The following is a 113483-nucleotide window of genomic DNA, read 5'->3' as shown; positions in this document are numbered from 1 at the left end:
GAAGTGGCCGAGTTGGGCTTCGGCATCCATGAGCGCGGTGCCGTGCGGCGCGTCCCTGACGACGGTGTCGAGGCGGGGCACCGCTCCGCCCAGGTACATCATGGTGCTGCCGCCTCCGGCGAAACAGTCCAGGTCGAAGGGGACGACCCGCACGGTGACGTGATCCGCTTCGGCGGCTTCGAGGATCCGGAGCAGTTGGGCGCGGGAATCCTCGCGGCTGCCGACCCGGATACGTAGCGCCGCCTCATGGATCACAGTCGTGTACGGAGCGGGGGAGGGGGCCTCGATGACGCTGCGGCGCCGCATCCTGTGCTCCACCCAGAGCTCCAGCTCGCTCTTGGGGAGCTCCGGCGACATATAGGCGAACAGTGCCCTCGCGTAGGCCTCGGTCTGGAGGAGTCCGGGGACGTGGATGACCGCGACCTCGTGGCGGAACGTGGCGTAGTGGTCCAGTTCGGAGAGGTCCAGGAACGGGACGGGGAGTACGCCCCGGTACTCCTCCCACCAGCCCCGGGTGCGGGAAGTCGCCATCGCCACCAGGGCTTCGATCAACTCGCCGTCGGAGCACGCGTAGTTCGCGGCGAGCCGCCGCAGGCGCTCCTCGCTGACACCCGCGACGCCGGACTCGATCTGGCTCATCTGCACCGAATCGGCTCCGAGCAGGGCCGCCGCCTCCCGGGCCGTGAGTCCCGCCGCCTCGCGCAGCCGGCGCAACTCCGTGCCGAGCCGGGCCCGCCGGGCGGTGACCTGCCTTCTCCGGGGCATGTGCCCTCCTTGCCTCAACATCCGTGGAACGGCGACCCGTTCGGGTGTCAGGTTAGGACAACAGCTTGCATGTTCCTAAAGTTAAGTCCTACCGTCGGTGACGCGTCGCACACGCAGCGAATCCGGGGCCACCGGAAGCGCACCGCCCCGCCATGCCATGGCGACGGCGGCATTGCCACCGCCCCCACACTCCCTTCGCCGCGCCGAACTCCCGCACTGACCAACGGAGTTACCGCATGCCGCACCCGCCACCCCGCTCACCCGAACCGTGGGAGTACACCCTGTACATCCCTCACGACCCCCGCGCCGTAACGGTCTCCCGCCACACCCTCCACCTGATCCTCACGCTCCACGGCCCACCCCAACTCGCGGACGTAGCCCAACTCTTGGCGACGGAACTGGTCTCCAACGCCATCCGCCACACCAAGGGCCCGGCCGCCCTCCGCCTCCGCTGGACCAACGGAGTGCTCCGTATCGGCGTCTGGGACGCGGACCCGAAACCACCCGCCCCGCCCCTCTTCACCCCACCCGACGCGGAGGCGGGCCGCGGCCTCGACCTCGTCCGGACCTGCGCCGACGGCTGGGGCTGGCACCCGCTGTCGGACAGCGGCGACCACGGCAAGCTCGTCTGGTGCGAACTGGGGGCGGCAGCCTGATCGACCGGGCCGACCGAACCCAAAGGGCCGGCCCCACCGCTCTCCCAAGCGGTGGGGCCGGACCTGGTTCGGGTGCCCGGGGTGGGGCGGAACTATTCGGTCGGCGTGGACGCCTCCGCCAGTTCCTCCGCCGTCGGCGGCACCGTCGGCCGCAGCTTCAGCCACACCAGGAAGAAGAGGCCGAGAACGAGCATCCCCAACCCCGTCCAGAGGTTGATGTTGATGTCCTGCGCCTTCTTCATGTCGGCGTCGGACGCCGTGAAGCCGGCGATCGTCACGATCACGCCGTACACCACGAAGAGGCCGCCGATGATGCGTCGTACGTCGAAGAGGCGGGCCGCCGTCGCCGACTTGGCCTCCAGTTCCTTCACTTCCTCGACGTGCTGGTTCATGTCGTCGCTCATGTCGGGTACCTCGGACCTCAGAAGGAGAACGGGATGTAGCAGATGACGGCGAGGGCGATCGCACCCCAGCCCAGCAGGGCCGGCTTGCGGTACCAGGCGTCGTCACCCTCGGCCGGCGGCTCCTCCATGCCCGGCGACTTCGTGCCGTAGACGAGACCGGCCAGCTCCTCGGCGGGCTTGGACTTGGTGACCATCGTGACCACGAGCATCACGACCGCGCCGACGACGAAGGCGACGATCGACGAGACGAAGTTGGCGCCCTGGTCGGAGGGGATCTCGATGACGCCCTGCTTGTAGAACCAGAAGTAGTTCACCATCGCGGCGACCGTGCCCGACAGAAGGCCCCAGAAACCGGCAGCCGGAGTCGTCCGCTTCCAGAACATGCCGATGATAAATACAACAAAAAGCGGCACATTGAAGAAGGAGAACAGCGTCTGCAGGTAGTTCATGATGTTGCTGAAGCTGCCCGCGATGAACGCCGTGCCCATGCCGATCAGCACACCCACGGCCGTGACCACGCGGCCGGTCTGGAGGTAGTGCTTGTCGCTCTGGCCCTTCTTGATGTACGCGGCCCAGATGTCGTTCGTGAACACCGTGTTGAAGGACGAGACGTTGGCCGCCATGCCCGCCATGAAGGCGGCGAGCAGGCCGGTCACCGCGATGCCGAGGACACCGTTCGGGAGCAGGTCGCGCATGAGGACCGGGATGGCGTCGTTGTACTGGAGGCCGTCCGCGGACTTGCCCAGCGAGGGCTCCATGACGAGGGCGATCAGGCCGGGGATCACGACGACCATCGGGATGAGGATCTTCGGGAACGCGGCGATCAGCGGCGTGCGCTTGGCGGCGGAGAGGTTCTTCGCGGACAGCGCGCGCTGCACCTCGGCGAAGTTCGTCGTCCAGTAGCCGAAGGACATCACGAAGCCGAGGCCGAGGACGATCGTCAGCCAGTTGGCGCCCAGCGGGTTGGACTCGCCGATGCCCGTGCCCTGCCAGGCCGTCATGAACGAGGACCCGTGCGAGCTGGAGAGGGAATCGGATATGCCGTCCCAGCCGCCGACCCGCTTGAGGCCGACGATCGTCAGCGGGATCAGCGCCGCGAGGATCACGAAGAACTGAAGCACCTCGTTGTAGATCGCCGAGGAGAGCCCGCCGATCGTGATGTACGCGAGGACGAAGAGGCCCGCGATCACGATCGCCACCCACTGCGGCCAGCCGAGCAGCGCCTGGAGCACCAGCGCCATCGCGTACAGGTTGACGCCCGCGATCAGCACCGAGGAGACGGCGAAGATGATCGACGAGAGGAGGTGGGAGGAGGGGCCGAAGCGGTGGAGGAGGAACTCGGGGACCGAGCGCACCTTCGACGAGTAGTAGAAGGGCATCATCACCAGGCCGAGGAAGACCATGGCCGGGATGGCGCCGATCCAGTACCAGTGCACCGTGTAGAGGCCGTACTGCGCGCCGTTGGCCGCCATGCCGAGGATCTCGGTGGCGCCCAGGTTCGCTGCGACGAACGCGAGACCGGTGACCCAGGCGGGCAGTGAACGCCCTGACAGGAAGAAGTCGAGGCTGGTCTTCACGGAGCGGCGAGCGGCGAAGCCGATGCCCAGGACCACGACGAAGTAGATCGCCATGATCGCGTAGTCGAGGCCGTTGGTGGGCAGCCGAAGCCCCTCGGCCAGGGTTGTTGTGGGGGACAGCATGGAGATCTCGCTTCGTTGCGCGAACTGAAACAGTCCGGAACCTACGCCTCCGGCTTCAATAAGTGAACAGTTTTCTTGACGTTCTTTGTTGGATTGTGATCGAGAGCTCGCGTCCTCTTGACGTAGCACGCTGTTGGCTTATGCTTTGTTGTGTTTGGTTCTGTTTAGTTGGTTGCGATGAGGAGCATCGGACGTGAAGAAGACGTCGACCCGGCTCGCCGACGGCCGTGAGCTGATCTACTACGACTCGCGCGACGACGTCGTCCGGGACGCGGTCGACCGCCGTCCGCTCGACCGCACCGTGACCACCTCCGAGGTGCGCCGCGACCCGCTGCTCGGCGACTGTGTCGCGATCGCCTCGCACCGCCAGGGGCGGACGTACCACCCGCCGGCCGACGAGTGCCCGCTGTGCCCGTCCGAGGGCGAGCGGCTGAGCGAGGTCCCCGACTCCTCGTACGACGTCGTGGTCTTCGAGAACCGCTTCCCCTCGCTCGCCGGGGACTCGGGGCGGTGCGAGGTCGTGTGCTTCACGTCCGACCACGACAAGTCCTTCGCGGACCTGACCGAGGAGCAGGCGCGGCTCGTCCTCGACGCGTGGACCGACCGCACCGCGGAGCTTTCCCACCTCGACTCCGTCGAGCAGGTCTTCTGCTTCGAGAACCGCGGCGCCGAGATCGGCGTCACCCTCGGCCACCCGCACGGCCAGATCTACGGCTACCCCTTCACCACCCCGCGTACGGCGCTGATGCTGCGCTCGGCGGCCCAGTACAAGGAGCAGACCGGCGGCGCCAACCTCTTCGCCGACACCGTCGCGAAGGAGCGGGAGGACGGCAGCCGCGTCGTCATCGACGGCGAGCACTGGGTGGCCTTCGTGCCCTACGCCGCGCACTGGCCGTACGAGGTGCACCTCTACCCCAAGCGTCAGGTCCCTGACCTGCTCGCGCTCGACGAGGACGCGCGCACAGAGTTCCCCAAGATTTATCTGGAACTCTTGAGGCGCTTCGACCGGATCTTCGGTGAGAACCAGCCGGTGACGCCGTACATCGCGGCCTGGCACCAGGCCCCGTTCGGCTCGCTGGACGAGTTCGAGGGTGTCAATCGGGACGACTTCGCGCTGCATCTGGAGCTTTTCACCGTCCGACGCACTTCCGGCAAGCTGAAGTTTCTCGCGGGTTCCGAGTCCGGCATGAACGTGTTCATCAACGACGTGCCGCCGGAGGCCGCGGCCGAGCGACTGCGAGAGGTAGCGAGCGAGTAATGGGTAACGCCGTTTCTAAGAAGTACCTGGTCACGGGTGGTGCGGGCTATGTCGGTTCGGTCGTCGCCCAGCATCTGATCGAGGCGGGCCACGAGGTCGTCGTCCTCGACAACCTCTCCACCGGCTTCCGCGAGGGCGTGCCCGCGGGCGCCACCTTCGTCGAGGGCGACATCCGCGACGCCGCCAAGTGGCTCGACTCCTCCTACGACGCCGTGCTGCACTTCGCCGCCTTCTCCCAGGTCGGCGAGTCGGTCGTGAAGCCCGAGAAGTACTGGGCGAACAACGTCGGCGGCACCATGGAGCTGCTCGCCGCGATGCGCGCCGCGGACGTCCGCAAGCTGGTCTTCTCGTCCACCGCCGCCACGTACGGCGAGCCGGTGAACACTCCGATCACCGAGTCCGACCCGACCGCGCCCACCTCCCCGTACGGCGCCTCGAAGCTCGCCGTCGACCACATGATCACGGGTGAGGCGAACGCGCACGGACTGGCTGCGGTATCCCTTCGGTACTTCAACGTGGCGGGCGCGTACGGCAGTTGCGGCGAGCGCCACGACCCCGAGTCGCACCTCATCCCGCTCGTCCTCCAGGTCGCCCAGGGCCGCCGCGAGGCCATCAACGTCTTCGGCGACGACTACCCGACGGCCGACGGCACCTGCATCCGCGACTACATCCACGTCGCGGACCTCGCCGAGGCGCACCTGCTCGCCGTCGACGCCGCCCGGCCCGGCGAGCACCTCATCTGCAACCTCGGCAACGGAAACGGCTTCTCGGTCCGCGAGGTCATCGAGACCGTCCGCCAGGTCACCGGGCACCCGATCCCCGAGGTCGTCGCCCCGCGCCGCGGCGGCGACCCGGCCGTCCTCGTCGCCTCCGCCGACACCGCGCGCGAGCGCCTCGGCTGGAACCCGTCCCGCGCGGACCTCGCGGGCATCGTCGCCGACGCCTGGGAGTTCACCCAGGCCCGTGAGCAGCAGTAAGCAGTAGGAGAGCATCTGATGTCCGTCGACGCGCAGTTCAAGGACCTGTACGGGTACGAGCCCGCCGGAGTCTGGGCGGCCCCCGGCCGCGTCAACCTCATCGGCGAGTACACCGACTTCAACGAGGGCTTCGTCATGCCGCTCGCGCTGCCGCACACCGCGGTCGCCGCGGTGGCCGCGCGCGAGGACGGCGTGCTGCGCCTGCACTCCGCCGACATCGACGCCCCGGTCGTGGAACTGCGCGTCGACGAACTCGCCCCGCTCAGCAAGTACGGCCAGGGCGGCTGGGCCGCCTACCCGGCGGGCGTCGTCTGGGCGCTGCGCGAGGCCGGCCACACGGCCGTCACCGGCGCCGACATCCACCTCGCCTCGACCGTACCGACCGGCGCGGGCCTGTCGTCCTCGGCGGCCCTGGAGGTCGTCACCGCGTACGCGATGAACGACCTGTACGAACTCGGCCTCACCGGCGCCGAGTTGGCCGTGCTGTCCCAGCGCGCGGAGAACGCCTTCGTCGGCGTGCCGTGCGGCGTCATGGACCAGATGGCCTCGTCCTGCGCCACCGAGGGCCACGCCCTGCACCTCGACTGCCGCGACCTGTCCATCCGCCAGGTCCCCTTCGACCTGGCGGCCCACGGCCTCCAGCTCCTCGTCGTCGACACCCGCGTCAAGCACGAGCTGGGCGACGGCGCGTACGCGGAGCGGCGCGCGGGCTGCGAGGAGGGCGCCCGCGTCCTCGGCGTCTCACACCTGCGCGACGTCTCGTACGCCGAACTCGGCACGTCCATCGCGGAGTTGGAGCTCGCCGGAGTCGACGAGAAGGTCGTCCGCTACGTCCGCCACATCGTCTCCGACGACCACCGCGTCGAGCGCGTCATCGAACTGCTCGACTCCGGCGACGTACGCGCCATCGGCCCCATCCTCGTCCAGGGGCACGTCTCGCTCCGCGACGATCTGCGCATCTCCTGCCCGGAGTTGGACCTCGTCGTCGGCACGGCGATGACCTCCGGCGCGATCGGCGCCCGGATGACGGGCGGCGGCTTCGGCGGCTCCGCGGTCGTCCTGGTGGAGTCGGGCGACGCCGACACGGTCACGAAGTCGATCACCGACGCCTTCGCGGAGGCCGGCCACACGACGCCGCGCGTCTTCCCGGCGGTGCCCGCCGCGGGCGCACGCCGCGTCAGCTGAACCGCTCGGTCAGCCGAGCCGCTTGGTGAGGGTGAACTCCTTGAGCCCGGGCGGATAGTCCGGGATCACGGACACCACGTCGTACCCCTGCAGCCGGTAGAAGCCCGGCGCCTGGAAGTCCCACGTCTCGACGCGCGAGCTGACGCACCCGCGCTCCTCGCGCGCGATGCGCTCCGCGTCCGCGAGCAGCCGCGCCCCGAGACCCGCGCCGCGATGTTCCTCGGCGACCCACAGCAGATCCACGTGCAGCCAGTACGCCCACGTGTACGCGTCGAGACCGGCCGCCAGCGAACCGTCCTCCTCCAACACCCAGACCTGGAGCGGGACATGCTGGTCGGCAGGGGTGCCGCGCAGCTCGCGCAGTTCCGGTGACGCCGCCCTGTTGTTCTCCCGCAGCAGCGACCGGAGCCGAAGGGCACGCTCCTTGTCGACTTCTGTCTCGATGCGAAACATGCGCATCACCATAAACGCGCAGGGCAGTCGCCGCTCCGCCAACCGACAACCAGTTCTGCGAATTGACTTCCCCTGTGGTCCTTCACCTCTACTCTGAGGGCTAGCACCGGTGGGGGCCGGTGCCGATCAGGGGGCGAGACAGCCGGGTACGACGCCCGGAGTGGGGGTAGCAGTTCCGCATCCGGCGGCGGCCGGGCGGCCGCGGCGATCCGTACTCCGGGCGCCGTACCTGCGTTGGTCCGTCCCCCGACAGTTGGGGTATCCCCTGCTCCGTACCGGAGCTCGGGGAAGGGGGTAATCACGTGGTTCGTATCCGGGTCCTCGTAGTCGACGACCATCGCATCTTCGCCGAGTCGCTCGCCGCGGCGCTCGCCGCCGAGCCCGACGTCGACGTGTCGGCCGCGGGAAGCGGCCCCGCCGCTCTGCGCTGCCTCGACCGGGCGGTCGCGGAGGGGCGCCGGTTCGATGTCCTTCTGATCGACGCGGACCTGGGCGCGGCATCGCTCCAGGGCATGCGCGCGCCGACGGCCGTACCCGACAGCGCCGCGCAGGACGGCCTCGTCGACGGCATCTCCCTTGTGGCGGGCGTGCGTTCGGCCCAGCCCGCCGTGCGCACGGTGGTGCTCGCCGAGCGGGACGATCCGCGCCGCGCGGCGCTCGCGCTGCAAGCGGGGGCGTCCGGCTGGGTCGCCAAGGACTGTTCCCTGTCGCGCCTGTTGACCGTCATACGGGGCGTGCTGCGCGAAGAGACGCACCTGCCGCCGGCGCTCCTCACGGGCGTCCTACGGGAGTTGACCGCGGCCCGCAAGCACCGCACCGAGTCCGAACGCCTCGTCGAGTCCCTCACGCCGCGCGAGCGCGAGGTGCTGCGCTGCATGGTGGCGGGCCTCGGCCGCAAGGCAGTAGCGGAACGCCTCTTCCTGTCCCCGCACACGGTCCGCACCCACATGCAGAACGTCCTGGGAAAGCTGGGCGTGCACTCGACCCTGGCGGCGGTGGCGCTCGCGCGCAGGGCGGGCGTGGGCCCGGTGGACCTGGAAGCGGCCAGCTGAGATCCCCGTCAACGCCTTGCGTCGCGCTGTGCGACATCAAGTTTTTGCGTCCTCTGCGGTGGGTCGAGCAAAATCAAGCCCCTGCGGCGATTGAGCAGGCGGCTCCGTGGCCGAGCTCGCGGGGCTCCGCCCCGGACCCCGCTGCTCAATCGCCGCAGGGGCTTGAGAGGGTCAACCGGGAATGTTGTCGAACGGCGCCGTCAACTGCCGCAACAACCCGGCCAGTTCACCCCTCTGCGCCCGCGAAAGCTCCGCCAGAATCGCCCGCTCCTGCTCCAGCAGCCCCGCCAGCGACCGGTCGGCCCGGTCCCGCCCCTCGTCCGTGAGCCGCACCAGCACACCCCGCCGGTCACTGGGATCGGGCAGCCGCTCGACGAGCCCCTTCTTGGCGAGCCGGTCGATACGATTCGTCATCGTGCCGGACGTCACCAACGTCTGCGTGAGCAGTTGCCCGGGCGAGAGCTGATACGGCGTACCCGCACGCCGCAGCGCCGTCAGGACGTCGAACTCCCACGGCTCCAGGTTGTGCTCGGAAAAGGCCAGGCGGCGGGCCCGGTCGAGATGGCGCGCGAGCCTGCTGACCCGACTGAGCACCTCAAGGGGCTCCACGTCGAGGTCGGGGCGCTCTCGGCGCCACGCTGAGACCAGACGGTCGACCTCGTCCTCCATGACGATCAGTGTAGGGGGTGTGTCGACATGAAGTCTCTTGAGGTCGACTATCTTGACATCAAGATAGGCTCGGCGGAGCCTTGAAACATGATGAAGCCCGCACCCACCGCACCCACCACCGCACCCACGTGGGACCCCCAGCAGTATCTCCGCCACGCCGACCACCGCGCCCGCCCCTTCGTCGACCTGCTCGCCCGCGTCCCCGCCCTCCCCGGCGACCCGCCCCGCATCGCCGACCTCGGCTGCGGCCCCGGCAACGTCACGACACTGCTCGCCGAACGCTGGCCCACCGCCCGCGTCACCGGCTACGACAACTCACGGGAAATGCTGGCCAAGGCGGCCGCCCACGCCACCGACCGCCTCGACTTCGCGTACGCCGACGCGGCCCACTGGGCGCCCACGGAAACGTATGACCTGCTCGTCTCGAACGCGACGCTGCAATGGGTCCCGGGCCACGCCGACGCCTTCCCGCGCTGGCTCGACGCGGTGGCCTCCGGCGGCACGTTCGCCTTCCAGGTGCCCGGCAACTTCGACGCCCCCAGCCACGTCCTGATGCGGGAGTTGGCGGAATCCGCCCGCTGGAAGGACCGCCTGTCCGGCGTCCTGCGCCACGGCGACGCGGTCCGCACACCCACGGCCTACCTGGAACGCCTCGCCGGCCTCGGCTGCGAGGTCGACGCCTGGGAGACGACCTACGCCCACCTCCTGACCGGCCCCGACCCGGTCCTCGACTGGGTCAAGGGCACCGGACTGCGCCCCGTCCTGACCGCCCTCGCGGACGACCCGGCGGCCCGCGACGCCTTCGTCACGGCCTACCGGGACCTGCTCCGCGAGGCCTACCCGGCGACGCCCCACGGCACGGTCCTCCCCTTCCGCCGCATCTTCGTGGTGGCGACCCGCCCATGACGCCGATCGCGGTCGACCACGTACAACTCACGGCGCCACCGGGCAGCGAGGCGATCCTGCGCTCCTTCTACGCCGACGACCTCGGCATGAGGTCGAGTGGGACGACCTCCTGCCGGGGCCCCTCAAGCCCCTGCGGCGATTGAGCAGGCGGCTCCGTGGCCGGGCTCTCGGGGCTCCGCCCCGGACCCCGCTGCTCAATCGCCGCAGGGGCTCAAAAAACGGACCCCGCTCCTCAAACGCCGGAGGGCTTGAGACGGCACGGGGAGGGGCTGAGCGCAGCTCAATTCTTCCGGTGCCCTATAAGGCGCGGCTTCGGCTCCAAGCCGTCCAACCCGTGCCACGCCAGATTCACCAGATGCGCCGCGACCTCCGCCTTCTTCGGCTTGCGCGCGTCCAGCCACCACTGGCCCGTCAGCGCGACCATCCCGACCAGCGCCTGCGCGTACAGCGGCGCCAGCTTCGGGTCGAAGCCGCGGCTCTTGAACTCGCGGCCGAGGATGTCCTCGACCTGCGTCGCGATGTCGGAGATGAGGGACGCGAACGAGCCCGTGGACTGCGGGATGGGGGAGTCGCGGACCAGGATGCGGAAGCCGTCCGTGTACTCCTCGATGTAGTCGAGGAGCGCGAACGCCGCCTGCTCCAGCAGCTCCCGCGGGTGACCGGCCGTCAGGGAACCGGTCACCATGTCGAGCAGCTGCCGCATCTCGCGGTCCACGACCACCGCGTACAGCCCCTCCTTGCCGCCGAAGTGCTCGTACACCACCGGCTTGGAGACCCCGGCCTTCGCCGCGATCTCCTCCACCGACGTGGCCTCGAAGCCCTTCGCGGCGAACACGACGCGACCGATCTCCAACAGCTGCTGACGCCGCTCCGCCCCCGTCATCCGCGTTCTGCGCGCGCGCCGGGGCTGCTTGTCGGGCCTGTCACTGCTCGGGGTATTTGAGTCGGTCGCCACGTCGTCCATCATGCCGTGTGGGCCTCAGGCCGCGTCGGCCACCTGCTCCTTGCGCCGCGAGGCGATGCGGTCCTTCGACGGCCAGCGCACATCGTGCGCCCAGCCCAACCGCTCGAACCAGCGGATCAGGCGGGCCGAGGAGTCGATCTGGCCGCGCTCCACACCGTGCCGCGCCGACGTCGGGTCCGCGTGGTGCAGGTTGTGCCAGGACTCGCCGCAGGACAGCACGGCCAGCCACCACACGTTGCCGGACTTGTCGCGGGACTTGAAGGGGCGCTTGCCGACGGCGTGACAGATCGAGTTGATCGACCACGTCACATGGTGCAGCAGCGCCACCCGCACGAGCGAGCCCCAGAAGAACGCCGTGAACGCGCCCCACCACGACATCGTCACCAGGCCGCCGATCAGCGCGGGCAGCAGCAGCGAGACCGTCGTCCACAGGACGAACTGGCGGGAGATCGCGCGGATCGCCGGGTCCTTGATCAGGTCGGGCGCGAACTTCTCCTGCGAGGTCTGCTCCTCGTCGAACATCCACGCCATGTGCGCCCACCACAGCCCCTTGAGCAGGGCCGGCACCGTCTCCCCGTACCGCCACGGAGAGTGCGGGTCGCCTTCGGCGTCGGAGAACTTGTGGTGCTTGCGGTGGTCGGCGACCCAGCGCACGAGCGGACCCTCGACCGCGAGCGAACCCATGATCGCCAGCGCGATCCGCAGCGGCCGCTTCGCCTTGAAGGAGCCGTGCGTGAAGTACCGGTGGAAGCCGATCGTGATGCCGTGGCAGCCGACGAAGTAGAAGACGACGAGGAGCGCGAGGTCGAGCCAGCTCACCCCCCAGCCCCAGGCCAGCGGCACCGCCGCGAGCACGGCGAGGAACGGGACGGTGATGAACAGGAGCAGTGTGATCTGCTCCACGGAGCGTTTCTGCTCCCCGCCGAGCGTCGCCGTGGGCGCCGCGGCGGGCGGTCCTGAGGCCGCACCGGGGGCTTCTTCGATCACATCGGTACTGGTTGCCATGGGAGTCCCCTGTAAGTCGAGGGTTGAGACGGGCTGAGACGGGTCAGGAGATCCACGGGGATCCGCGGACGGCTTGCCTACGGTTCCGTAACCTACGGCGTCGTAAGTATGTCAGCGTGCAGCCTGGCGGCAAGAGGCCCCGACCTCGCCGTCGGCGCGGGCACATATCCTTGGAATCGGTCGGACAGCGCGGTCCGTATCTGAATCTCCACCCCCGGGTGTCTACCCGGATCCGGGGATCCTTCCTCCCGACGTGCTTCACCACGTGCTTCACCATTGCAAGGAGCCGCACCTGTGAGCAGTGCCGACGAACAGACCGCTGCGACGAGCACCAGCGCCGAGCTGCGCGCCGACATCCGTCGGCTCGGTGACCTACTGGGCGAGACCCTGGTCCGCCAGGAGGGCCCGGAACTGCTCGAACTGGTCGAAAGGGTCCGCCGCCTGACCCGCGAGGACGGCGAGGCCGCCGCCGAGCTGCTCGGCGGGACCGAGCTGGAGACCGCGGCCAAGCTGGTCCGCGCCTTTTCCACCTACTTCCACCTGGCCAACGTCACCGAGCAGGTGCACCGCGGCCGCGAGCTGCGCGCCATGCGGGCCGCCGAGGGCGGACTCCTCGCCCGCACCGCGGACCGGCTCAAGGACGCCGACCCCGAGCACCTGCGCGACACGGTCAAGCACCTGAACGTACGACCCGTCTTCACGGCGCACCCGACGGAGGCCGCCCGCCGCAGCGTCCTGAACAAGCTGCGCCGCGTCGCCGAGCTCCTGGAGACCCCGGTCCTGGAGACCGACCGCCGCCGCTACGACACCCGCCTCGCCGAGAACATCGACCTGGTGTGGCAGACGGATGAGCTGCGCGTCGTACGCCCCGAGGTCACCGACGAGTCCCGCAACGCCATCTACTACCTCGACGAGCTGCACGCCGGCGCCGTCGGCGACGTACTCGAAGACCTCACCGCCGAGCTGGAGCGCGTCGGCTACACGCTGCCCGAGGACAGCCGCCCGCTCACCTTCGGCACCTGGATCGGCGGCGACCGCGACGGCAACCCGAACGTCACCCCCGCCGTGACCTGGGACGTCCTGATCCTCCAGCACGAGCACGGCATCAACGACGCGCTCGACATGATCGACGAGCTGCGCGGCTTCCTCTCCAACTCCATCCGCTACACGGGCGCCACCGAGGAGATGCTGACCTCCCTCCAGTGCGACCTGGAGCGCCTCCCGGAGATCAGCCCCCGCTACAAGCGGCTCAACGCGGAGGAGCCCTACCGGCTCAAGGCCACCGCGATCCGGCAGAAGCTGGAGAACACCAAGACGCGGCTCGCCAACAACACCCCGCACCAGGAAGGCCGCGACTACCTCGGCACCGCCGAGCTGCTGCACGACCTGACGCTCATCCAGACCTCGCTGCGCGAGCACCGCGGCGGACTGTTCGCCGAAGGCCGCATGAACCGTACGATCCGTACGCTCTCCGCCTTCGGCCTGCAGCTCGCCACGATGGACGTCCGCGAGCACGCCGACGCGCACCACCACACGCTCGGCCAGCTCTTCGACCGGCTCGGCGAGGAGTCCTGGCGGTACGCCGACATGCCGCGCGACTACCGCGGCAAGCTGCTCGCCAAGGAGCTGCGCTCGCGGCGCCCGCTGGCCCCGACCCCGGCGCCGCTCGACGCCGACGGCGAGAAGACGCTCGGCGTCTTCCACACCATCGCCAAGGCCCTCGACGTGTTCGGGCCCGAGGTCATCGAGTCGTACATCATCTCGATGTGCCAGGGCGCCGACGACGTGTTCGCGGCGACGGTCCTCGCGCGCGAGGCGGGCCTCATCGACCTGCACGCCGGCTGGGCGAAGATCGGCATCGTGCCGCTCCTGGAGACCACGGACGAGCTGAAGGCCGCCGACACGATCCTGGAGGACATGCTCTCCGACCCGTCGTACCGGCGCCTCGTCGCGCTCAACGGCGACGTCCAGGAGGTCATGCTCGGCTACTCGGACTCCTCCAAGTTCGGCGGCATCACCACCTCCCAGTGGGAGATCCACCGCGCCCAGCGGCGCCTGCGCGACGTCGCGCACCGCTACGGCGTGCGCCTGCGCCTCTTCCACGGCCGCGGCGGCACCGTCGGCCGCGGCGGCGGCCCCTCGCACGACGCGATCCTCGCCCAGCCCTGGGGAACCCTGGAGGGCGAGATCAAGGTGACCGAGCAGGGCGAGGTCATCTCCGACAAGTACCTGGTGCCGTCCCTGGCCCGCGAGAACCTGGAACTGACCGTCGCGGCCACGCTGCAGGCCTCCGCCCTGCACACGGCGCCGCGCCAGTCCGACGAGGCCCTCGCCCGCTGGGACGCCGCGATGGACGTCGTCTCCGACGCCGCCCACACCGCGTACCGGAAGCTCGTCGAGGACCCGGACCTGCCGAACTACTTCCTCGCCTCGACGCCCGTCGACCAGCTCGCCGACCTGCACCTCGGCTCCCGGCCCTCCCGCCGCCCCGGCTCGGGCGTCTCGCTCGACGGGCTGCGCGCCATCCCGTGGGTGTTCGGCTGGACGCAGTCACGGCAGATCGTGCCCGGCTGGTTCGGCGTCGGCTCCGGCCTCAAGGCGCTGCGCGAGGCCGGCCTCGACACCGTGCTCGACGAGATGTACGAGCGCTGGCACTTCTTCGGCAACTTCATCTCCAACGTCGAGATGACGCTCGCCAAGACCGACCTGCGGATCGCCAAGCACTACGTCGACACGCTCGTGCCGGAGAACCTCAAGCACGTCTTCGACGAGATCGTCGCCGAGCACGAGCTGACCGTCGCCGAGGTCCTCCGCATCACCGGCGGCAAGGAACTCCTCGACACGCAGCCCGTGTTGAAGCAGACGTTCGCGATCCGCGACGCCTACCTCGACCCGATCTCGTACCTCCAGGTCGCCCTGCTCAAGCGGCAGCGCGACGCGGCGGCCGCCGACGAGACCCCGGACCCGACGCTCGCCCGCGCCCTGCTGCTCACCGTGAACGGTGTGGCGGCGGGCCTGCGCAACACCGGCTGATCCGGCGACAGTTGACAGTTGCCGTACGTGACTGAGGGGCGCCTCCCCGCCGGGAGGCGCCCCTCAGTGCGTGTGTGGCCTACTTGCCCGCGATCCTGCGGCGCCACAGGACCAGCGCGCCACCGGCCGCGAGGAGCACCGCGGCGGCCGTGGACAGCAGCCCGACGGGGGCGCTGCTGCCGGTCTCGGCCAGGTCGCCCGCGGTCTGCGAGGACGGCTTGGCCGACGGGGACGAGGCCGGCGCGACGGCGGCCGGGGACGTGGCGGTGGCCGTCGGGGCGGGCGTCGTCGGCTTACCGGGCTGCTCCGGCTTACCGGGGTTCTCCGGCTTACCGGGCTGCTCGGGCTTACCGGGCTGCTCCGGCTTGCCCGGCTGATCCGGCTTACCGGGCGGCTGCTCGTCCGAGCCCGGCGCGCAGTCCGTCCAGAAGACCTTGTGCTTGGCCTTGCCCTTCTCGCCGTCGAAGTTCCAGAACAGCTTGTAGTGGCCGTCGGGCAGCGACAGGTCGTTGGTGCGGCCGTGACCGTCCGAACCGAGCGCGAGCGAACCGGACTTGACCGTCTCGCCCTTGACGTCGGCGGTCGGCGCCCAGGCCTCGATGTGCCAGTCGACCCGCTGGACGCTGTCGAAGCCGAACGCGTCGAGGTAGAAGGTGCAGACGTGGGGCTCGTTCTTGCGGAGCTCCTCGCCGGTCTTGGCGTCGTGGATCTTCACGGTGCCGTTGTCGCCGTGAGGAGAGCCGTGCGGGCCGCCGGTGGCGGACGCGGAAGGAGCGAGCAGCAGGGTCGCGGAGGCGGCCACGGCTATCGCGCTCGCGGGAATCAGGGTGCGCATGGGCAATCCGACTTCAATGAGTGGAATGTGACAGGAAAACCTGTGGGGGGCCTACGAGTTGAGGCGTTTCAGATTCCAGCGGGCATGAGCCCCTGTCAAGACACGACCGTCACTTCAGAACCCAACCGCAACAAACGCCGCCGTCAGCACGAGCCCGCCCGCACCCGCCGAGATCCACGCGAGCCGCCGGTGCCGCACACCCGCCGCGATCAACGGCGCCCCGAGCAACAACGCCCCGCCGAACGGGATCCACGCGTGGAAGAACCCGCCAGCCCCGGCCCGCACCGCCTCCCGCGTGCTGGGCCTGAGAACCACCGGGACCTCGGCGCCCTTCTTCACCCCGACGGACCGCTCGATCACAACGCGCGCGTGCCGCACGGCGGTTGGCGAAGCGGGCGCGAAGGGGCCCGCGCACACCGCGTCCGTGCACCCGGTCACCGTGAGCGTGCCGCGCTCCCGGCCGCGCGGGAACAGCACGTGCTGCGCCGAGTCCCAGGACGCCCAGAACCCGGCGACGAGCAGCAGCAGGACGACCGCGCCCGTCGCGATCCTCCGGGTGACCGAAACCATGGCCGGGATCTTTGGCCATGACCCTGCGTACGGTCAAGAGCCGCAGGTCGGGAACAGGGGTTGCTCAGGAGTTGTACGTCGACTGCGCCCGCTCAAGGCCCTCGATGACCAGCGCCTCCGTCGCGTCGGCCGCCCGGTCCACGAAGTAGTCGAGCTCCTTGCGCTCGCTCGACGAGAAGTCCTTCAGCACGAAGTCCGCGACCTGCATCCGGCCCGGCGGACGACCGATCCCGAACCGCACCCGGTGGTAGTCGCTGCCCTGCGCCTTCGTGATCGACTTCAGGCCGTTGTGCCCGTTGTCGCCGCCGCCCAGCTTCAGCCGCAGCACGCCGTAGTCGATGTCCAACTCGTCGTGGATCGCCACGACATGCTCCGTCGGCACCTTGTAGAAGTCGCACAGCGCCGTCACGGGACCACCCGAGACGTTCATGAACGACATCGGCTTCGCGAGGATCACCCGGCGGTTCAACGGCCCCGGCGGACCGATCCGCCCCTCGACGACCTGCGCCTTGCCCTTCGTCGCCCGCTTGAACTTGGCGCCCATCCGCTGGGCCAGCAGATCGGCCACCATGAAGCCGACGTTGTGCCGGTTCATCGCGTACTCGGGACCAGGGTTGCCGAGCCCGGCGATCAGCCAGGGAGCGTTCTCGTCGGACATGCGCATTCCTTCGGTGTACGTCGATATAGCCGTACGGGGTGGCGGGCCGCGCCCACCACCCCGTACACCAGGCAAGACCTGTCAGAGGGCCTCGAAGGCTCAGGCCTCCGCGGACTCCTCGGCGGCCTCGTCCTCGGCCGGGGCCTCCTCGGCCTGCGCGGCCAGGACCTGAAGGACGGTGGCGTCCTCGTCGACGGCGAGGGTGGAGCCCTCGGGCAGCTTGATGTCCTTGGCGTGGACCGAGTCGCCGGCGTCGAGGCCCTCGACGGAGACGGTGACCGACTCGGGGATGTGCGTGGCCTCGCACTCGACCGTGAGCGTGTTCAGCACGTGCTCGAGCAGGTTGCCGCCCGGGGCCAGCTCGCCCTCGGTGTGGATCGGGAGCTCGACGGTGACCTTCTCGCCGCGCTTGACCTGCAGGAAGTCGACGTGCTCCAGGAAGCCGAGCAGCGGGCCGCGCTGGACGGCCTTCGGGATGACCAGCTCGGAGGACTTGCCACCGTCGACGTCCAGACGGATCAGGGCGTTCGGCGTACGCAGCGCCAGCATCAGGGCGTGGGCCTGAAGCGTGATGTGCAGCGGGTCGTTGCCGTGGCCGTAGACGACACCGGGAACCTTCTCGACGCGACGCAGACGGCGGGCGGCACCCTTGCCGAACTCGGTGCGGGTCTCGGCGGCGAGCTTGATCTCTGCCATTGCTCTCAACTCCTCGTAGATCTCAGGGGGATGGGTCACCCGGCCACGAACGGCCTGCTACGAAGAGCGCGTCGATAACGGACAGCCACGACTTCCGAGAACAGAAGTGCGGCCTCCCTCGCCGAGCAACTTCAGCAGTTTACCCGGCGCGGGAGGCCGCACCCAAATGGATCTTTACGCTTCGCCCTCGAAGAGGCTGGTCACGGAGCCGTCCTCGAAGACCTCGCGCACCGCGGAGGCGATGGTCGGGGCGATCGACAGGACCGTGATCTTGTCGAGCTCCAGCTCGCCCGGCGTCGGCAGCGTGTCCGTGAACACGAACTCGCTCACCTTCGAGTTCTTCAGACGGTCCGCGGCCGGACCCGACAGCACACCGTGCGTCGCCGTCACGATGACGTCCTCCGCACCGTGCGCGAACAGGGCGTCGGCGGCGGCGCAGATCGTGCCACCCGTGTCGATCATGTCGTCGACGAGAACGCAGACGCGGCCCTTCACGTCACCGACGACCTCGTGCACGGTGACCTGGTTGGCGACGTCCTTGTCACGGCGCTTGTGCACGATCGCGAGAGGCGCGCCCAGCCGGTCGCACCAGCGGTCGGCGACCCGGACACGACCGGCGTCGGGGGAGACGACCGTCAGCTTGCTGCGGTCCACCTTCGCGCCCACGTAGTCCGCCAGGATCGGCAGCGCGAACAGGTGGTCCACCGGCCCGTCGAAGAAGCCCTGGATCTGGTCCGTGTGCAGATCGACGGTGAGGATGCGGTCCGCACCGGCGGTCTTCATCAGGTCGGCCACCAGGCGCGCCGAGATGGGTTCACGTCCGCGGTGCTTCTTGTCCTGCCGCGCGTAACCGTAGAAGGGCACGATGACGGTGATGGAACGGGCCGAGGCCCGCTTCAGCGCATCGATCATGATGAGCTGTTCCATGATCCACTTATTGATCGGAGCCGTGTGGCTCTGGATCAGGAAGCAGTCGGCGCCGCGAGCGGACTCCTGGTAGCGGACGTAGATCTCGCCGTTGGCGAAGTCGAAAGCCTTGGTCGGGACGATCCCGACACCGAGCTGGTGCGCGACCTCCTCGGCAAGCTCGGGGTGGGCGCGGCCGGAGAAGAGCATCAACTTCTTCTCGCCGGTCGTCTTGATCCCGGTCACAGCACTAGTCTCCTCAGACGAGTTCGTCCGCCGCAGCTGCCCGCGCGTCCCATTAGCAGCGAGCCAGGCGAATCGTGTGCACCTATCACGGTACGCCGTGTCGGACGCACCTGTTTCCGGTCAGCTGCCGCTTTCCGGATTCCGGGAAGCCGCCTCGGCCGCCTTCGCCGCCGCGCTCCCCGGACGCTTTCGAGCCACCCAACCCTCGATATTCCTTTGCTGGCCCCGCGCCACGGCCAGCGAACCCGCCGGCACATCCTTCGTGATCACGGACCCGGCAGCGGTGTACGCACCGTCCCCGACAGTGACAGGCGCCACAAACATGTTGTCCGAACCGGTCTTGCAGTGGGACCCGACGGTCGTGTGGTGCTTGCTCTCCCCGTCGTAGTTCACGAAGACGCTCGCCGCACCGATGTTGGTGTGGTCGCCGATCGTCGCGTCACCCACGTACGACAGGTGCGGCACCTTCGTGCCCTCACCGATCGACGAGTTCTTCGCCTCGACGAACGTCCCGATCTTCGACTTCACGCCGAGCCGGGTGCCGGGACGGAGGTAGGCGAAGGGCCCGACCGACGCCTCCGGACCGATCTCGGAGCTGTACGCCACCGTGTTGTCGACCTTGGCGCCGGAGCCCACGCGGGTGTCCGTGAGACGGGAGTTGGGGCCGACGACGGAGCCCTCGGCGAGATGCGTGCTGCCGTGCAACTGCGTGCCCGGCAGCACCGTGGCGTCACGCTCGAAGGTCACGGTGGCATCGACGAAGGTGCTCGCCGGATCGACGACAGTGACGCCGTCGAGCATCGCCCGCTCAAGCAACCGGTCGTTGAGCGTGCGCCGCGCCTCGGCCAGCTGCACACGGTTGTTGATGCCGGCGATCTCACGGTGGTCGGCGGCCACGGAGGCGCCGACGCGATGCCCGGCCTCACGCAGAATCCCGAGCACGTCGGTGAGGTACTCCTCGCCCTGGCTGTTGTCGGTCCGCACCTTCTTCAGCGCGTCCACGAGCAGCCGCCCGTCGAACGCGAAGACCCCCGAGTTGATCTCGTTGATCGCGCGCTGCGCCTCGGTGGCGTCCTTGTGCTCGACGATCGCGGTGACCGCGCCGGAGACGTTGTCACGGACGATGCGGCCGTAGCCGGTGGCGTCCGGGACCTCGGCCGTCAGCACGGTCACGGCGTTGCCGTCGGCACTGTGGGTGGCGGACAGCTCGCGCAGCGTCTCGCCGGTGAGCAGCGGGGTGTCGCCGCAGACCACGACGACGGTGCCGTCGACGGCCTCGTCCAGGCTTTCCAGACCCATCCGCACGGCGTGACCCGTGCCGTTCTGCTCGGCCTGCACGGCGGTGCTGGCCTCGGTGTCGACCGCGTTCACATGCGCGGCGACCTTCTCGCGCTCGTGGCCGACGACCACGACGAGCCGTTGCGGCTCCAACTCGCGGGAGGCCGCGAGTACATGGCCGACGAGCGAGCGGCCGCAGAGTTCGTGGAGGACTTTCGGCGTCGCCGACTTCATACGGGTGCCCTCACCCGCTGCGAGTACGACGACGGCGGCCGGGGTGTTGGCGCTGCTCACGGGGGGCCCTTCGGCTTCGGATGCGTATTGGGGTGGACATCCGCAGGATACCGGGGCGTATTGGGGCGGGCATGGGGGCGGGGCCTGACTGATGGGTCAGGCCCCGAACCGAGCAAGGCTCCCGGGAGAGGATTCGAACCCCTATAGGCGGCACCAAAAACCGCTGTCTTGCCCTTAGACGACCCGGGATTACCGCTATGTCCGGTTTCCCGGATCATTCGCGGATGCAGCCCCTACTATGCCGTACCAGGCGCCTTCCATGCGACGGTATAGGTCAGCGCTTTGCCGTACATAGATCATGAGGCAGCCCCGATAGTCGTTGCCGGTGTTCTTGCGGACGGTTCGCGGATTGTGCTTCTTGAGCGTCGCCTTACTGAAGGCGTCCACCTCAACGTCCACGATGTCGGCCCAGAAACTCTCGGCGGCCTTTACGTCGGCGCTCTTGTGGATGCTGACGCGGAGTGTCAGGCGGTCGCGCGTCACACCCATCAGCTCTAGCCAGCGCATGAAGAGCTTGATCACGTTGGGGTCGCTGTTGATGAACTGGATGACCTCGGTGCGTCGGTAGGGCTTGTCCTTGGAGCCCTCTGCCCAGTAGAGCGTCACGCCTGCGATCAGCAGTTCGCGTTCCGATAGATCGCCGATGTCTGCTGCGGCAGTGCGTTTGGTCGCTTGGCGTTCGCGATCCTGGTCTGCGCGTAGTTTGGCGAGACCCGCGTTCATGCGTGCCTGCTGCTCCTCTGGCGTGCACTTGGGTTCTGGCCGTGGGAGATCCCGGACCCACAGCGACACCGAGCTCTTGGAGCAGCCCAGCTCGGCCTGAATCTGGTTGTACGTCCAGCCCTGGCGGCGCAACTCTCGAGCGCGCTCCCGTAGCTCGTCCTTGGCGTTCGGGCGCTTCGTCCAATCCGGCGGGGGCTCTCCCTGGAGGAGTTGATTGAGGACGTCGTTGTTGCGGACTCCGGTTGCATTGCGGATTTGTCGGAGGCTGAGCCCTTGGCGCCGTAGCGCCACCACCTGCTCCCGCAAGGCCTCGAAGTCGGCGTACTTGCCTGTGGTGTGCGTCATACATGCAGGTTCCGGTGGGTCCGGGGTGGTGCGTGGGTGTTCGGGGATGGTTCGCCGGTATGTGTGGGCGAGTTGTCCACAACCCGGCGGTTGTCCACAGGTTGTCGGGCGTCGAAACTCACCGGAAAACGGGCACCCGGCGCCCGTAGGCTGGGGGCATGACCACAGCGGGGGAAGTTCACCGAGCCGCGGCCGGGGGGCCGTGGTGGTGGGCGCGGCGCAGGGCCGTCGCGCTGGATGTGGGGCTTGCGGCGGCGTCGGCCGTGGAGTGCGCGGTGGAGGGGGTTCCGTTCGCGCACAAGGCCGGGTTGCCGGTGTGGGTGGGGATCGCCTTCGGGGTGCTGACGGGCGCGACGCTCGTGCTGCGGCGGCGCTGGCCGATCGCGGTGGTGCTGGTCTCGGTGGCGGTGACGCCGGCGCAGATGGGCGTGCTCCTGACGGTCGTCGGGCTGTACTCGCTCGCGGCGTCCGAGATGCCGCGGCGGATCATCGGGGCGCTCGCCGGGATGTCCTTCGCGGGGACGCTGATCGTGTCCGTGGTGCGGGTGCAGCAGGACTCGGCGGCGCACGCGGAGACGTTCCAGGTGGCGAGCTGGGTGGTGCCGTTCCTGGCGATCACCACGGCGCTGGGCGTGACGGCTCCGCCGTTGCTGCTCGGCCTGTACGTGGGTGCGCGGCGCCGTCTGATGGACTCGCTCCAGGAGCGGAACGAGTCGCTGGAGCGGGAGTTGGGGCTGCTCGCCGAGCGGGCCGAGGAGCGGGCGGAGTGGGCGCGGGGTGAGGAGCGGACGCGGATCGCGCGCGAGATGCACGACGTGGTGGCGCACCGGGTGTCGTTGATGGTGGTGCACGCGGCGGCGTTGCAGGCGGTCGCGCGCAAGGACCCCGAGAAGGCGGTCAGGAACGCGGCGCTGGTCGGGGACATGGGCCGCCAGGCGCTTACGGAGCTGCGCGAGATGTTGGGGGTGCTGCGGGCCGGGGAGCCGGTGCCGAGCCGGGCGGTGGCGGCGGACCGGTTGCCGTTGGAGGCGGTGGGGGTGGCTGCCGCGGCGGCGGCCTCGCGGGCCGAGGCGGAGACGGACGGCGGGCCGCTGTTGTCCGAGGTGGAGGAGCTGGTGGAGCAGTCGCGGGCGGCCGGGATGGTGGTCCAGGTGTCCGTGGAGGGGGAGGTGCGGGCGTACGCGGCGGCGGTGGAGCAGACGGCGTACCGGGTCGTCCAGGAGGCGTTGACGAACGTGCACAAGCATGCGGCGGGCGCGAAGACGTACGTCCGGCTGGCGCACCGGGGCTCCGAGGTGGCGATGCAGGTGGAGAACGACCCGCCCCCGGTTCTCGCGGAGGCGTCGTCGGCGGGGTTGCCCTCCGGGGGGAACGGGTTGGTGGGCATGAAGGAGCGCGTGGCCGGGCTCGGCGGGGTGTTCGTGTCGGGGCCGACGGACGCGGGCGGTTTCCGGGTGTCGGCGGTGCTGCCTACGGCGGCGTAGGCCCTCCCACGGGTGGGCAATTCAAGCCCCTGCGGCGGGTGACCACATTCAAGCCCCGCCGGCGATTGAGGCGCGGGGTCCGGGGCGGAGCCCCGTGGCGTGGGAGGCGGCGCCGGTGAGCGGGCGGGCCCGGTCAAGCCGGAGGCGTAAGGCGTGGGGGTTGGCGGCCGGTGATCAGGGTGTCCAGGGCCTGGTCCATGTCGGGTCCGAGGTACCAGTCACCGCTGTGGTCGAGGGCGTAGACACGGCCCTCGGTGTCGATCGCCAGAAGCGCTTCCGTACCGGACTCCGCGCCCAGCGGAGCGAGTTCGGTGTCGAGGGCGCGCCCCAGGTCGCCGAGGGTGCGCGCGGCGTGCAGACCGTGGAGCGGGTCGAGGTGCGGCTGCGCGGGCGCGATGTGCCGCCCGGGCCCGGTCGGCGTGAGGTGCAGCCCGCCAAACTCGGCCCAGGCTTCGACGGCTGCCGGAAACACGGTGTGCCGGTGCCCGGCCGGCGAGACATGCGTACGCAACGCGTCGGCCCAGAACTCGGCCTGCTTGATGTCCCAGCGCCCCGGCTGCCAGCCGGCGACCCGCAACGTCGCGTCGACCAGGTCGGAGAATCGGGCGTCCTGAGAGGTGGCGTGGGCGTGCGGCATCAGTGGGCGGCCTCGTTGTCGTCGTGCGGGGTGGTGTCGGTTTCGGGAACCACGACGTGCACGCCGAAGTGGGCCGTCAGCGCGTCGCAGGCGCGGCAGGGCCGGGCGAAGCCGCCGTGCAGCGGGTCCCCGTCCTCGCGGATGCGCCGCGTGGTGAGCTTGGACTGCTTGAGGGCCTTGCGGGCCTCGCCGATCGTCATCGGCCTGCGCCGGGCCCGCTTGGACTTCTCCGTACGCTCGGTGTCACTCGCCGTCAGATGCCGCGACACGAGGATGACCTCGGCGCACCGCCCGGTGAACCGGTCGCGCTGCGCGCTGGTCAACGTATCCAGGAAGTCCTGGACCAACGGGTGCAGGACCGGGGCCTGTTCGCCGCGGGCCGCGGTCGCCGTGAGGGTGGTGCCACGGACGGAGAGCGCGGCGGCGACGGTGGGGAGTATGCCGTCGCGGCGTACGCGAAGGGTGGGCACGGCGCCGGCGTCGGTGGCGCTCCAGCCCACTCGCGGGTCGTCGCCCGCCCGCCCGCCGGTCCGTTCACCGGTCGGTTCGCCGGTCCGCTCGTCCGAGCGTTCGTCCGCGGGTGCCGTGTCCTCTGCGGTACCGCTGCGCATCTGTTGTTTCCCCTCCTGCAGTTCCCCACTGCAATCCCCCTGGTTGCCTGCACAGACTGCCAAACGGCATCGCGGGTGCGGAAGCCGGACCCCGCCGACACGCCCGATCGTCACGGGGTGGTGATGCTCGGGTGACTGCTGGTCATGGAACCGGAGGGCCGGTGACCGGTGTCGTACAACCGCATAGGCTGTCGTTTGATTCGTACGGATCGGGAGCAGATCCGAAAGCAGGCCCGGAAGCGGGTCCGGAACAGATCCGCAACCGTCAACAGCGCCGCAGGGGGCAACCGTCATGACGACAGGTCGGCTCGGGCAGCAGGCCGCGCCGCCGAACGCGGCCTATGCCGGGCAGGTCGTGCACTTCCCGGACCCGGTTCGTGCCGCCCGCCACCCGCGCGGAGTGCGCGTGGATGGTGAAGGTTTCCCGGACTTCTCGTCGTACGCCCGTGCGGCCGCGGAGATCGCGGAGCCGCCGCAGGGCTTCGGCGTCGACGAACTACGGCTGACGGACTACGTGTCGGCGAACGCGGCGCTGGCCGCGTCCGGGCACGAACTCTGGGACACGGTCCCGGCGGTGGCGACGCCGCACGGCTGGACGTGGCACCACGTGCGCGGTTCGCGGCGCCTGGAGTTGATCCCCGTGGAGGTGAAGGCGCTGCTGCGGCACCACGGCGGTCTGGCGACGGCGTCCGTCGACCAGAACAAGCGCGGCACGCGTTCCCTGCAGGACACCCGGCCCGTGCACTTCGGGCTTCCGAAGTCCGGGGTCGCGGTGTCGGAGAGCCAAGTGCAGGGCGTGGAAGAGGACTTGGGGTACCGGCTGCCGGGCGCGTACCGCTCGTTCCTGAAGGCGGGCGGCGGCTGCGCTCCCGTCGGGACGGGCCTGGACGCCGAGTTGGGGCTGTTGGTCGACCAGCCGTTCTTCACGGTGCGCGACGAGGCGGCGGTCAACGACCTCGTCTACGTCAACAAGTGTCTGCGCGACCACCTGACGAAGGACTACCTGGGGGTCGCGTTCGTGCAGGGCGGGTTGCTCGCGGTGAAGGTGCGGGGCGGCGGGGCCGGTTCGGTGTGGTTCTGCGCGTACGACGACGCGCGGGACAGCGGCGACACGGCGGATCTTCCGGTGGCCGAGCGGGTGGAGCGGCTGTTGCTGCCGTGCGGCGGGGACTTCGACGACTTTCTGTCCCGACTCGCCGGTAATCCGCCGGAGTTGGAGACGGTGGCGAATCTGATGGTGGACGGCGGCTTCGCGCAGGCCGTCCCGGTCGCCGGTGGGGAGTGAGCTTGCGATGGTGACGTTCGCGCAGGCGCAGGAGCGCGCCGAGGAATGGATCAACGGCGACGTGCCCGCGTCCTCGCACCGTGAGGTGCGGGTGCGGGAGTTCGAGCTGGGCTTCGTCGTGTGGGCGGAGGACCGGGAGGCCGGTCCGGTGTCCGAGGGCGGCCGCCAGCGGCTGGTGATCGCGCGGGACAGCGGGGACGCGTCGCTGTGGCCCGCGTTGCCGGTGGGCGAGGTGATTCGTCGTTACGAGGAGGAGTACGGCCTCCCGGACGTGGCCGCGGAGCCCACTGCTCCGCAGCCGCCGGAGCGGGTGGACCTGAACCAGACGTCGTTCCTGTTGACGCCGCCGGAGTGGTTGCAGGAGGCGGCGGACAGGAAGGGGGAGCGGGAGCGCGGTTCCGCGGGGGCGGCGGGTGCGGCGGCTCCGGTGGCCCCGGCGGGTGCGTCGGGTGCGGCGGAGCCGGCGGATGCGGTGCCGGACGTGGTTCCGGCTGCGGCCTCGGCCTCGGTTCCGGCTGAGGAGGTGCCGTCGGACGTGGTTCCGGCTCGGGCTTCGGTCGCCGATGAGCCGCAGGACGCCGTTCCGTCGCCGGTTCCGGACGGTGTCACGCCGTGGGCCGGTACGGACACGAACGGGATGGGGGACGAGGAGGACCGTTCGGTGCCGCTGCCCGACACGGTGTTCTCGCCGCCGCTCGCCGAGGACGCGCCGCCGCCCGGTGTCACACCGGACGCGAAGACGGCCCTGATCAAGGGGGGCAGCCAACTCCCGCCCACGGCGGTGTCCCAGGCCCTGGACCAGGACCCGGAAGCACGCTCGTACGGCTACCCGCCCGTGCCCCCGCCGCCACCTCCGTCGACACCCGCACCGAAGGCCCCGGCCTCGTACGGCTACCCGCAGGGTGCGGCCACGCCTCCGGCTTCTCCTCCGGCCACGCCTCCAGCACCGTCGACGCCCGCGTCGGACGCGTCTGTCTCGTACGGGTACCCGCAGGGTTCCGCCGACCCGGCCGCTCAGCCGCCGCCCCCTCCCGCCTCGTACGGCTACCCGCAGGGCTCGGCCTCCGGTGCCGCGGCGTTCCCGCCGCCCGTTCCGGGTACGGCGGTGCCCGGCCCACCGCCGCCGGGGGGTTCGTACGGTTACCCGCAGGGCGGCTCCGAGGCCCCGGCCCGCGATGCCTCCGGCCGTCCCCTCGCCCCGGACGCCGGTGACATCGCGAACGCCGCGACCAGCAAGGCGCAGCCCCCTCGGGGCGCCGATGCGCAGACTCCGCCACCACCGGGTCCGCCCGGTGCCCCGGCGGGCGGCTACGTCCCTACGCAGATGCTCCGGCCCCCCGGCCCGGCCGGCCACCAGGACGCCTCGGCGGGCGCTCCTGACGCCATCGGTGCGTCGGGTGCGTCGGGTGCGTCGGGTACATCGGGTACATCGGGTGCGCCCGGTTCTCCCGGGGCACCTGAGCCACTCGGCCCGCCCGCACCTCCCGGCACCCCGGGAGCCCCCGGTACCCCCGGCCACCCCGCGACACCCACCCCACCCGGTCCCCCCGCGCCGCCCCCGCCGCCCGGCGAGAACGTGCACCGGTCGGAGACGGTGCTGGCGGGCCCGCCCCCCGGTGGCTCCGCCGGAACCGGTGGTGGTCAGAGCGGTCAGGTTCCGCCGCCGCCCGCCCCGCCCGGCGCCCCGGGCACGCCTCCGCCGCCTCCCGGCGCCCCCGGTGGCCCCACCCCGCCGCCCGGCGACGGCCTGCACCACGCGGCCACGATGCTCTCGGGCCCCGGCCCACAAGGCCCCGGCCCGCAAGGGGCTGGCCCGCAAGGCCCCGGCCCGTCCGCACCACCCCCGCCTCCGGGCGCCCCCGGCAGCGGCCCCACTCCGCCTCCCGGCACGCCTGCTGGCAGCCCGCCCCCGCCTCCCGGCACGCCTGGCGGCAGCCCCACCCCGCCTCCCGGCACCCCCGGCGGCAGCCACACCCCACCCCCCGGCGCCCCCGGCGACGGCCCGCACCACGCCGCGACGATGCTCTCGGGCCCCGGCCCGCAAGGCACTGGCCCGCAAAGCCCCGGCCCGCAAGGCACTGGCCCGCAAGGCCCCGGCCCATCGGCACCGCCCAGTGCGACGCCCCCGCCCCCGGCGGCGTACGGATATCCGCAGCAGGTGGAGGTCCAGCAGCCGGTGGGGCCGCCGACCGTGGGGCCCGGGTATCAGGCCGTGTTGCGGTACCGCGCGCCCGACGGGTCCGAGCAGCAGCTCATCCGGCGGTCCGCGCCCGGCACCCCGCACCCGGAGTGGCAGATCTTCCACGAGCTGCGCGGCATGAACATCCCGCCGGACCAGGTGCTGGAGCTCCACACGGAGCTGGAGTCGTGTTCGCTGCCGGGCGCCTACTGCTCCCGCATGATCAAGGAGCAGTGGCCGCAGGCCCGGATCACGTCGATCGCGCCGTACGGGACGGATCACGCGAGCCGCCAGCAGGGCATGCAGCAACTCATCGCGCACCAGGGCGAGTTGCACCAGGTCGCCGACGGCCCGGCGCGCCCGGCCCCGGTGCGCGCCCCGCTACGACCGGGCAACCCCACCCCGCCGCTCCCCCCGGAGGGCATCGCCCAGGAGCTCGCGGCGGCCTTCGGCCCCGGCGTGTTCCGGTTCGACCAGCGGGCCGTGTCGCGGCAGGGCGTCCCGGACGTCGTGGCGCACACGCTCGTCGTCGCCGGGCTGCCCGCCGACTTCGGGCCGTTCTTCTGGGCCCAGGCCCAGCCGGGCCGCCCGGTGCCGACGCTCGCCGAACTGGCGCAGGAGCGTGGCGTACAGCCGGCCTCGGACGCGGGCTCGTACCTCGTGATGGGCAGCGACTTCGGCAAGGCGCTGTGCGTGCAGTACGGGACGGCGAACATCGTGGCCGTACCGGTGGAGGCGGGCCCCGAGGGCGCGGCAGCCGCCCCGCCCGCGCCGCAGTTCGTGAACACCGGGCTGCCCGAGTTCGCGCGCTCGCTCGCGCTGCTCGGCCGCATGTGGCGGCTGCGCTTCGGGCTCAACCAGGAGCAGGCGGGCCGCTGGACCGTCGACTTCCAGGCGGAGCTGAACGGCATCGACCCGGCGGCCCTCGGCTCGCCCGAGACGTGGTGGTCGGTGCTGCTGGAGCAGATGTGGGACGGCCTGCTGTAACGGCGTACGCCGATGTACATCGACGTACGCCGACGTACATCGGCGTACATCGGCGCAGAGAAGTCTGAGGCGGGGCGCTCGGCTCTCGACCTGCGGGATCGGTCGAGCGCCCCGATCATGCGCACATGGCAGGTGAGTGGAGTCAGCCGACGACCGTGAAGGCGACCCGACCCCGGCGGCGCTGGCCCCGGCGGGTCGCGCTGACCCTCCTGGTTGTCCTCATCGTGCTCGCCGCGTACATCACGGGCCTTTATTTCTGGGCGGGTTCGCGGCTGCAGACGACGGATGCGTTCAGCGACTACGACGGCCGCCCGGCGGCGGGCGCGGGCACGAACTGGCTGCTCGTCGGCTCGGACTCGCGGGAGAACCTGACCCCCGAACAGCGCAAGGAGCTGCACGTCGGCAACGACGAGGGCAATCGCACCGACACGATCATGGTCCTGCACTACGGGGAGAGCGGGCCGTATCTCGTCTCCATCCCGCGCGACTCGTACGTCTCGATCCCCGGCCACGGCAAGAACAAGGTCAATTACGCGTACTCGGTGGGCGGCGCGAAGCTGCTCACGCAGACCGTGGAGCAGGCCACGGGGCTGCGCCTCGACCACTACGCGGAGGTCAGCTTCCTGGGGCTCGTCGATGTCGTCGACTCGCTCGGCGGGGTCGAGATCTGTGTGGCCGACGGCGGGCTGCACGACGAGAAGTCCGGCGCCGACTTCGACGCGGGCTGCCAGACGATGAACGGCACCCAGGCCCTGCAGTACGCCCGCGCCCGCTACTCCGATCCCAACGGTGACCTGGGCCGGGTCAAACGGCAGCAGCAGCTGGTCGACGCGATCGCGCACAAGGCGCTCAGCCTGCGGGTGCTCGTCCCGCCGTGGAAGCTGGTCCCGTTCATGAGCGCCTCGCTCGACGCGCTCACCGTCGACCCGGACACCGGGGTCGCGGCGCTCGCGAACATGGGCGTGAAGATGTCGGACCCGGCCGGGACGACGACCGTTCCCGTGGGCAGCGAGCCCTATGTTTCGGGGGTCGGGGACGTGGTGATGTGGAACGAGAGCGAGGCCGAGCAGCTCTTCACCGCCCTGCGCGAGGACGACACGATTCCGACTTTCGACAGCAATTGACGCATCCTGGACCGAGTGGGTCGATCTGAGCGCCACGTGAGAGCGATGTGCGTGCCATGTAAGTGTCACGTGTGTCGGAATGTGGACGCTTCTGGTTGTTCCATCAAGATGTGCGCCAATCGCGCAAAATGTCGTAGATCGGGCTTGCCGGAGCCTTGCCGGGGCCCTGCCGGAGAGGGGAATCGAGATGAGCGCTGCGGGTGGAGCGGAGGCGTCGCAGTACGGCTTCGTCGTCGTACGAGGCCGGGGTTACCGTCCCGAGCAGGTGGAGGCCGCCGCCGCCTCGCTCTCGCAGGAGCGTGACGAGGCCTGGGAGCGGGCCGCGCGCCTCACCGTCCTCGCCAAGGAGATGGAGGAGGAGGCCGAGCGGCTGCGCGAGGCCGTCGCGAACCTCGCCCCGCAGACGTACGAATCGCTCGGCAAGCGCGCCCAGTACCTCCTGGAGCTGACCGAGGAGGAGGCCACCGCCGTGCGCGGCGCCGCCACGGCCGACGCGGAGGACGCGGCCGACGCCGCGCGGACCGCGGCCGACGAGGCGCGCGACGACGCGCAGGCCCACTCCGACGAGGTGCGCGGCAAGGCGGAGGAGTACGCGAAGCGGCGGATCGCCGCCGGGCAGTCCGAGGCCGACGACATCCGGGTGTCCGCCCGGCGCGATGTGAAGGAGACGCGGGGCGAGGCCCTCGCGGCGCTGCGCGAGATGCGTGAGCGCACCGACGCGAACCTCGCCGACCAGGCCAAGGAGCACGCCGAGCGGATCGAGGAGGGCGACCGGGAGGCGGCCGAGCAGGTGGCCGCTTCCGAGGCGTGGGAGTCCGGTGCCGTCGCCGAGGCAGAGGAACGCCTTTCGGAGGCGAAGCGGGCGCTCGCCGAGAGCGAGGAGGAGGCGCGGCACGGCCAGGAGGACGCGGAGGCGGCGGCCGCGGAGCTGGTCGCGCAGGCGCGGGCGCGGGCGGAGCGGATCGAGCGGGAGACGGAGGGGGTGTTGGGGGAGCACGATGAGCAGCGCGAGGAGCTCCGCGCGCACATGGAACACGTTCGTGCCTCCCTCGCGACCCTCACGGGCAAGGCCGCGGCCGAAACGGAGTGAGCCGTCACCCGTCCCCTCCGCGCCCCCGTCCTCCCACGCCGCGGGGCTCTGCCCCGGACCCCGCTCCTCAATCGCCGGAGGGGCTTGAATTACCGGCACCGGCCCTGCGCCTCAAACGCCGGCGGGGCTCAGTAGGCCGCGAGCTTTCGAGCGGTGGGTGAGCAAATCAAGCCCCGCCGGCGTTTGAGGCGCGGGGTCCGGGGCGGAGTTCCGGGGCGTAGGGGGGCGGTTAAGGTTGGGGGAGGGTAAGTGGTGTGCGGATGTGAGGGGTTGGGACGGCATGGGTGAGGGGCAACTGCTGCCCGAGGTGACGCGCGGCGCAGTCCGGCGCATCACCGTCGTGGGCGAGGACGTACTGCGCCGCCGCTGCGCCCCGGTCACCGACACCCTCTTCGGAACGCCCGACCTCGACCACCTCATCGACGACATGTTCGCGACGAACCACGTCGCCCACGGCGCGGCCATCGCCGCCAACCAGGTCGACGTGGACCTCCAGCTCTTCGTGTACGACATGGAGGACGACTGGGGCGTGCGCCACACCGGCCACATCTGCAACCCCGTGCTCGACGAGCAGCCGCCGGCCGACCGCAGGCTCGTCGACGAGATGGAGGGCTGCCTCTCCGTGCCGGGGCCGTACAAGTCGGTGCCGCGCGCCGACCACGCCGTCGTGCGCGGCCAGGACAAGGACGGCAGGCCGGTCGTCGTCGAGGGCCGCGGCTATTTCGCCCGCTGCCTCCAGCACGAGACCGACCACCTGTACGGCCGCCTCTACATCGACCGCCTCGCCAAGCGTGAACGCCGGGACGCGCTGCGGGAGATGGAGGAGCTCAAGGACTCCGTCCTCGCCCGCCGCACCGAACTCGCGGCACGCCTCGGCAAGTGACACCCGGCGCACCCCGGCTGCTCAGCCCCGCGCCCGCTCACCCGGCGCCGCCGGCACCCCCGCCAGGATCCACGCCTCCACGGCCTCGTACTGCTGTCGCTGCGCCGCCGCCCTGCGCCGGTCCGTGAGGACCGTGCCCAGCCAGCCGAACAGGAAGCCGAGCGGGATGGACACGACCCCCGTGGTCGTGAACGGGAACCAGTTGAAGTCCATGCCGGGGAACGCCGAGGTCGGCGAGCCCGACACCAGGTTCGTGCCGGTCATCAGCACCACACAGGCCGCCGTGCCGCCGAGCAGCGTCCACAGCAGCCCCGCGCGCGTGTAGCGGCGCCAGAAGAGGCTGTAGACGAGGGCCGGGGCGATGGCGGATGCGCCGAGGCAGAAGGAGAGCGTGACCAGCGGCTGCAGATTGCGGTGCTGGAACACGCAGGCCAGCGCGATCGCGAAGGCGCCGACCGCGAGGGCCGACATACGGGCGAGCGTCAGTTCTCTACGGTCCGTCAACTCCCGTTTCCCGTACGAGATCACGTCGTGCGCGAGGGAGTTCGCGCAGGCCAGGATCATGCCCGCCACCGAGGCGAGGAGCGTGAGGAAGAGTGCCGTGGTGACGGCGGTGAAGAGCAGGGACTCGGCCGTGGTCGTCGTCGTACCGAAGACGGCGCGCGCCCCGAGCAGATACGCCGTGTTGCCCTGCCGGTCGGCCCGCGTGATCGCCCGGCTGCCCAGCATCGCCGTCGCGCCGACGGCGACCACGGAGATGACCAGCACGAACAGGCCGACCGCGGACACCGCCCACGTCATGGAGCGCCGCACCTCGCGCGCGTGCCGGGCCGTGTACATGCGCATCGTGACGTGCGGCAGCGCGGCGCCCCCGATGACCAGCGTCAGCTCCGAAGTGATCATGTCGAGGCGGGGCGTGGGGCTGTGTGCGAACTGGAGGCCGGACGTCAGGTACGCGTTGCCCGCGCCGCTGCCGCGGGCGGCGGCCGTGAGGAGGGTGCCGGGGTCCCAGTCGAAGCGGCGCAGGACGAGCAGGGCGATGACCGCGCCCGAGCCGAGCAGCATCACGATCTTGAAGATCTGGATGACGGCCGTGCCCTTCATGCCGCCGATCGCCGCGTAGCTGATCATGAGCCCGCCCAGCGCGATCACGCAGGCCGTCTTGAACCCCTCGCTGGTGAAGCCGAGCAGGAACGCCAACAGGTCGCCCGCGCCGGCCAGTTGGACCAGCATCATGGGCAGCAGGGCCGCGATCGTCGCCGCGCACGCCGCCATCCGCGCGGAGCGCCCCGGCATCCGGCGCGCCAGCGTGTCGCCCATCGTGAACCGGCCCGCGTTGCGCAGTGGTTCGGCGAGCAGGAACATCAGCAGCATCAGGGACAGCGCCGTACTCAGGGCCAGCACCACACCGTCGTAGCCGACCAGCGCGATGACGCCGCCGGTGCCGAGGACGGTGGCCGCGGAGATGTAGTCGCCCGCGATGGCCAGTCCGTTGCGGACCGGGCCGAGGCGGCCGAAGCCCGTGTAGAACTCCTCCAGGCCGTCGCGGTCGGGTCCGGTCATGATGCACAGCAGGAGCGTGATCGTCGCCACCGCCGTGAACGCGACCAGGGACATGGCGTCGGTGGACGCGGCGGCGAGGACGCGGTCCGCGCTCACCGCGCGGCGCTCCCGCTCCGCCGGAACTGGTGGCACTGGCGCCGGATCCGGTGCACGAGCGGGTCCACGCGGCGTCGCGCCGTGTACTCGTACAGCAGTAACGCGACGCAGGCGACCGGGAGTTGGCACAGGCCGATGAGCAGCCCCGTGGACAGGCCGCCGGTGGCCGAGCGGTTCATCAGGCCCGGTGCGAACGCGGACAGCAGCAGGAAGAGCGTGAAGTAGCCGAGCGCGGTCAGGGTGGCGACGCGGCGCTGCCAGCGGTACGCGGTGCGCAGCAGGCGCAGTTCGTTGCTGGGGGCGTCGGGGTGACGGGGGAGACGGTGCGAGTGCGCGTTCAGGCGAGGGTACGGCTGCGACATCCCGGTTCTCCTTGCGTGGCTCGGGTCCGCCGGGCCCATCGAGGACGCGGTGGACCGCAGGGAGCGTGTGGGGAGCCGGAACGTTACTCGTAGGTAGACGAGTTGGGGAGCGTTTAGCTGAACGATCAGTCGGCGTGCGGCGACTTTTCTTGTACGGGGGGTGAGTGTTGCTGGTCGGGGAGTTGTACGGCGGATGACTTTTCCTGCCCGCCCTCGTCCGCTATGGGACCGGGAGGCTCCGATTCCAGGACGGGGAAGCGCCGCGGGGCCAGCGTCAGGAGCACGAGGAGCGCGACCCCCGCCGCGCAGGCCGCGCCCACGTACACCGAGTCGACCGCCGCGTCGATCGCCCGCCGCACCCCGTCGGCGCCGCTGTCACGGGCCACCGAGTCGAGGTCGGCGCCCGAGCCGAGGCGGGCCGAGATCACCCCGTTGGCGACCGCGCCGAAGAGGGCGGCGCCGACCGTCTGCCCGATCTGCCGGTAGAAGAGCACGGACGCGGTGGCGGTGCCGCGCTCCGCCCAGCCGACGGTGGACTGCACGCCGACGATGAGCGGGAGTTGGAAGAGGCCGAGGGCCGCGCCGAGCAGCAGGCTGAGCAGCGTCGGCTGCCACACCTCGCCCGGGAAGGGCAGCAGCAGCGGGAACGCCGCGAGCAGCACGAACGCGGCCGTCATGCCGAGCGCGGCCGTGTCGCGGAAGCCGATCCTGCGGTACACGTGCTGGCTCAGGGCCGCCGAGACCGGCCAGCTCAGCGTCATCACGGACAGCACGAATCCGGCGGCCGTGGGGGACAGGCCGAGGACGGACTGCGCGTACGTCGGCAGGAACGCCGTCGGCGCCACCATCAGCAGCCCCATCGCGCCGAGCGCCAGATTGACCGCCGCGATCGTCCGCCGCCGCCACACCCACCCCGGCAGGATCGGCTCGGCCGCCCGCCGTTCGATCACGAACACGGCGCCGATGAGCCCAACACCCGTACACAGCAGGGCGATCGACGGCGCCGATCCCCACGCCCACGCGACCCCGCCCTGCACCAGCCAGGTCAGCAGCGCCCCGCCGGCCGCGAACACCGCGAGCGCGCCCGCCCAGTCGATCTTCGGCCGGGCCGTCCGCTGGCGGCGCGGTTCGTGCAGATGCCGTACGAGGAGGTAGAGCGCGACGGCGCCGATCGGCAGGTTGATCAGGAAGATCCAGCGCCAGCCCGCGTACGAGGCGAGGACCCCGCCGAGCGCCGGGCCGAGGACCGAGGAAGTGGCCCACACGGTGGACAACTTGGCCTGGATCTTGGGGCGTTCCTCAAGCGGGTAGAGGTCGGCGGCGAGCGTCTGCACCGTGCCCTGGATCGCGCCGCCGCCCAGGCCCTGCACCACCCGGAAGGCGATCAGCGCCGCCATGTTCCACGCGGACGCGCACAGCAGCGAGCCGGCCAGGAACAGCACGCTGCCCGCGATCAGGACGGGCTTGCGGCCGAGGGTGTCCGACAGCTTCCCGTACACGGGGAGGGTGACGGTGACGGCGAGCAGATAGCCGGAGAACAGCCAGGAGAAGACGGAGAAGCCGCCGAGGTCGCCGACGATCTGCGGGACCGCCGTCGAGACGATGGTCGAGTCGAGCGCGGCGAGCGCCATGCTCAGCATCAGCGCGGCGACGACCGCGCCGCGCCGTCGGTCGGTGGTTCCCTGCATGTGTTCCCCCTGCACGTATCTACGTCAGGAGCTTATGCGGGTGGAGTCGTCCCTGAGTAGAGGTCCACCGAGGGGTGGACCTCCCCTAAGGGAGCCTCCGTAGATCGGGGCAGGGTCGGTTCGTCCCGCTGGAGGACGAGTGGGGCCGGGGGTTGTTCGTAGCGTTCGGGGGTGGGGTTTTCCCCCGGAAAAGACGGGGCCTTTCCGCAATCCGCGAAGGCACCCCGGTCCACCAGACTGAGCCGCACAGGGCGCTGATTCACGCATCCGACGCGTGACCGACTTAGGAGACTTACCGTGACTACGGCTGCAACCATTCCCGGGTACAGGGACACTGGACAGAGTTCGGCCGTCGCCGCACGGGCGCGGCAGCTGGTGAAGGCGTACGGGTCGGGGGAGACCCGCGTCGTCGCCCTCGATCACGTGGACGTGGACATCGCCCGCGGCCAATTCACCGCGATCATGGGCCCGTCGGGCTCCGGGAAGTCCACGCTGATGCACTGCCTCGCGGGCCTGGACACGGTCACGGCGGGGCGGATCTTCCTGGACGAAACCGAGATCACCGGCCTCAAGGACAAGAAACTGACTCGGCTGCGCCGGGACCGGATCGGCTTCATCTTCCAGGCGTTCAACCTGCTGCCGACGCTGAACGCGATCGAGAACATCACGCTCCCCATGGACATAGCGGGCCGCAAGCCGGACGCCGCGTGGCTGCGCCAGGTCGTCGAGACCGTGGGCCTCGCCGAGCGCCTGAAGCACCGGCCCACCCAGCTCTCCGGCGGCCAGCAGCAACGGGTCGCCGTGGCACGGGCGTTGGCGTCCCGGCCGTCGATCATCTTCGGCGACGAGCCGACCGGAAACCTGGACTCGCGCGCGGGCGCCGAGGTCCTCGGCTTCCTGCGCCGCTCCGTCGACGAGCTGGGCCAGACGATCGTGATGGTCACGCACGACCCGGTCGCCGCCTCGTACGCGGACCGCGTCCTGTACCTCGCCGACGGCCGCATCGTCGACGAGATGCGCCGCCCGACCGCCGAGGCCGTCCTCGACCGGATGAAGGACTTCGACGCACGCGGGCGCACATCATGAGCGCCGCCAATACGGTCATGAAGACCTCGCTGCGCAACTTCTTCGCGCACAAGGGCCGGATGGCCCTCTCGGCGATCGCCGTGCTGCTGTCGGTCGCCTTCGTCTCAGGGACCCTCGTGTTCACCGACACGATGGACAAGACCTTCGACAAGCTGTTCAGCGCCACCTCGCCCGACGTGTCCGTCAGCCCCAAGGGCGCCGACCAGACCGACGACGACGGCAGCGCCACCGGACGGCCCGAGGCGCTTCCGGCGTCCACGCTCGCCACGGTCCGCGAGGCCGAGGGCGTCAAGTCGGTGGAGGGCGCGGTCAGTTCGATGAACGTGACCGTGGTGAACTCCGACAACAAGAACATGGGCTCCACCACCGGCGCCCCGACCATCGCGGGCAACTGGACGCACAACGACCTGCGTTCCATGGAGATCACCTCCGGGCACGCACCGCGCGGCCCCACCGAGGTCATGGTCGACGCCGACACGGCGAAGAAGCACCACCTGAAGATGGGCGACGAGCTGCGCACCATCGCCGCCACCGGCGACTTCACGGCGAAGATCACCGGCATCGCCTCCTTCAAGATGACCAACCCCGGCGCGGCCGTCGTCTACTTCGACACCGCGACCGCCCAGCGCGAACTCCTCGGCGCCACCGGAAAGTTCACCCAGATCAACGTCGCCGCGGCCGAGGGCGTCAGCGACGCACGGCTGAAGGCGAACGTCGCCGCCGAGCTCACGGGCACGTACAAGATCCAGACCCAGAAGGAAGCGGCGGACGCCAACGCCTCGGACGTCGGCTCCTTCATGGACGTCATCAAGTACGCCCTGCTCGGCTTCGCCGGCATCGCCTTCCTCGTCGGCATCTTCCTGATCATCAACACGTTCTCGATGCTGGTCGCCCAGCGCACCCGCGAGATCGGCCTGATGCGCGCCATCGGCTCCTCCCGCAAGCAGGTCAACCGGTCGGTCCTCGTCGAGGCGCTGCTGCTCGGCGTCGTCGGCTCGGTCCTCGGCGTCGGCGCGGGCATGGGCCTCGCCATCGGCCTCATGAAGCTCATGTCGTCCATGGGCATGGAGCTGTCCACCGACGACCTGACCGTGAAGCGGACGACCCCGGCGATCGGCCTGCTGCTCGGCATCGTCGTCACCGTCCTCGCCGCGTATCTGCCGGCCCGCCGCGCGGGCAAGGTCTCCCCGATGGCCGCGCTGCGCGACGCGGGCACCCCGGCGGACGTCAAGGCGGGCGTCGTACGCGGAGTCATCGGCCTCGTCCTCACGGGCGGCGGCGGATTCGCCCTCTACCTCGCCGCGCAGGCCGACAAGGCGAGCCAGGGCGCGCTGTGGCTGGGCGTCGGCATCGTCGCCTCGCTCATCGGCTTCGTGGTCGTGGGCCCGCTGCTCGCGGGGATCGTGGTCCGCGTCATCAGCGCCGTGCTGCTGCGGATGTTCGGCCCGGTGGGCCGCATGGCCGAGCGCAACGCGCTGCGCAACCCGCGCCGCACCGGCGCAACCGGGGCGGCCCTGATGATCGGCCTCGCCCTCGTCGCCTGCCTCTCCGTCGTCGGCTCCTCGATGGTCGCCTCGGCGACGAGCGAGCTCGACAAGTCGGTCGGTGCGGACTTCATCGTCGAGGGCCAGGGCGGCATCAAGCCGCAAGCGGCGCGCGACCTGAAGCAGGTGCAGAAGGACGGGTACGTCAGCCACGTCACGGAGGTCAAATACGTCAAGGCCGACCTGACGACGCCGAACGGCGCGAAGAAGTCCGAGGAACTCGTCGCCGCCACCCCCACCTACGCCCAGGACCTGCGCCGCGAGACCACCTCCGGCGAGCTGTCGGCGGCGTACGGGAAGAACGCGATGTCGGTCGGCTCCGGCTTCGCCGAGAAGCACGGGGTGAAGGTCGGCGACACGATGACGGCCGCCTTCGACCACGGACGCACCGCGAAGCTGCGGGTCGCGGCCATCACGTCGGACGACACCACATTCGACAAGGGCGCGATGTACACGAACCTGTCGACGGCCGCCTCGTACCTCCCGGCGGACCGGATGCCGCTGAACGGCATGATGTTCGCGAAGGCGGCCGACGGAAAGGACGACGCCGCGTACAAGGCACTCAAGGCCTCGGTCGCCGCCGACCCGACGGTCCACGTCAAGGACCAGACCGACTACAAGCAGACGCTGAAGGACCAGATAGGCCAGCTCCTGAACATGATCTACGGCCTGCTCGCGCTAGCGATCATCGTGGCGGTACTGGGTGTGGTGAACACGCTGGCCCTGTCGGTCGTCGAGCGCACCCGCGAGATCGGCCTGATGCGCGCCATCGGCCTCTCCCGCCGCCAGCTGCGCCGCATGATCCGCCTGGAGTCGGTGGTCATCGCCGTCTTCGGCGCCCTCCTGGGCCTCGGCCTCGGTATGGGCTGGGGCGCGACGGCCCAGCAGCTCCTGGCCCTGGAGGGCCTCGGCGTCCTGGAGATCCCCTGGCCGACCATCCTGGCGGTCTTCATCGCCTCGGCCTTCGTGGGCCTCTTCGCAGCCCTGGTCCCGGCGTTCCGGGCGGGCCGGATGAACGTCCTGGGGGCGATCGCGACGGAGTAGCGCCCACCCCGCACAGCAAACAGGCCCCCGCGACACTTCACCCGCGGGGGCCTCTCGGCGGCCGGGCCCACCAAGCGCCCGCAACGCCGATTCGGCATCTCCAGCCCCGCCGGCGCTTGAGGCGCGGGGTCCGGGGCAGAGCCCCGCGTCCGTAACGCCGTTTCGGCATTCCCAGCCCCGCCGGCGCTTGAGGCGCGGGGCCCGGGGCAGAGCCCCGCGTCCGTAACGCCGTTTCGGCATTCCCAGCCTCGCCGGCGTTTGAGGCGCGGGGTCCGGGGCGGAGCCCCGCGTCCGTAACGCCGTTTCGGCATGATCAGCCCCGCCAGCGCTTGAGGCGCGGGGTCCGGGGCGGAGCCCCGCGACCGCACCCCCGGGTGGCCGAAACCGAGCAAACGGGTGCACCTCCGGAGGACGACGTACTCTGGAAACCCCCGGCCCGCCAGACGTGTCGGGCCCTTTGCGTTGCCCACTGACCCGGGACGGATCTTCTCCATGAGTCTGCACGGACTGCTCGACGCCGTCGTCAAGGACGCCGCACTCGCGGAGGCGGTGAAGGCCGCGGGTGACGGCAACCGGATGCACGTCGACCTGGTGGGGCCGCCCGCGTCCCGCCCCTTCGCGATCGCGGCGCTCGCCCGCGAGACGAAGCGCCCCGTGCTCGCGGTGACCGCGACCGGGCGTGAGGCCGAGGACCTGGCGGCGGCGCTGCGCTCTCTCCTGCCCGCCGACGGAGTCGCCGAGTACCCCTCGTGGGAAACGCTCCCGCACGAGCGGCTGAGCCCGCGCTCCGACACGGTCGGCCGCCGTCTCGCCGTGCTGCGCCGCCTCGCGCACCCGAGCACGGACGACCCGGAGACCGGACCGGTCTCCGTCGTCGTCGCCCCCATCCGCTCCGTACTCCAGCCCCAGGTCAAGGGCCTCGGCGACCTGGAACCGGTCGCCCTGCGCACCGGCCAGAGCGCCGACCTCGAAGAAACCGTCGAAGCGTTGGCCGCGGCGGCGTACGCGCGGGTCGAACTGGTCGAGAAGCGCGGCGAGTTCGCGGTGCGCGGCGGCATCCTCGATGTCTTCCCGCCCACCGAGGAGCACCCGCTGCGCGTCGAGTTCTGGGGCGACGACGTCGAGGAGATCCGTTACTTCAAGGTCGCCGACCAGCGCTCCCTCGAAATCGCCGAGCACGGCCTGTGGGCCCCGCCCTGCCGTGAACTGCTGCTCACGGCCCAGGTCCGCGCCCGCGCCGCCGAACTCGCCGAGGAGCACCCGGAGCTGGGCGAACTGCTCGGCAAGATCGCCGAGGGGATCGCCGTCGAGGGCATGGAGTCCCTCGCCCCCGTCCTCGTCGACGACATGGAGCTGCTGCTCGACGTGCTCCCGGCCGGATCGATGGCCATGGTCTGCGACCCGGAGCGCGTACGCACCCGGGCCGCCGACCTCGTCGCGACGAGCCAGGAGTTCCTCCAGGCGTCGTGGGCGGCATCGGCGACCGGCGGCAAGGCCCCCATCGACGTAGGGGCGGCGTCCCTGTGGTCGATCGCGGACGTCCGGGACCGGGCCCGTGAGCTGGGGATGATGTGGTGGTCGGTGTCCCCGTTCGCGGCGGACGAGGCGGGTGCGGACACGGAGGCCGACACCCTTCAGCTCGGCATGCACGCTCCGGAGACCTACCGCGGCGACACCGCCCGTGCCCTCGCCGACACCAAGGGCTGGCTCGCCGACGGCTGGCGCGCCGTCTACGTCACCGAGGGCCACGGCCCCGCGTCCCGCACCGTCGAGGTGCTCGGCGGCGAGGGCATCGCGGCCCGCCTCGACAAGGACCTCGCCGAGCTGACGCCCTCCGTCGTCCAGGTGTCCTGCGGCAGCCTCGAATTCGGTTTCGTGGACCCGCAGTTGAAGATCGCGGTCCTCACCGAGACCGACCTCACCGGGCAGAAGGCCGCCGGCAAGGACGGCGCCCGGATGCCGGCCCGCCGCCGCAAGACCATCGACCCGCTCACCCTCGAATCCGGCGACTTCATCGTGCACGAGCAGCACGGCGTCGGCCGCTACATCGAGATGGTGCAGCGCACGGTGCAGGGCGCGACCCGCGAGTACCTGGTGGTGGAGTACGCGCCCGCCAAGCGCGGCCAGCCCGGCGACCGCCTCTACATCCCGACCGACCAGCTGGAGCAGATCACCAAGTACGTCGGCGGCGAGGCCCCGACGCTCCACCGCCTCGGCGGCGCCGACTGGACCAAGACGAAGGCGCGCGCCAAGAAGGCCGTCAAGGAGATCGCCGCCGACCTGATCAAGCTGTACTCGGCCCGCATGGCGGCGCCAGGACACGCCTTCGGCGGCGACACCCCCTGGCAGCGCGAGCTGGAGGACGCGTTCCCGTACGCGGAGACGCCCGACCAGCTGACCACGATCGCCGAGGTCAAGGAGGACATGGAGAAGACGGTCCCGATGGACCGCCTGATCTGCGGCGACGTCGGCTACGGCAAGACGGAGATCGCGGTCCGCGCCGCGTTCAAGGCGGTCCAGGACGGCAAGCAGGTCGCCGTCCTGGTCCCCACCACCCTCCTCGTACAGCAGCACTTCGGTACGTTCACCGAGCGGTACGGCCAATTCCCGGTCAGCGTCAAGGCGTTGAGCCGCTTCCAGACGGAGACGGAGTCGAAGGCGACGCTCGAAGGGCTGCGGGACGGCTCGGTCGACATCGTCATCGGCACGCACCGCCTGTTCTCCTCCGAGACCAAGTTCAAGGACCTGGGCCTGGTCATCGTCGACGAGGAGCAGCGTTTCGGCGTCGAGCACAAGGAGCAGCTGAAGAAGCTGCGCGCCAACGTCGACGTCCTCACGATGTCCGCGACCCCCATCCCTCGTACGCTCGAAATGGCGGTCACGGGCATCCGCGAGATGTCGACGATCACCACGCCGCCCGAGGAGCGCCACCCGGTCCTCACCTTCGTCGGCCCGTACGAGGAGAAGCAGATCGGCGCGGCGATCCGCCGCGAACTGCTCCGCGAGGGCCAGGTCTTCTACATCCACAACCGCGTCGAGTCCATCGACAAGGCGGCGGCCCGGCTGCGCGCGATCGTGCCGGAGGCGCGGATCGCGACGGCGCACGGCCAGATGTCCGAACAGGCCCTGGAGCAGGTCGTGGTCGACTTCTGGGAGAAGCGGTACGACGTCCTGGTCTCGACGACGATCGTCGAGTCCGGCATCGACATCTCCAACGCCAACACCCTCATCGTCGAACGCGGCGACAACTTCGGCCTCTCCCAGCTCCACCAGCTGCGCGGCCGCGTGGGCCGAGGCCGCGAGCGCGGCTACGCCTACTTCCTCTACCCGCCGGAGAAGCCCCTCACGGAGACGGCGCACGAGCGCCTCGCCACCATCGCCCAGCACACGGAGATGGGCGCGGGCATGTACGTCGCGATGAAGGACCTGGAGATCCGCGGCGCGGGCAATCTCCTCGGCGGCGAACAGTCCGGCCACATCGCGGGCGTCGGCTTCGACCTGTACGTACGCATGGTGGGCGAGGCGGTCGCCGACTACCGCGCCTCGCTCGAAGGCGGCGTGGAGGAGGAGCCGCCGCTGGAGGTCAAGATCGAGCTCCCGGTCGACGCGCATGTCCCGCACGACTACGCGCCCGGCGAGCGGCTGCGCCTCCAGGCGTACCGCGCCATCGCCTCCGCGAACACGGAGGAGGACATCAAGCACGTCCGCGAGGAACTCGTCGACCGGTACGGCAAGTTGCCGGAGCCGGTGGAGAACCTGCTGCTCGTGGCGGGTCTGCGGATGCTGGCGCGGGCCTGCGGCGTCGGCGAGATCGTGCTCCAGGGCAACAACATCCGCTTCGCGCCGGTGGAGTTGAGGGAGTCCCAGGAACTCCGCCTCAAGCGCCTCTACCCCGGCACGGTCATCAAGTCGGCCACGAACCAACTCCTCGTCCCGCGCCCCAAGCCCCAGAAGATGGGCGGCAAGCCGGTGGTCGGGCGGGAACTGCTGGCGTGGGTGGGGGAGTTCCTGACGTCGATTCTGGGGGCGTAGACGCCGACCGCCTGCAAAAACACCGAACGGGCTCCCGTGTGAGGCCGTGTGAACTACTCTGCGCGACGACCGCAGTTGTTCACACTTTCATCACACGGGGGCCACATGTTCTCCAGGTCTGGTCAGTCGGCGATACGCAGACGCTCCGCGGGCTTCGCCGCGGCGTGGGCGCTCGCCCTGTCGCTCACCGTCGCCGCGTGCGGATCGGGCACGAGCTCGGACGATGCCGCCGATGCGCGGCCCACGAAGTCCGTTTCCGCTTCCGCGTCCGCGACTCCCAGCCCCACCCCCACTTCGGAGTCGCCCACGCCGACGCCGACGCCGAGCCCGACTCGCACCACGCACGCGCCCGCGCCGAAGAAGACACCCACACCGACCCGGGCGAAGACGCGGGCCCCCGCGCCCGCCCCGACGCGGACCAGGACCCAGGCCCCGGCGCCCACCCGTACGGCCACGGCGCCGCGGACGACCGCACCGGCCGCCCCCACCTGCGAGATCGTGTCGAACGCCGGCAACTGCTACAACGCGGGCCAGTTCTGCCGTAACGCCGACGCCGGACGCACCACGCATGCCGGCAACGGCCGGATCATCAAGTGCACGTACAGTTCCGGCGCCAACCGCTGGGTCTACGTCTGAGTGGAAAACCCGGTGCGACACCGCCCCCTCCGCCGCACCATGTCCGCATGGACCCCGCCCCCGGCACCGACCTGACGATCACGATCACCACCCTCGCCGAGCGTCCCGAACTCGCCGACGCGATGTGGACGATGGCCGACACCTGGCCTGCGTTCATCGGGCACGACATCGCGGCGGCCACGTTTCTGCGGCGCATCTGGGCGGAGCTGCCCGCGTACGCGTTCGTGGCGACCGACGCCGGAGGCGAGGTCGTCGCCAAGGCGTACAGCGTGCCGTTCGCGCTGTACGCCGAGGGGCGCGGGGAGTTGCCGGACGGCGGGTGGGACCAGGTGTTGCAGTGGGCGTTCGCCGACCGCGGCGCCGGGGTCGCGCCCGACATCGTGAGCGCCATCGAGATCGCCGTCACCCCGGGGCTCCAGGGCCGCGGCCTGTCCGGGCGGATGCTCGCGGCGATGCGTGAGAACGCGCGGGCCCGCGGATTCCGCGAGCTCGTCGCGCCGGTGCGACCGAGCGCCAAGCACCTCGAACCGCGGGCGCCGATGAGCGAGTACGCGCATCGGGTGCGGGAGCCGGACGGGCTGCCGCACGATCCGTGGCTGCGGGTGCACGTACGGGCGGGCGGCGTCATCGAGAAGGTCGCGCCCGCCTCGATGGTCGTCGCGGGATCGCTGGAGCAGTGGCGGGAGTGGACCGGGCTGCCCTTCGAGAAGGAGGGCCCCGTCGAGGTGCCCGCCGCGCTGGTGCCGGTGCGCTGCGAGCCGGAACACGGATACGCGGTGTACGTGGAGCCGAACGTGTGGGTGCGGCACGCGTGTTGAACGCGTGCCGCACCCTTCCCCCTGCTGCTGACTGCTACTGAAGCCGCCGCTTACAGCTTCAGGTCCCACTGCGAGCCGTCGTAGTCGAAGCTCGGCGTGACCTCGACGGTCAGGTTCTTCGCGGCCGCCGGGGCGTCGAAGCCGTAGACGACCGTGGCCTTCTTGCCCGGCAGGATCGTGCCGCTGAAGCCGTCCCCGAGGTTCTCGTCGAAGATCTGCTCCGCCGTGCTGCCCTCCTGGCCGGCGCGCGCGTCCGCGGTCAGCAGGCTCGCGTCGAACTTCTCCTTGGAGTCGTTGGTGACGGTGACCGTGACCTTGTAGGCGTGGTTGCCCTTCTTGTGGCCCGCAGCGAACTCGCCCGGGCTGAACGTGACCGCGTTGGAGACGGCGACGGTCAGGTCGTCGTCGTAGACCACGGAGTCGCCCGCGGCGAGCGTCTTGCCGGAAGCCGGCTTCTCACCGTCCTTGCCGCCCTTGCCGTCCTCGCCGCCCTTGTCGTCCTTGCCCTTGGCGTCTGAGCCGGCCGGCTTCGTGTCCTTGGTCTTCGTGTCGGAGACCGACTTGCTGAGCTCGTCGACCGCGTCGTCCACCGCCTTGAACGTCGTGTACGCACCGAAGACCGCGAGGCCCATGGCCGCGAGGCCGAGGATCGTGCCGGCCAGGGCGACGCCCTTGTTCGTGGCCTCGCCGCGCTTGGCCCGGCCGCGCCCCGTCAGGCCCAGGACCAGGGCGATCACACCGAGGATCCCGGCCAGCCAGAACAGCAGCGGGATCAGCCCCGAGACGGCGCCGATGACGCCGAGGATCAGGGCGGCCGTGCCCAGGCCGTTGCGCGCGACCTGCTGCGGCGGCTGCTGCTGGAACGGCGGGTACTGCGGGTACTGCTGCGGCGGCTGGGTCTGGGACATAGCTGTTCCTCCGTGATGAGAGACGCCAACCTCCCCCCGGCTTTCCGAATGTCCGGCGGTTGGCTGAGGCAATAACAGCACTGTCTGTGAACCGAGTCAACCTGGTTCACGGAACTTGTTTTGCTCACGGGTGTGAATGCGGTTCTTACGCGGGGGTCTGTATCGTCGATCGCACAGTGGGCGGGACAGACGTCCGGGGAGGAGTCGGAGCGGTGCAGGACAACGCGACAGAGGTGACGGCCGCGGGGATCGCCCGGCTCGCCGGGGTGGGGCGGGCCGCCGTCAGCAACTGGCGCCGCAGGCACGCCGACTTCCCCAAGCCCGTGGGCGGCACCGAGACCAGCCCCTCCTTCGCGCTCACCGAGGTCGAGGAGTGGCTGCGCGACCAGGGCAAGCTCGCCGAGGTCCCGCTGCGCGAGCGCGTGTGGCAGCAGCTAGCGGGGCACCCCGCGGGCCCGGTCACCGCGCTCCTGCACACGGGCTGCGCCCTGCTGCTCGTGCACGACCGGCCCACCGAATGGCTCGCGCTCGCCGCGACCGAGGACGGCCGGGATCTGACGGGGCGTCTGTCGGCCGCCCTCGAAGGCGTCCTCACGCCGCGCTTCGGCCATGCCACGCAGCGCGCAGTCGCCACACCGCGCCCCGCCGAGCTGCTGCCCTCGGTGCCGCTGCTGCGCGGCGCCGCCGAACTCGCGGCCGAACTGGGCGCCCGCGGCGCCTTCGCGTTCCTGCTCGGCCGGCACCTCGACGCCAACCCGCGCCAGTACACGCTCACCCCGCAGGGCCCCGCCGAGCTGATGGCCGTGCTCGCGGGCCCGGCCGCCACCGCCCTCGACCCGGCCTGCGGCACCGGCGCCCTCCTCGACGCCGTACGCGCGCACGCCCCGGGCCCCGGCCGCACCCTGTACGGCCAGGACGCCTCCGCCGAACTCGCCGCGCTCACCGCGCTCCGCCTCGCCCTCGACGGCAACGGCGGAGCGGACGCCCCGGCCGTGCGCACCGCCGCCGCCGACACATTGCGCTCCGACGCCCTGAGCGACGTACGGGCCGACGCGGTGGTCGCGCATCCGCCGTTCAACGAGCGCGGCTGGGGGCACGACGAGCTGGCCTACGACCCGCGCTGGGAGTACGGCCTCCCGGCCCGCACCGAGTCCGAACTGGCCTGGGTGCAGCACGCGTTGGCGCGCCTGAAGGACGGCGGCAGCGCCGTGCTCCTGATGCCGCCCACCGTCGCCTCGCGCCGCTCCGGGCGCCGCATCCGCGCCGACCTGCTGCGCCGCGGCGCGCTGCGCGCGGTGATCGCGCTGCCCGCCGGTGCCGTCCCGCCCAACAACATTCCGCTGCACCTGTGGGTGCTGCGCCGCCCGGGCGTGGGCGCACCCACCGCCCCCGAGCTGCTGCTCGTCGACACGACCGGGCTCGCCGAGACCGGCGACGTACGGGAGCAGCGCGTGTGGGGCGAGGTGCGCGACGCCGTCCTCGACGCCTGGCGCGCCTTCGACCGGGACGGGTCGCTGGCGGAGCAGCCGGGGCTCGCCCGCTCCGTGCCGGTCATCGACCTCCTCGACGACGAGGTCGACCTCGCGCCCGCGCGCAGGTTGCCGCCGCCGGCCGCAGGGGGCGGGGCCGCGGAACTGACCTCCGTACGGGAGGAGTTGGCCGACGTCCTGCGGCTGACCATGAAGCTCGCTCCGGGTCCTGTCCCCGACGCGGTGGTCTCGCCGCCGCGCTGGCCGCTGACGACGGTCGGCGAACTCGCGCGCGCGGGGGCGCTGTCGCTGCGTACGGCGGCGACCAACGGTGGTTCGGGGGCGGGTGGGCACGCGCGCGTACCCGTACTCACCGACCATGACGTGCTGGCGGGGACCGCGCCCTCAGGGGCCCACACCACGGACGACGAGCCCGTGATCCTCGACGTCGGGGACGTGGTGGTGCCGGTGGTGGGCGGAGCGGCCGCCGTCCGCGTCGTCGACGAGGTGGCAGCGGGCGCCGCGCTCGGCCGTGGCCTGGCCCTCCTGCGCCCCGAACCGGGGGCGCTCGACCCGTGGTTCCTCGCCGGTTTCCTGCGCTCCACCGCCAACAACCGGCAGGCGTCCAGCTACGCCTCCACGGCCACGCGTCTCGACGTCCGCCGCCTCCAGCTGCCCCGCCTCCCCTTGGCGGAACAGGCCGAGTACGGCGAGCGCTTCAAGTCCCTCGCCACCTTCGAGGACACCCTCCGCCACGCCGCCCGCCTCGGCGAACACCTGGTCCAGGCCCTCCACGACGGCCTCACCGCCGGCACCCTCCCTCCGGGCTGACCCGTACGGTGCCCCGGCCCCCGTGGCGCCGGGCCCTCACCCTGCACCGGGGCCGGCCCCCTCGCCGCCATTGCGCCCCACCGGGGCCCGCCTTGCCCACCCTGCCGCCCAAGGCGCGTGGCGTCGACCGCCAGGGGCGAGGAGTCGTGGTTGCCCCTCCGGGGGAGGGCGGTGGGCGACAGCCGAGGCGACACCCGGTCACCACAGGCGGGTGGGGCAATCGAGCCCCGGGGGCCGTAACGCCGGTCCGGCAAATCCAGCCCCGCCGGCGTTTGAGGCGCGGGGTCCGGCGCTTGAGTCCCGGGGGCCGTAACGCCGGTCCGGCAAATCCAGCCCCGCCGGCGCTTGAGGCGCGGGGTCCGGGGCGGAGCCCCGAGGCCGCAACGCCGGTTCGGTGGAACGGAACGGAACGGAACGGAACGGAGCGGCCGCGTCCGGTCGACCCGGTGTGAGCGGAGCGACATCGGTTACGTACAACCCCGACCCCGTTGTCCGAGTCCGCCTATACGCTCGAAGAAGCCGGCAACGAAACGAATTGCCGTGCCTCCCGTCCCGGACAAGTGACCAGGAGCTGCCATGTATGGGCCCGGCGCGGCGCCGCCCCGACGCGAGAGCGACGGCGCGGTCATCACCCTGCGGGTGCTGTTCCCTGCGCTGTCCGTGCTCACCTGCGGCCTGCTCTCGTGCGCCCCCCTGTTCCGCATCGCGTCACTGCGCCACAGGCCCCTCGACTGGGCCCTGGCCATCGCCTCGTTGCCGATCAGCGTCACCCTGCTCGGCATCGTCGGCTCACTGCCGGAAGAGGACACGCGCACGGACGTCGCCCTCGCCCTGCTGCTGCTCATCGCGCTCGGCAGCGCCGTCTACTTCCTCGTCTACGACATCCGTAGGACCAGCACCGCACCCCCACCGAACCCGTACGCGCCGACCACCCCGACCACCCCGACCACGGCATACGGACACCCGCAGCAGCACTGGCCCACGATGCCGACGCAGACCATGGCCACACCCCCACCCGCCCCACAGAACCAGGCACCGACCCCGACCCCGGCACCGACCCCGGCACCCGCACCCCCGCCCCCGCACCGCATCGACCAGGTCCGCGCCGAACTGGACGAGCTGAGCGACTACCTGCGCAAGCAGGACGGCGGCCGGTGACCGGCCGGCCTCAGCCCGGCGCCCGCGTCGTCGCCGGACGCTACGAACTGTCCACGCTCATCGGCCAGGGCGGCATGGGCCAGGTCTGGACGGCGTACGACCAGCGCCTGGACCGCCGCGTCGCGGTGAAACTGGTGCGCCCCGACCGCGTCGCGGGCGCCGAGGCCGACGAACTGCGCCACCGCTTCCTGCGCGAATGCCGGGTCACGGCCCAGGTCGACCACCCCGGCCTCGTCACCGTGCACGACGCGGGCGCGGAGGGCGACGAGCTCTACCTCGTCATGCAGTACATCGACGGCGCCGACCTCGCCGACCACCTCGCCGAGCACAGCCCCTTCCCCTGGCAGTGGGCCGTCGCGATCGCCGCGCAACTGTGCGCCGTGCTCTCCGCCGTGCACGCCGTGCCGATCGTGCACCGCGACCTCAAGCCACGGAACGTCATGGTGAAGAAGGACGGCACGCTCACCGTCCTCGACCTCGGCGTCGCCTCCGTCCTCGACACCGACACCACCCGCCTCACCCACACCGGCTCACCCATCGGCACCCCCGCCTACATGGCGCCCGAGCAGGCCATGGGCGGCGCCGTCGGCCCGTACACCGACCTGTACGCACTCGGCGTACTGCTGCACGAACTCCTCAGCGGAGACGTGCCGTTCGCCGGCACCACCGCCCTCGGCATCCTCCACCGCCACCTCTACGAAGCCCCCACCCCGGTCCGCCACCTGCGCCCCGAAGTGCCCCAGCCCCTGGAACACCTGGTCCTGCGCCTGCTCGCCAAGGACCCGCAGGACCGCCCGGCCTCCGCCCAGCAGACGTACGAGGAACTGCTCCCGCTGCTCCCCGCACGCGGCGCCCCGACGGGCCGCCCGCTCGACCCCACCCGCCCCTTCCTGCGCCCGCACGCCCCCTGGCCCGACCGCGCCGTCACCCCCGCCCCCCAGCCCGCCGGATCCGACGTCCAGGGCGACCGCCCCGACGTGGCACGGGCCGTCGACGAGGTGAAGGTGCTGCTCGGCGAGGGCCGCATCACGCAGGCCGTCGACATCCTCGGCGCGATCCTGCCCACGGCCGCCGCCCAGCACGGCGAGCACTCACCCGTCGTCCGCACCCTGCGCAAGCAGTACGCGGCCACACTCATGGACGACGGCCAGTACCGCCGCGCCCTGCCCGAACTGCGCCGCCTCGCCGACGAACGCGCCGCCGAGGCCGGCCACGCCGACCCGCAGTCCCTCCAGTTCCGCTACGAGGCCGCGCAGTGCCTGGAAGCCCTCGGCGAACCGGCCGCCGCGCTCGCCGAATACCGCTCCCTCCTCCCGTACTACGAGAACCAGTACGCGACCACGGACCAGCGCCTCGCCCTCGAAGTACGCCGCCGCATCGGCCAGTTGCTGCTCGCGGTGGGCGACAGGGGAGCGGCCCACGCCACGCTGAACCGCCTGCTGCACGACTCCGAGCGGCTGCACGGCCCCGGGCACCCGTTCCCGGCGGAGGTGCGACGCACGCTGCAATGGCTGGGCCAGGTCCGCGGCTGACGCCCCCCGTTCAAGTACCTCCGGTACCTGAACCACGGCGAATCGTTGTCGAATAGGTGGCCTAGCAAGCGGTCACTGCCTAACATCGATCAACGCCGGACTTTGTGCACCGACGCACAAACTCTTCGCAGGGAGGCCACCTTGCACCGCCGCGACAGCCGCCGTACCAGTAGCCGCCGCACCGCGCTCGTCCTGTCCGCCGCCGCCATCGCCGCGGTCCCCGTCCTGACCGCCTGCGGCAGCGAAGCGCACCCCGGTGCCGCGGCCGTCGTCGGCGGCCAGCGCATCACCGTCTCGCAGTTGGAGAGCCGGGTGAACGAGGTGCGGGACGCGCAGCAGACCGCCATCAAGGACTCCGCGCAGTACGAACAGGCCATCGCCAAGACCGGCGGCCTCACCCGCAACACGCTGCACACGATGGTGCTCGACCGCGTCCTGCACCGCGCCGCCACCGACGCCGGTGTCACCGTCACCCGCAAGGAGATGCAGAGCATGCGGGCCGGCCTGGAACAACAGGCGGGCGGCGCCCAGCAGTTGGAGGTCGCCTGGCTGCAGCAGTACAACATCCCGCCGAAGCGGCTCACCGAGAGCCTGCGCACCGAGATCGAGGCGCAGAAGCTGGCGACGGCGCTCGGCGCGAACATGCAGACCCCGCAGGGCAAGGCCGTCTTCTGGAAGGCGCTCTCCGGCGCCTCCAAGGAACTGAACGTCGACCTCAACCCCCGCTACGGCACCTGGGACGTCACGAAGAACAGCCGGGTCGACGGCAAGACCCCGTGGCTCAAGCAGATCACGAAGGAACCGGCCGCGGAGCAACAGACCGCGTAGCACCCGGCGGGCGGCGTGGTTGTCAGTGGCCTGGGTTACGTTCGAGGGGTGAACGAACCCGAGGCGCTCGACCCCCACGCCACCGCCGCCGCCACCGCCGGGACCGGCGCCGCCGCCGGCCGCGTCGTCCTGCTCACCACCAGCCACCGGGTCGCCCCCGGCCTGCTGTCCTGGCAGGCGTGGGAGACACTGCGCACCGCCGACGAGGTGCTGTGCGCCGACGCCGCGCACCCGCAACTGCCGTATCTGAAGGACGCGGGCGTCCGGGTCACGGTCGCCTCGCCCACCGCCCGTGAGCTCGTCGACCGCTGCGCCGACGGCGGCCGCACCCTCGTCGTGCTCGCCACGGCGGAGGGGGACCAGCGGCTCACGGACGGCCTGGCGCGGCTCGCCGGATCCGGCCGCGAGCAGATGCCGTCCCTCGAACTGCTCCCCGGCTCGTACGACCTCCCGGGCGCCCGCCTCCTCGACCTCGTCCAGGTCATGGACCGCATCCGCCACGCCTGCCCCTGGTCGAAGCTGCGCACCCACGAGGACCTCGCCAAGTACGCCATCGAGGAGGCGTACGAACTGGTGGAGGCCATCGAGACGGACGACAGGGACGAACTGCGCGAGGAACTCGGCGACGTACTGCTCCAGGTCGTCTTCCACGCGCGCATCGCGGAGGAGGCCACCGGCCAGGACGAGGACGACGAGGACGCCGAGCCCTTCTCCATCGACGACGTCGCGGGCGGCATCGTCGACAAGCTCATCCACCGCCACCCGCACGTCTTCGGGGACGAGAGCGCCGCCACCCCGGAGGAGGTCCGGGAGATCTGGCTGCGCAAGAAGGGCGAGGCCAAGCGCCGCGCCTCCGTCACCGACGGCGTTCCCCTCGGCCAGCCCGCCCTCGCCCTCACCGCCAAACTCGGCTCCCGCGTCCGCACGGCGGGCCTCGACGTGCCGGTGCCTGCGGGCGACGACAACATCGGCTACGAGCTGCTCGCGCTGGCGCTGCGGGCCGAAGCGGAGGGCGTCGACCCGGAGGCGGCGCTGCGGGCCGCCGCGCGGGCGTACCGGGACGCGGTTCGTGGCGCCGAGGGGCTGGGAGGTTAGTACCGTTGCCCCTAGTCGTTCGCGGGTCTGGGGGCTTGTGTGGAGCGGGAGTTGGCGGAGTTGGCCGCCGAGGGCGCGAGCAGGATCGTGGCCGCGATGCGGTCGGACCTGCCGGGTGTCTGGCCGCGGGTCCGTGGCGCGTTCACGGAGTTCTACCGGGAGGCGGGCGACGCGGACCGGGCCGAGCTGGCCTTCGACGCGGACGTGGACGGCATCCGCCGGGGAGAGCGACTCTGGTCCGCCGTCGAGGACGAGTGGCGGGCCAGCCTGTTGCGCACCGTGCTCAACGACATGCGCCTGGAGGGCTGGTTGCGCGCGGTACTGGCGGGACTCGCGGCCCCGGCCCCGGCCCCGGCCGTGTCCGCGCCGACGGACGTCGACGGTCCCGAGCCCACCGCCTCCGCCATCACCCCGACCACGCCCCCGACCCCGACCACCGACTCCGGCGCCCCGGCCCTGGTCACGATCAGAACCGCCGGGACTGCTGGGACCACCGGGACCACCGGACCCCCCGGAACTTCCGGACCCCCCGGAACTTCCGGAACTCCCGGTATCGCCGGAACCGCCAACACCGTCACCGGCGGCACCCACCACTCCGTGATCCAGTCCGACCGGATCGGCACGGTCCACCAGCACTTCGGGACCACCCCCGGCACCCCGGACTGGCGTCCCGTCCATGAGGTGCAGCCCGCCGAATTCGGAGTGCGCCCCACCCGCCGGGCCCCGGGCCTGCCCGACATCCCGCCGTACGTCGCGCGCGACTGCGACGCCGAACTCGCCGCGAAGCTCGCCGGGCACGGCCTTGTCCTGCTCCTCGGCAAGCCGGTCACCGGTGTCTCGCACACGGCCTGGCACGCGGCGCACCACATGGACGGGTACCAGTTCTACGCACCCGAGCGCGGCGCCGACCTCCGGGGGCTGCTCGCCGCCCTCAGGGGGAGGTCCGGCCGGTATCTGCTGTGGCTCGACGACATCGGGGAGCACCTCGGTGAACGCGGCCTGGAACCAAGCCTGTTGGGGCGGTTCGCGGGGCTCGGTGTGAGCGTTCTCGCCACGATGGACGTCGACGCGTACTACGAGCGCAGGGCCGGTTCGACACCGGGCGACCGGGTCATCGGCCACGCCCAGACGGTCGAACTCTCGTGGGAATGGAGCGAGTCGGAGTTCGCGCGCCTCGCCGCGCGGACTGAGGATCCGCGTGCATACGAGGCATATCTGTGGACCGACGGCGTCAACCCGGCCGCGTACCTGGCGCTCGGGCACCTGCTGTACGAGCAGTGGCAGCGGCTCAGTGCGCTCAAGGACGATCCGGACGGCGTCGCGGTCGTACGGGCCGCGCTCGACGTGGCGCGGAGCGGGTACGCGAAAGCGGTACCACTCGACCTGTTCGAGGGGATCGGGGCGCCGGAGACGACACAGTGGGCGGCCCGGGCGCGGATCGGAGAGTTCGGCTTTCTGGTGCCGGGGCATGAACCGGACACCTGGCGGGCGCACGGTGCGCTGGTCGCGGGGGAACTGCGGACGGCCCGGGAGCCGGTACCCCCGGACCGAATGCGGGAGGTGTACGAATGGACCCTCCGGGACTCACCCGAGGAGCGTGCGGTAGTCGACGCCCTCGGCGCGGTGCTGCGCCCGCGAGCCCAGGCCGGGGACATCGAGGCCGCCAGCGAGCTGGGCGAGATACTTCCCTTCGGCCCCGAGGCGGAGCGCCTGCTGCGGCAGGCCGCAGACGCGGGTGTGGCGGACGCCCAGTCCGCGCTCGGCCATGCGCTGTTCCGGAACGGCCGCAGGACCGAGGCTGCCCCCTACTTGGAGAAGGCTGCGGCCCAGGGCATGAACTGGGCCGCGATCCGACTCGGTCGGTACTACCGCGCTCGCGCCGAGGAACTTCTCACCGATGTGACTGGGAAGCTGCCTGTGCACGGCGCGGCCCTCGGCGACCTCATCGCCGGTGCCCCCGGCCGGGAGTCCGAGGCGATGCAGCTTTACCTCGCGGCCTGGCAGCACCGCAGATCCAACTCGACCGCCCTGCGCATCGGCGGCCTCCTCCAGGACTGGGGCAACGTCGACGAGGCCGAACCGTGGTATCGGTACGCGTCCGACAAGGGTAGTACCCAGGCGCAGTACTACCTCGGCGTTCTCCTCTGCGACAAGGGCGGCCACGACGAGGAGGCCGAGGAGTTCCTCACGCGGGCCGCCGACGCGGGGCACGCCCCGGCCGACACAGTCCTCGGCATCCTCAAGCACCGCCAGGGTGACGCCAAGGGCGCGTTCGCCGCGTACAAACGGGGCGACAAAGGGGGCGACCCCGAAGCCGCGTACCGGATGGGTCTGAGCATCAAGGACCCGGAGAAGCGGACGGCCTGGCTGCAGCGGGCCGCCGACCGGGGCAACTACGGTGCGCAGCTCGCCCTCGGACAGCTCACCCCGCCGCATGCGGATACCGTCGACGGGTGACCGAAAGCCCCGCCCCGACGCCCACCGCGCCCACCCCGCCCGAACTCTTCACCCACGAGTTCGCCACCAACCCCTACCCCTCCTACGCCTGGCTGCGCGAGCACGCCCCCGTGCACCGCACCACGCTGCCGAGCGGCGTCGAGGCCTGGCTGGTCACCCGTTACGCGGACGCCCGCCAGGCGCTCGCCGACCAACGGCTCAGCAAGAACGCGGACCACCACGACGGTCCGTCCCACGCCAAGGGCAAGACGGGCATCCCCGGCGAACGCAAGGCCGAGCTGATGACCCACCTCCTCAACATCGACCCGCCGGACCACACCCGCCTGCGCCGCCTCGTCTCAAAGGCCTTCACCCCGCGCCGCGTCGCCGAATTCGCCCCCCGCGTCCAGCAGTTGACGGACGACCTCATCGACGCCTTCGCGACCAAGGGCGAAGCCGACCTCATCCACGACTTCGCCTTCCCCCTCCCCATCTACGCCATCTGCGACCTCCTCGGCGTCCCCCGCGAGGACCAGGACGACTTCCGCGACTGGGCGGGCATGATGATCCGGCACGGCGGGGGGCCGCGGGGCGGGGTCGGGCGGGCGGTGAAGCGGATCCGGAACTACCTGGCCGACCTGATCCACCGCAAGCGTGCGGCGCTCGACGGGAACGAGGGTGCCGACGACCTCATCTCCGGCCTGATCCGAGCCTCCGACCACGGCGAGCACCTCACCGAGAACGAGGCCGCCGCCATGTGCTTCGTACTGCTGCTGGCTGGGTTCGAGACGACGGTCAACTTGATCGGCAACGGTACGTATGCCCTGCTGAGAGACCAGGAACAGATGCGGCACTTCCGGACGGCAGCCGCACGCGGAGACGCTTCGGTCCTGGACGCGGCGGTCGAGGAACTGCTGCGCTACGACGGCCCGGTGGAGTTCGCCACGTGGCGCTTCGCGACCCAGCCCATGGAAATCGGCGGGCAGCACATCGCGACCGGGGAGCCCGTGCTCGTGGTGCTGGCGGCGGCCAACCGGGACCCGGCCCGCTTCGAGCACCCCGACGTACTGGACCTGGACCGTCGCACCAATCCTCACCTCGGCTACGGCCACGGCATCCACTACTGCCTCGGCGCCCCGCTCGCCCGCCTCGAGGCCCGTACCGCCCTGGCGACCCTCTTGGAGCGCTTCCCCGACCTGGAACTCGCGGCGGACCCAGCAGAGCTGCGCTGGCGCGGAGGCCTGATCATGCGCGGACTCAGAAGCCTGCCGGTGTCCTTCGCTCCGCAGGGGGACCGACGGGATCCGTAGGCGAGCGGCTGATGCTCGGTCCGGCTGTACGCGAGGTGAATTCGCCGGATCGGACAGGAAGTCGGGGATGATTCCCGAATGCGCCATGCGTGTGTGCGTGGTCACGTAGCGTGAGCGATGTGAACCGGCCCCGGAGCGAGCACTCCAGGGCCGGACAGCCTCGGCGGTGTCCTACCACCCCGAGGTCGGAACAGTCGCGAGAGGACTGCACATGGCCATTGTGGCATCCCCGTTTACGGCCGCTGAAGGACAACTGAGGGTGGTCACGTACCGCCGCGTGTCGACATCGGGCCAACTCGAAGGGTCCGGCCTGGAAGAACAGGGCGAACATTGCAAGGCCTGGCTCGCCGCCCGTCCGGATGTCGAATACGTCGGTGAGTACACGGACGAAGCCGTATCGGGGGTGGGGGAACTTCGGCCGGGCCTCGAGCGGTTGGTGCGTGCTGCCCGCTCCGGCAGCTTCGATCGGGTCCTCGTCTCGAGCGTGGACCGGTTGGGAAGGACGGCCCGAGCCGCGTACCAGTGGGCTTGGGACATGGCGGACCTGGGTGTCCACCTCGTCTCGGTTCTGGAAGGAATCGATACGAGTACCGAAGCGGGGTGGGCCGAGTTTCGTCGGCACGTCGCCTACTCGGACATGGAATGGCGCCGGATCCGGCAACGCACCGTCGCGGGCCGCGAATCGACGATCTCCTACGGAGGCTGGCCGGCTGGACCGGCGCCCTACGGGTACCGAATCGACTCCGACATGGTGGACACCAACGACGGACGCAGGGTTCTGTCCGTTCTCGTCACGGACGATCGGGAGTCGGCGGTGATCAGCGTCGCGGCCGCGCTGTTGATCGACCAGGACATGAACTGCGCCCAGGCGGCGGCCGAGCTCAACAAGAGGGGAATGCCGACGCGAAGTGGTCGGCCCTGGGAAGCGGCGAACCTTCGTGCCCGGCTGAGCGCCGAGACCATTCACCAGGGATACGTGGTGTACCGGAAGACGAGTCGCGGGGCCTCACGCAATACCACCCGCCGGACGGAGGGTGGCGATCCGCTTCACGGGGCTCCGGTGAGGATCGGCGTGCCCCCCATCCTGACGCGTGAGCGGGCCGGGCAACTGATGGCGGCGCTCCGGAGGACGGGTTTCCAGAACGGCCGCCGCGGCGACCGTGTCTACGCCCTCTCCGGTCGGCTGTACGGGGAGTGCGGTGAGACGTACGTCGGGGCGACCGAGGGTGAACGCCGGGTGTATCGGTGTCGAGGACGGCTGACGGGACTGTGTCACGAACTCAATCTGCGGGCCGACGAGATCGAAGCGGCTGTCCTGGACGAACTGTTCGTCCTGCTCTGTGACAACAAGGGTCTGGCCGAAGCCGCGGTTCGGGAGCGATATGCGGCTGTGTCCGGGGAGCGGGATCAATACGAGCGGCGAATGCGGGAGATCGACCGGGCCATCGAGGGGCACGAGGAACTGTTGCTGCGCAAGGTGCCGGAATACCTTGCGGCAGGAGTCGCTCCGGCCATGCTGCAGGCCGCTGCCGAGCGCTTGCAGGAGGAGCTTGACGACCTGCACCGCCAGCGGGCGGTGGCAGCAGAGTGGCTCGCCGGGCGGGAGGCGCACGACACGCGGCGTGACGACCTGCTCGACGCCATCGCGACCGGCGCCTCCCGAGCCGCGCCCCTGCGGCCCGACCAGGTGTGCGGGCTGTTGGAGGCGTTCGGCGTAGCAGTGCATTGCGCGACGCGTGAGGCCCTGTACAAGCAGGGGGTCAGGTGCCCAGTCGGTGAGTGGCACGAAAAAACGGGGACTCTGGTGCCACCCGCCCCCACGGGTGAGGAGTGGCAGACGGTTCTCGATGTGCTTCTCCCCTTCTTCACCAAGCGCCATTTCACGAGCAAGTACGACATCCGCGAGCAGTTCAACGGGATGTTGCACCGGCTGCGGCACGGGCTGAGTTGGAAGGACATGCCACCCACCTGGGGGCCGGTGAACGCGATTCGGGAGCGTCAGCTGTCCTGGTGGCAGAAGGGGGCCTGGCCCGCGGTCATGGCCGCGCTCCATGCGGAGACGCGGGGCGAGCCGGCGTACAGGCGCTCCGGCGTGCCTCCCTTCCGGATCACCTGTAATGAGCCTGGATTGCTGTGAACTATGCGCATTTGCCGCACAGTTCACAGTCGTGAGAGCAGCACATGGCTGACGGGCCGTCAAACCTGTGACTTTCACGTGATCTACGCTGCATCGACTTGTGACAGACGTTCGAGTGCAGCTACGTTCACGGATCATCGCGACACACGCACAACCGCATCACTCGTACCACGCACCACCCGTCGCGCGTAGCAGCATCAGTCTCGCGAAAGGCAATCGCATGCTCTCCGGGAACGGTCGTCACCGTCGCCCCCGCCAGGCCCCTGCTCTCGTCGTCGCCGCCGGAGTCACCGGCAGCGCCATCGCGATCCCGCTGTTCGCCGCGAGCGGCGCGAGTGCCGCGACCACGCAGGCGTGGGACAAGCTCGCCGAGTGCGAGAGCGGCGGGCAGTGGAGTCTGGACGCCGGCAACGGCTACTACGGCGGACTCCAGTTCACGCAGGAGAGATGGGAGCAGTACGGGGGGCTCGACTACGCCCCGCGTGCCGACCAGGCCAGCCGCTCGCAGCAGATAGCCGTCGCCGAGAAGGTTCTCGACGACAAGGGGACCAGCGCCTGGCCGATGTGCTCGCTCTCCGCCGACCTCACCAAGGACGACGACTCTGCGGACGTCGATCCGGGCGTGACCGCGTCACCGCAGCCCTCCGAGTCGACCGACCCGGGCGCCGATGCCGACGCGGATGCCGACAACAAGTCGGACAAGGGCACCGACGGCGACGACGACGCCGACAAGTCGAGCTCCCCCGAGGCGACGGACTCGGACTCGGGAGACAAGAGTCACGACGAGGCTGACGACCCGGCCGACGGTTCGGATGGCTCGGACGGGTCGGGCGGTTCGGACGGCTCGGGCGGTACCTCCGGTAACAAGGCGGAGGCGTCCCCGTCCCCCTCGACCCCCTCAAGTGACAAGTCCCACGCCCCCACTGACGACTCCACCACCGGGACCGCCGAGCCCACCGCACCCCCCTCGCCCTCGGACGAGCCCTCCTCCGGCCGCCACCGCGGCGACCGCGCCCCCGACGACGACCGCTCCGACTCCCGTACGGGAGACGGCCGTCACGCCTCGCGCGGCGACAAGCGCGACGGAGACACGTACGAGGTCCGCGCCGGCGACAACCTCTGGGACATCGCGAAGGCTCAGGACGTGCACGGCGGCTGGGACGCGCTCTACGAGCGGAACAAGGACACGGTAGGTACCGACCCAGACCTCATCCTTCCTGGTCAGAGCCTGGATCTTGGGGACGGATCGGACAAAAGGTAGCGGCAGTTCGGGGCGGTTGAAGGGGCTTTGTCCGATCTTGATCGAGTGAGACATGGGTCTCAAAGCCCCTGATCGACTTTGAAATCGGACGGATCGACTGCTTACGGTCGTGACCGCTCGCTTCAGCGGGCCCCGATGGACGTCACGCCGAATCCTGCCAACGTCCGTACGGGAACAGTCGACGCGTAAGCGCCGTAGGCAGGAGCGGGGGACCCAGGTAAGCCGCCCTTCCGGGAGACCGGAACGGGCTTGGGGTGAAGCGACGCACAAGGTGCGGAGCCGGACACTCACTGGTCCGAACCCGACAGCTCACCTCGCAGGCGTCGGTGAGGAGATTTCTCCATGCTGTTTTCCGCCAAGAACAAGCACCGTCGCCCGTCCAAGGCTGTCCGTGTCGCCACGCTCGGCGGTGTCGCCGCTGCCGCGGTCGCCGTGCCGCTGATGGGTGCGACGTCCGCCTCGGCCGCCACCACCTCCGAGTGGGACCAGGTCGCGCAGTGCGAGTCCGGTGGCAACTGGTCCACCAACACCGGCAACGGCTTCTACGGTGGCCTCCAGTTCTCGTCCTCCACGTGGTCCGCCTACGGCGGCACGCAGTACGCGTCCACCGCGGACCAGGCCTCCAAGGCCCAGCAGATAGCCGTCGGCGAGAAGGTCCTCGCCTCCCAGGGCTCCGGCGCCTGGCCGAACTGCGGCTCGGGCCTGTCCTCCACCCCGAACGACGGTGGCGCGACCGACACGTCCTCGCAGCAGCAGGACACCCAGAGCACCCAGCAGCAGGACACGCAGCAGCGTGCCGACCGCTCCGAGCAGCGCCAGCAGCCGCAGCAGCAGGAGGCCCCCAAGCAGGAGGCCCCGAAGCAGCAGGCCGCCCCGAAGCAGGACACCGTCACGACCCCGACCGGCAACCAGGTCGCCAAGGGTGACGGCGAGTACAAGGTCGAGTCCGGCGACACCCTGAGCAAGATCGCCCAGGCGCACGGCACCACCTGGCAGCAGCTGTTCGAGAAGAACAAGGACATCGTCAAGGACGCCAACCTGATCTACCCGGGTCAGCAGCTGCACCTCAGCTAATAAGCGTCAGGTCCCTCCCAGGACCACGGGTCCCTCCCAGGGCCATCAGGCACGGACTCGGCATCGGCGGACGCCGAGTCCCGCCGCACCCCGTCCCCACGGGCCGCTCACTTCCGCGACCTTCGCCCCGGCACAGCCGGGACGAAGGTCGCTGTTTTTGTTCCGTTAAGGAACATTTCGCTGTCGGCGTTGTCCACGAGACGGGCGTCCGGATGGCCGATGCGCGCGAGCCGGTTACGCTCAGGGGTGCGGGACCACGGATCCGCCATGGATCCCACGGATTCGACACGGATCCGAGCAGCCGCCCGCACCGCCCGCGTCACATCCCAGAAGGAGATGCTCGTGCCGTCCATCGACGTCGTCGTAGCCCGGGAAATCCTGGACTCCCGAGGCAACCCCACGGTCGAGGTCGAGGTCGGCCTCGACGACGGCAGCACCGGCCGTGCTGCCGTCCCGTCCGGCGCCTCCACCGGCGCCTTCGAGGCCATCGAACTCCGCGACGGTGACCCGAACCGTTACCAGGGCAAGGGCGTCGAGAAGGCCGTCCTCGCCGTCATCGAGCAGATCGGCCCGGAGCTCGTCGGCTACGACGCCACCGAGCAGCGCCTGATCGACCAGGCGATGTTCGACCTGGACGCCACCGACAACAAGGGCTCGCTCGGCGCCAACGCCATCCTCGGCGTCTCCCTCGCCGTCGCCCACGCCGCCTCCGAGGCGTCCGACCTGCCGCTGTTCCGCTACCTCGGTGGCCCGAACGCGCACCTGCTGCCCGTCCCGATGATGAACATCCTGAACGGCGGATCCCACGCGGACTCCAACGTCGACATCCAGGAGTTCATGATCGCCCCGATCGGCGCGGAGTCCTTCTCCGAGGCCCTGCGCTGGGGCGCCGAGGTCTACCACACGCTGAAGAAGGTCCTGAAGGCCAAGGGCCTGGCCACCGGCCTGGGCGACGAGGGCGGCTTCGCCCCGAACCTGGGCTCGAACCGCGAGGCCCTGGACCTGATCCTCGAGGCCATCACCGAGGCCGGTTACGTCCCCGGCCAGCAGATCGCCCTCGCGCTCGACGTCGCCGCCTCCGAGTTCTACAAGGACGGCAAGTACCAGTTCGAGGGCAAGGAGCGCTCCGCCGCCGAGATGACGGAGTACTACGAGGAGCTGGTGGCGGCCTACCCGCTGGTCTCCATCGAGGACCCGCTGTACGAGGACGACTGGGCCGGCTGGAACGTCATCACCCAGAAGATCGGTGACAAGGTCCAGCTCGTCGGCGACGACCTCTTCGTCACCAACCCGGAGCGCCTGGCCCGCGGCATCGAGGAGAACTCGGCGAACGCCCTCCTCGTCAAGGTCAACCAGATCGGTTCGCTGACCGAGACCCTGGACGCCGTCGAGCTGGCCCAGCGCAACGGCTTCAAGTGCATGATGTCGCACCGCTCCGGCGAGACCGAGGACGTGACGATCGCCGACCTGGCCGTCGCCACCAACTGCGGCCAGATCAAGACCGGCGCCCCGGCCCGCTCCGAGCGCGTCGCCAAGTACAACCAGCTGCTGCGCATCGAGGAGATCCTGGACGACGCGGCGGTCTACGCCGGCCGCTCGGCCTTCCCCCGCTTCAAGGGCTGATCCCTCGCGGCACTTCCGTACGTCCCCGCACCCGGTCCCGTACCGTGTGCGGGGACGTACGTACGTGAGCCGGGGAGGCGGGAGCAGGCGATGCCCGGAAAGGTCCGAAGCGGGGACTCCAAGGACCGCTTCTCGACGGCCACCCGCCTGCGCGTCCTCGGCGAGCAGACCGCCGAGCGCGTCTACCGCTCGCAGAACAAGCGCCAGGCCCGCCGCTCCCGCCTCACCGGCCGCGCGGCCCTGCTGGCCCTCGTCCTGTGCACCCTGGTCGTCGCCCTCGCGTACCCCATAAGGCAGTACGTCTCCCAGCGCGGCGAGATCGAGGATCTGCGGCGCCAGCAGCAGGAGGCCGAGGAGCGGGTCGACAGGCTGCGGGACGAGAAGGCCCGCTGGCAGGACGACGCGTACGCCGAGCAGCGCATCCGGGAGCGGCTGCACATGGTGATGCCGGGCGAGACCGGTTACGTGGTGCCGAACGAGCGCGGCACCGCCGCCGAGCGCGCCGAGCAGGGCGCGGAGGACCGCCCCTGGTACGCCAACCTCTGGGACGGCGTCGACAAGGCCGACCAGACGGACAACTAACGAACGCCGACATGGCGGACGACGACTGACGAACACTGAAGGAAACACCCGAGCGATGGAAACTCCCCCGCCGCAGACCGAGCCGACCGCGCCCACGGACGCCGACATCCACGCGTTCAAGGAGCAGCTGGGTCGCCCGCCGCGCGGCCTGCGCGCCATCGCGCACCGTTGCCCCTGCGGCAATCCGGACGTCGTCGAGACGGCGCCGCGCCTGGAGGACGGCACGCCGTTCCCGACGACGTACTACCTGACGTGCCCCCGCGCGGCCTCCGCCATCGGCACGCTGGAGGCCAACGGCGTCATGAAGGAAATGACGGAACGCCTCCAGACGGACCCCGAACTGGCCCGCCAGTACCGTGCCGCCCACGAGGACTACATCGCCCGCCGCGACGCCATCGAGGTCCTGGAGAACTTCCCCAGCGCCGGCGGCATGCCCGACCGCGTGAAGTGCCTCCACGTCCTCGTCGCCCACTCCCTGGCCGCGGGCCCCGGCGTCAACCCGCTCGGTGACGAGGCGATCGCGATGCTCCCGGAGTGGTGGCGCAAGGGCCCCTGCGTCACCCCGGAATCAAGCCCCGCCGGCGATTGAGGCGCGGGGGTCCGGGGGCAGCGCCCCCGGCGGCTTCCCGTAACCAGCACGACGACACCAGGAGCTCACCCGTCATGACCACGGTCGCCGCCATCGACTGCGGAACCAACAGCATCCGCCTCCTCGTCGCCGACGCGAACCCGGACACCGGCGAACTCGTCGACCTGGACCGCCGGATGACGATCGTCCGGCTCGGCCAGGGCGTGGACAAGACGGGCCGGCTTGCCCCGGAGGCCCTGGAGCGCACCTTCGCGGCCTGCCGCGAGTACGCCGAGGTCATCAAGGACCACGGCGCCGAAAAGCTCCGCTTCGTGGCGACCTCCGCCTCCCGCGACGCGGAGAACCGCGAGGACTTCGTCCGCGGCGTCCTCGACATCCTGGGCGTGGAACCGGAGGTCATCACGGGCGACCAGGAGGCGACGTTCTCCTTCACGGGCGCCACGAAGGAACTGACGGGCCGCGCCGACCTGGAGAAGCCCTACCTGGTCGTCGACATCGGCGGCGGCTCCACGGAGTTCGTCGTCGGCGACGACACGGTCCGAGCGGCCCGCTCCGTCGACATCGGCTGCGTACGCATGACAGAACGCCACCTCGTCGCCGCCGACGGCACCGTCACCGACACCCCGGCCCCCGCCCAGATCGAGGCGATCCGCGAGGACATCACCGCGGCCCTCGCCGACGTCTCGCGCACCGTCCCGATCCACGAGGCCCGCACCCTGGTCGGCCTCGCCGGTTCCGTCACGACGGTCTCCGCGCTCGCCCTCGGCCTCCCCGAGTACGACTCCACGGCGATCCACCACTCCCGGATCTCCTACGACAAGGTCGCCGAGCTCACGGACTGGCTGGTCACGTCCACGCACGACCAGCGCGCGTTGAAGCAGGTCATCCACCCCGGCCGGGTCGACGTCATCGCGTCGGGCGCGCTCGTACTGCGGCTGATCATGGAGGAGACCGGGGCCCGCGAGGTGGTCGTGAGCGAGCACGACATCCTCGACGGGATCGCCTGGTCCATCGCCTGAGTCAGGGGCCGCCACGACACCCTGTCGGGAAAGTTCGTGAACTTCTTCACAAGGAATTCGGCCCACTTGGTGGCTGTTACGCGTCCGCGAGCCCGTTCGAGGGCTCGCGGCGGTCCCGTCGGCGGTCTCGCGTGAGGTTGCCGCGGTGTTGCGTGCCGGTTGCGGACGGGAGTGGTCCAGTACCGCCAGATGCTCACCGTGGCTGCTCAAGAGGGGTGAGCAACGTCTGGGACGGTGCGGTGGTTCCCCCGGAGTGTCATGACATGGGTCACGTGGGCGGCGCAGTGTAGCAGAGGGTCCCTACATGCTTGTGAAGGGGCGCACGAGCGACCCCCGCCAGTCGGGTGGATACTCGATGGCATGAGCACCACGGAGCGTCCCAGGATCCTCATTGTCGGGGGTGGGTACGTAGGCCTGTACGCGGCGCGTCGCATCCTCAAGAAGATGCGTTACGGCGAGGCGACCGTCACGGTCGTCGACCCGCGCTCGTACATGACGTACCAGCCCTTCCTCCCCGAGACCGCCGCCGGCAGCATCTCGCCGCGCAACGTCGTCGTCCCCATGCGACGCGCTGTGCCGGGCGCCGAGATTCTCACCGGCCGCGTCACGACCATCGACCAGGACCGCAAGGTCGCCTCCGTCGCGCCGATCGTCGGCGAGGCGTACGAGGTTCCCTTCGACTACCTGGTGATCGCGCTCGGCGCGGTCTCCCGCACCTTCCCGACGCCGGGCCTCGCCGAGGCGGGTATCGGTATGAAGGGTGTCGAGGAGGCCGTCGGCCTGCGCAACCACGTGCTTGAGCAGCTCGACAAGGCCGAGTCGACCACGGACGAGGAGATCCGCCGCAAGGCGCTCACCTTCGTCTTCGTCGGCGGTGGCTTCGCGGGCGCCGAGACCATCGGCGAGGTCGAGGACCTGGCGCGCGACGCGGCGAAGTTCTACAAGAACGTGAAGCGCGAGGACATGCGCTTCGTGCTCGTCGACGCCGCCGACAAGGTGCTGCCCGAGGTCGGCCCGGAGCTCGGCCTGTACGGCAAGAAGCACCTGGAGTCCCGCGGTATCGAGGTCTACCTCGGTACGACGATGCCGTCCTGCGTCGACGGCCACGTCGTCCTCAGCAACGGCCTTGAGGTCGACTCCAACACCATCGTGTGGACCGCGGGCGTCAAGCCGAACCCGGCGCTGTCCCGCTTCGGTCTGCCGCTCGGCCCGCGTGGTCACGTCGACGTCGGCGCCGACCTCCAGGTCGCCGGAACGGACTACATCTGGGCCGCGGGCGACAACGCCCAGGTTCCGGACCTCGTGGGCCGCGCCAATGGCAACCCGAACGCCTGGTGCCCGCCGAACGCCCAGCACGCCATGCGCCAGGCCAAGGTCCTCGGCGACAACGTGGTGTCGGGCATGCGGGGCTTCCCGCAGGGCGACTACAAGCACGCCAACAAGGGTGCGGTGGCCGGTCTCGGCCTGCACAAGGGCGTCGCGATGATCGTCATGGGCAAGATGAAGATCAAGCTCAAGGGCCGTCTCGCCTGGTACATGCACCGCGGCTACCACGGTCTGGCCATGCCGACCTGGAACCGCAAGGTCCGGGTGATCGCCGAGTGGACGATCAACATGTTCCAGAAGCGCGACATCACCGCGCTCGGCGCCCTGGAGACTCCGCGCGAGGAGTTCTACGAGGCCGCCAAGCCGGCTCCGAAGCCCGCGGCCGCCGAGGCGCCGAAGGCCGACGAGAAGAAGGACGAGAAGGTCGAGGAGAAGGCCAAGGCCTCCTGATCCTCGCCGCATAGCTCCACCCCGAAGGGGCCGCCCGCCATCCGTGGTGCGGGCGGCCCCTTCGGCGTTCCCGCACGGATGTAGATGGCGTCTACAGGTATTTTGCCTATCCGTGACTCGGTAACGGGACTGCGCAGGCGCCCTGTCGGTGTTTACGTGGTGTTGAACCGTTCCGGGATTTCCCCTGTCACGGAGGTGTGGGCCATGCAAGACGCCGCACAGCGGCTGAAGAATCTCGCCGAGCAGTTGTTCGGCACCCGGCTCCCGGTGCGCCTGCGCGCCTGGGACGGCTCGGAGGCAGGCCCACCGGATGCCCCCGTACTCGTCGTCCGACACCGTCGCGCGCTGCGCCGACTGCTGTGGAAACCGGGCGAGTTGGGCCTCGCCAGGGCCTGGGTCGCCGGGGACCTGGACGTCGAGGGCGACCTGTACGCGGCCCTCGACGAGATGGCGGCCCTCATATGGGAGCGCCCCGATGACGAGGAGCCCAGGAGCCTGCGGCAGGCCCTCAAGGACCCCGAGGTGCGCTCCGCCGCCAAGGAGCTGGTGAAGCTCGCCGGGCCCGCTCTGCCGCCCGCCCCGCCCGCCGAGGAAATGCGCAGGGGTGGCCGTCTCCACCTGCACACCAAGGGCAGCGACAAGCAGGCCATCAGCCACCACTACGACGTCGGCAACGACTTCTACGAGCTGGTCCTCGGCCCCTCCATGGTCTACTCCTGCGCCTACTGGGAGTCGCCCGAGGCCGGCCTCGAATCCGCCCAGCACGACAAGCTGGACCTCATCTCCCGCAAGCTGGAGCTGAAGCCCGGCATGCGGCTGCTCGACGTCGGCTGCGGCTGGGGCTCCATGGCGATCCACGCCGCCCGCGAGTACGGCGTGAGCGTCGTCGGCGTCACGCTCTCCCAGGAGCAGGCCGCGTACGCCAGGAAGCGGGTCGCCGACGAGGGTCTGACCGACCGCGTCGAGATCCGCGTACAGGACTACCGCGACGTGCGCGACGGCCCGTACGACGCGATCTCGTCCATCGGTATGGCCGAGCACGTCGGCGCCGAGCGGTACCTGGAGTACGCATCCGACCTCTACGCCCTCCTCAAGCCGGGCGCACGTCTGCTCAACCACCAGATCGCCCGGCGGCCGCAGCGCGACGAATCGGCGTACGAGGTCGACGAGTTCATCGACGCGTACGTCTTCCCTGACGGCGAGCTCGCGCCCGTCGGCACCACGACCGGGCTCCTGGAGCGGGCCGGCTTCGAGGTGCGGGACGTCGAGGCGATCCGCGAGCACTACGCGCTCACGCTGCGCCAGTGGGTCAGGAACCTGGAGGCGCGCTGGCCGGAGGCCCTGAAGCTGGTCAGCCCCGGCCGGGCGCGCGTCTGGCGGCTGTACATGGCGGCGTCCGCGCTGAGCTTCGAGCGCAACCGCATCGGGGTGAACCAGATCCTCGCGGTGAAGACGCCGGAGAGCGGGGCGTCGGGGATGCCGCTGCGGGCCCGCACCTGGAACGACTAGCGACTCCCGTACGCACATGGGGGCGCCCCCACTGTCCATGAACAGTGGGGGCGCCCCCGCGTCACGCAACTCCCTTGCCGCTACTCGGACTTGATCGCCGCGAGCATGTTCAGGCGGGCCGCGCGGCGGGCCGGCCAGAGGGCCGCCAGGATGCCGACGACCGCGGCGAGCGCGAGGAAGACGCCCATCCGGCCCCAGGGCAGGATCAGTTCGTACGTCGACATGGAGTTGCCGATGAGCTGACCGGCCGCCCAGCCGAAGAACACGCCCAGCCCGATGCCGAGCACGCCGCCGAACAGGGAGATCACCAGGGACTCCAGGCGGACCATCCGCTTGATGCCCTTGCGGTCGATGCCGATCGCGCGGAGCATCCCGATCTCCTGCTGACGCTCGAAGACCGACATGGCGAGGGTGTTGATGACGCCGAGCACGGCGACGATCACCGCCATGGCGAGCAGGCCGTAGAGCATGTTCAGCATCAGCGTGAAGACCTGCGCGACCTGGTTGGTGATGTCCTGCTTGTCCTTGACCTGGATCGCCGGGTTCTCGCCGAGCGCCTTGGTGAGCTTGTCCTTCGTGGCGTCGGAGGCACCGCCGGACGTCTTCAGCATGACCTGCATGTCACCGGAGTCCGCGCTGAGGTGCGGGGCGAGGGTCGGGGTGTCGACCATGATGCCGCGCATCATCTCGTTGGCCTGGTAGACGCCCGCGACGGTCAGCTTCTGCCGCTTGCCGTCCTCGTAGTGCGTGGTGAAGGTCGAACCGGTGGTCCAGCCGTTCTCCTTCGCGGTCTTGTCGTCGACGACGACCTTGTCGCCGCCGATGGTGAACTTGCCGCTGTCCAGGGGGAGTTCGGCGAGCTGGTTGATCGTCCTGCCGTTGACGCCGGTCAGGTACTCGGTGCCGCCGTCGATGCGGGCGGGCGAGTTGGTCAGTCCGCTGACGGCGGTGACGCCGGGCGTCTTGTCGAGGGTCTGCACGACGTCGGGGGAGAGCTGGTTGCCGTTCGCCATCGCGACGACGTAGTCCGCCTTGATGGAGTCGGCCGCCATCTTGTTGATCGCCGACTGCACGCTGCCCGCGATCACCGTGAGGCCGGTGATCAGGGTCAGGCCGATCATCAGCGCCGATGCGGTGGCGGCGGTGCGGCGCGGGTTGCGCACCGAGTTGAGGCGGGCCAGCTTGCCGGAGACACCGAAGGCGCGAAGCACCGGCGCGGCGAGCGCGATCAGCGGGCGGGACAGCAGCGGCGTGAGGATGAAGACGCCGATGACGAGGAGCGCGGCGCCGAGGCCCATCGGGGCCTGACCGCTGTCACCGCTCATGGTCGTCGCGTAGAGCACGGCGGCGACACCGGCGGCGGAGACCAGGGCGCCGAGCGTGTTGCGCAGCACCAGGGACTTGGCGGTGGGGGCGGCGTGCACCGCGTTCATCGCGGCGACCGGCGGGATCTTCGCGGCGCGGCGGCCCGGCAGCCAGGCGGCCAGCATCGTGATCAGGATGCCGACGACGAGGGCGGCGACGACGGTGCCGGGGGAGACGACGAGCGGCCCGTCCGGGATGATCGCCCCGGTCGTGCCCATGAGCGCCCGCAGGCCCGCGCCGATCCCGATGCCGACGGCGAGCCCCGCCACGGCGGCGACGGCCCCGACCACGAACGCCTCAAGGAGTACGGAACGGGTGACCTGACGCCGCGAGGCGCCGACGGCCCGCATCAGGGCCAGCTCCTTGGTGCGCTGGGCGACCAGCATCGTGAAGGTGTTCGCGATGATGAAGATGCCGACGAACAGCGCGATGCCCGCGAAGACGAGCAGCATCGTCTTCATGGAGCTCATGGACGTGGCGATGGAGTCCGCCTGGTCGTCGGCGAGCTGCTGAGCGGTGGTGGTCTCCGTCTGGCCCTTCGGCAGCGTCTTGTCGAGGGCGGACTTCAGCTGGTCCTGGCTGGTCCCGGCGGCGGCCGTCACATCGATCTCGTCGTACGAGCCCGGCTTGTGGAAGAGCTGCTGCGCGGTCGTGGTGTCGAAGAGGGCGAGCGAGCCGCCCGCGGCGACGTTGCCGTCGTCGGTGGTGAAGACGCCGGTGAGGGTCGGGGTGAGGACGGGCCCGTCGACGGACATCCGCACCTGGTCGCCGACCTTGTAGCCGGCGCGCTCGGCGGTCTTCGCGTCGAGTGCGACCTCGTTCGCGCCGTGCGGGGCGGCGCCCTTCTTGATCGGGTACCGGGCGTCGTCCGAGCCCCAGTAGTTGCCGCCCTTGGTGGAGAACCCGTCGCCGACGAGCTTGCCCTTCTGGTCGGCGACGGCGGCGTACCCGCTGACGACTCCGTACGCGGAGCCGGCGCCGCGGGTCTCCTGCGCCGCCTTGATGGTGGCGTCGGTGAGCTTGGCCTCCTTGCCGACGGAGTTGCCCTTGTCCGCGGCCCGCTGAGCGGTGACGGCCACGTCGACATGGTCGAAGCCCTTGGCCGAGGACTTCGACAGGGCGCTGGAGATGGTGTTGGTGAAGACGAGCGTGCCGCTGACGAAGGCGACGCCGAGCATGACGGCGAGCACGGTCATCAGCAGACGCGCCTTGTGCGCGAGCACGTTGCGCATGGCGGTTCGGAACATGGGTCTACTCAGTCCTGGGTGAGTGATGTAAAGCCTCTGCGGCGATTGAGCAGCGGGGTCCGGGGCGGAGCCCCGGTCTTTCAGCCCCGCCGGCGTTTGAGGCGCGGGGTCCGGGGCAGCGCCCCGTGAGCGAGGAGGGCGCTCAGCTGGTCCGCCCCTTGGCGTCGAACCGCTTCATCCGGTCCAGGACCGAGTCCGCCGCCGGATCACTCATGTCGTCCACGATCCGCCCATCGGCCAGGAACACCACCCGGTCCGCGTACGCCGCCGCGACAGGATCGTGCGTCACCATCACCACCGTCTGCCCCAACTCCCGTACGGAGTTCCGCAGAAAGCCCAGCACCTCCGCCCCGGACCGCGAGTCCAGGTTCCCCGTCGGCTCGTCACCGAAGATGATCTCCGGCTTGGAGGCGAGCGCCCGCGCCACCGCGACCCGCTGCTGCTGACCGCCGGACAGCTGCGAGGGCCGGTGCCCGAGCCGCCCGGCGAGCCCCACCATCTGGATCACGTTCTCCACCCACTGCTTGTCGGGCTTGCGGCCCGCTATGTCCATGGGGAGCGTGATGTTCTCCAGAGCGGTCAGCGTCGGCAGCAGGTTGAACGCCTGGAAGATGAAGCCGATCTTGTCCCGGCGGAGCTTGGTGAGCTGCTTGTCCTTCAGCGAGCCCAGCTCGGTGTCACCGATCCGGACCGAGCCGGACGAGAAGGTGTCCAGGCCCGCGACGCAGTGCATCAGCGTCGACTTGCCGGAACCCGAAGGGCCCATGATCGCGGTGAACTCGGCCTGCCGGAACTCGACGGAGACCTGGTCGAGCGCGACCACCTTGGTCTCGCCCTGTCCGTAGATCTTGGACAGATCCGTGGCGCGGGCGGCGGCCGTGCTGGTGATGCGGCTGCCCGCGAGCGGGGTGGTGGTCACGGGAGGGTGCTCCTGTCGTTCCGGGCTTACTGCTGGACTTGTTCCATCGTCCCGGCGGATCGGGCCCGGAGAGTCAGCCGCAGTTCTCGTTCCGAGGGGAGACTTCGGAGGGAGCGGAGGGGCCCGGGTCATACCTGGGGATGACCCCCACCCCTGAGAGGCGGCGGTGAAATTCCGTCATTCCCTGGAAAGCGGCCCCCGGCGGCGACAGGGCTCCCGGCTGGTGCTGTTGGGCCAGGACGCGTGCTGATGCACCCTCAGACGTCAATAAAATAAGACAACGTGGGGTCGTACTTCCGCTGATCGGGGGATGCCGCCGGATAGGCTCGGAGCGTCGACGCGGAGCCCCACAGCCTGCCCGGATGGTGGAATGCAGACACGGCGAGCTTAAACCTCGCTGCCCCTTAGCGGGCGTACCGGTTCAAGTCCGGTTCCGGGCACCTCCGAACCTCTTCCTCCGGTTCGCGTCGCGTCTCCTCAACACCCCTCCGTCGTGAGGGGTGTTCGTGTTTTCCGTCTCCCCATGGACACCCCATGGACACCCCATTGACAGCGGTCCGGTACGGGGCGAGGATCCGCACAGTAGTCGATGAACGAAAGTTCACCAGGCGAACGAACGCAATGACGCGAGAGGGATCCTGTATGCGCACCACCGTCGGCATCATCGGAGCGGGCCCGGCCGGACTGCTCCTGGCCAGACTCCTGCACAACGCCGGCATCGAGTCGGTCGTCCTGGAGAGCCGCGATCGCGCCTACGTAGAGCAGCGCCAGCGCGCCGGGATCCTGGAACAGGGCACCGTGGACGTGCTGCGCGAGGCCGGCGTCGGCGCCCGCATGGACCGCGAGGGCCTGCCGCACGACGGCATAGAGCTGCGCTTCGACCGCCGCCGCCACCCGCGTCGACTTCCCGGCCCTGACCGGCGGCAAGCAGGTGATGGTGTACGCGCAGACGGAGGTCTGCAAGGACCTGATCGCGGCCCAACTGGCCGACGGCGGGCCCCTGTTGTTCGAGGCGGAGGCGCTGGAGGTCGAGGGCGCCGACACTGAGGGCCCCCGCGTCCGCTTCCGGCACGAGGGCCGCGAGCGGACCCTCGACTGCGACTACGTGGTCGGCTGCGACGGCTTCTGGGGCGTGGCCCGCAAGGCGGTCCCCGAGGAGCTCTCGCGGACGTACGAGCGCACCTACCCGTACGCCTGGCTCGGCATCCTCGCCGACGTGGCGCCCTCCCACGACGAGCTGATCTACAACCGCTCCGACCGCGGCTTCGCCCTCATGTCGATGCGCTCACCGCACGTCACGCGCGCGTACCTCCAGGTCCCCGCCGACACCGACGCCGAGAGCTGGTCCGACGCCGAGATCTGGGCGGAGCTCGACCGCCGCCTGGAGGTCGACGACCCGACCTGGCGCCTGGAGCGCGGCCCGATCACCTCCAAGTCCGTCACCCCCATGCGCTCGTACGTCCACGAGCCCATGCGGCACGGCAGGCTCTTCCTCGCCGGGGACGCGGCGCACATCGTCCCGCCGACCGGCGCCAAGGGCCTCAACCTCGCCGTCGGCGACGTCGTCGCCTTCGCCCGCGCCCTCATCACGTACCAGGAGAAGGGCGACGCGGGCGCGCTCGACACGTACTCGCGGGACTGCCTGCGGCGGGTCTGGCAGGCGGAACGGTTCTCGTACGCGATGACGACCATGCTGCACCGCGCCCCCGACGCCACCGCCTTCGACGACAGGATCCAGCTGGCCCAGCTGGACCGTGTGACCTCGTCGAAGGCGGCCGAGACCGATCTCGCGGAGGCGTACACGGGCTTCCCCGTATGAGCGACACCGATGACGGAACACAGAGGGTGCACGAGACGTTCCTCGTAACAGGATGGGAAAGATCCTCCCTGAGCACTAGGGTCGGATCTTTGCCAGACCATTACTCTTGATGGCAAGGCCATACAGGGTGGCCATGGAGGAGTGAAATGAGGAGCAGCAACCCGGTCTTCTCGCGACGGGGGTTCAGCCGCGACAACGGCTACGCGCAGTTCAACGCGAACGCGCAGCAGCCGCAGGCCGGGGGCCCCGCTGTCGGCACGGCGCAGGGGAACCCCTACGCCCAGGCCCCCGCCGGCAACCCGTACGCGCAGAACCCCTACGCACAGCAGGACGTCCAGTACGGGGCTCCGCAGGCGCCCACGACCGGCCGCATGACGATCGACGACGTCATCATGCGGACCGGCACCACGCTCGGTCTGCTGATCGTCACCGCGGCGCTCGCCTGGGCGCTGCTGCCGGTCGACGACGCGCACATCGGCAAGTCGTACGGCATCGCGATCGGCGCGGGCCTCGTCGCGATGGTCCTGGGCTTCGTCCAGGCCTTCAAGCGCAAGGCGTCGCCGGCGATCATCCTGGCGTACGCGGCGCTCGAGGGTGTCTTCCTCGGCGTGCTGTCCAGCATCGTCGACAACCGCTGGGCCGACGGCGCCGCCATGCAGGCGGTGCTCGGCACGATGGCCGTCTTCGCGGGCGTGCTCATCGCGTACAAGGCGGGCTGGATCCGCGTCAACCGTCGCTTCTACGGCTTCGTGATGGCCGCGGCCATGGGCTTCATCCTGCTCATGGGCATCAACCTGCTGTTCGCCCTCTTCGGCGGCGGTGACGGCCTCGGCTTCCGCAGCGGCGGCCTCGGCATCGTGTTCGGCATCGTCGGCATTCTGCTCGGCGCGTGCTTCCTGGCCCTGGACTTCAAGCAGGTCGAGGACGGCATCGCGTACGGCGCTCCGAAGGAAGAGGCGTGGCTCGCCGCGTTCGGCCTGACCATGACGCTGGTCTGGATCTACATGGAGTTCCTGCGCCTCATCGCGATCCTGCAAGGCAACGACTGACGCCCGTAGCCGTAGCTGTCAGGGGCCCGCGCACCTTCGGGTGCGCGGGCCCTTTGCGTTTGGGTGCGGGGAGTGGGGCGCTAACCGAATCGCCGTGCGGCGCGCCTCAAGTCGTACTCGTGGATGATCGCCTTCGCGTGGCCGTACGCGAGGTCGTGCTCGCCGCGCAGCCAACTGACCTTCTCTTCGAAGCGAAGGAAGCAGGGGCCTTCTTCGACGGTGCGCATCCAGTCGGTTAGTTCACGACCGGTGCAGTGGGGGATGCGAGCCAACAGATTGCGGTGGGTCTCCTCGGAGAAGACTTGGGACATCGGCGCCTCCGGAACGCTTCGATGTGGCCGGTCCTTCACGCCACCGTGCCTGAGCGCCGGGGCCTTGTAAACAGCTACAGTCGCCGCGTGCTTGATACGACGCCTTTGACCGCAGCAGTGGATCAGTTCGCCGATCGGCTTCGGGCCGCGCCGCAGAGCAGGTTGCAGCGGAGCGCCGCCGCGGAGGCGCTGGCGCTGGCCAGGGAACTTTCGGCGCGAGCCCAGAAGTTGGACGACCCCGGTGGGGTCGTCCGGGAGATGCCGGACGCCGGAATGTTCGCCGCGGCCGACCAAGTGACGGTCGCGGGGCGGGACTTGGCGGTCTCCCTCCGGGACCCGGGGGACCTCACGGAGGCCGTGGAACTGGTCGACGCGGCTATGAAGCGAGCCGGAATCTAGAGCCCCTGCGGCGATTGAGCAGCGGGGTCCGGGGCGGAGCCCCGGGGGCGTAACCATGGTTCAGGCCGAAGCTATGACCCGGTCCGCCAGGATGTAGACGTTGGCGTCGGCGCACTCGAAGGTGAGGGCGTACGCGCCGGAGACGCCGGAGCCGCCGAGGAGGACGGGCGTCTCGCCGTCCCGGAGGGCCGCGGCGAGCTGCTCGGCCGTCTCACGGTGACCGGGCGTCATGCACAGGGTCGTACCGTCCGCGAAGACGTACACGTCGAGCGTGCCGAGCGGGCCGGGCCGGACATCGGCGAGGGCCGTACGCGTCTGCGCCAGTTCCTCAAGACACTGCACCGTACGCTCGTGGTCGCCCACGACCGGCGACTGCACCGGCACGAAGTCCGGGTGCGAGGGGTGCCGGCGCCGCGCGGCGGCCAGCTCGGGGGACTCCTCGACGACCTCGTCCTCCGGCTCCAGGGCCGGCTCCCCGATGGGCTCGAGCCCCACGAGGTCCGCCTGCCGCGGCAGGAACATGTCGTCGCCGAGCGCCCCACCGGCCAGGAACGGCGGCAGCTCCGAACTGTCCCGCGCCTCCTGCGCCGCCCAGAACGCCCGCGCCTCCGCGAGCTCCCGCTCGCGCTCCTCGGCGAGGGCGTCCGCGACGGCGTTGCGTATCGCCTCGGCGTCCGGCGTGCTGCGCGCGGCGGGTACGCCGGGGAGCGCCGTGGCGGCGCGGTCCCTGCTCAGCTCGTCGCGCAGACCCTCGACCTGTCGGCGCAGCCCCCTGACGTGCTTCAGGGTGGCGGCTCCGACGGCCGTGGCAGCGGCCGTAGCGAGCACAAGGACACTGATGGCTGCGGGCATGGCGCTCACTGACGTACTCCCGGTTTCAAGTCGACCCCCGACTTCCTACATCAGCTTGAAGCCTGGACGAACCGGCTGTCAGTGCATTACGTCACGAATTGGACAGGTCTTTTGGCTGGGTGTTTAGGCCCCTTATGGGGTGGGGACCCTGCTGACCTGCAAAAACCGATCTCCCCCGAGATGCACGTCACATCCTGGGGGAGATTGGATCACGAACCGATAGACGGGATCGGGTCAGGTCAGGTCAGGTCGGCTCAGCTCAGGCGCTCGATGACCATCGCCATGCCCTGGCCGCCGCCGACGCACATGGTCTCCAGGCCGAACTGCTTGTCGTGGAACTGGAGCGAGTTGATCAGCGTGCCGGTGATCCGGGCGCCGGTCATGCCGAAGGGGTGGCCGACGGCGATGGCGCCACCGTTCACGTTCAGCTTGTCCTCGTCGATGCCGAGGTCGCGGGCGGACGGGATGACCTGGGCGGCGAACGCCTCGTTGATCTCGAACAGGTCGATGTCGTCGACGCCGAGCCCCGCGCGCTTCAGCGCCTGCTTGCTCGCCTCGACCGGGCCGAGGCCCATGATCTCGGGGGAGAGGCCGGAGACGCCGGTGGAGACGACGCGGGCGAGCGGGGTCAGGCCCAGCTCGCGGGCCTTGGTGTCGCTCATGATCACGAGGGCGGCGGCGCCGTCGTTCAGCGGGCAGCAGTTGCCGGCCGTGACGAGTCCGTCGGGGCGGAAGACCGGCTTGAGGCCGGAGACGCCCTCCAGCGTCACGCCCGCGCGCGGGCCGTCGTCCTTCGACACGACCGTGCCGTCGGGGGTGGTGACCGGGGTGATCTCGCGCTCCCAGAAGCCGTTCTTGATGGCTTCCTCGGCGCGGTTCTGCGAGCGCACGCCGAAGGCGTCCATGTCCTCGCGGGTGATGCCCTTCAGGCGGGCCAGGTTCTCGGCGGTCTGGCCCATCGCGATGTACGCGTCCGGGACCAGGCCGTCCTCACGCGGGTCGTGCCACGTGGTGTTCTCCTGCTGGGCGACGGCCGCGGTGCGGGCCTCGGCCTCGGCGAAGAGCGGGTTGTGGGTGTCGGGGAGGGAGTCGGAGTTCCCCTTCGCGAAGCGGGAGACCATCTCGACGCCCGCCGAGATGAAGACGTCGCCCTCGCCGGCCTTGATGGCGTGCAGCGCCATGCGGGTCGTCTGGAGGGAGCTGGAGCAGTAGCGGGTGACGGTGCAGCCCGGGAGGTGGTCCATGCCCATCTGCACGGACACGATGCGGCCCAGGTTGTTGCCCTGCTCGCCGCCGGGGAGGCCGCAGCCGAGCATCAGGTCGTCGATGTCTCGCGGGTCAAGGTCGGGGACCTTGGCGAGGGCGGCCTGGATGATGGTGGCGGTCAGGTCGTCCGGGCGCAGGTCCTTGAGCGAGCCCTTGAAGGCGCGGCCGATGGGGGAGCGGGCGGCTGAGACGATCACTGCTTCGGGCATCACGGCTCCAAGAGGTTCGGTACGGCTGACCGTCAGCGAAGCTACCCGTGCGTACCGCTGGGGTCACCGGGTGAGGGGTGTGACCCCTGCCGCATTTTTCTAAGCGCTTGCTCAGGGCTCCGCCGGTCGACCGGTTCTTCTGTTGCGGTGACCCGGCGCCCGCTCCCGGGGCTCTGCCCCGGACCCCGCGCCTCAATCGCCGGCGAGGCTTGATTTACCGGGCCGAATGCGGGGTTTGGGGCGGAGCCCCAAGGGTGGGTGTCAGGTTTCGGTCAGGACCGGGTCCTGGGCCGTCACCCGGCGTCGGCGGCGACGCTTCAGGAGGGCCCACGGTCCCCGGGGGCCGGTCGGCATCGCGGCAGCGACTTCCGTGCCGCCTTCCTGCGCGGCCCGCGCCGCCGCGCGGGCGACCGGGAAGAAGCCTTCGGCGCGGGAGGCGTCGGGGCGCTCCTCCTCCGGCCAGAGGCCGAGCGCGGCGCAGAGGGTCGGGAGGACGGCCATGGCCGCGGTGGCGTAACCCTCCACGGAGGGGTGGTAGTTGTCCGGGCCGAAGAGTTCGCGGGGGTTGGCCGAGAACTCGGGGCCGAGGAGGTCGCCGAGGGAGACGGTGCGGCCGCCCTGCTCCACCGCGCCGATCGTCTGCGCCGCCGCGAGCTGACGCGACGCACGCCGCGCCAGCCAGCGCAGCGGCTGCTGCACCGGCTCCACCGAGCCGAGGTCGGGGCACGTGCCGACCACCACCTCCGCCCCCGCCGTGCGCAACCGCCGTACCGCCGCCGACAGATGACGTACGGACTTCGTGGCGGGGATCCGGTGCGTGACGTCGTTCGCGCCGATCATGATCACGCAGACGTCGGGCCGCCAGCCGGGGTCCGCGAGGCCGACCGGCACCTGCCGGTCGAGGTCGTCGGACTGCGCGCCCGGCTGCGCCACATTGCGCAGCTCCACCGTCCGCTCGGCCACCGCCGCGAGCCCGGAGGCGAGCAGCGCGCCCGGGGTCTGGCCGGCCCGGTGCACGCCCTGGCCCGCCGCCGTGGAGTCGCCGAGCATCAGGAAGCGCAGGGGTTCGCCGTTGTGCGGGCCGTACATCCGGCGGCCGTACACCCCGTCCGCCGACGGCACGTGCACCGGCTCCGGACCGTGGTTGCCGACCTGGCGTCGCGCGATCTGCACCTCGGCGAGCAACAGCCCGACCGTGGCCGCGCCCAGCAGCCCGATCCCGCCGCCGCCGTACGCCGCGCCCGCTGCGATCCGCCGTGCCACCCTCGCCCTGCTCGACATGTTCCGCGGCCACCTGCCTCTGCGACTCTGCCACTCTTCGGATCCGTGACTCTGTTACGGCTACATGGACTCCTTGCCCCGTAATCCCCGTCGGCCAATCGCAACTCCGGATGAAGGGACACGGACCGCCCCGTGCGCCTTACTCTGGCGGCACCATTACGGAGGAGAACCCGGAGACCACGGTGCGCATCCACGAATCGATGATCGACCTCGTCGGCAACACCCCGCTGGTGAGGCTCAACAGAGTGACCGAAGGGCTGAGGGCGACCGTCCTCGCGAAGGTCGAGTACTTCAATCCCGGCGGCAGCGTGAAGGACCGTATCGCGCTGCGGATGATCGAGGCCGCCGAGAAGAGCGGGGAACTCGTTCCCGGCGGCACCATCGTCGAGCCGACCAGCGGGAACACCGGTGTCGGGCTCGCCATGGTGGCGCAGCAGAAGGGGTACAAGTGCGTCTTCGTGTGCCCCGACAAGGTCTCCACGGACAAGATCAATGTGCTGCGTGCGTACGGCGCCGAGGTGGTGGTCTGCCCGACGGCGGTGGATCCCGAGCACCCGGACTCGTACTACAACGTCTCGGACCGCCTCGTCCGCGAGACGCCCGGCGCCTGGAAGCCGGACCAGTACAGCAATCCGCACAACCCGGAGTCGCACTACCACTCCACGGGGCCCGAGCTGTGGGAGCAGACGGAGGGGCGGATCACCCACTTTGTGGCGGGGGTCGGGACGGGAGGCACCATCTCCGGGACGGGCCGGTATCTGAAGGACGCGAGTGAGGGGCGGGTGCGGGTCGTCGGCGCCGACCCCGAGGGCTCCGTCTACTCCGGTGGGTCCGGGCGGCCGTACCTCGTGGAGGGGGTGGGGGAGGACTTCTGGCCCACCGCCTATGACCGGGACGTCGCGGACGAGATCGTCGCCGTGTCCGACAAGGACTCGTTCCAGATGACGCGGCGTCTGGCCAAGGAGGAGGGGCTGCTCGTCGGCGGCTCCTGCGGGATGGCCGTCGTGGCGGCGCTGCGGGTGGCGGAGGGGCTCGGGCCGGACGATGTCGTGGTGGTGCTGCTGCCGGACAGCGGGCGGGGGTACCTCTCGAAGATCTTCAACGACGAGTGGCTGTCGTCGTACGGCTTCCTGGAGGAGCCGGCGGAGGCCGGCCGGGTCCTCGACGTGCTCAGCGGAAAGAAGGGCCCCCTCCCCGGCTTCGTCCACATGCATCCAGAGGAGACCGTGGGTGAGGCGATCGACGTGCTGCGCGAGTACGGGGTCTCACAGATGCCTGTGCTCAAGCGCTCCGCGGGGCACCCGGACGTGATGGCCGCCGAGGTCATTGGCTCGGTCGTGGAACGGGAGCTGCTCGACGCGCTGTTCACGCAACGGGCCTCCCTGCGGGACCCGTTGGAGAAGCACATGTCGCCGCCGCTGCCGCAGGTCGGCTCCGGGGAGCCGGTGGCGGACCTGATGGAGGTACTGGGCTCGGCGGATGCCGCGATCGTGTTGGTCGAGGGGAAGCCGACCGGGGTAGTGAGCCGACAGGACCTGCTGGCGTACATGGCGCGCGAGAGCAAGTGACCTGACGGCGGCCTCCCGTGCGGTCCGCGCGTCATGACCGGTGCGAGGACCGCACGGTTGCAGACGTGCACGACGTTGTCGGGGTTCCGGACCGTCGGTCTGGCGCGACCGCCGAGTGCGCGTCGGCGGACATGCTGTCCGACGCTCGATGAAGAGGCCGTCGTTCGTCACGGTGAGGGCCCGATGCAGTCGGTCGAAGATGATCCGGACGCGGTACGGCGGATACGAACATCACTGAACTGGTACGAGCGCGACACGTGCGCGCAGCACCGGCTTAACACGGGTCCGGCACATTGGTGGATGTCGGAAAGGGGCGGGAGCGGCTCCCCGCCCCCACCGGCAGCGAGCGGCGTCAGGAACTCCGGAGCGGCTCCCGGACCTCCAAGGACGCCCTGGGCGCGCACACGGCCTGACCCGGTGCCCGCCCCTCGCGGGGACCGCCGTCGTCCCGCCCCCCGTCACACGGGGGTGCGGCGGTCCCCGCGCAACTCGCCTTTCCCGTACGAGGGTTACTCGACGAAGAGGCCGCGTTCCGCCGCTCGTACGTCGAATTCCTCAAGCCTCGCCTGCGCCTGCGGAAGCCCGTCGCACATCGCCTCCAGGAGCACCCGGCCGAGCAGCATCGGTGAGCACGCCGTGTCGAAGGCGAGGCCGGTGCCGACGGCGGCCGGGAGCAGGAGGTCGGAGTGGCGGGCGACCGGGGCGAAGGCGGAGTCGGCGACCGTGACGACCGTGAGGCCCGCCTCCCGCGCGTACGCGAGGGTGTCGACGACCTCGCGCGGGTGGCGGGGGAGCGCGAAGCAGAGCAGGGCCGTGGCGCCCGCGCGGACGGCCGCGTCGATGCGGTCGGCGAGCATGGTGCCGCCCTCGTCGAGGAGGCGTACGTCGGGGTGCACCTTCGCGGCGAAGTACGAGAATCCGTACGCCTGCGAGGCCGCCGCGCGCAGCCCGAGCACCGGCAACGTCGGTGACGCGGCGAGGAGTTGGCCCGCCCGCTCCACCGGCTCCGGGTCGGCGAGCAGTTCGGCGAGGTGCCGCAGGTTGGCGATCTCCGCTTCCACGGCCTGCTGGTACTCATTGGCCTTGGAGGAGCCCGCCGGTTCGGCGGGGGCCGTCTCGCGCAGGTGCTTGCGCAGCGCCGGGTAGCCGTCGAAGCCGAGGGCGACCGCGAACCGGGTGACGGACGGCTGGCTCACCCCGGCGAGCTCGGCCAGTTCCACGGACGACAGGAACGGCACGTCGGCCGCGCGGCGCACCATGCAGTGCGCGATGCGGCGTTGGGTGGGCGTGAGGCGGTGTCCCTCGAAGAGGTGCTGGAGGCGGGCCGCCGGGCTGTGCGTCCCCGCTCCGCTCGGTGTGCTGTCCGTGCGCTCGCTCATGTCTCCCCGCCGGTCCATTCAACGGTCTTGGATCGTGTATGACTCTATTCAGAGTACGGGGGTGACCGCCAGGCCCTGGGCCGCCGCGAAACGTCCGAGGAGGCCCGCCGCCCGCTCCACGTCCTGTGTCAACGGGCGGTCCGTCACGTCCGCCGGGAGTTCCTCGGTCGCGAGCTCGAAGGCCCGGCCCACCGGGAGCTCCGCGTCGGGTCGCAGGTCGCGAAGGCGCAACGCCCGTACCGCCGCGACCAGTTCACACCCCACCACCTGCCGGAACGCCGCGCACGCGCGCAGCGTCTGGCGGGCCGCGAGGGACGCGAAGCTGGCCTGTTCCTCGACGCCGCGCGAGAGGACCGCGTGGCCGAGGGAGGCTGGGGCGGAGAAGGCGCGCAGGTCGGCGAGGGCGCCCCCGGCGGCGTACTCCAGGATCATCACGCCGGACGAGGCGGGTTCGCCGTCCGCGAGGAAGGGGCGCAGGCGGGTGAAGGCCGGTTCGTTGAGGGTGGACAGGCGGGATGTGGAGAGGCGGGCGACCTGGCTGATCGCGAGGCGGAAGTGGTCGAGGGCGAGGGCGAGTTGGGCCATGTAGAAGCCGCCGTGGTGGTAGGCCGCCATGTCCGTGTACGAGATCAGGGGGTTCTCCGCCGCCGCGTTGATCTCGACCGTGAGGACGTCTTCGAGCGCGTCCGCCGCGTCCTGCGCCGGGCCGTGGATCTGCGGCACGCAGCGGAAGCCGTACGGGTCCTGGATGCGGCCGAGCGGGGGCGTCGGCCGGTCGTCGGCGCCGAGGATCTCGCGCATCCGGGCCGCCACGTCGTAACTGCCCTTGTGGCGGCGCGACTCGTGCACGGGCAGTGCGTACGCCTCGTAGGAGCCGTCGACGGCGAGGAGGCTGAGGGCGGCCACCAGGTTCGTCGCGGCGAGCAGTTCGCGCAGTTCGTGCAGGGCGAGGGCCGCCTGGCCGAGGGTGAGGGCGTTGGAGGAGATCAGGGCGAGGGCGTCGTTGTTGTCGAGGGGCTGGGGCTCGGGCGGGGTGCCCTTGCCGCGCCACGGGTGCTCGCCCGCGAGGGCCAGACCCATCTGGGAGAGCGGCGCGATGTCGCCGGTGCCGACCGAGCCGTGCTCGTTGACCGCCGGGTACGCGCCGTTCTCCAGGGCCTCGCAGAGGGCCGTGACGACCGTCGGGCGCAGGCCCGCGCCGCCGGCCAGGAGCTGGTTCGCACGGACCGCGAGCATCGCCCTGACCTCGTGCTCCGGCAGCTCGTCGCCGATCGCGCCCGCGTGGCTGCGCAGCAGGCGCAGGCCGTGGTCGGCGGCGGCCTCGGTGGGCACGTCCTCGCTGCGGTTGGCGCCGACGCCGGTGGAGCGGCCGTAGACCCTGCCCCATGCGGCGATCTCCCGCGCCGCGTTCCAGGACTCCTCGACGCGCTTCATGGCGTCCGTGCCGGGGACCGGGCGGGCGGTGGCGTGGGCGAGGCGGGCGACGTCGGTGACCGGGAGGCCGTGGCCGTCGAGCACGACGACCGGTTGTGACACCATGCGCTGTTCCCCTTGATCAGTGTTCAAATGCCCCGAATAGGGCGCCCGTGTCTCATAGTTCGGTCCCCGGCCGGGGGATTTACCGATGATTTACGCGGAGGCATTGACAAGTTATTCACGTACCGAGAACTCTGCATGACGATATGCAGGACGGGCAAGAGGACTTCAGAGGCGCTCCATGATCCAGTTCGAAGCGGTCCACAAGCGGTTCCCGAACGGCACGACAGCGGTGCACGATCTCTCGCTCGACATGCCGGAAGGGGGCGTGACCGTCTTCGTCGGGTCGTCCGGCTGCGGCAAGACGACGAGCCTGAGAATGATCAATCGTATGGTCGAGCCCACCTCGGGCACCATCCGGGTCGGCGGGCGCGACGTACTGGAGCAGGACGCGGCCGAGCTGCGCCGATCGATCGGGTACGTGATCCAGCAGGCCGGTCTCTTTCCGCACCGGACCGTGCTCGACAACGTCGCCACGGTGCCGCTGTTGCTCGGGTGGGGGCGGAAGAAGGCGCGGGCGGCGGCCGGTGAGCTGCTTGAGCGGGTCGGGCTCTCGGCCGAGATGGGGAAGCGGTATCCGCATCAGCTGTCCGGCGGTCAGCAGCAGCGGGTGGGGGTGGCGAGGGCGCTGGCCGCGGATCCGCCGGTGCTGCTGATGGACGAGCCGTTCGGGGCGGTCGACCCGGTCGTGCGGACCCAGCTTCAGGACGAATTGCTGCGGCTGCAGCGGGAGTTGAGCAAGACGATTGTGTTCGTCACGCACGACATCGACGAGGCCGTGCGGCTCGGGGACCGAATAGCGGTGTTCCGGGAGGGCGGGCACTTGGTGCAGTGTGCGCCGCCGGCCGAGCTGTTGGCGGGGCCCGCCGACGAGTTCGTCGCGGACTTCCTCGGCGCGGAGCGGGGGTTGAAGCTGCTGTCGTTGACCACGCTCGCGGGTGTGGAGCAGGGGGCCGCGCCGGAGGGTGGGGCGTGGGAGCTGGTGCTGGACGGTGGGCGTAGGCCGGTGGCCTGGCGGGAGCGGGACGGTGGGGCGTCCGCCCCTTTGCGGGCGTTGGGTGACGGGGACTCGTTGTTGTCGGCGTTGAACGAGGCGGTGGCGTCGCCCGCCGGGTTGGTTGTCCGGGTTGATGGCGATGGGGTGTTCACGGGGGTGTCGTCGCGGGACGACGTGCATGAGTGTTCTGGGCGGGCGCATCGTGACGCCCTGTCCGGCGTGACGCCTCGGGGCTCTGCCCCGGACCCCGCGCCTCAATCGCCGGCGGGGCTTGATGGTGCCGCACCGGCCGGAGGTGCCGCGTGACCATCGACTGGAGCTGGATCGGGGAGCATCAGAGTGATCTCCTCAGTCTCACCGCCTCTCACCTCCAAGCCGCCCTCAGCGCCGTCCTGTTCGGGCTGCTCATCTCGCTTCCGCTTGCCGTTGTCGCGCATCGGATACGGGCCCTGCGCGGGTTTCTGCTCGGGTTGTCGAACGTGCTCTTCACGATTCCGTCCATCGCGGTCTTCGTGCTGTTGCTGCCCGTCTCCGGGCTCACCCGGACCACCACCGTCATCGGGCTGACGATCTACACGCTCGTCGTCCTCCTGCGGAACACCGTCGAGGGGCTCGACTCCGTGCCCGCGAAGACGAAGGAGGCGGCGAAGGCGATGGGGACGCGGCCGATGCGGACGTTGCTGACCGTCGAGTTGCCGCTCGCGGTGCCCGTGATCATGGCGGGGGTGCGGATCGCCACCGTGATGGCCATCTCCCTTGTGTCCGTGGCGACTTATATCGGGGACGGCGGTCTCGGCCAGCTGTTCACCGACGGGTTCCAGCGGAACTTCCCGACCCCGGTGATCGTCGGCGTCGTGCTGACGCTGCTGCTCGCGCTCGTCGCGGACGCGGTGCTCGTCGCAGTGCAGAGGTTGCTCACACCGTGGGCCCGTACGCGTACCCGTACCCGGCCGCGGACTCGGAAGGCCTGAAACCGTCATGTACGAACTGTTCAAGAATCTCGGGGCCTGGCTGGTCAGCGGCGAGCAGTGGAGCGGCGGCGACGGCATCGCCACGCGGATCGCCGAGCACCTTCAGTACTCGCTGCTCGCCACGCTCGTCGCCGCCGCCATCGCGCTGCCGGTCGGGCTGCTCATCGGGCACACCGGGCGGGGCGCCTTCATCGCCATCAACCTGTCGTCCTTCGGGCGGGCGCTGCCGACCGTCGGGCTCGTGGTGCTCGTGTTCCTCGCGAGCGGGCTGTCCATGTGGCCCGTGTACATCGCGCTCGTGGCGCTCGCCGTGCCGTCGATCGTGACGAATACGTACGCCGGGATGACCGCCGTCGACCCCGAGGTGCGGGATGCCGCGCGGGGGCAGGGGATGAAGGGGCATCAGGTGCTGTTCCAGGTCGAGTTGCCGCTCGCGCTGCCGCTCATCATGACCGGGCTCAGGCTCGCCCTCATCCAGGTCGTCGCCACCGCCACCATCGCCGCGTACGTGTCCTTCGGCGGGCTCGGCCGCTACGTCTTCGACGGGCTCGCCCAGCGCGACCTGGTGCAGGTGCTCGGCGGCGCCGTGCTCGTCGCGGTCGTCGCCATCGTGCTCGACCTGGCCCTGTCGGGGCTGCAACGGCTCCTCTTCCGCAACCGGCCCACCACCCTCAAGTCCGCCTAGGAGCAAGCAAGATGCGCAATCTGAATCGACGTGCCCTCCTCGGCGGGCTCGCCGCCGCGGCCTCCGTGCCGGCCCTGTCCGCCTGCTCCAGCGGCATCACCTCCCTCGACCAGCAGGGGGGTTCGCTGTCCGGCGGTGGCTCCAGCAAGAAGGGGGTCACCATCGGCACCGCCAACTTCACCGAGAACCAGGTGCTCGGGTATCTGTACGCGGCCGTGCTCGATGCCGCCGGGGTGAAGACCAGCGTGCGGCCCAATCTCGGCACCCGCGAGATCCTCATCCCCGCCCTCAAGGGCGGCGACATCGACCTGCTTCCCGAGTACCAGGGCGCCCTTCTGCACTACCTCGACACCAAGTCGAAGGCCACCGAGGAGGGCGAGATGCAGAACGCGCTCGCCATGGTGCTCCCGGAGGGGCTGCAGATCCTGCCGTACGGGATGGCCGAGGACTCGGACGCGTTCGTCGTGACGCGCGAGACCGCCGAGAAGTACAAGCTCAAGTCGCTCGCCGACCTCGCGAAGCACAACGGGAAGCTCGTCATCGGTGCCGCCCCGGAAGTCAAGAAGCGGCAGGTGGGGGCCGTCGGGCTCAAGGACGTGTACGGCGTCGAGTTCAAGGAGTTCAAGTCCCTTGACTCCTCCGGGCCGTTGGTGAAGGGCGCGCTGAAGAAGGGCGATGTCGATGTGGCGAACCTGTTCACCACCGACACCGACATCGCCGCCAACCACTGGGTCGTCCTCACCGACCCCAAGAACCTCGTCCCCGGCCAGCACGTCGTCCCGCTGATCGCCGACCGCAAGGCCGACTCGACCGTGCGCAAGGCCCTCGCGCGCCTGGGCAACGTACTGACCACCGAGGACCTGACCGAGCTCAACCGGCTCGTCGACAAGGACAAGAAGGACCCGGAGGACGTCGCGAAGGACTACGCGCGCCGGCACGGGATCGGCAGCCCCAGCAAGAAGTAGCGAGCAAGAGCGAGTAAGGAGGCCATCGGATGGCCGCAGCGGTAGTGGAGAAGCACTCCATCGACGTCGTGCCGGACAGCGAACGGCACGGCAGCGCCTTCAACCAGTTCACGCTCTGGCTCGGCGCCAACCTCCACATCACGGCCGTCGTCACCGGCGCCCTCGCCGTCGTCTTCGGCGGCGACGTGGTCTGGTCGCTGATCGGGCTCGTGCTCGGCAATCTGCTCGGCGGTGCCGTGATGGCGCTGCACTCGGCGCAGGGGCCGAAGCTCGGGCTGCCCCAGATGATCCAGTCGCGGGCGCAGTTCGGGGTGAAGGGGGCCGTCGTCCCGCTGCTCCTCGTGATCCTGATGTACGTCGGGTTCTTCGCCAGCGGCACCGTGCTCGCCGGGCAGGCCACCGCGCAGCTCACGCACACCAACGACACCACCGGCATCATCGTCTTCGCGCTGATCACCGGGGTCGTGGCCACGGTCGGCTACCGGGTCATCCACGTCCTCGGGCGGGTGGCGAGCGTGGTGTGCGCGCTGGCCTTCGTCTACCTCGGCATCCGGCTCTTCGACCGGGTCGACGTCGGCGCGCTGCTGTCCGACGCGCACTTCTCGCTGCCGATGTTCCTGCTCGCCGTCTCCCTCTCGGCGTCCTGGCAGCTCGCCTTCGGCCCGTACGTCGCCGACTACTCGCGCTATCTGCCGCGTACGACGAGCGGCAAGGCCACCTTCTGGTGGACGCTCGCGGGCTCGGCGCTCGGCTCGCAGTGGTCGATGGCGTTCGGTGTGCTCGTCGCGGCGAGCGCGGGCGAGAAGTTCATCGACAACCAGGTCGGGTACGTCGTGTCGCTCGGCGGCGCCGGGCTCGCGGCCTCCTTCTTCTACTTCGTGATCGCCCTCGGCAAGCTCACCGTCAACGTCCTCAACACGTACGGCGGCTTCATGTCGATGGTCACCGGGATCAGCGGATTCCGCGGCCAGCGGGTGCTCTCGCAGCGCGCCCGTGCGGTCTACATCGGGATCATCATGGTCGCGGGCACGGTGGTGGCCCTGGCAGGCAAGGACAGCTTCCTGACCTCGTTCAAGGACTTCCTGCTGTTCCTGCTGACGTTCTTCACGCCGTGGTCCGCGATCAACCTGGTCGACTACTACCTGATCTCGCGCGAACGCTACGACCTGCCGGCCCTCTCCGACCCGAACGGCCGCTACGGCGGCTGGCGCTGGGACGCTCTTGTCGTCTACGTCGTCGGGCTGCTCGCCCAGCTGCCGTTCCTGGCGACCGCCTTCTACACGGGCCCGCTCGTCGAACCCCTCGGCGGGGCGGACGTGTCGTGGATCGTGGGGCTCGTCGTCCCGGCCGTCCTCTACTGGCTGCTCGCCCGGCGCCGCGGTGCGGGGGAGTGGCCCAGCGAGAAGACGGGGGATAGCCCTACTGCGGTGGGGGCCACCGCTCCGTAACGTCGAGCGGTATGGAAGCCCGCGAGCGCACACGCGACGCCGAACTCAAGAAGGAACTCGACGCCACCCTGCACGCCCGCAGGGAACTGGGCGACGACTACGAGCCGGCGCTCGTCGACTCGTTCCTCGAAAAGGTCGAGCAGCGCCTCGACTCCGTCGTCGACCGCAGGGTGCGGCGACAACTGGCCGAGCACCGGATCACCGTGGCCCGCGGGGCCCGCGACTCCGGCGCCGAGAACTGGGGCGAGCGCTTCGGCTTCGCCGTGATCACCCTCGTCCTCGCCATCCCGCTGTCCGCGATCGCCGTGGTCCAGGCGGGCCTGCCCGGCCTCTTCGTGGCCTGGGGCGGGATCGTCGGGGTCAACGCGCTGCACGCGGTGCGGTGGGGGCCCGTGCGGCGACGGGAGCGGCGGGAGCGCGAGGAGTCCGACTGGGAGGGGTAGCCGGGACGGGGTAGCCGGGACGGGGGAGCGGCGCCGGGGGAGCGGCGCCGGGGGCGCCGCGCCGCACCCGGCGTGGCGCCCCCGTTCGCTCGCTCAGACCTCCAGATCGCCTTCGATCTTCTTCAGCTGGTGCCGGGCCATCGCCAGATTGGCGCGGGCCTTGTCGAGCACCAGGTACAGGAACAGGCCGTTGCCGCCGCGTCCCTTGATCAGGCGGATCAGGTGGTACTGGGAGCCGAGGGTGATGAGGATGTCCTCGATGGATTCCTTGAGCCCCAGCTGCTCCATGGTGCGCAGCTTGGCGCGGACGACGTCGGTGTTGCCCGCCGACGCGACCTCCAGGTCGAAGTTCTTGGAGCCGCCGATGGTGCCGAGGGCCATGCCGCTGGTGTAGTCGACGAGCGCCGCGGCGGTGGCGCCTTCTATGGAGGCGAGGGCGTCCTTGAGGGCGGTCTCGGTGTTGGCCATGATGCTGGGTCCTTTCGTGGTTTTCCTGAGGTTGCGCGTTTCCTGGGAAGGTGCCGGTTCTCAACTCGTCGGCTGGGGCGGCACGTTGGCGGATGCCCGGACGGGAAGTCCGGTCTCGGTCGTCTTGCCGGCCGCCGAGCGGGCGCGGGACCTGCCGCGGGTGCGAGGGGCCGGTTCGGGCGGCGTTTCCTTTTCGGCTTGGGGCTTTTCGGCTTGGGGCTTTTCGGGTTCGGCGGGTGTGGTGAGTTCCCCGATACGGGTCCCGGAGCGGCGCCCTTCGAGGTGCAGGCGGCCGACGTTGACCCGGTCCTGGGCGAGGAGCGTGAGGACGGCGGTGTCCCCGGCGGCGTAGGTGGCGATGTAGCCGGCGGCGCCGCGCACCAGGAGCTCGCGGAAGGCGCCCTGTGCGGTGACGTCGGCGAGGCGCTGGGCGACGCCGAGCGCGGTGGCGGTGAGCGCGGCGACGCCCTCCGGTTCGACGCCCGGGGTGTCCTGGGCCAGGACCAGGCCGTCGACGCTGGCGGCGAGGGCACCGGTGACCTGGGGTACGCGGACTCTCAACCGCTGGAGTTCGGCGAGGAGTTCGGCCTCGTCGGCCATCGGAGATCTCCTTTCTGGAGTACCTGGAGTACTGCGAGAGGAACGCAGCAGGCGTTTCACAGGGCCTCCAGACCGGCGCGCAGCCTGCGCAGCAGCGCCACGTCGGGGTCCTCGACGGCGGCGGCGAGCGCGACGAGCTCGGGCAGCACCGGGGCGGGCGCCGTGGTCACCAGGCCGCACGCGGCGAGGCGCCGCAGGTCGACGAGGGTGTGGAAGGCGGGCCTGCCCAGGGCGAGCGCGATCTGGGAGGCCGTGCGCGCGCCGTCGACCAGGTCGAGGACGCGGCGTCTGCGGGGCGGCACGCTCACTCCCGCGTGCCGCACGATCCGGGTGAGCGGCGCCGTATCGGTGTCCGGCTCGGGCCAGATCCGCTGGAGCAGCTCACGCCGGCGCAGCGCCTCCCGCTCGACGGCCGCCACCGGCACCGGCCGCACCGTCCCGAACCAGTGCGAGACCCCGTACCGGAACCGGCTCGGCCCGCTGCCCGGGGCGAGCGTGAAGTACGCGGCGTCGAACAGGGCGCCCAGATGGCACAGTTCGAGCGCGCCGTGGCCGATCCGCCCCTGCTCGACGAGGTAGCGGCCGACCCGCTGCCGGGCCCCCGCCCGGTCCACGGCCTCCGACCACCCCTCGGCCTGCACCGCGCCGCCCGTCGTGAGCAGCACGTCCATGCCGGGCGTCGCGGGTGACTCGGCGTGCACGACCCGGCCGCCCTCCAGGTAGAGGGTGCCGTGCTCGCGGATCAGGGCGCCGGTGGCCCGCTCGTCGGCGAGGCGGGTCAGCATCGGCGAGACAGCGGCGGCGGTGGCGGTGCTCATCCCAGCACCATCCGGTCGGCGATGTCGGCGAGCCGGATCCGGGCGTACGCGAGGTTGCCCTCGTCGCGGCCGAGCCACAGGTGGAGGAAGACGCTGCTGTCGAAGCTGGTGCGCACGAAGCGCAGCAGGTGGTAGCTGTCGCGGTTGGTGACGATGACGTCCTCGACCGGAGGCGCCTTGTCGCTGGCGGAGCCCTGGCCCCAGTCGCTGCCCTCGGCCGGGGCGAAGGCGAGGTGTTCGGCGGCGAGCCGGGCCAGTTCGGCGGTCTCGGCGGCGCCCGCCTCGTGGTCCCCGTTGCGGGACGCGCCGATCGTGCCCAGGGCGAGCCCGCTGGTCCAGTCGACGACGGAGGCGCCGCGCGCGCCCGGCAGTCGCATGACCTCAAGGAGGCACTCGTCAATTCCGGACACGCCTGGGACCCCCCACCTGAACGCCGCTTTGTGTGTCGCCGGTGCATGTGTGACGGCGAAACTACGCAACGTACGGAGACCAGGTGAGGCTTCTGGCATTTCCCGGTGGAACATTCGTGGGGCGACTAAAATCCGCCAACCACCGTGCAGGGGCGGCGAGTTCGCGCCGCCCTGGAGTTCCCCGGGGCGGGGTCAGCGGCCACATTGACCACCGCGAACACACACAGCAGCAGGAACGACGTGGTGTCGCCGAGCCCCTCGATCTCCCCGGTCGACACGAGCCCGACGGCGAGCAGCGACACGAAGACGATGCCCACGACGAGCTTGGGCCCGATGGCCTGGTGCAGTGGGTGTCTTCGGCGGTCGCTGTGGTCACGGGAACCTCCTGCGTACTCGACGTCAGGTAGGGATTCCCCGGCCCCCTATTGACTAGCCCTATTCAGATGGCCAGGATGTGAATAGAAGTCTCAACACCGCTGACTCAACACCGCTGACTCAGCAGCGCTGACTCAACAGCTTGTGGATACGCACCTCAGGAGGCCGCCGATGTCAGGACCCCGCCCCGTACGCGCCCCGCGCGGCACCGAGCTCAACACCCTGGGGTGGCAGCAGGAGGGCGCCCTGCGGATGCTCATGAACAACCTCGACGGAGAGGTCGCCGAGCACCCCGACAAGCTCGTCGTCTACGGCGGCACCGGAAAGGCGGCCCGGTCCTGGGAGGCGTACGACGCGATCGTGCGCACACTGAAGACGCTGAAGGCCGACGAGACCCTCCTCGTCCAGTCCGGCAAGCCGGTCGGCGTGCTGCGCACCAGCGAGTGGGCGCCGCGCGTGCTGCTCGCGAACTCCAACCTCGTGGGCGACTGGGCCAATTGGGAGGAGTTCCGCAAGCTGGAGGCCGAGGGCCTCATGATGTACGGCCAGATGACGGCCGGCTCGTGGATCTACATCGGCTCGCAGGGCATCGTGCAGGGAACGTACGAGACGTTCGGCGCGGTGGCCCGCAAGAAGTTCAACGGCTCGCTGGCGGGCACGATCACGCTCACGGCGGGCGTCGGCGGCATGGGCGGCGCCCAGCCCCTCGCGATCACCATGAACGAGGGCGTCGCGATCTGCGTCGACGTCGACGAGACCCGCATCGACCGCCGCATCGGCACGCGTTACCTGGACGTGAAGGCGGACAGCCTGGACCACGCCCTGGAGCTGGCTCTGGCGGCCCGCGACGAGCGCCGCGGCCTGTCCATCGGCGTCGTCGGCAACGCGGCGGAGGTCTTCCCGGAGCTGCTGCGCCGCGAGGCCCCGATCGACATCGTCACGGACCAGACGTCGGCCCACGACCCGCTCGCGTACCTCCCGGTGGGCATCCCGGTGGCGGACTGGGACAAGGAGCGCGAGGCGGACCCGGCCGGCTTCACGGACAAGGCCCGCCGGTCCATGCGCCTGCACGTCGAGGCGATGGTCGGCTTCCTCGACCGCGGCGCCGAGGTCTTCGACTACGGCAACTCGATCCGCGACGAGGCGCGCAAGGCCGGCTACGACCGTGCCTTCGCCTTCCCCGGCTTCGTCCCGGCCCACATCCGCCCGCTCTTCGAGGAGGGCCTCGGCCCGTTCCGCTGGGCGGCGCTCTCCGGCGACCCGGAGGACATCGCGAAGACGGACGCCGCGATCAAGGAACTGTTCCCCGAGAACAAGCACCTGCACCGCTGGCTCGACATGGCCGCCGACCGCATCTCCTTCGAGGGCCTCCCGGCCCGCATCTGCTGGCTCGGCTACGGCGAACGGCACCGCGCGGGCCTCAAGTTCAACGAGATGGTGGCATCCGGCGAGCTGTCGGCCCCGGTCGCCATCGGCCGCGACCACCTCGACTCGGGCTCCGTCGCCTCCCCCTACCGCGAGACGGAGTCCATGAAGGACGGCTCCGACGCGATCGCCGACTGGCCCCTCCTCAACGCCCTGGTCAACACCTCCTCCGGCGCCACCTGGGTCTCCCTCCACCACGGCGGCGGCGTCGGCATGGGCCGCTCCATCCACGCGGGCCAGGTCTGCGTCGCCGACGGCACGGAACTCGCTGCCGCGAAGATCGAGCGGGTCCTGACGAACGACCCGGCGATGGGCGTCATCCGCCACGTCGACGCGGGCTACGAGCACGCGGCGGAGATCGCGGCGGAGCGTGGGGTGCGGGTTCCGATGCGGGAGGGCGAGTGAACGCCTCGGGGCTCCGCCCCGGACCCCGCGCCTCAAACGCCGGCGGGGCTGAGGGGCCCAGCTTCACGGAGATGTGGCACGACCTCCGCCCCATCGGCCGCAACCCCGCCACCGGTGGCTACAGGCGCTACGCCTGGACCCCCGCCGACACCGACTGCCGCGCCTGGTTCAAGTCCCAGGCGACGACCCGCGGCCTGACCTACGAGGTCGACCGCAACGGCAACCAGTGGGCCTGGCTCGGCGACCCGCAAGCCGGCGGAGCCATCGTCACCGGCTCCCACCTGGACTCCGTCCCCGACGGCGGCCCCTTCGACGGCCCCCTCGGCGTCGTATCCGCCTTCGCCGCCCTGGACGAACTCCGCCGCAGGGGAGCGGAGTTCACCAAACCCTTCGCCATCACCAACTTCGGCGACGAGGAAGGCGCCCGCTTCGGCCTCGCCTGCGTCGGCTCCCGCCTCACCTCCGGCGCCCTCACCCGCGAGGCGGCCCACAAGCTCACGGACGCCGACGGAGTCACCCTCCCGCAAGCCATGGAGAACGCGGGCTACGACCCGGACGCGATCGGCGTGGACCGCGAACGCCTCGACCGCATCGGCGCGTTCATCGAACTCCACGTGGAACAGGGCCGCGCCCTCGACCTCTCCGGCGACGCCATCGGCATCGCCAGCAGCATCTGGCCGCACGGCCGCTGGCGCTTCGACTTCGCGGGCGAGGCCAACCACGCGGGCACGACCCGCCTGGTCGACCGCCGCGACCCGATGCTGACGTACGCGGAAACGGTCCTCGCGGCCCGCCGCGAAGCCCAACTCGCGGGCGCGGTAGCCACGTTCGGCAAGGTCTCGGTCGAACCGAACGGCGTCAACGCGATCCCGTCGATGGTCCGCGGCTGGCTCGACTCCCGCGCCGCCGACCAGGACGCCCTGGACCGCACGGTCACGGCGGTCGAGAAGGCGGCGCACGAATACGCCGACGCGCACGGCATCGACGTATCGCTCACCCGAGAGTCGTTCACCCCGATCGTGGAGTTCGACCACGCCCTGCGCGACGAACTGGCGCGCATCCTGGGCATGTCGGCGTCGGCCTCGCGGGGCCTGAAGGTCCCCGTCCTCGGCACGGGAGCGGGACACGACGCCGGAATCCTCGCCCAGTCGATCCCCACCGCCATGCTGTTCGTACGCAACCCAACCGGCGTCTCCCACTCCCCGGCCGAGTCCGCGGCCGAGGACGACTGCCTGGAAGGTGTGCGCGCACTGGCCGACGTACTGGAAGGACTGGCCTGCACGTGACGACGCAGACGACGACGTACTGGCTGGAGCACGCCTGGCTCGACACCAACGTCGAGCCGGGCGTGGCCGTGGAAGTGGCGGGGGACCGCATCACCGAGGTCCGCAAGGGCGTCGAGACCCCGCCCCCCGGCGCGACGGTGCTGCGCGGCCTGACTCTCCCCGGCCTCGCGAACGCCCACAGCCACGCCTTCCACCGGGCGCTGCGCTCGACGGTGCAGGTCGGATCGGGCACGTTCTGGACGTGGCGCGAGGTCATGTACTCGGTGGCAGACCGCCTCACGCCCGAGACGTACCACGCACTGGCCCGCGCGGTGTACGCGGAAATGGCGCTGGCGGGAATCACGTCGGTGGGCGAGTTCCACTACCTCCACCACGCTCCGGGCGGCACCCCGTACGCCGACCCGAACGCGATGGGCGAGGCCCTGATCGCGGCGGCCGAGGAAGCGGGCATCCGCATCACGCTCCTCGACACGGCGTACCTCTCCTCCGGCTTCGGCAAGGAACCGGACCACCACCAGCGACGCTTCTCCGACGGCACGGCGGAGGCCTGGGCGGAACGGGCGTCACTCCTCAAGGAGCGCCCGGGGGTCCGCATCGGCGCGGCGATCCACTCGGTACGCGCGGTCCCGGCGGCGCAACTGTCGACGGTGGCGGAATGGTCCCGCACACACGAGGCCCCCCTCCACGTACACCTCTCCGAACAGACGGCGGAGAACGACGCGTGCCACGCGGCCCACGGCTGCACCCCGACCCAACTCCTCGCCGACAACGGCGTATTGGGCGCGCACACCATCGGGGTGCACAACACCCACCTCACGGACGCGGACATCGCCCTGCTCGGCGGCTCGTCCACCGGCACCTGCATGTGCCCGACGACCGAACGCGACCTGGCGGACGGCATCGGCCCGGCGGTGGCCCTGGAACGCGCGGGTTCGCCCTTGTCGTTGGGCTCCGACAGCCACGCGGTGATCGACCTCTTCGAAGAGTCCCGCGCCATGGAACTCAACGAACGCCTCCGCACCCGCACCCGAGGCCACTGGACAGCGGCAGCCCTCCTCCGCGCGGCGTCGGCAACCGGCCACGCCTCCCTGGGCTGGCCCGACGCGGGCACGATCGAGGCAGGCGCCCTCGCCGACCTCGTCACCATCACCCTCGACTCCCCCCGCACGGCGGGCCCGGCCCCCCGCTTCGGCGCGGAAACGGCGGTGTTCGCGGCGACCGCGTCGGATGTCCGGCATGTGGTGTCGGGGGGCCGGGTGATCGTCCGCGACGGACAGCACGTCCGAATCGGCGACGTATCGGCCGCCCTGACGCAATCAATCACCGCACTGCACCACCCCTCAAGCCCCGCCGACGATTGAGGCGCGGGGTCCGGGGCGGAGCCCCGAGTCGTGTGTGCCGGCGGTCAGAGATCGGCCGGGAGCAGGCGAAACGCCTTCATCCCTTCGGTGAGCGGCTCGATCGAGCGGTAGCCGCGCTGGTCCAGGCTCAGGAGCGTGTCGGTGAGATAGCGGTCGGCGAGGACCACGTTCACCGCGTCCGCCAGGTCCAGCCGGAGGTCCGCGTACTGGTTCCCCACGGAACGTGCCCGACGGATGTCCTCGGCCGTCACCGGAGGGACGAGATAGCGGTCCCGGTGATCCGGGTCCGTAAGGTCGTCGATCACCAGGTCCGCCACTCGCCGACCCTTGGTGCGTCCACCGAAGCGGGCCACGAGGAGGTGGTCGACCTCATCGAGGACCAGCGGCGAGATGACTGCCGTTCCGGCGGCGAGCAGCGTTCTGGCCTGCTCGTGCTCGCGGGCGTCCGCGTCGTACGCGGCGATGATTCCCGACGTGTCTGCCACGTAGAGCACCGTTCAGTCGCTTTCCGTCGGACGGTAGGCGTCGGCAAGCAGGTCGTCCGAACGTTCCGCGAAGGAGGGGTCGCCCGAGGAGAAGGAAGGCATCGGCCGGGAGCGCGGCGGGAGCGGCAGCCGGAGCAGTATCAGGTCGATGCCTTCGCGGATCAGCTCGGCCTCACTCTGGCCGAGGAGCCGCGCGGCCGCTTTGAGCCGCTCCTGCTGCTCGCGGCTGAGGTAGACGCTCGTCTTGACCCGATCGGAATTCGCCATACACGTAGGGTACGACGTAGGGCATGCGTCGACCACCGTTCGGCCACACCACGGAGAGAAACCATGACCACCACCCCCACCACGGCCATCACCAACATCGGCACCCTGGTCACGAACGACCCGGAGCTCGGCGAGGGCCCCCTCGGACAGCTCCACAACGCGGCCCTGGTCATCGAGGACGACAGGATCGCCTGGGCGGGCCCGACGGCCAAGGCCCCCGCGACGGATGCGGCCCACGACGCGGCGGGCCGCGCCGTGCTCCCCGGCTTCGTCGACTCCCACTCCCACCTGGTCTTCGCGGGCGACCGCACGGCGGAGTTCAACGCCCGTATGTCGGGCCAGAGTTACTCGGCGGGCGGCATCCGTACGACGGTCGCGGCGACACGCGCGGCGACGAATGAGGAGTTGGAGGCGAACCTCACCCACCACCTCACCGAGGCCCTCCGCCAGGGCACGACCACCTTCGAGACGAAGTCCGGCTACGGCCTGACGACGGCCGACGAGGAACGCGCCCTGCGCATCGCGTCGGCCCACACGGACGAGGTCACGTACCTCGGCGCCCACATCGTGTCGCCCGACTACGCCGACGACCCGGCGGCGTACGTGGACTTGGTGACCGGCGAGATGCTGAACGCCTGCGCCCCCCACGCCCGCTGGGTCGACGTCTTCTGCGAAAAGGGCGCCTTCGACGGCGACCAGGCCCGCGCCATCCTCACGGCGGGCAAGGCCAAGGGCCTCCTTCCCCGCATCCACGCGAACCAGCTCAGCTACGGCCCCGGCGTCCAACTCGCCGTAGAACTGGACGCGGCCAGCGCCGACCACTGCACCCACCTCACGGACGCGGACGTCGACGCCCTGGCGCAGGGCAGCACAGTCGCCACCCTCCTCCCCGGCGCCGAGTTCTCCACCCGCGCCCAGTGGCCGAACGCCCGCCGCCTCCTGGACGCGGGCGCGACGGTGGCCCTGTCCACGGACTGCAACCCCGGCTCCTCCTTCACGTCCTCGGTCCCCTTCTGCATCGCTCTCGCGGTACGAGACATGGGCATGACCCCGGACGAGGCCCTCTGGTCCGCCACGGCCGGCGGCGCGAAGGCCCTCCGCCGCACGGACATCGGCCACCTCTCCCCGGGCGCCCGAGCCGACCTGACCTTCCTGGACGCCCCGAGCCACGTCCACTTCGCGTACCGGCCGGGGGTGCCGCTGGTGTCGGAGGTGTGGCGGCGCGGGGCGCGGGTGGTCTGAGGCGGTGAGGTCAGGGCTGGTGCGCGAGTAGGACCTCGCGGAGCTTGAGCGGGAGTCCGTCGTACACCTTGGAGAATGCGGCGGTCTGCAGGGCTGCCGCCACGTTGGTGAGTACCTCTGGTGTACGAAGGTGAGACAGGAGACGCCCGAACTGTCTGTCAGCTTCTGCCTGCAGGCGTTGTGCCTTGATATCCAGCTGGTACAGCAACAGGAGGAGAAAGCCCAACTCTTGCGGAGAGAGCATTTCCGCTGCGACGACGAAGTCACGGATCTGCGAGTCGTCCAGCTCCTCGAGAGGACTGCCGTCCATGTCGCCAATAAAGACGGGCCCGCCCCACTGTGTCACCTGTTGTTGGCTCACGTGCACCAGGGCCTGGCAGCACTCGCGTGCCAGGTCCCAGCGGCCACGTGCTGCCAGACGGGGCACGAGTGCGATGAGTGTCCCGCTCCAGGACGAAGTCGGCCGCCACTGGCGTACGGCTTCCAGCGTGGACTCGTCGTCCGGGCCCAGCTGATCGAGGACTTCGCTTGTGACGTCTGCTGGACGGTCTCCCATGAGTAGATTGCCGAGAACGGGAGACCGTAGGCGAGGTCGTCTCTTCTTCGCCAGCGGGGACCAGGAGCGGTGCAAGGTGACGAGGTCCCGTGGGGCCATGACGGCGCAGGCCTCGTCGATGACGCACCGAAGGGCGGAGGGAGCTCGTCTGCGCTGCCGGGAACTGGGTCGCCGGAACGTGATCCCCATGAGCGCGCCACCGAACTCGGCCACCACATCCACCGTCCGTGTGTGGACTACCTCTTCGGCCAGCCGATTGCGCCGGACGTCATCCCCGAGTCCGTCCAACCACGTCACCAACTCGACCAGCTCCGCCACCGATCGCCCCTGTGCCGCCTCCGTCAGCTCGCGCCCCGCTTCGTGGGACCTGCCTTCTTCCCACAGCACCAGCAGCCGCTCCTGCAACACGGCCAAGGGCACCGCGCCCGCTACGTCGCTCTCCCGCGCCGCCAGCTCCTCCTCCATCTCCTGGACCCGCTGCTCCAGCCGCTCACACCTGCGCTCCGCGTCCTCGCGGAGGGCGTTGACCTCCTCCAAGTCGGCGCGCAGCTTGGCCACTTCATCGTCCAGCCGATCGTGGTCGGCACCACCGGCACCCGCCTCAAGGCGCATCCGCAGCGCGATCTCACCCCGCCAGTCCTGCTGGGCCTGGGACAGCTCACCCCGGACCGCCTGAACCTCCGCCTCCCGCTTCTCCAGCAGGTCGTGCAACGCCTCCTGCTGTCGCGTCAGCATGTCGACCTGCCGATGCGAACGCTCCATCTCCGATCTCAGCGCCTCCAGTTCATAGGAGGCAGGATCGGTCTCCTTGACCGCGGCGAGCCGCAACTGCCTTAGCTGCTCGCGCGCTTCGGCCTTCATCTGGGATCCCCGCTTGTGCTCGACTTCCCGTACGAGCCGGTCGATGAAGTCCTGCGGCGCCACCTTCTTGCCGCGCAGGAAGCGGGAGACGGACGACTTGTCCTGGTGAATGCGCACGGCGTACGCGTTCTGTGAGATCTCCAAGGCGTTGAACAGGCCCGTCAACGCGTTGCCCAGCGCGACAACCTCGGCCACGTCACCCCGCTCGACCTCGCCCGAACTCCGGGGTGAGGGAACCGTATTGGACACGCCTGGCCTCCTTGGAGCGTTGTCCCGCAAGCGGCAACAGTTGCCGCTGTCGCAACATAACGGCCGCCACTGACAGTTGAGTTCCCGGAGCTGATCCCGCAGCTCGCCGAGAGAGGAACCGCACAGCCGTGGCAACTCCCTGGACGGCCCTGGTCGCCGGAACCCGCTGGACCCAGCGCGTGCTCATCGTTCTCCTCGCGCTGCTGCCCCTGCTCATCGTGACACTGGCCTACGTTCCGGCCCTTGTGCTGTTGCCGTTCTTCCCGGGCGCCGCCAATCGGACCCGCGACATGGTTCGCCAGCTCATCACCTGGACCCGCACGGCGTTGATCGCCAGCCGGAACCGTTGAGCGGTCAGGTGGCGGCGCCGGGCGCCTCGACCGGCAGTCCGCGTTCCAGCGCCGCACTGGCCAGCCGCTTGTCGTACGTGACGAATGCCGTCAGTGCGTGCTCCAGGTACTCGGCACTCGCCAAGTGGATCGCGTCCAGGCTGCGCAGATGCTGTACGGGGAACATCCCGGCGGCCCGCAACACCGGGTCGGTGACGCGGATGCGCAGCATTCGGTCCAGCAACTCCTCGGCAGCATCGCCCAGTTCAGGGTCCGCGCCCACGCGCACCAACGCCCGGAACACCTCCGTCTGCGAGAGCGCCGACGTCACGTGCCCTTCGGTGGCCCGCGCCGAAAGAAACGTACGCAGCGCGTCGGTCTCCGCCTCCGGCAGGACCAGCTTCAGCAGCGCGCATGAGTCGAGGTAGATCACCGGTCCTCTTCCTCGCGCATCTGGAGAAGCACCTCGGAGAGCTTGGCGGGAGCCCCGGGCCGAGCCGGCAACGGCTGCCAGTCCCCGAGTCCGCGAGCGGACGCCGCATTGTCGGGATCCACCGTTCCCGTGCGCACCAGGTCCTCCATGACCCGCTGCTCGGGGTCGGGCGGACCCAAGACCGCGATCAGGCGCCCGTTACGGGTGATCTCCACCCGCTCGCCCGCCGCGACCCGGTCGATGAGCTCGCTGGCGTGCTGCTGAAGCTGCCGGATGGGCACGCGTGTGGTCATGACCTCACGGTATGAGCACCGTGCGGCGCTTGCCAGAAACGTGCGGCGTTTTCACCCGGCCGAGCGAGGCCCGGGCCCGGCGAGCCGCGCCCACACCACCTTCCCGTCCCGCGTCGGCATGGTGCCCCACAGGTCGGCCGCCGCCGCGATCAGGAACATCCCGCGCCCCGACTCCGCCTCCCAGTCCGGCTCGGTGCACAGCACCGGCAGGGTGGGGGAGCGGTCCGCCACGGACACCTGCACCGCGCCGCCCTCCTCCGCAAGCACTCGTAGCCGCACCTCGCACGCGAGGTCCGTCACGTGCCGGTGCACGTTCGCCAGTATTTCCGTTACGCAGAGCTGTGCCGCGTCGACGACGGTGGGGTGGCCCCAGGCCCGTAGCCGCGAGGCGATCGTGTGCCGTACGGCCGCGAACTGTTCGGGATCCGCCCGCAGTTGGAGAACGACTTCGGGTGGAGTTTGCGTCTTCATGCCCTCACCGTGCGTGACCGCCACCTAGCCTGAACAGGACCGGTAGCCGCACACAACGAAGTGTGCGGGCGAGGGGGTGCGCTGTGCGGGACGGTGTCGACGGATCGCCGAGCATGCGGATGTTCGGCGCGGTGGTACGGGCGCTGCGCGAGGCGCGGGCCGGTACGCGGGACGACTTCGGGGCGTACGTCGGGTACTCGGCGTCGCAGGTCGCGATGGTCGAGCGCGGCGAACGGATGCCGAGTCCGCGATTCGTGGCGCGGGCCGGGGAGTTCCTGGGCGCGCGAAAGGCAGTGGACGCGGCGGCCGCGCATCTGGAACGGCGGCGGTATCCGGCGTGGTTCGACGACTACGCGGAACGGGAGGCGGCGGCCGTCAGCCTGTGGTCGTACGACACGCACGTGATCATGGGCCTGGTGCAGACCGAGGGATACGCACGGGCAGTACTCGGAGCACGCGTTCCGGTGCTGGACGACGACGAGATCGAGCGGCGCGTGCAGGCCCGCCTGGAACGGCAGGCGCTCCTCACCCGCGTACCGCCGGTGTCGCTGGCGCTGGTCATCGAGGAGTGGGTGCTGCGGCGCCCGGTTGGTGGACTGGCCGTCCTGCGAGGTCAGTTGGAGCGCCTGCTGGAGCTGGTCGAGAAGCGCAACATCGCCATCCAGGTCATGCCGACCGCGATCGAGTCGCACGCGGGCTTCAACGGGCCGTGGACGTTGCTGGAGACGCCCGAGCGGGAATGGATCGCGTACGTTGAAGGGCAGCCTGGCGGCCTGGTCCTCCAAGGTCGCACGGAGGTAAGCGAGTTGTTCCAACGGTTTGGCATGATCCGGTCCCAGGCCCTCGCGCCGAGGGACTCCGTGAAGCTCATCGAGAGGATGGCGAGCGAACTATGACCACCGCAGACCTCACGTGGTTCAAGTCCAGCTACAGCGGCGACGCGGGAGGCCAATGCCTCGAAGTGGCGGTCGCCGAAACCGTGCACGTCCGCGACTCCAAGGTCGCCAACTCTGGCCCCACGCTCGCCATTTCGCCGGACAGTTGGACGGCTTTCGTCAACCACGCCGCCCATTCGACGCTACAGTAATCGCGTCATCACGTTCCGTGCACGCAAGGTGCGGAGCGGCCCCCAGCGGTGCAGCGAACACCAATCTGAGGGCCTTCACCGACGAGTGGAAAACAGGTCCACTGCGATGCTCAAGCATGCTATCCCGCCCGCCCGCTTCTTCTCTCAAATCCCCAACGAGATCATCCGGAACCCCCGCCTGAACGGCACGGCCGTCCGGCTCCTTATCTGGGCCCTGTCCCTCCCCGAAGGCTCCCGGGAAACCGTCCAGTCCCTCGGCGAGAAGATGCCGGAAGGCCGCCTGGCCGTACGCAAGGCCAGGCGGCAGCTGGAAGAGGAGGGCTACATCCACACGCGGAGCTCGCAGGACCGGGAGACCGGTCGGTGGACGACCCAAGTCCTCGTCTCCAACGTGCCGTTGACGTCACCCGAAGAGATTGCCGCGCTCTTCGGCGGCCCGGCCGACCAGGGCCCGGCCGACGAGGACCCGACCGACCAGGACCCGACCGACCAGGACCCGCCCGTCGGTGAAACGACAGATCAGGCCGTCGGCACATACCCCCTGGGTGAAACACCGAAGGACAACACCCCCAACCGTGGCGCCGCCTTCCTGGCGGCCCTCGTCGAGCGCGAACCGGCCCTGCGCCTGGGCGCTCGCGACGTCGCGCGCCTCGCGCCTCTCGTCGACGACGCGCTCGCGGGCGGCGCGACCGAAACCGGACTCCGCCGCCACCTGACCACGGACCTGCCCCGCCCACTCCGCTCGGCCGCCGCCCTCATCTCGTACCGGCTGGAGAACCGGCCACCCGCATCCCCGCCACCAACGCCCGTACGCCGCGAGCGGGTTGCGCCCCTCGGTGAGTGCGCCGAGTGCCGGGATCCGCTGCCGCGGGGAGTCGGGAAGGGGATCTGTCGAAGCTGCGCGGGGCTGCCCCCGGCGACACCGGCCGCCGCCCCGGCGCACGGGCTGCGCGACGTGATCGCCCTCGCGAGGGCCGCGTTGCGGCCCGTCGACTAGTCGCCGTCGCCCGAGCTGTTGCTCCCGTTGCCGGAGCGGCGGCTCGACTTGGTGAGGGAGCCCACCACCTCGGCCAGGCCGACCGTCACGGACGACACGATCCGCACCCACCGGGGGCCGCCGCGCGCCGCCCACACCGTGCACACGAACCCGAACGCGACGAACGCCAGCAGCACGAGCAGCACCAAAAGAACCATGCGGTGATCATGCCAGGCGTCGGCCGAGGGCTCGCCTCTGCTCAGGGCGTGCGGCACACTGCCGGGATGTCTGGCAGACGGGCTCGGCGTGGGCGTGGGCGTGGGCGTGCGCGTGGGTATGGCGTCGCCGTTCTGTGCGGTCTGTTGCTCGCGTCGGCGGTGGCGCCCGCCAGTGCCCGCGTACCCGTGGAGGTCGCCGATGTCACCGCCGGGCCGTTCTACCTCCCTCTCAGGCAACAGGACGGTGCGCAGGACAGCACCCTGAGTTTCCGGTACTCGGGCGAGGCCCGGATGCGGATCGACGCCCGCGGGCTCGCCGGAGTCGCGGAGGTGGTCGGCGCCGGGGGCGACCTCTGTCGTGAACAGGCGCGCAGCGGACCGGGGTTCAGCTGCCCCACGTCCAATGGGTCCCTGTCCGTCGGGCTCGTTCCGGCGAAGGGGGCGAAGGCCGGGGCCCGGGGCGTGCTGCGGTACTCCCTTGCCGCGAGTGACGGGAGCGCCGAGGGGGCGGGGGCCGTCGATGTCGTCGTCGGGCGGCCCGAGCTGCTGACGTCCGCCGTCGACGAGACCCCGACCGTGGAGCGCGGCGCGCGGCTGACCGTGCCCGTGCGCTTCGCCAATGCCGGGGACGTGGCCGCCCGCGACCTCGTCGTCACCGTCGACACCGGCACCGACCTGACGTTCGTCACCCGCCACTCGAACTGCGTCTACGCCGACCGGAACACCAGGATGTTCTGCCTGCTGCGCGGCATCCGACTGCCGCCCGGCGACGGCCGCACCGGCATCCTCCGCCTCGACCCGTCCCTGCGCCTCGCCCCGCGCCCGCACGCCGTCGACCCCACCGTGACGTACACCGTGGGCCTGCCGGGCCCCGCCGAGACGGAGGCGCTCGCGGGGCACCTACCGCGGTACCGCCGGGGGAAGGGCGCGCCGCTGCGGGCCGTGCCGGACCGGGCGGACAGCGGACGTGAACTGACCGCACACGGCGACGAGTTCGACGTCCGCGTTCCCAGCACCGCCGACTTCGCCGCCATCGGTGACGCGTTCACCGGAGCGGTCGGCGACGAGCGCGCCATCACCATCGGCTACGTCAACAAAGGGCCGGGACAGTCGCACCGCGGCGGGACGAAGGCCGTCTTCAAGGTGCCGCCGGGCGCCAAGGTCGTCCGGGCGCCCTACGATCCCGAGCCGGCGGAGGAGGACGAGCCGCAGCACTGCACGACCGGGGACGAGGGACGTACGTACGTCTGCGGGCTCAACAACCGCCTGGGCGAGCCGCAGACGTTCGAGTTCGTCCTGCGCATCGAGCACGAGGACGACCGGTCCGGGACGATCAGCGTTCTGCGGGCGTCGGGCGAGGGCGCCGTCCCCGACCCCCGCCCGGACAACGACCGCGCCCTCGTCCGCCTGGTCGTGCACGCCGCCGCCGACGACGGCTTCCCCGCGGCCTGGGCTTCCGCCGGCGGCGCCGCCTTTCTCCTCGCCACGGTGCTGGCCCTGACGTGGCGCCGCCGGAGAAGCGGGAGGTAGGTGATAGGTGGTAGGTGTCAGCGGGCGTGACCCGCCCGCCACCGCTGTTCCGACCCGCCCCGGAACTCCCGCTGCGTCACCCGGAACGAGCCGTCGGCCGGCGCCGTCAGGGCGGTGTCCTCGTCGGTGGCGGGGCGGATGGAGCCGTCGGCGTGGACGGAGAAGGCGAGGTTCGCGGCGTTGGCGCCGTCGGCCGCCGCGCAGTGCCACAGGCCGACCGTGCGGGCGGTGTCGCCGCGGTTGTCGAGGCAGAAGGCGGGGTCGGCGTAGGACTGGATGGCGTCGCGGGCGGGGGACACCCGCCACCGCTGGCTGCGGGTGCCGTCGCACTTCGCGGCCACGACGTCGTCGCCGTCCGTCATGGGAGTGCGGGAGATGTCGAGGCAGAGTCCCGACGCTACGTTGACCACTTCCGCGTAGGCCTTGCCGGGTGGGTTGAACGGGGGTGCGGGGTGCGAACTCGGCTTGGTGTCAGGGGACTTGGTCGGCTTGGCGGCCGGGGGGTGGTGGCTGGACTTCGCGGGGACCGTCACCGTTTCCGTGCTGCGTGCGGTCGTCGTCGCCGTGGCGGTGGCGGTCTGCGTGGTGGTCGTGGTGGCCGTCGTTGTCGCCGTGACCGTCACCCGTGCTGGGGGTGGGGTCGTCGGCGTCGGGGCCATGCCCTGGCCCACCGACGACAGGTCCGGGCGGCCCTCCGTCAGCGTCAGGATCAGCAACGGGACGAGCGCCACGCCCACCGCGGTCGAGGCGAGGGCCAGGCCCATCGAGGGGCGGCGCGGCGCCTTCCCGCGGGGCGGGCGACGGCGGGCCCGGGCCCGTGGCGCGCGGTGGCCGCGCGGCCGTCCAACGGGCGCCCCCGCCGGCACCACCGGCACCGGCCCTGGCACCGGCGGCGCCGCCGTCTCGCCGAGCCCGGTCACGTACTCCGTACCGCCCCACGGCAACAGCCCCTCCGCCAGCGCCCGACGCGGGTCGTCACGCAACGACGTCAGCTCCAGGTACGCGGCGGTACAGCTCGGGCAGCGGGCGAGGTGGGCGTCCAGGTCGGCGGTGGTGCGGGGGCGGGCGGGGCGCGTCGCCTCCTCGATGAGACGGCGGTAGGCGCGGCAGTACGTGCCCGGGGCGCGGGCCGCCCGCGTCGTGAGGCACGCGCCGCGCAGCGCGTCGAGCGCCGCGTCCCGGGCCTGCCCCACCTCCCGCGCGGGCGCGCCGACGGCGAGCCCGGTGGCGGCGCCGGACTCGCCGTCCACGACCGAGTGCCAGAGCAGGGTCTGCGTGCGCGGCGGCAGGGAGTGGAAGGCGGGGAGCAGCGCAGGTGGGGCGGTCGGGGCGCCCAGGGTGCCCAGTAGGCCGGGTGCCAGGCGGGCGCGGCGGTCGTCGCCCGCCCAGTCCCTCGCCGCGCGGTGGACGTGCAGCAGCGCGTGGTGGCGCCAGGGGCCGCGCGGCTCCGCGCCACGTGCGACCTCGCGTGCCACGCGCGCGAAGGCCTGCGCCGCCAACTGTCGCCCGGAGTCGGGGTCGTTGGCGCACACCAGCGCGTAGGCGAGGAGTGCGTGCCGGTGCCTGCGGCGCAGTTCGCCGAGGGCCGGGTACGCGGTCGGGGTGTCGGCCCGCAGGAGGGCGACGAGCCGGTGATCGGGCGCCGTGGCGTGGACACCGCCGGTCGCGGTCGCAGACGCAGACGCAGACGCAGACGTAACCACCGTGTCCTCCTGTCGCCGAGGTCCCCGATGGGTGCTCATAGTGGTGCAGGAGAGGTAGTACGGGAAGGTGTTCCCTGCGGTAACTCGACTCGGCGGTAACTTCCGCCGCAACCAAGGCAGTTGATGCAAACGCATCGAAGGGGCCGACCGTGTGGACGGTCGACCCCTTCGACGTGGCAGGGTGTTACGGGTACTGCGGGTGGTGCGAGGGGCGGGCGCCTACTCCTCCAGCGTCAGACCCTTGCGCAGGCGCACCAGCGTCCGCGACAACAGCCGCGACACGTGCATCTGCGAGATGCCCAGTTCCTCACCGATCTCGGACTGGGTCATGTTCGCCACGAACCGCAGCGAGAGGATCTTCCGGTCGCGCGGCGGCAGTTCGGCGATCAGCGGCTTCAGGGACTCGACGTACTCGATGCCCTCCAGGCCGTGGTCCTCGTAGCCGATCCGGTCCGCGAGCGCGCCCTCGGAGTCGTCCTCCTCGGGCTGGGCGTCGAGGGAGCTGGCGGTGTAGGCGTTCGACGCCGCCATGCCCTCCACGACCTCGTCCTTCGACAGGCCCAGGCGTTCGGCGAGCTCGCCCACCGTGGGGGCGCGATCGAGCTGCTGGGCGAGTTCGTCGCCCGCCTTGGCAAGGTCGAGACGGAGTTCCTGGAGGCGGCGCGGCACGCGCACGGACCAGGAGGTGTCGCGGAAGAAGCGCTTGATCTCGCCGACGATGGTCGGCATCGCGAACGTGGGGAACTCGACGCCGCGGCTGAGCTCGAACCGGTCGATCGCCTTGATCAGGCCGATGGTGCCGACCTGAATGATGTCCTCCATCGGTTCGCTGCGCGAACGGAACCGGGAGGCCGCGAACTTGACCAGGGCCAGGTTCAACTCGACCAGGGTGTTGCGGACATACGAGTATTCGTGGGTGCCTTCTTCGATGGACTCGAGTCGTTCGAAGAGGGTCTTGGAGAGGGCTCGTGCGTCGAGCGGCCCCACCTCGTCGTACGGGGGGATCTCCGGGAGGCCTTCGAGGCCTTCAAGGCCTTCGGTCTCGACGTCGATGTGAGTTTCCGGGGGGAGTGTCGACGTCGCCTGGTCAGTACGCGATTCGTCGAGCCGGGCTGACATGATGTCCTCCATGCGTTCTCGGCATATGGCTGCCGATGCCAATGCGTGCACTGCTTCTAAGTGCGGCGCCTCCAAAGCCGGCCGTGGTCGATTGCTGTCCTTACTAGGCCTACCCGCTTTCCTCACCTGGTCGCAAGTGCGTTCTGAGGCGAAATGTCCGAATTCTAGAGGTTGTTCGGGTGTCGGGGCATAGCAAGAAGGCGTAGTGTTCGAGGGCGTCAACCAGCACGTCGTAGGCAGCGGGAGAGGGTCGTCATGGACCGCGGGACAGTCGGCAGTGCACATCGGGGCCGGCTTCTGGTCGAAGTGCGGCAGGAGGGCTCCAGCGCTGTCGTGACGCCGGCAGGTGAGTTGGATCACCACACGGCTGATTTGCTGCGCGAACCCCTGGATGAATGCCTCAGTAACGGACATTCCCGGCTGGTTATCGACTGTTCTCGGCTCGAATTCTGCGATTCGACGGGGTTGAACGTGCTCCTCGGGGCCCGCCTGAAGGCCGAGGCGGCCGGTGGTGGCGTGCACCTCGCGGGCATGCTTCCGGTGGTGGCGAGGGTGTTCGAGATCACCGGCGCGGAGGCCGTTTTTACGGTGCACGCGTCCCTCGACGAGGCCCTTCAACCGGACCCCTCCGGCGACTGACCGGAACCGGGCGGCCGCGAACTGTGGCGAACCGCAGAAGTTACGCTCCAGTTGTCTCTGTGTGATCGATGCGTTACCAGCGTCACAGGAGCCGTTCCGAACAAGTGGGTGTTTCCGTCGTTCCGTCGGGCAGGAGACCCCCCGAACACGACCTCGACCCTGCGACCGACGATGACCCTTCGACCCCGATCCGCGACTCGGAGACCTGGATTTTCCAGCCGGGCAGTGGGCACTCGGATCCTGAACCCTGAATCCTGAAGCTGAATTGGTGAATCGGTGAGGTGAAGTGCTGATGAGCACCACCCGGCCTTACTCGCCGGGCGACCACGGCCCAGACTCCGGCGAACTGCCGGTGTTCCAGGCCGCGCAGGTCCGCAGGCTGAGCCTCAGCGGTGCGAGCGGCATCGTGCCGCTCGCCCGCGACTTCACCCGCGAATCGCTGCACGCCTGGGGCTGGCTGCCGGCGGCGACCGCGGACCGCCGGGCCGCGGCGGAGGACGTACTGCTCGTCGTCTCCGAACTCGTCACGAACGCGTGCCTGCACGCCGAGGGCCCCGACGAGATCATCCTGCACTTCGGGGACGCCCCGGCGAACAAGGTGCTGCGCATCGAGGTCGCCGACCGCGGGGCCGGGCAGCCCGCGCCGCGCACCCCGCATCGGGTCGGCCGGCCCGGCGGGCACGGCATGTTCATTGTTCAACGCCTCTGCCTGGACTGGGGAGTTGTGCGTACCCCCGGCGTCTCGGGCAAGGTCGTGTGGGCGGAGGTCGGCGCCCCCGCGTAGCCGCCTCACGTGCGAATTTTCGAGCACGTCGGATCGTCTTCGATCCGGCGTGCTCTTTGTCTTCCCTCGACAAGGTCCCCGGCGTACCTTGAGCCACCCAGATCTGATGAACCGTCAGTAACCCCTGGCTTGGAGGTACTTCGAGGTGTCGTACCGGACGTACCAGAAACGAACCGCCGCGTTCGCGCTCAGCGCGGCCCTGGCGGGCTCGGCGGTGCTGATGGCCGCCCCCACCGCCTCGGCCACCGTGCAGAACGTCAACTACCAGTGCAAAACGCCGATCGGGAACAAGGGAGCCGTCTCCCCGATCGACATGAAGAGCACGAAGAGTGGCAGCGGCTACAAGATCACGATGTCCTTCCAGAAGGGCGTCTCGTCCAGCCCCGTCGAGCTCGGCAAGGGTGCGATGCACCCGAGCGCGGTGATCAAGGTGGGTGGCGCCGACAGTGGCCAGTTCACGGCGACCGGGCCGCCGAACGACAAGGCGATCCCCGCGAACACCCCGATCAAGATCAGTGACTTGACGGGTACGTACACGCCGAAGAAGGACGGCAAGGTCAACTTCACGGCGGGCGTCCTGACCATCAAGGCGCTCGGCACGAACACGACGTGTACGCCGTCCAACAGCCCGAAGCCGTCCCTTGAGATGGACGTGAAGGCGGCCGCCGGTGGTGGCGGCGGTGCCGGTTCCGGGGACTCCGGGGCGGGGGCGTCCGCGCCGTCCGGTGAGGAGCAGCTGCCGCAGACCGGGCCCGAGGATTCGGCGATAGCGCTCGGGACGCTGGGCGGAACGGTACTCCTGGCCGGAGCGGCGGGGGTGCTGTGGTTGACCCGGCGGCATCAGGCGGCGTCCCGTTAAGGGGGCGTGAGTCGCTGAGATGACGTTACACTTGGCTGTGCGAGGTGGAGCCCCGCGGCGTGGTTGCGGCCGCGGGGCTCTGCCCCGGACCCCGCGGGCTATCGTCCGACGGCGGGGCTTGATTGGGCTGCTTGTTGCTGTCCTGCTGCTCGGCGTTGCGCCCGCCCACGCCGCCGGCCCCGCCTGGTCCATCAGTCCCTCCGCCGGAGGCGGTACGCGGCCTGCCGCTGAGGATGGGCGGCCGTACATCTACGCGGAGGGGGCTGCCGGGTCCGTACTGGAGGACAAGGTGGCGATCGCCAATCCGACGGGGAAGGCGTTGAAGGTCTCGTTGCGGGGGGCCGACGCGGACAACAAGGGTGACGGGGCCCTGGACGTGCGGAAGAAGGCCACGGACACCGGGGCGTGGATCCGGTTCGCCGAGGACACCGTGAAGGTGCCGGCGCGGACCCGGGCCGAGGTGCCGTTCAGCGTGACCGTGCCAGCGGGGGCCACCCCCGGTGACCATCCGGGAGCCGTCGTGGCCAGTGCGGGTGGGCGGGACTCCGGGGTCAGCGTGCATCTGCGGGTCAGCGGGCCCACACTGTCCGCCCTCACGGTCGAGAACGTACGGGTGGGGAAGAGCGCCATCGCGTACGACGTCGTGAACCGCGGCAATACGACGCTCGCGCCGCGCCTCGCGGTGGCGGCCGACGGGGTGTTCGGGGCCGTGCTCGACCGGAAGCGGGACCTGCCGGTCGAGGTGCTGCCGGGGCGGCGGGTCAGTCTCACCGAACCGTGGAAGGGCGCCCCCGCGCTCGACGACGTCGACGTGAAGGTGACGGTCACCGCGGGCGGCGGTGCGGAGGACACGGCGAAAGCGAGTACCTGGTTCGTGCCGTGGGGCGCCCTCGGCGGGGGCCTCGCCGTCCTCGCGGCCGCGGCCTGCGCGACGTACTGGTACCTGCGCCGCCGACAAGGGAACGTAAGGAGTGCGCCATGAACCGCCGCAGCGTCCGTGTCTCGCGGCTGCTGACCGTCCTCGCTCTCGTGGCTGGCCTGCTCGCGGGCACCGCGCCCTGGGCGGCCGCCGCCGACAAGCCGACCGTGAGCCTCTCCAAGTCCCAGGCGGGGACCGGGGGTTCGATCACCGTGAAGGGCACGGACTGGCGGCCGAACACGCTGCTGATGATGCTGGTCTGCGGGCAGTCGAGCCCCGAGCGCGGCGTCATCGGCGGCACCAACGCCTGCGCCAACTCCGACGGGCGTGCCGTCACCACCGATGGCAAGGGGGCGTTCAGCAAGGCGCTGCCGGTCGCCGAGCCGCCCAAACCCTGCCCGTGCGTCGTGCACGTCGCGACGGTGACGGGGGAGAAGGCACAGAAGGACGCCGAGTTCCAGGTGGCCGGGCATCCGGTGAAGCCGCTGCCGAAGTCGTCCGGGACCGGACAGCTCTCGATGGTGGCCGACACCCGGCTGGAAGGGTCGAGCGGGCTGCTGACCTGGTTCGGGGCGCCGCCGTCGCGCTCCTTCACGTTCACCGTCGGCAACGTCGGCTCGAACCCGGTGAAGAACCCCGTCTTCCAAGTCGGCAGCTCCCACGGGGTGTTCGCGCCGCAGTGGGAGGACCAGCAGTGGCGCGGCACCATCAAGCCGGGCCAGAAGGCGCGCATCAAGCTGCCCGTCGAGCTGTCGGCGGGCGCGCACGGCGACTATCTCGTGTCGTTGAAGTACGGCGGGAAGGTGCTGGCCGAGCAGCCGTGGGGCGTGGGCAGGCCCTGGGGCGTGACGCTCTTCTGGATCCTGCTGTGCGTCGTCGTGCCTGCCGCCGTGTTCCGGATCGGCATGGCGATCGTCGACCGGGTACGGCCGCGTGACCGCAGGCCGCGGGCCAAGGGGTCCAGGCCGGCGTCGGGCGGACGCACCGTACGCCTTCCGAAGGTGCGGATGCCGCAGCAGAAACCGAAACGGCCCGCGCCCGCCGAACCGCCCACGACGCCGACGAGCGCGTCGGCACAGACCACGACCACCCTGCCCTGGTTCACCCCGGACACCGGTCCGGAGCGGACCGAGGCCGGTCAGCTCTCCGCACCGCACGAGAACAGCCCGACGACGAAAGGAAACACGTGACCACCCAACGGAGAGTGAGCGCGGCCGGCGTCGCCCTGATGCTCGGCGGGGCGGGGCTGATGTTCGCGAACGCGGCTCCCGCGCAGGCGGCCGAAAGCTCGTACAAGACGGAGTGCGTCCCGCCCTCGATCTCCGGGCTCGACCCGGTGCAGGGCACGACGATCACGGACATCACGGCGCCCGCCGAGGCGAAGGTCGGTGACACCATCGACGTGACCTGGAAGTTCATCCAGGGCGCCTCCAAGAACCCGGACGTCCTCGACCTCAGCGAGAACACCGTCCAGCCCACCGGCACCCTCAAGGCGGCCGGCGCGCAGACCGGTGACATCGCCATGGAGGGGCCGCGCGAGAACCCGGCGATCCCGAAGAACAGCCCGATGAAGCTGTCCACGATGAAGGGCAAGCTGAAGCTGGAGAAGCCGGGCGAGCTGAAGCTGACGCCGGACAAGTACAACATCAACGTCAGCAAGCCGATGTCGACGGACACCAAGTGCTCCCCGACGGGGAGCGTGGACCCGGGCGCCGTCGTCAAGGTCCTTGAGGGCGCCGCGAGTTCGGGCGGTTCGTCGTCCGGAAGCGGCGCCGGTGGCCTGATCGGCGGCCTGCCGGGCGGCTCGTCCAGTGGGTCTTCCGGTGGCTCGTCCAGCTCGGGCGGTTCGTCCTCCGGCGGCAGCGACTCCGGCGGCTCTACGGGCGGTGGCGGCGGCCAGAGCGACTTCACGGGCAAGGAGGTCGACGTCCCGTACGCCTGCAAGACCCCCATCGGCGACAAGAAGGCCACGTCGCCCGTGCAGATCAACGCCAAGAAGGACGGCGGGAACTACGGCCTCACGGTCAAGTTCAAGAAGTCGGTCATGGACAGCCCCGCCGACATCCCCGCCGACTCCGTCAAGCCGTCGATGCAGGTGAAGCTGGGCGGCGCCGACAAGGGCACCGTCCCCGTCGAGGGCCCGACCAACAAGAAGGCCTTCAAGTCCGGCGACCCGATCGAGATCCCGGACCTCACCGGCACCTACAAGCCGGGCGCCGACGGCAAGTCGACGCTGTCGCCCGGCGTCCTCACGGTGAAGGCCCTGGGCACGACCACCACCTGCACCCCGAGCAACGCCCCGGTCTCCCTGGAACTGGACACGTCCAAGCAGGCGGGCGGTGCCTCCGGCGGTTCGGCGGGCGGTGCCTCCGGCGGTTCGGCGGGTGGCGGCTCGGCGGCCGGCGGTTCGGCGGCGACCGGCGGCGGCCTCGCCGAAACCGGCGCCACCAGCGACGGCGCCCTCCGCGCGCTCGGCCTCGCGGCCGGCACGGTGATCCTGCTGGGCGGCGCGGTCTTCACGTTCCTGCCGCGGGCGCGCCGCGTCATTCGCCGGTAGGCCAATTAAGCCCCTGCGGCGATTGAGCAGCGGGGGCTTGAAAGACCGGAAACGGGGGCGGCCCGCACCGAATGGTGCGGGCCGCCCCCGTTCACGTAGAACAAGCGGAGCGCGTCAGTGGACGCCGCCCATGAGCGGCTTCACCTTCCGACGCAGCATGAACACCGCGACACCCGCCAGGACGG

At 70.5% G+C, this 113483-nt stretch carries 103 protein-coding genes, 2 tRNA genes, 1 pseudogene and 1 riboswitch (2 of these 107 cut by a window edge); of the genes and pseudogenes, 61 read left to right on the top strand and 45 right to left on the bottom strand.

The features are described from left to right. On the bottom strand, positions 1-765 hold the 5' portion of the coding sequence (locus tag RBJ65_RS29880; protein WP_306323588.1) for a helix-turn-helix transcriptional regulator. Its footprint begins 87 nt before the window's first position; the window shows 765 of its 852 coding nt (coding positions 1-765); it begins with the start codon at positions 763-765; its stop codon lies beyond the left edge, outside the window. Between the two features lie 236 nt (positions 766-1001). Between RBJ65_RS29880 and RBJ65_RS29875 the strand changes: the two genes are divergently transcribed. Then, complete coding sequence (locus RBJ65_RS29875) at positions 1002-1421, top strand: ATP-binding protein (protein WP_306323589.1); 420 nt, start codon at positions 1002-1004, stop codon at positions 1419-1421. Between the two features lie 92 nt (positions 1422-1513). On the opposite strand, the gene RBJ65_RS29870 is transcribed toward RBJ65_RS29875, so the two are convergent. Then, positions 1514-1825 carry a hypothetical protein gene (locus RBJ65_RS29870; protein ID WP_372341454.1) on the bottom strand — a complete coding sequence of 104 codons (312 nt, stop codon included), beginning with the start codon at positions 1823-1825 and terminating at the stop codon, positions 1514-1516. 17 nt (positions 1826-1842) lie between these two features. Continuing rightward, positions 1843-3525 carry a sodium:solute symporter family protein gene (locus RBJ65_RS29865; protein WP_306323590.1) on the bottom strand — a complete coding sequence of 561 codons (1683 nt, stop codon included), beginning with the start codon at positions 3523-3525 and terminating at the stop codon, positions 1843-1845. A gap of 193 nt (positions 3526-3718) precedes the next feature. Here RBJ65_RS29865 and galT point away from each other — a divergent pair, with 193 nt between their 5' ends. Genes galT through galK form a run of 3 tightly spaced genes read left to right on the top strand, consistent with a single transcriptional unit; the run spans position 3719 to position 6945 of the window. Further along, positions 3719-4783: a galactose-1-phosphate uridylyltransferase gene (galT, locus tag RBJ65_RS29860; protein WP_306323591.1), complete on the top strand. Its 1065-nt coding sequence runs from the start codon at positions 3719-3721 to the stop codon at positions 4781-4783. Beyond that, positions 4783-5760 (top strand): UDP-glucose 4-epimerase GalE, encoded by a 978-nt coding sequence (galE, locus tag RBJ65_RS29855; RefSeq protein WP_306323592.1) that lies wholly within the window; start codon positions 4783-4785, stop codon positions 5758-5760. The genes galT and galE overlap by 1 nt, the downstream gene beginning before the upstream one ends. An 18-nt stretch (positions 5761-5778) precedes the next feature. Then, positions 5779-6945, top strand: coding sequence for a galactokinase (gene galK, locus RBJ65_RS29850; protein WP_306323593.1), 1167 nt, complete (start codon positions 5779-5781; stop codon positions 6943-6945). A gap of 9 nt (positions 6946-6954) precedes the next feature. Here the strand turns inward: galK and RBJ65_RS29845 are convergent, their stop codons facing one another. After that, a complete protein-coding gene (locus tag RBJ65_RS29845) occupies positions 6955-7410 on the bottom strand; it encodes a GNAT family N-acetyltransferase (protein WP_306323594.1) in 456 nt (151 codons plus the stop codon). A gap of 290 nt (positions 7411-7700) precedes the next feature. On the opposite strand from RBJ65_RS29845, the gene RBJ65_RS29840 reads away from it, so the two are divergent. Next, entirely contained in the window at positions 7701-8450 is a 750-nt protein-coding gene (locus tag RBJ65_RS29840; RefSeq protein WP_306323595.1) for a response regulator transcription factor, read from the top strand. A 171-nt stretch (positions 8451-8621) separates the two neighbouring features. Here RBJ65_RS29840 and tamR read toward each other — a convergent pair whose 3' ends face one another. After that, positions 8622-9119, bottom strand: coding sequence for a MarR family transcriptional regulator TamR (gene tamR, locus RBJ65_RS29835; RefSeq protein WP_306323596.1), 498 nt, complete (start codon positions 9117-9119; stop codon positions 8622-8624). Between the two features lie 87 nt (positions 9120-9206). On the opposite strand from tamR, the gene RBJ65_RS29830 reads away from it, so the two are divergent. Together RBJ65_RS29830 and RBJ65_RS29825 are read left to right on the top strand one after the other, a co-directional pair. After that, positions 9207-10025, top strand: a complete 819-nt coding sequence (locus RBJ65_RS29830) for a trans-aconitate 2-methyltransferase (protein ID WP_306323597.1) — start codon at positions 9207-9209, stop codon at positions 10023-10025. Further along, entirely contained in the window at positions 10022-10168 is a 147-nt protein-coding gene (locus tag RBJ65_RS29825) for a hypothetical protein (protein ID WP_306323598.1), read from the top strand. The genes RBJ65_RS29830 and RBJ65_RS29825 overlap by 4 nt, the downstream gene beginning before the upstream one ends. Before the next feature lie 137 nt (positions 10169-10305). Here RBJ65_RS29825 and RBJ65_RS29820 read toward each other — a convergent pair whose 3' ends face one another. Both RBJ65_RS29820 and RBJ65_RS29815 read right to left on the bottom strand, forming a co-directional pair. Then, positions 10306-10992, bottom strand: coding sequence for a TetR/AcrR family transcriptional regulator (locus tag RBJ65_RS29820; RefSeq protein WP_306323599.1), 687 nt, complete (start codon positions 10990-10992; stop codon positions 10306-10308). Positions 10993-11004: 12 nt separating this feature from the next. Next, a complete protein-coding gene (locus RBJ65_RS29815; protein WP_306323600.1) occupies positions 11005-11994 on the bottom strand; it encodes an acyl-CoA desaturase in 990 nt (329 codons plus the stop codon). A 294-nt stretch (positions 11995-12288) separates the two neighbouring features. Between RBJ65_RS29815 and ppc the strand changes: the two genes are divergently transcribed. Beyond that, positions 12289-15027: a phosphoenolpyruvate carboxylase gene (gene ppc / locus RBJ65_RS29810; RefSeq protein WP_306323601.1), complete on the top strand. Its 2739-nt coding sequence runs from the start codon at positions 12289-12291 to the stop codon at positions 15025-15027. Positions 15028-15106: 79 nt separating this feature from the next. Here ppc and RBJ65_RS29805 read toward each other — a convergent pair whose 3' ends face one another. The 8 genes from RBJ65_RS29805 to RBJ65_RS29770 all read right to left on the bottom strand — a co-directional run bounded on the left by RBJ65_RS29805 (position 15107) and on the right by RBJ65_RS29770 (position 21578). Continuing rightward, positions 15107-15862: a hypothetical protein gene (locus RBJ65_RS29805; protein WP_306323602.1), complete on the bottom strand. Its 756-nt coding sequence runs from the start codon at positions 15860-15862 to the stop codon at positions 15107-15109. 114 nt (positions 15863-15976) lie between these two features. Further along, on the bottom strand, positions 15977-16432 hold the full coding sequence (locus RBJ65_RS29800; protein WP_306323603.1) for a hypothetical protein: 456 nt from the start codon (positions 16430-16432) through the stop codon (positions 15977-15979). Between the two features lie 64 nt (positions 16433-16496). Further along, on the bottom strand, positions 16497-17096 hold the full coding sequence (gene pth, locus RBJ65_RS29795) for an aminoacyl-tRNA hydrolase (protein WP_306323604.1): 600 nt from the start codon (positions 17094-17096) through the stop codon (positions 16497-16499). Positions 17097-17189: 93 nt separating this feature from the next. After that, positions 17190-17786, bottom strand: a complete 597-nt coding sequence (locus RBJ65_RS29790; protein ID WP_306323605.1) for a 50S ribosomal protein L25/general stress protein Ctc — start codon at positions 17784-17786, stop codon at positions 17190-17192. Positions 17787-17960: 174 nt separating this feature from the next. Further along, the gene (locus RBJ65_RS29785) at positions 17961-18938 is read right to left on the bottom strand and encodes a ribose-phosphate diphosphokinase (protein WP_306323606.1); all 978 of its coding nucleotides are present in this window, start codon (positions 18936-18938) and stop codon (positions 17961-17963) included. 120 nt (positions 18939-19058) lie between these two features. Beyond that, on the bottom strand, positions 19059-20510 hold the full coding sequence (gene glmU, locus RBJ65_RS29780; protein WP_372341455.1) for a bifunctional UDP-N-acetylglucosamine diphosphorylase/glucosamine-1-phosphate N-acetyltransferase GlmU: 1452 nt from the start codon (positions 20508-20510) through the stop codon (positions 19059-19061). Between the two features lie 118 nt (positions 20511-20628). Next, positions 20629-20699, bottom strand: a tRNA-Gln gene (locus tag RBJ65_RS29775). 6 nt (positions 20700-20705) lie between these two features. After that, entirely contained in the window at positions 20706-21578 is an 873-nt protein-coding gene (locus RBJ65_RS29770; RefSeq protein ID WP_306323607.1) for a hypothetical protein, read from the bottom strand. A gap of 158 nt (positions 21579-21736) precedes the next feature. Between RBJ65_RS29770 and RBJ65_RS29765 the strand changes: the two genes are divergently transcribed. Further along, positions 21737-23062: a sensor histidine kinase gene (locus RBJ65_RS29765; protein WP_306323608.1), complete on the top strand. Its 1326-nt coding sequence runs from the start codon at positions 21737-21739 to the stop codon at positions 23060-23062. 133 nt (positions 23063-23195) lie between these two features. On the opposite strand, the gene RBJ65_RS29760 is transcribed toward RBJ65_RS29765, so the two are convergent. Both RBJ65_RS29760 and RBJ65_RS29755 read right to left on the bottom strand, forming a co-directional pair. Beyond that, positions 23196-23699, bottom strand: a complete 504-nt coding sequence (locus tag RBJ65_RS29760; RefSeq protein ID WP_306323609.1) for an SUKH-3 domain-containing protein — start codon at positions 23697-23699, stop codon at positions 23196-23198. After that, entirely contained in the window at positions 23699-24310 is a 612-nt protein-coding gene (locus RBJ65_RS29755; RefSeq protein WP_306323610.1) for a YwqJ-related putative deaminase, read from the bottom strand. Before RBJ65_RS29755 ends, RBJ65_RS29760 begins: the two co-directional genes overlap by 1 nt. A 292-nt stretch (positions 24311-24602) precedes the next feature. On the opposite strand from RBJ65_RS29755, the gene RBJ65_RS29750 reads away from it, so the two are divergent. The 5 genes from RBJ65_RS29750 to def all read left to right on the top strand — a co-directional run bounded on the left by RBJ65_RS29750 (position 24603) and on the right by def (position 31858). After that, a complete protein-coding gene (locus RBJ65_RS29750; RefSeq protein WP_306323611.1) occupies positions 24603-25595 on the top strand; it encodes an SMI1/KNR4 family protein in 993 nt (330 codons plus the stop codon). A 7-nt stretch (positions 25596-25602) separates the two neighbouring features. Further along, entirely contained in the window at positions 25603-28761 is a 3159-nt protein-coding gene (locus RBJ65_RS29745; protein ID WP_306332184.1) for an SUKH-4 family immunity protein, read from the top strand. 125 nt (positions 28762-28886) lie between these two features. After that, entirely contained in the window at positions 28887-29885 is a 999-nt protein-coding gene (locus tag RBJ65_RS29740; RefSeq protein ID WP_306323618.1) for an LCP family protein, read from the top strand. Positions 29886-30072: 187 nt separating this feature from the next. Next, a complete protein-coding gene (locus tag RBJ65_RS29735; protein ID WP_306323619.1) occupies positions 30073-30975 on the top strand; it encodes a cellulose-binding protein in 903 nt (300 codons plus the stop codon). 280 nt (positions 30976-31255) lie between these two features. Then, positions 31256-31858, top strand: a complete 603-nt coding sequence (def, locus tag RBJ65_RS29730; RefSeq protein WP_306323620.1) for a peptide deformylase — start codon at positions 31256-31258, stop codon at positions 31856-31858. Positions 31859-31879: 21 nt separating this feature from the next. Here the strand turns inward: def and RBJ65_RS29725 are convergent, their stop codons facing one another. The 3 genes from RBJ65_RS29725 to RBJ65_RS29715 form a co-directional block, all read right to left on the bottom strand. Then, positions 31880-33475, bottom strand: coding sequence for a cation acetate symporter (locus RBJ65_RS29725; protein ID WP_306323682.1), 1596 nt, complete (start codon positions 33473-33475; stop codon positions 31880-31882). Positions 33476-33513: 38 nt separating this feature from the next. Beyond that, positions 33514-33879: a DUF485 domain-containing protein gene (locus RBJ65_RS29720; RefSeq protein WP_306323621.1), complete on the bottom strand. Its 366-nt coding sequence runs from the start codon at positions 33877-33879 to the stop codon at positions 33514-33516. Between the two features lie 125 nt (positions 33880-34004). Further along, on the bottom strand, positions 34005-35567 hold the full coding sequence (locus RBJ65_RS29715; protein ID WP_306323622.1) for an MDR family MFS transporter: 1563 nt from the start codon (positions 35565-35567) through the stop codon (positions 34005-34007). A 297-nt stretch (positions 35568-35864) separates the two neighbouring features. Here RBJ65_RS29715 and RBJ65_RS29710 point away from each other — a divergent pair, with 297 nt between their 5' ends. From RBJ65_RS29710 to mfd, 3 genes are all read left to right on the top strand, one after another. Then, on the top strand, positions 35865-36653 hold the full coding sequence (locus RBJ65_RS29710; protein ID WP_306323623.1) for an ABC transporter ATP-binding protein: 789 nt from the start codon (positions 35865-35867) through the stop codon (positions 36651-36653). Beyond that, positions 36650-39241 carry an ABC transporter permease gene (locus RBJ65_RS29705; RefSeq protein WP_306323624.1) on the top strand — a complete coding sequence of 864 codons (2592 nt, stop codon included), beginning with the start codon at positions 36650-36652 and terminating at the stop codon, positions 39239-39241. Before RBJ65_RS29710 ends, RBJ65_RS29705 begins: the two co-directional genes overlap by 4 nt. 492 nt (positions 39242-39733) lie before the next feature. Continuing rightward, a complete protein-coding gene (gene mfd / locus RBJ65_RS29700; RefSeq protein WP_306323625.1) occupies positions 39734-43273 on the top strand; it encodes a transcription-repair coupling factor in 3540 nt (1179 codons plus the stop codon). Between the two features lie 122 nt (positions 43274-43395). Here mfd and RBJ65_RS29695 read toward each other — a convergent pair whose 3' ends face one another. Continuing rightward, positions 43396-43761 carry a hypothetical protein gene (locus RBJ65_RS29695; protein ID WP_306323626.1) on the bottom strand — a complete coding sequence of 122 codons (366 nt, stop codon included), beginning with the start codon at positions 43759-43761 and terminating at the stop codon, positions 43396-43398. Positions 43762-43771: 10 nt separating this feature from the next. Between RBJ65_RS29695 and RBJ65_RS29690 the strand changes: the two genes are divergently transcribed. Further along, positions 43772-43909 carry a hypothetical protein gene (locus tag RBJ65_RS29690; RefSeq protein WP_306323627.1) on the top strand — a complete coding sequence of 46 codons (138 nt, stop codon included), beginning with the start codon at positions 43772-43774 and terminating at the stop codon, positions 43907-43909. Between the two features lie 47 nt (positions 43910-43956). Next, on the top strand, positions 43957-44727 hold the full coding sequence (locus tag RBJ65_RS29685; RefSeq protein WP_306323628.1) for an N-acetyltransferase: 771 nt from the start codon (positions 43957-43959) through the stop codon (positions 44725-44727). 50 nt (positions 44728-44777) lie between these two features. On the opposite strand, the gene RBJ65_RS29680 is transcribed toward RBJ65_RS29685, so the two are convergent. Beyond that, positions 44778-45635 carry a DUF4190 domain-containing protein gene (locus tag RBJ65_RS29680; protein WP_306323629.1) on the bottom strand — a complete coding sequence of 286 codons (858 nt, stop codon included), beginning with the start codon at positions 45633-45635 and terminating at the stop codon, positions 44778-44780. Between the two features lie 212 nt (positions 45636-45847). On the opposite strand from RBJ65_RS29680, the gene RBJ65_RS29675 reads away from it, so the two are divergent. From RBJ65_RS29675 to RBJ65_RS29600, 16 genes are all read left to right on the top strand, one after another. Further along, positions 45848-47935, top strand: a complete 2088-nt coding sequence (locus tag RBJ65_RS29675) for an N-6 DNA methylase (RefSeq protein ID WP_306323630.1) — start codon at positions 45848-45850, stop codon at positions 47933-47935. A 576-nt stretch (positions 47936-48511) separates the two neighbouring features. Next, positions 48512-49093 (top strand): hypothetical protein, encoded by a 582-nt coding sequence (locus RBJ65_RS29670; protein ID WP_306323631.1) that lies wholly within the window; start codon positions 48512-48514, stop codon positions 49091-49093. After that, positions 49090-50625: a serine/threonine-protein kinase gene (locus tag RBJ65_RS29665; protein ID WP_306323632.1), complete on the top strand. Its 1536-nt coding sequence runs from the start codon at positions 49090-49092 to the stop codon at positions 50623-50625. The genes RBJ65_RS29670 and RBJ65_RS29665 overlap by 4 nt, the downstream gene beginning before the upstream one ends. A 141-nt stretch (positions 50626-50766) precedes the next feature. Further along, positions 50767-51453 carry a SurA N-terminal domain-containing protein gene (locus tag RBJ65_RS29660; protein ID WP_306323633.1) on the top strand — a complete coding sequence of 229 codons (687 nt, stop codon included), beginning with the start codon at positions 50767-50769 and terminating at the stop codon, positions 51451-51453. 48 nt (positions 51454-51501) lie between these two features. Continuing rightward, on the top strand, positions 51502-52548 hold the full coding sequence (locus tag RBJ65_RS29655) for a nucleoside triphosphate pyrophosphohydrolase (protein ID WP_306323634.1): 1047 nt from the start codon (positions 51502-51504) through the stop codon (positions 52546-52548). A 39-nt stretch (positions 52549-52587) separates the two neighbouring features. Then, positions 52588-55005, top strand: coding sequence for a tetratricopeptide repeat protein (locus RBJ65_RS29650; RefSeq protein ID WP_306323635.1), 2418 nt, complete (start codon positions 52588-52590; stop codon positions 55003-55005). Next, positions 55002-56294: a cytochrome P450 gene (locus RBJ65_RS29645; RefSeq protein WP_306323636.1), complete on the top strand. Its 1293-nt coding sequence runs from the start codon at positions 55002-55004 to the stop codon at positions 56292-56294. Before RBJ65_RS29650 ends, RBJ65_RS29645 begins: the two co-directional genes overlap by 4 nt. 211 nt (positions 56295-56505) lie before the next feature. Beyond that, positions 56506-58431, top strand: coding sequence for a recombinase family protein (locus RBJ65_RS29640; RefSeq protein ID WP_306323637.1), 1926 nt, complete (start codon positions 56506-56508; stop codon positions 58429-58431). Positions 58432-58651: 220 nt separating this feature from the next. Beyond that, a complete protein-coding gene (locus tag RBJ65_RS29635) occupies positions 58652-59692 on the top strand; it encodes a transglycosylase family protein (RefSeq protein WP_306323638.1) in 1041 nt (346 codons plus the stop codon). 180 nt (positions 59693-59872) lie between these two features. Continuing rightward, positions 59873-60030, top strand: a riboswitch (cyclic di-AMP (ydaO/yuaA leader). A 4-nt stretch (positions 60031-60034) separates the two neighbouring features. Then, on the top strand, positions 60035-60766 hold the full coding sequence (locus tag RBJ65_RS29630; RefSeq protein ID WP_306323639.1) for a transglycosylase family protein: 732 nt from the start codon (positions 60035-60037) through the stop codon (positions 60764-60766). A gap of 342 nt (positions 60767-61108) precedes the next feature. Next, complete coding sequence (gene eno / locus RBJ65_RS29625) at positions 61109-62389, top strand: phosphopyruvate hydratase (RefSeq protein WP_306323683.1); 1281 nt, start codon at positions 61109-61111, stop codon at positions 62387-62389. A 90-nt stretch (positions 62390-62479) separates the two neighbouring features. Further along, positions 62480-62971 (top strand): septum formation initiator family protein, encoded by a 492-nt coding sequence (locus RBJ65_RS29620; RefSeq protein ID WP_306323640.1) that lies wholly within the window; start codon positions 62480-62482, stop codon positions 62969-62971. A 55-nt stretch (positions 62972-63026) separates the two neighbouring features. After that, positions 63027-63560: a DUF501 domain-containing protein gene (locus tag RBJ65_RS29615; RefSeq protein ID WP_306323641.1), complete on the top strand. Its 534-nt coding sequence runs from the start codon at positions 63027-63029 to the stop codon at positions 63558-63560. A 74-nt stretch (positions 63561-63634) separates the two neighbouring features. After that, positions 63635-64579: a Ppx/GppA phosphatase family protein gene (locus tag RBJ65_RS29610; protein ID WP_306323642.1), complete on the top strand. Its 945-nt coding sequence runs from the start codon at positions 63635-63637 to the stop codon at positions 64577-64579. A gap of 360 nt (positions 64580-64939) precedes the next feature. Next, positions 64940-66355: an NAD(P)/FAD-dependent oxidoreductase gene (locus RBJ65_RS29605; RefSeq protein ID WP_306323643.1), complete on the top strand. Its 1416-nt coding sequence runs from the start codon at positions 64940-64942 to the stop codon at positions 66353-66355. A 204-nt stretch (positions 66356-66559) separates the two neighbouring features. Next, positions 66560-67864: a cyclopropane-fatty-acyl-phospholipid synthase family protein gene (locus tag RBJ65_RS29600; RefSeq protein WP_306323644.1), complete on the top strand. Its 1305-nt coding sequence runs from the start codon at positions 66560-66562 to the stop codon at positions 67862-67864. A gap of 80 nt (positions 67865-67944) precedes the next feature. On the opposite strand, the gene RBJ65_RS29595 is transcribed toward RBJ65_RS29600, so the two are convergent. Together RBJ65_RS29595 and RBJ65_RS29590 are read right to left on the bottom strand one after the other, a co-directional pair. Continuing rightward, on the bottom strand, positions 67945-70476 hold the full coding sequence (locus RBJ65_RS29595; protein WP_306323645.1) for an ABC transporter permease: 2532 nt from the start codon (positions 70474-70476) through the stop codon (positions 67945-67947). A 142-nt stretch (positions 70477-70618) separates the two neighbouring features. Continuing rightward, the gene (locus RBJ65_RS29590) at positions 70619-71395 is read right to left on the bottom strand and encodes an ABC transporter ATP-binding protein (protein ID WP_306323646.1); all 777 of its coding nucleotides are present in this window, start codon (positions 71393-71395) and stop codon (positions 70619-70621) included. 356 nt (positions 71396-71751) lie between these two features. On the opposite strand from RBJ65_RS29590, the gene RBJ65_RS29585 reads away from it, so the two are divergent. From RBJ65_RS29585 to RBJ65_RS29575, 3 genes and pseudogenes are all read left to right on the top strand, one after another. Then, a tRNA-Leu gene (locus RBJ65_RS29585) sits at positions 71752-71835 on the top strand. Between the two features lie 202 nt (positions 71836-72037). Then, a pseudogene (locus RBJ65_RS29580) lies at positions 72038-73214 on the top strand (4-hydroxybenzoate 3-monooxygenase). A 146-nt stretch (positions 73215-73360) separates the two neighbouring features. After that, the gene (locus tag RBJ65_RS29575) at positions 73361-74263 is read left to right on the top strand and encodes a Bax inhibitor-1/YccA family protein (protein ID WP_306323647.1); all 903 of its coding nucleotides are present in this window, start codon (positions 73361-73363) and stop codon (positions 74261-74263) included. A gap of 80 nt (positions 74264-74343) precedes the next feature. Here the strand turns inward: RBJ65_RS29575 and RBJ65_RS29570 are convergent, their stop codons facing one another. Then, positions 74344-74574, bottom strand: coding sequence for a DUF4287 domain-containing protein (locus tag RBJ65_RS29570; protein WP_306323648.1), 231 nt, complete (start codon positions 74572-74574; stop codon positions 74344-74346). A gap of 87 nt (positions 74575-74661) precedes the next feature. Here RBJ65_RS29570 and RBJ65_RS29565 point away from each other — a divergent pair, with 87 nt between their 5' ends. Next, positions 74662-74973: a hypothetical protein gene (locus tag RBJ65_RS29565; RefSeq protein ID WP_306323649.1), complete on the top strand. Its 312-nt coding sequence runs from the start codon at positions 74662-74664 to the stop codon at positions 74971-74973. A 60-nt stretch (positions 74974-75033) separates the two neighbouring features. Here the strand turns inward: RBJ65_RS29565 and RBJ65_RS29560 are convergent, their stop codons facing one another. The 3 genes from RBJ65_RS29560 to RBJ65_RS29550 all read right to left on the bottom strand — a co-directional run bounded on the left by RBJ65_RS29560 (position 75034) and on the right by RBJ65_RS29550 (position 78581). Continuing rightward, on the bottom strand, positions 75034-75834 hold the full coding sequence (locus RBJ65_RS29560) for a hypothetical protein (protein WP_372341456.1): 801 nt from the start codon (positions 75832-75834) through the stop codon (positions 75034-75036). A gap of 245 nt (positions 75835-76079) precedes the next feature. Then, positions 76080-77300, bottom strand: a complete 1221-nt coding sequence (locus tag RBJ65_RS29555) for an acetyl-CoA C-acetyltransferase (protein WP_306323651.1) — start codon at positions 77298-77300, stop codon at positions 76080-76082. Between the two features lie 261 nt (positions 77301-77561). After that, the gene (locus RBJ65_RS29550; protein WP_306323652.1) at positions 77562-78581 is read right to left on the bottom strand and encodes an SGNH/GDSL hydrolase family protein; all 1020 of its coding nucleotides are present in this window, start codon (positions 78579-78581) and stop codon (positions 77562-77564) included. 182 nt (positions 78582-78763) lie between these two features. On the opposite strand from RBJ65_RS29550, the gene RBJ65_RS29545 reads away from it, so the two are divergent. Continuing rightward, positions 78764-80149 (top strand): cystathionine beta-synthase, encoded by a 1386-nt coding sequence (locus RBJ65_RS29545; protein ID WP_306323653.1) that lies wholly within the window; start codon positions 78764-78766, stop codon positions 80147-80149. A gap of 509 nt (positions 80150-80658) precedes the next feature. Here RBJ65_RS29545 and RBJ65_RS29540 read toward each other — a convergent pair. Both RBJ65_RS29540 and RBJ65_RS29535 read right to left on the bottom strand, forming a co-directional pair. Then, positions 80659-81528: a MurR/RpiR family transcriptional regulator gene (locus RBJ65_RS29540; protein WP_306323654.1), complete on the bottom strand. Its 870-nt coding sequence runs from the start codon at positions 81526-81528 to the stop codon at positions 80659-80661. Between the two features lie 48 nt (positions 81529-81576). Further along, entirely contained in the window at positions 81577-83067 is a 1491-nt protein-coding gene (locus RBJ65_RS29535) for an aromatic amino acid ammonia-lyase (protein ID WP_306323655.1), read from the bottom strand. Between the two features lie 178 nt (positions 83068-83245). Here RBJ65_RS29535 and RBJ65_RS29530 point away from each other — a divergent pair, with 178 nt between their 5' ends. The 6 genes from RBJ65_RS29530 to RBJ65_RS29505 are packed head-to-tail and all read left to right on the top strand — an operon-like array spanning position 83246 to position 88573. Beyond that, entirely contained in the window at positions 83246-84367 is a 1122-nt protein-coding gene (locus RBJ65_RS29530) for an ABC transporter ATP-binding protein (protein WP_306323656.1), read from the top strand. Next, the gene (locus RBJ65_RS29525) at positions 84364-85032 is read left to right on the top strand and encodes an ABC transporter permease (RefSeq protein WP_306323657.1); all 669 of its coding nucleotides are present in this window, start codon (positions 84364-84366) and stop codon (positions 85030-85032) included. The genes RBJ65_RS29530 and RBJ65_RS29525 overlap by 4 nt, the downstream gene beginning before the upstream one ends. A 7-nt stretch (positions 85033-85039) precedes the next feature. Further along, positions 85040-85717, top strand: a complete 678-nt coding sequence (locus tag RBJ65_RS29520; RefSeq protein ID WP_306323658.1) for an ABC transporter permease — start codon at positions 85040-85042, stop codon at positions 85715-85717. A 20-nt stretch (positions 85718-85737) separates the two neighbouring features. Beyond that, positions 85738-86682, top strand: a complete 945-nt coding sequence (locus tag RBJ65_RS29515) for an ABC transporter substrate-binding protein (protein ID WP_306323684.1) — start codon at positions 85738-85740, stop codon at positions 86680-86682. A gap of 29 nt (positions 86683-86711) precedes the next feature. Next, a complete protein-coding gene (locus RBJ65_RS29510; protein ID WP_306323659.1) occupies positions 86712-88130 on the top strand; it encodes a cytosine permease in 1419 nt (472 codons plus the stop codon). Between the two features lie 11 nt (positions 88131-88141). Beyond that, positions 88142-88573, top strand: coding sequence for a hypothetical protein (locus tag RBJ65_RS29505; RefSeq protein WP_306323660.1), 432 nt, complete (start codon positions 88142-88144; stop codon positions 88571-88573). 93 nt (positions 88574-88666) lie between these two features. On the opposite strand, the gene RBJ65_RS29500 is transcribed toward RBJ65_RS29505, so the two are convergent. The 5 genes from RBJ65_RS29500 to RBJ65_RS29480 all read right to left on the bottom strand — a co-directional run bounded on the left by RBJ65_RS29500 (position 88667) and on the right by RBJ65_RS29480 (position 91186). Further along, positions 88667-89041, bottom strand: a complete 375-nt coding sequence (locus RBJ65_RS29500; RefSeq protein ID WP_306323661.1) for a hypothetical protein — start codon at positions 89039-89041, stop codon at positions 88667-88669. Positions 89042-89101: 60 nt separating this feature from the next. Next, a complete protein-coding gene (locus tag RBJ65_RS29495) occupies positions 89102-89641 on the bottom strand; it encodes a roadblock/LC7 domain-containing protein (RefSeq protein WP_306323662.1) in 540 nt (179 codons plus the stop codon). A gap of 56 nt (positions 89642-89697) precedes the next feature. Further along, positions 89698-90459: a transcriptional regulator gene (locus RBJ65_RS29490; RefSeq protein WP_306323663.1), complete on the bottom strand. Its 762-nt coding sequence runs from the start codon at positions 90457-90459 to the stop codon at positions 89698-89700. After that, positions 90456-90869, bottom strand: coding sequence for a hypothetical protein (locus RBJ65_RS29485; protein WP_306323664.1), 414 nt, complete (start codon positions 90867-90869; stop codon positions 90456-90458). The genes RBJ65_RS29490 and RBJ65_RS29485 overlap by 4 nt, the downstream gene beginning before the upstream one ends. A 125-nt stretch (positions 90870-90994) precedes the next feature. Further along, complete coding sequence (locus RBJ65_RS29480; protein WP_306323685.1) at positions 90995-91186, bottom strand: hypothetical protein; 192 nt, start codon at positions 91184-91186, stop codon at positions 90995-90997. Between the two features lie 229 nt (positions 91187-91415). On the opposite strand from RBJ65_RS29480, the gene hutU reads away from it, so the two are divergent. The 3 genes from hutU to RBJ65_RS29465 all read left to right on the top strand — a co-directional run bounded on the left by hutU (position 91416) and on the right by RBJ65_RS29465 (position 95721). Next, on the top strand, positions 91416-93074 hold the full coding sequence (gene hutU, locus RBJ65_RS29475; RefSeq protein WP_306323665.1) for a urocanate hydratase: 1659 nt from the start codon (positions 91416-91418) through the stop codon (positions 93072-93074). A 71-nt stretch (positions 93075-93145) separates the two neighbouring features. Beyond that, entirely contained in the window at positions 93146-94360 is a 1215-nt protein-coding gene (locus RBJ65_RS29470; protein WP_306323666.1) for an allantoate amidohydrolase, read from the top strand. Beyond that, positions 94357-95721 carry a formimidoylglutamate deiminase gene (locus tag RBJ65_RS29465; protein WP_306323667.1) on the top strand — a complete coding sequence of 455 codons (1365 nt, stop codon included), beginning with the start codon at positions 94357-94359 and terminating at the stop codon, positions 95719-95721. The genes RBJ65_RS29470 and RBJ65_RS29465 overlap by 4 nt, the downstream gene beginning before the upstream one ends. 44 nt (positions 95722-95765) lie before the next feature. Here RBJ65_RS29465 and RBJ65_RS29460 read toward each other — a convergent pair whose 3' ends face one another. Both RBJ65_RS29460 and RBJ65_RS29455 read right to left on the bottom strand, forming a co-directional pair. Next, positions 95766-96206, bottom strand: coding sequence for a type II toxin-antitoxin system VapC family toxin (locus RBJ65_RS29460; protein ID WP_306323668.1), 441 nt, complete (start codon positions 96204-96206; stop codon positions 95766-95768). A gap of 12 nt (positions 96207-96218) precedes the next feature. Next, positions 96219-96473, bottom strand: a complete 255-nt coding sequence (locus tag RBJ65_RS29455) for a ribbon-helix-helix domain-containing protein (protein ID WP_306323669.1) — start codon at positions 96471-96473, stop codon at positions 96219-96221. Positions 96474-96536: 63 nt separating this feature from the next. Between RBJ65_RS29455 and hutI the strand changes: the two genes are divergently transcribed. Further along, a complete protein-coding gene (hutI, locus tag RBJ65_RS29450; RefSeq protein ID WP_306323670.1) occupies positions 96537-97715 on the top strand; it encodes an imidazolonepropionase in 1179 nt (392 codons plus the stop codon). 10 nt (positions 97716-97725) lie between these two features. Here the strand turns inward: hutI and RBJ65_RS29445 are convergent, their stop codons facing one another. After that, positions 97726-99381 (bottom strand): hypothetical protein, encoded by a 1656-nt coding sequence (locus tag RBJ65_RS29445; RefSeq protein WP_306323671.1) that lies wholly within the window; start codon positions 99379-99381, stop codon positions 97726-97728. A 128-nt stretch (positions 99382-99509) separates the two neighbouring features. Between RBJ65_RS29445 and RBJ65_RS29440 the strand changes: the two genes are divergently transcribed. Then, on the top strand, positions 99510-99731 hold the full coding sequence (locus RBJ65_RS29440) for a hypothetical protein (protein WP_306323672.1): 222 nt from the start codon (positions 99510-99512) through the stop codon (positions 99729-99731). 4 nt (positions 99732-99735) lie between these two features. Here the strand turns inward: RBJ65_RS29440 and RBJ65_RS29435 are convergent, their stop codons facing one another. The 3 genes from RBJ65_RS29435 to RBJ65_RS29425 are packed head-to-tail and all read right to left on the bottom strand — an operon-like array spanning position 99736 to position 100907. After that, the gene (locus tag RBJ65_RS29435) at positions 99736-100143 is read right to left on the bottom strand and encodes a type II toxin-antitoxin system VapC family toxin (RefSeq protein ID WP_306323673.1); all 408 of its coding nucleotides are present in this window, start codon (positions 100141-100143) and stop codon (positions 99736-99738) included. Then, a complete protein-coding gene (locus tag RBJ65_RS29430) occupies positions 100140-100436 on the bottom strand; it encodes a type II toxin-antitoxin system Phd/YefM family antitoxin (RefSeq protein ID WP_306323674.1) in 297 nt (98 codons plus the stop codon). Before RBJ65_RS29430 ends, RBJ65_RS29435 begins: the two co-directional genes overlap by 4 nt. A 51-nt stretch (positions 100437-100487) precedes the next feature. Beyond that, the gene (locus RBJ65_RS29425; RefSeq protein WP_306323675.1) at positions 100488-100907 is read right to left on the bottom strand and encodes an ATP-binding protein; all 420 of its coding nucleotides are present in this window, start codon (positions 100905-100907) and stop codon (positions 100488-100490) included. 83 nt (positions 100908-100990) lie between these two features. On the opposite strand from RBJ65_RS29425, the gene RBJ65_RS29420 reads away from it, so the two are divergent. From RBJ65_RS29420 to RBJ65_RS29410, 3 genes are all read left to right on the top strand, one after another. After that, the gene (locus RBJ65_RS29420; RefSeq protein WP_306323676.1) at positions 100991-101803 is read left to right on the top strand and encodes a helix-turn-helix transcriptional regulator; all 813 of its coding nucleotides are present in this window, start codon (positions 100991-100993) and stop codon (positions 101801-101803) included. Beyond that, a complete protein-coding gene (locus RBJ65_RS29415) occupies positions 101800-101994 on the top strand; it encodes a DUF397 domain-containing protein (RefSeq protein WP_306323677.1) in 195 nt (64 codons plus the stop codon). The genes RBJ65_RS29420 and RBJ65_RS29415 overlap by 4 nt, the downstream gene beginning before the upstream one ends. Positions 101995-102100: 106 nt before the next feature. After that, complete coding sequence (locus RBJ65_RS29410) at positions 102101-102991, top strand: hypothetical protein (RefSeq protein WP_306323678.1); 891 nt, start codon at positions 102101-102103, stop codon at positions 102989-102991. Here the strand turns inward: RBJ65_RS29410 and RBJ65_RS29405 are convergent. Beyond that, complete coding sequence (locus RBJ65_RS29405) at positions 102988-103188, bottom strand: hypothetical protein (RefSeq protein ID WP_306323679.1); 201 nt, start codon at positions 103186-103188, stop codon at positions 102988-102990. The genes RBJ65_RS29410 and RBJ65_RS29405 overlap by 4 nt on opposite strands. Before the next feature lie 159 nt (positions 103189-103347). Here RBJ65_RS29405 and RBJ65_RS29400 point away from each other — a divergent pair, with 159 nt between their 5' ends. After that, positions 103348-104718, top strand: coding sequence for a hypothetical protein (locus RBJ65_RS29400; protein WP_306323680.1), 1371 nt, complete (start codon positions 103348-103350; stop codon positions 104716-104718). Between the two features lie 17 nt (positions 104719-104735). Here RBJ65_RS29400 and RBJ65_RS29395 read toward each other — a convergent pair whose 3' ends face one another. Then, positions 104736-106421, bottom strand: a complete 1686-nt coding sequence (locus RBJ65_RS29395; protein ID WP_306332183.1) for a ricin-type beta-trefoil lectin domain protein — start codon at positions 106419-106421, stop codon at positions 104736-104738. 219 nt (positions 106422-106640) lie between these two features. After that, positions 106641-107540, bottom strand: a complete 900-nt coding sequence (locus tag RBJ65_RS29390) for an RNA polymerase sigma factor SigF (protein WP_306323788.1) — start codon at positions 107538-107540, stop codon at positions 106641-106643. Positions 107541-107795: 255 nt separating this feature from the next. Between RBJ65_RS29390 and RBJ65_RS29385 the strand changes: the two genes are divergently transcribed. The 6 genes from RBJ65_RS29385 to RBJ65_RS29360 all read left to right on the top strand — a co-directional run bounded on the left by RBJ65_RS29385 (position 107796) and on the right by RBJ65_RS29360 (position 113298). After that, a complete protein-coding gene (locus tag RBJ65_RS29385) occupies positions 107796-108179 on the top strand; it encodes an STAS domain-containing protein (protein ID WP_306323787.1) in 384 nt (127 codons plus the stop codon). Between the two features lie 292 nt (positions 108180-108471). Then, on the top strand, positions 108472-108963 hold the full coding sequence (locus tag RBJ65_RS29380) for an ATP-binding protein (RefSeq protein ID WP_306323786.1): 492 nt from the start codon (positions 108472-108474) through the stop codon (positions 108961-108963). A gap of 145 nt (positions 108964-109108) precedes the next feature. After that, complete coding sequence (locus tag RBJ65_RS29375; RefSeq protein ID WP_306323785.1) at positions 109109-109822, top strand: LPXTG cell wall anchor domain-containing protein; 714 nt, start codon at positions 109109-109111, stop codon at positions 109820-109822. A 289-nt stretch (positions 109823-110111) separates the two neighbouring features. Then, complete coding sequence (locus tag RBJ65_RS29370) at positions 110112-110804, top strand: hypothetical protein (protein ID WP_306323784.1); 693 nt, start codon at positions 110112-110114, stop codon at positions 110802-110804. Next, positions 110801-111931, top strand: coding sequence for a hypothetical protein (locus RBJ65_RS29365; protein ID WP_306323783.1), 1131 nt, complete (start codon positions 110801-110803; stop codon positions 111929-111931). The genes RBJ65_RS29370 and RBJ65_RS29365 overlap by 4 nt, the downstream gene beginning before the upstream one ends. A 38-nt stretch (positions 111932-111969) precedes the next feature. After that, the gene (locus RBJ65_RS29360; RefSeq protein ID WP_306323790.1) at positions 111970-113298 is read left to right on the top strand and encodes a hypothetical protein; all 1329 of its coding nucleotides are present in this window, start codon (positions 111970-111972) and stop codon (positions 113296-113298) included. Between the two features lie 114 nt (positions 113299-113412). Here the strand turns inward: RBJ65_RS29360 and RBJ65_RS29355 are convergent, their stop codons facing one another. Next, on the bottom strand, positions 113413-113483 hold the 3' end of the coding sequence (locus RBJ65_RS29355) for a peptide MFS transporter (protein ID WP_306323782.1). Its footprint extends 1429 nt past the window's final position; the window shows 71 of its 1500 coding nt (coding positions 1430-1500); the start codon falls outside the window, past its right edge; it ends in the stop codon at positions 113413-113415.

The organism is Streptomyces sp. KL109B (assembly GCF_030766935.1).
Taxonomy (GTDB): domain Bacteria; phylum Actinomycetota; class Actinomycetes; order Streptomycetales; family Streptomycetaceae; genus Streptomyces.
Note: the sequence above shows the minus strand (reverse complement) of the source record. Positions and strands in the feature narration are given on the sequence as shown.

Excerpts from the sequence above, each read along its gene's own strand:
- RBJ65_RS29875 (WP_306323589.1), top strand. The coding sequence starts at position 1,002 with ATGCCGCACCCGCCACCCCGCTCACCCGAACCGTGGGAGTACACCCTG.
- RBJ65_RS29870 (WP_372341454.1), bottom strand. The coding sequence starts at position 1,825 with ATGAGCGACGACATGAACCAGCACGTCGAGGAAGTGAAGGAACTGGAG.
- RBJ65_RS29865 (WP_306323590.1), bottom strand. The coding sequence starts at position 3,525 with ATGCTGTCCCCCACAACAACCCTGGCCGAGGGGCTTCGGCTGCCCACC.
- galE (WP_306323592.1), top strand. The coding sequence starts at position 4,783 with ATGGGTAACGCCGTTTCTAAGAAGTACCTGGTCACGGGTGGTGCGGGC.
- galK (WP_306323593.1), top strand. The coding sequence starts at position 5,779 with ATGTCCGTCGACGCGCAGTTCAAGGACCTGTACGGGTACGAGCCCGCC.
- RBJ65_RS29845 (WP_306323594.1), bottom strand. The coding sequence starts at position 7,410 with ATGGTGATGCGCATGTTTCGCATCGAGACAGAAGTCGACAAGGAGCGT.
- tamR (WP_306323596.1), bottom strand. The coding sequence starts at position 9,119 with ATGGAGGACGAGGTCGACCGTCTGGTCTCAGCGTGGCGCCGAGAGCGC.
- RBJ65_RS29830 (WP_306323597.1), top strand. The coding sequence starts at position 9,207 with ATGATGAAGCCCGCACCCACCGCACCCACCACCGCACCCACGTGGGAC.
- RBJ65_RS29825 (WP_306323598.1), top strand. The coding sequence starts at position 10,022 with ATGACGCCGATCGCGGTCGACCACGTACAACTCACGGCGCCACCGGGC.
- RBJ65_RS29820 (WP_306323599.1), bottom strand. The coding sequence starts at position 10,992 with ATGATGGACGACGTGGCGACCGACTCAAATACCCCGAGCAGTGACAGG.
- RBJ65_RS29815 (WP_306323600.1), bottom strand. The coding sequence starts at position 11,994 with ATGGCAACCAGTACCGATGTGATCGAAGAAGCCCCCGGTGCGGCCTCA.
- RBJ65_RS29805 (WP_306323602.1), bottom strand. The coding sequence starts at position 15,862 with ATGCGCACCCTGATTCCCGCGAGCGCGATAGCCGTGGCCGCCTCCGCG.
- RBJ65_RS29800 (WP_306323603.1), bottom strand. The coding sequence starts at position 16,432 with ATGGTTTCGGTCACCCGGAGGATCGCGACGGGCGCGGTCGTCCTGCTG.
- pth (WP_306323604.1), bottom strand. The coding sequence starts at position 17,096 with ATGCGCATGTCCGACGAGAACGCTCCCTGGCTGATCGCCGGGCTCGGC.
- RBJ65_RS29790 (WP_306323605.1), bottom strand. The coding sequence starts at position 17,786 with ATGGCAGAGATCAAGCTCGCCGCCGAGACCCGCACCGAGTTCGGCAAG.
- RBJ65_RS29770 (WP_306323607.1), bottom strand. The coding sequence starts at position 21,578 with ATGACGCACACCACAGGCAAGTACGCCGACTTCGAGGCCTTGCGGGAG.
- RBJ65_RS29765 (WP_306323608.1), top strand. The coding sequence starts at position 21,737 with ATGACCACAGCGGGGGAAGTTCACCGAGCCGCGGCCGGGGGGCCGTGG.
- RBJ65_RS29760 (WP_306323609.1), bottom strand. The coding sequence starts at position 23,699 with ATGCCGCACGCCCACGCCACCTCTCAGGACGCCCGATTCTCCGACCTG.
- RBJ65_RS29755 (WP_306323610.1), bottom strand. The coding sequence starts at position 24,310 with ATGCGCAGCGGTACCGCAGAGGACACGGCACCCGCGGACGAACGCTCG.
- RBJ65_RS29750 (WP_306323611.1), top strand. The coding sequence starts at position 24,603 with ATGACGACAGGTCGGCTCGGGCAGCAGGCCGCGCCGCCGAACGCGGCC.
- RBJ65_RS29745 (WP_306332184.1), top strand. The coding sequence starts at position 25,603 with ATGGTGACGTTCGCGCAGGCGCAGGAGCGCGCCGAGGAATGGATCAAC.
- RBJ65_RS29740 (WP_306323618.1), top strand. The coding sequence starts at position 28,887 with ATGGCAGGTGAGTGGAGTCAGCCGACGACCGTGAAGGCGACCCGACCC.
- RBJ65_RS29735 (WP_306323619.1), top strand. The coding sequence starts at position 30,073 with ATGAGCGCTGCGGGTGGAGCGGAGGCGTCGCAGTACGGCTTCGTCGTC.
- def (WP_306323620.1), top strand. The coding sequence starts at position 31,256 with ATGGGTGAGGGGCAACTGCTGCCCGAGGTGACGCGCGGCGCAGTCCGG.
- RBJ65_RS29725 (WP_306323682.1), bottom strand. The coding sequence starts at position 33,475 with ATGTCCCTGGTCGCGTTCACGGCGGTGGCGACGATCACGCTCCTGCTG.
- RBJ65_RS29720 (WP_306323621.1), bottom strand. The coding sequence starts at position 33,879 with ATGTCGCAGCCGTACCCTCGCCTGAACGCGCACTCGCACCGTCTCCCC.
- RBJ65_RS29715 (WP_306323622.1), bottom strand. The coding sequence starts at position 35,567 with ATGCAGGGAACCACCGACCGACGGCGCGGCGCGGTCGTCGCCGCGCTG.
- RBJ65_RS29705 (WP_306323624.1), top strand. The coding sequence starts at position 36,650 with ATGAGCGCCGCCAATACGGTCATGAAGACCTCGCTGCGCAACTTCTTC.
- mfd (WP_306323625.1), top strand. The coding sequence starts at position 39,734 with ATGAGTCTGCACGGACTGCTCGACGCCGTCGTCAAGGACGCCGCACTC.
- RBJ65_RS29685 (WP_306323628.1), top strand. The coding sequence starts at position 43,957 with ATGGACCCCGCCCCCGGCACCGACCTGACGATCACGATCACCACCCTC.
- RBJ65_RS29680 (WP_306323629.1), bottom strand. The coding sequence starts at position 45,635 with ATGTCCCAGACCCAGCCGCCGCAGCAGTACCCGCAGTACCCGCCGTTC.
- RBJ65_RS29670 (WP_306323631.1), top strand. The coding sequence starts at position 48,512 with ATGTATGGGCCCGGCGCGGCGCCGCCCCGACGCGAGAGCGACGGCGCG.
- RBJ65_RS29640 (WP_306323637.1), top strand. The coding sequence starts at position 56,506 with ATGGCCATTGTGGCATCCCCGTTTACGGCCGCTGAAGGACAACTGAGG.
- RBJ65_RS29635 (WP_306323638.1), top strand. The coding sequence starts at position 58,652 with ATGCTCTCCGGGAACGGTCGTCACCGTCGCCCCCGCCAGGCCCCTGCT.
- RBJ65_RS29630 (WP_306323639.1), top strand. The coding sequence starts at position 60,035 with ATGCTGTTTTCCGCCAAGAACAAGCACCGTCGCCCGTCCAAGGCTGTC.
- RBJ65_RS29620 (WP_306323640.1), top strand. The coding sequence starts at position 62,480 with ATGCCCGGAAAGGTCCGAAGCGGGGACTCCAAGGACCGCTTCTCGACG.
- RBJ65_RS29615 (WP_306323641.1), top strand. The coding sequence starts at position 63,027 with ATGGAAACTCCCCCGCCGCAGACCGAGCCGACCGCGCCCACGGACGCC.
- RBJ65_RS29610 (WP_306323642.1), top strand. The coding sequence starts at position 63,635 with ATGACCACGGTCGCCGCCATCGACTGCGGAACCAACAGCATCCGCCTC.
- RBJ65_RS29605 (WP_306323643.1), top strand. The coding sequence starts at position 64,940 with ATGAGCACCACGGAGCGTCCCAGGATCCTCATTGTCGGGGGTGGGTAC.
- RBJ65_RS29600 (WP_306323644.1), top strand. The coding sequence starts at position 66,560 with ATGCAAGACGCCGCACAGCGGCTGAAGAATCTCGCCGAGCAGTTGTTC.
- RBJ65_RS29595 (WP_306323645.1), bottom strand. The coding sequence starts at position 70,476 with ATGTTCCGAACCGCCATGCGCAACGTGCTCGCGCACAAGGCGCGTCTG.
- RBJ65_RS29575 (WP_306323647.1), top strand. The coding sequence starts at position 73,361 with ATGAGGAGCAGCAACCCGGTCTTCTCGCGACGGGGGTTCAGCCGCGAC.
- RBJ65_RS29570 (WP_306323648.1), bottom strand. The coding sequence starts at position 74,574 with ATGTCCCAAGTCTTCTCCGAGGAGACCCACCGCAATCTGTTGGCTCGC.
- RBJ65_RS29555 (WP_306323651.1), bottom strand. The coding sequence starts at position 77,300 with ATGCCCGAAGCAGTGATCGTCTCAGCCGCCCGCTCCCCCATCGGCCGC.
- RBJ65_RS29550 (WP_306323652.1), bottom strand. The coding sequence starts at position 78,581 with ATGTCGAGCAGGGCGAGGGTGGCACGGCGGATCGCAGCGGGCGCGGCG.
- RBJ65_RS29540 (WP_306323654.1), bottom strand. The coding sequence starts at position 81,528 with ATGAGCGAGCGCACGGACAGCACACCGAGCGGAGCGGGGACGCACAGC.
- RBJ65_RS29535 (WP_306323655.1), bottom strand. The coding sequence starts at position 83,067 with ATGGTGTCACAACCGGTCGTCGTGCTCGACGGCCACGGCCTCCCGGTC.
- RBJ65_RS29530 (WP_306323656.1), top strand. The coding sequence starts at position 83,246 with ATGATCCAGTTCGAAGCGGTCCACAAGCGGTTCCCGAACGGCACGACA.
- RBJ65_RS29520 (WP_306323658.1), top strand. The coding sequence starts at position 85,040 with ATGTACGAACTGTTCAAGAATCTCGGGGCCTGGCTGGTCAGCGGCGAG.
- RBJ65_RS29510 (WP_306323659.1), top strand. The coding sequence starts at position 86,712 with ATGGCCGCAGCGGTAGTGGAGAAGCACTCCATCGACGTCGTGCCGGAC.
- RBJ65_RS29505 (WP_306323660.1), top strand. The coding sequence starts at position 88,142 with ATGGAAGCCCGCGAGCGCACACGCGACGCCGAACTCAAGAAGGAACTC.
- RBJ65_RS29500 (WP_306323661.1), bottom strand. The coding sequence starts at position 89,041 with ATGGCCAACACCGAGACCGCCCTCAAGGACGCCCTCGCCTCCATAGAA.
- RBJ65_RS29495 (WP_306323662.1), bottom strand. The coding sequence starts at position 89,641 with ATGGCCGACGAGGCCGAACTCCTCGCCGAACTCCAGCGGTTGAGAGTC.
- RBJ65_RS29490 (WP_306323663.1), bottom strand. The coding sequence starts at position 90,459 with ATGAGCACCGCCACCGCCGCCGCTGTCTCGCCGATGCTGACCCGCCTC.
- hutU (WP_306323665.1), top strand. The coding sequence starts at position 91,416 with ATGTCAGGACCCCGCCCCGTACGCGCCCCGCGCGGCACCGAGCTCAAC.
- RBJ65_RS29470 (WP_306323666.1), top strand. The coding sequence starts at position 93,146 with ATGTGGCACGACCTCCGCCCCATCGGCCGCAACCCCGCCACCGGTGGC.
- RBJ65_RS29455 (WP_306323669.1), bottom strand. The coding sequence starts at position 96,473 with ATGGCGAATTCCGATCGGGTCAAGACGAGCGTCTACCTCAGCCGCGAG.
- hutI (WP_306323670.1), top strand. The coding sequence starts at position 96,537 with ATGACCACCACCCCCACCACGGCCATCACCAACATCGGCACCCTGGTC.
- RBJ65_RS29430 (WP_306323674.1), bottom strand. The coding sequence starts at position 100,436 with ATGACCACACGCGTGCCCATCCGGCAGCTTCAGCAGCACGCCAGCGAG.
- RBJ65_RS29425 (WP_306323675.1), bottom strand. The coding sequence starts at position 100,907 with ATGAAGACGCAAACTCCACCCGAAGTCGTTCTCCAACTGCGGGCGGAT.
- RBJ65_RS29415 (WP_306323677.1), top strand. The coding sequence starts at position 101,800 with ATGACCACCGCAGACCTCACGTGGTTCAAGTCCAGCTACAGCGGCGAC.
- RBJ65_RS29410 (WP_306323678.1), top strand. The coding sequence starts at position 102,101 with ATGCTCAAGCATGCTATCCCGCCCGCCCGCTTCTTCTCTCAAATCCCC.
- RBJ65_RS29405 (WP_306323679.1), bottom strand. The coding sequence starts at position 103,188 with ATGGTTCTTTTGGTGCTGCTCGTGCTGCTGGCGTTCGTCGCGTTCGGG.
- RBJ65_RS29390 (WP_306323788.1), bottom strand. The coding sequence starts at position 107,540 with ATGTCAGCCCGGCTCGACGAATCGCGTACTGACCAGGCGACGTCGACA.
- RBJ65_RS29385 (WP_306323787.1), top strand. The coding sequence starts at position 107,796 with ATGGACCGCGGGACAGTCGGCAGTGCACATCGGGGCCGGCTTCTGGTC.
- RBJ65_RS29380 (WP_306323786.1), top strand. The coding sequence starts at position 108,472 with ATGAGCACCACCCGGCCTTACTCGCCGGGCGACCACGGCCCAGACTCC.
- RBJ65_RS29365 (WP_306323783.1), top strand. The coding sequence starts at position 110,801 with ATGAACCGCCGCAGCGTCCGTGTCTCGCGGCTGCTGACCGTCCTCGCT.
- RBJ65_RS29360 (WP_306323790.1), top strand. The coding sequence starts at position 111,970 with ATGCTCGGCGGGGCGGGGCTGATGTTCGCGAACGCGGCTCCCGCGCAG.